We start from the raw sequence: 115,343 nt of genomic DNA, 5'->3' as shown, positions 1-115,343 counted from the left end.
CAGCAGGATGCCGCCTCCCTCTGGCTGGTGGATCTGGGCCCGGGCGAGACCCTGGGCAAGCTGGTGGACAACCTGGTCCAGGGAACCGGCGTGGGCGTGGTCGAGGCCTCCAACCAGGCCCGGCGTGCACAGCTGTCCACCATGGAGGAGGATCCGGCCAGGACCCAGGACTGGTCCAAGCTTGCCCCCCGTCTGCTTGAGACCCCGGCCGGTCCCCGGGTGGAGACGGCCTTCAGCCGGTTGACCGGCAAGCCCCCGGTCATGCTGGCCGGCATGACCCCGACCACCGTGGAGCCCGAGATCGTGGCTGCGGCCGCCAACGCCGGCTACTGGGCCGAGCTGGCCGGTGGTGGCCAGGTGACCGCCGAAGTCTTCGATCGCCATGTGTCCCAGCTGGAGGACCAGCTGCAGGAGGGCCGCACGGTCGAGTTCAACGCCATGTTCATGGACCGTTACCTGTGGAACCTCCAGTTCGGCAGCCAGCACATCGTGCCCAAGAAGCGCGCCTCCGGCACCCCCATCGACGGAGTGGTCATCTCTGCCGGCATCCCCGAGCTGGACGAGGCCATCACCCTGATCCGTCAACTCAACGAGGAGGGCTTCCCCTACGTGGCCTTCAAGCCCGGCACGGTGGACCAGATCCGCCAGGTCGTAGCCATCGCACGCAAGGTAGCCCCCACCCACATTCTGATGGAGGTCGAGGGTGGGGCCGCCGGCGGCCATCACTCCTGGGAGTCCCTGGACGACCTGCTCTCGACCACCTACGCCGAGGTTCGCGCCTGCCCCAACATCGTTCTGGTGGCCGGCGGCGGCATCGGCACCCCTGAGCGGGCGGCCGACTACATCAGCGGCCAGTGGTCCCGGGCATACCATCTGCCGGACATGCCTGTGGATGGCGTCATGATCGGCACAGCGGCCATGACCGCCAAGGAGGCCCACACCAATCCCGAGATCAAGCGGGCTCTGGTGGCCACCCCCGGCATCGACACCTCCACCCCCGATCCGGACCCCTTCGCCCCCATGGGCGAGAAGTGGGTGCCCAGCGGCAAGTCCGTGGGGGGTGTGGGCTCCGGCCTGAGCCACCTGCACGCCGACATCTACGAGATGGAGAACTCCTCCGCCGAGTGCGGCCGCCTGCTGGTCCGGGTCATGAAGCACCCCGAGGAGCTGGAGACCCGCCGCGGGGAGATCATCGAGGCTCTGAACAAGACCGCCAAGCCCTACTTCGGCGATCTGGAGACCATGACCTACCAGGATTGGGCCCAGCGTTTCGCCGACCTGGCCTACCCCTGGGCCGACGACACCTACATCGACCGCTTCCTGCACCTGCTGCGGCGCATCGAGGCCCGTGTCTGCGAGCGTCAGAGCGGCGAGTTCGACTCCATCTTCGCCTCCAGGCAGGATGTGGCCGAGCCGGAGCAGGCGCTTCGCCGGCTGCATGAGGCCTACCCCCAGGCAGCCGAGCTCAAGGTGGTGCCCACCGATGTGGCCTGGTTCCCCGTCCTGGTACGCGAGTACCCCAAGCCCATGCCCTTCGTGCCGGTCATCGACAACGATCTGCTGCGCTGGTGGGGTCAGGATCAGCTCTGGCAGTCCGAGGACCCCCGCTACGGCGCCGACTCGGTCAGGGCCATCCCCGGACCCATCTCTGTGGCGGGCATCACCACGGTGGACGAGCCGGTGGCCTCCATTCTGGGACGGTTCGAGCAGGCGGCCATAGACCGGGTGCGCGACCTGGACAGCGGTCCTGCCAAGGCCTACAGTCAGCTGGCAGGCGCTGCCGACGCACAGGAGTTCATCCGCCGCAGCCCCAACATCTCCTGGGTGGGCCACCTGATGGCCAATCCTGCCTATGGGACGGCCATGGACGACCCAAACTACACCATCACCGCCACCGGCCGGGATGACCAGGGCGAGCACTACGACCTGGACATCCACCTGGACACCTACTGGGACGACGACCCCGACGGCGGCCTGGACCGGCATGCGGTGCGCGACATCGTCGTACCGCTGACCCTCAAGAGCGACCAGGTCGGCCTCTTCCCGGTGGTCGACCGTAGCCGCCTGCCCAAGGATGTCTACGCCTTGCTGGCCGATACAGCCGGCATCGGCAACATCACCATCACCGGCGACAAGCTGGAGGCCATGCCTGTCATCGAGAAGGACGGCGATGACCCTGACCACCCCTTCGGTCTGGCCCACAGCGGTTACACCCTGGCATCCAACCTGGGCTTCGACCATGAGGCGGCCACCGGAGGCGCCCTGCCCGATGCGCTGATCCCCTCAGGCTTCGCCCCCGACGCCCTGGTGGGTCCGGCCTGGCCGGCCATCTACGCAGCCCTGGGATCCGTCTATGTGAATGGCTTCCCCATCATCGAGGGTCTGCTCAACGCGGTCCATCTGGACCACCTGATCGAGCTGGAGGTCCCCGAGGAACGCCTGCTGAAGCACACCGGCCAGCGGATTGAACTGACCAGCTGGGCCGAGCCCTACCAGGAGTCCGCCTCCGGGCGGGTGGTGACCATCCACGTGGTCCACGCCGCCCAGGACGGGACCGTGCTGGCACGCGAGGTCGAGCGTTTCGCCATCCGTGGCCGTGCCTACAGCGACCAGCTTCCCCAGGAGGCTCCCGAGTACGGCGGCATCCGCGCCGACACGGTGGACACACCCCGCAGGCTGCTGCGCCGCGTCACCGTCACCGCCCCCAAGGACATGACCGCCTTCGCACGCACCTCCGGGGACTTCAATCCCATCCACACCTCCAGGCGGGGTGCTGCGGTCTCGGGTCTGTCTGCGCCGCTGGTGCACGGCATGTGGCTGTCGGCCACCGCCCAGTACGCGGCTCAGGCCACCGACGAGCAGGGCGTCCACTACGAGATCGCCGGATGGACCTACAACATGTATGGCATGGTCCAGCTGGGCGACAAGGTGGAGATCAGCCTGGAGCGTGTGGGCAAGGTCCGCCATGGCGGCCTGGTCCTGGAGGTCACCTGCAGGATCGACGGCCAGCTGGTCTCCCGCGGCACGGCAATCGCCCGCGCCCCACGGACCGCCTACGTCTATCCCGGCCAGGGGATCCAGCAGCAGGGCATGGTCCTGGACGAGCGGGCCAAGTCCCCGGCCGCCCGCGAGACCTGGGAACGGGCCGATGCCCTGACCCGCAGCAAGCTTGGGTTCTCCATCCTGGCCGTGGTGCGTGACAACCCGCACACCCTGACGGCCAAGGGGGTCACCTACCACCATCCGGAGGGTCTGCTCAACCTGACCCAGTTCACCCAGGTGGCCCTGGCCACAGTAGCCTTCGCCCAGACCGCCCGCCTGCGCGAGTCCGGCATGGACATCTGGCCCGCCTACTTCGCCGGCCACTCCCTGGGCGAGTACAACGCCCTGAGCTCCTTCGCCGGGGTCATGTCCCTGGAGACGGTCCTGGAGCTGGTCTTCCACCGCGGGTCCACCATGCACTCCCTGATCGAACGTGACGAGCAGGGACGCAGCAACTACCGGATGGGCGCCCTGCGTCCCAACCAGTTCGGCGTGGGCGACTCCGGCGTCAAGCAGTATGTGGAGTCCGTGTCCAAGGAGTGCGGCGAATTCCTGGAGATCGTCAACTACAACCTGGCCGGCCAGCAATACGCCGTGGCCGGGACCATAGCCGGTCTGGAGTATCTGCGTGCCGATGCCAACCGTCGGGCCAAGGAGGCGGGTGGCAAGCCGGCCTTCATGTACGTGCCCGGCATCGACGTGCCCTTCCACTCCACCCTGCTGCGCAAGGGGGTGCCCGAGTTCCGCGACACCCTGGACGCCCTGCTGCCCGAGCATATCGACTACTCCCGCCTGGAGGGTCGCTACATACCCAACCTGGTTGCACGGCCCTTCCAGATGACCAAGGAGTTCGCGGCCTCCATCCTGGAGGTGGTCCCTTCCGAACGCATCAAGCAGGCTCTGGACGATCCCAAGGTCTGGGACCAGTATGCGGCCGACGACCAGAAGCTGGGCCGTCTGCTGCTGACCGAGCTGCTCTCCTGGCAGTTCGCCTCCCCTGTGCGCTGGATCGAGACCCAGGCACTCATGTTCGATGCCCCCGAGCAGGGCGGCCTTGGCGTGGAGCAGCTGATTGAGGTTGGGTTGGGTCATTCGCCCACCCTGGCCAATCTGGGCACCAAGACCCTGAAGCTGCCCGACTTCCGCGAGCGTCACGTGAGCGTCTACAACCTGGGCCGGGACGAGAGCCGGGTCTATCTGACCGACACCGATCCCATGGCCTCAGTGGAGGAGGAGCCCGCAGCCCCGGTCCAGGAATCCAGCCCTGAACCTGCTCAGGCTGCTGCGCCCGCCCCTGCCCCTGCAGCAGTCGAGGATTCGGCTCCTGCTCCGGCCCCGACCACCGGCGGTCCATCGGGTGCCGATGTGGCCGACCTGCCCTTCAAGGCATCGGACGCCATCGCCGTCCTGCTGGCCTACTCCACCAAGATCCGTCCCGAGCAGATCGGGCAGACCGACACCACAGACACCCTGACCAACGGTGTCTCCTCCAGGCGCAACCAGCTGCTGATGGACATCAGCTCCGAGCTGGGCGTGGCCAGTGTGGACGGCGCAGCCGAGGCCAGCATGACCGACCTGAGCGCCCTGGTGAACAAGGTTGCCCCCAACTATCGGCCCTTCGGCCCGGTGCTCTCCGACATCGTTCGTGAGCGCATCCGCGACCTCTTCGGCCCCTCCGGCCTCAAGCTGCAGCAGGTTGAACAGCGGGTTTCCGATGTCTGGCAGCTGGGTGCGGGCTGGGTCTCGGCCACCGTGGCCAGCCTGGTTCTGGATACCCGCGAGGGTGCCTCCTCGCGTGGCGGCGACCTGGCCCTCCTGCCCACTGAAGCCGTCTCCACTGTGGCAGCCGCCAATGCTCTGATCGACCAGGCCGTTCAGCAGGTGGCCCAGCGTCACGGCGTCACGGTCTCCATGCCCTCTGCAGGTGGTGCTGCCGGCGGTGCCGTGGTCGACTCCGCTGCCCTGGATGCCTTCGCAGCCCAGGTGACCGGCTCTGAGGGTGTGCTGGCCTCCACTGCCCGCTTCCTCCTGGACAAACTGGGGCTTAAGCCTCCGGTCGTCCAGCCTGGCGAGAATGAGGATGCTGCCGTGGTGGCCGCCGTCGATGCCGAGCTGGGCAGCGACTGGCCCGAGCAGGTGGCGCCACGGTTCGAGGCCTCGCGCGCCGTCCTCTTCGACGATCGCTGGGCCAGCGCCCGTGAGGATCTGGCTCACATCTACCACGAGCACGATGATGACCGCAGTCATCTGAGCTTCGTAGGAGCCGGACGCGAGGTGCACGATCAGGCCGTCTGGTACGCCGAACAGGCGCGCAACCGTGGCGAGCAGGATCTGGCCCAGGTCTTCACCGGCATCGCCGACCAGGCCATGACCCCTGCCGACTCGGACCAGACCGCCGCACGATTCGCCAAGGACGTGGCCGTGGTCACCGGAGTGGCTCCCAAGTCCATCGCAGGATCTCTGACTGCAGGCCTCCTGGAGGGCGGGGCGACGGTCATCGCTGTCTGCCATTCCCTGAAGCCGCAGGCCGTCATCTGGGCCCGCGACCTCTACCGCCGCCATGCCGTGGGCGGTGCCCGTCTCTGGATCGTGCCCGCCAACCTGTCCAGCTACCGGGATGTGGATGCCCTGGTCGACTGGGTCGGCAACGAGCAGCGCAAGACCACGGGGGCTACGACCACCGTGCTCAAGCCCGCCTACGAGCCCACCCTGCTGCTGCCCTTCGCAGCCCCCGCCATGCACGGGACCATGGCCGACTCGGGCCGGCTCTTCGAGTCCCAGGCCCGGCTCATGCTCTGGAGCCTGGAACGCCAGATCGCCGGGTTCGCTGGCATCGGGGCGGATACCGACGTCGACCACCGTCTGCATGTGGTTCTGCCTGGCTCGCCCAACCGTGGCATGTTCGGCGGCGACGGAGCCTACGGGGAGGTCAAGGCCGCCCTGGACGCCATCGTCAATCGGTCACGACCCGAGCAGGACTGGTCCGGTCGGGTCACCTTCGCCCACCCGCTGATCGGCTGGGTTCGGGGCACCGGGCTCATGGGCGGTAACGATCCGCTGGTCCAGGTGGTGGAGCGCCACGGCATCCGCACCTACTCCACCGGGCAGATGGCTGATTCCCTGCTGGAGCTCTGCACTGTAGAGGCCCGCCAGCAGGCTCTCCAGACCCCGCTCCAGGCCGACCTGACCGGTGGCCTGGGCTCCAGCCCGCTGGACCTCAAGGCCCTGAAGGCCGAGGCTGCCCAGGACGACGATCCGTCGACACCGACTCCAGCCGGAAAGTCCGGGGATGCATCCGCAGATGCCGACAAGGATCCGGACCGGGTCATCAAGGCCCTGCCCACACCCCGGGTGCCTGCCCAGGCCCCGGTAGATCTGCAGGACTGGCAGGGGGTGACCGCTCGGCCCGAGGATCAGATCGTCATCGTCTCCATCGGTGAGATGGGTCCCTGGGGCTCCGGTCGCACCCGCTTCGAGGCCGAGATGGGCATCCACTCGGATGGTCAGGTCGACCTGAGCGCCGCTGCCGTCCTCGAACTGGCCTGGAACATGGGTCTGGTCGAGTGGCAGGACAGCCCCAAGCCGGGCTGGTACGACACCGACGGCGAGCTGGTCCCCGAGCAGGACATCGCCGAGCGCTACCACGACCAGGTGGTGGCCCGCTCCGGTATCCGTCCCTTCGACGACGGCATGGGCTCCGACTACCGCAAGGGCACCAATGAAGAGGAGGTCGACGTCTTCCTGGATCACGACGTGGCCTTCTCGGTGCCCACCAAGGACATGGCTCAGGAATACGTGGCCCAGGATCCGGACCACACCAGCATCGCCCGCGACGAGCAGTCCGGCGAGTGGACTGTCACCCGCCTGCCCGGCTCCCGCATCCGCGTGCCGCGTCGGGCCACCATGTCCAGGACCGTGGGCGGCCAGTTCCCCCAGGGCTTCGACCCGGTCAAGTGGGGCATTCCCGCTTCCATGGTCGGGGACGTGGATCCGATCGCCCTCTGGAACATCGTGACCACCGTGGACGCCTACCTGTCGGCCGGATTCACCCCGGTGGAGATCCTCCAGGCCGTGCACCCATCCAAGGTGGCCTCCACCCAGGGGACCGGCTTCGGCGGCATGGCCTCCATGCGCAAGCTCTACCTGGACCGCTTCCTGGGCAAGGAGATCCCCACGGACATTCTTCAGGAGGCCCTGCCCAACGTGGTGGCCGCGCACGTCATGCAGTCCTACATCGGCGGATACGGCAACATGGTCCAGCCGGTCTCGGCCTGCGCCACGGCTGCGGTCTCCCTCGAGGAGGGCGCCGACAAGATCGCCCTGGGCAAGGCGGACTTCGTGGTCACGGGTGCCATCGACGACATCGGCGTGGAGTCGGTCATCGGCTTCGGCAACATGAACGCCACCGCCGATTCCGCCGAGATGTACGCCAAGGGTATCCAGCCCCGGTTCTTCTCCAGGGCCAACGACCGTCGGCGCGGCGGCTTCCTGGAGTCCCAGGGCGGCGGGACCATCCTGCTGACCCGAGGCGACATCGCCCTGCGCATGGGTCTGCCCGTGGCTGGTGTGGTCGGGTACATCCACTCCTTCGCGGACGGCGCCCATACCTCCATCCCCGCACCCGGGCTGGGGGCTCTGGCCGCCGGCATGGGCGGCAGGGACTCGGACCTGGTGCGCTCGCTGGCCAAGCTGGGGGTGGATCCCGACGACATCGCCGTGGTCTCCAAGCACGACACCTCCACCAACGCCAATGACCCCAACGAGTCCGAGCTGCACAACACCCTGGCCCACGCCATCGGGCGGACGGACGGCAACCCGCTCTACGTCATCTCCCAGAAGAGCCTGACCGGCCATGCCAAGGGTGGCGCCTGCATCTTCCAGATCAACGGGCTCACCCAGCTCTTCCGGTCCGGGGTCATCCCTGCCAATGCCTCCCTGGACTGCGTGGATCCGGTCCTCAAGCGCGACGACCATCTGGTCTGGCTGGAACAGCCCCTGAAGGTGGGCAGGATCAAGGCCGGGCTGGTCACTTCCCTGGGCTTTGGCCACGTCTCCGGCATCGGGGTCATCGTCAGCCCTGGAGCCTTCGAAGCAGCTGTGCTCCGGACCTCCGGCCAGGAGGCCCTGGACCAGTGGCGTCGCCGGGCCAACGACCGTCTGGCCGCTGGCCAGCGTCGTCTGGAGGAGGGCCGCATGGGTCGGGCCCCGCTCTACGAGCCCATCGACAACCGCCGCTTCCATGAGGACGGCCACGGGTATGTGGGCCATGAGATCGAGAAGGCCATGCTGCTGGATCCCCAGGCCCGACTGGGTGCTGACGGCTACTACGACCTGAGCTGAGAGCATCCTGAGTTGGTCGATTCCCCATCTTCTGCAGTGGGAGATGGGAAATCGGTGAGAGTTCAATCACTGCGCTGATCAGGGAGGTGGGCCAGACGGCTCACCTCCCGTTTTAATCGAGGCTCTCTGTGCCTTATCTTCCTTTTGTTATGGATAGATGCAGCTGCTCCTACTAGGGTGGCTGCTTCCTTCGTGGAAGCATGGATTGAAATAAAAAACCAAGCCCGAACCTGAGAACTTGCCTTATGGCGCTTCCTTCACGGGAGCGTGGATGAAATGTCTCTGGGTACGTCAGACTTGGCTATGACCATCACTTGTTGTGCCTCGTGCCCTAAGCGTAGAGAGTCCCAGATAGGTATACGGGCTAAGACGGGTCATATATGGCATCGGAGTGATTAAGAAGGGCGCGAATTGTGATCTTTCCCTGCTGCCATTGAGATGCTTCAATGCTGCTTGAGGGACGGGTGGCCCTTACAGCCCGATTGTGATTGGACCCCGTTCGTGAAAAGGTATAAAAAGTAAATGGGTGGTCCAGGTTTTACTTGGGATTATTGCTGGGCCACCCGAATGGCCAGACTTGTCTTGGGGCAGTCGTCCGGCCTCTTACTCGTGCGAAGTGTTAGTGTTAGTGGCCGCTGTTACGGAATTCCTGCGGCTGAGGTTCGTTGCCATAATACTCATGGCGAGAAGCTCGATTACCATAGCCACGCCGATATTTTTCCCTTCAGCTGTGGGCAGGACTCCTGCAGGCAGGAAGGTGCTGATTGTTGATGTCGTCGGATTGGGCGATCAAATCGAGCGGTTAGCAGATAGTGGCCTTTACAAGAACCGGAGTGTGCGGGGGGGGGGGGGGGGGGTACTGCCCAGTGAAGTCTGCATAGGTTTGTTACTGGGATAAACCGTGCGATGACCAATTTGCTGCATGTTCCGGCTGGCCCGTGTGCTATGCTCTTTATCGAGCCAACGGCTTTGCGGGCGTAGCTCAATGGTAGAGCCTCAGTCTTCCAAACTGATTACGCGGGTTCGATTCCCGTCGCCCGCTCCACGATTATCGTAAGTATTCCGTCATTCTCGGCGGGTTTTCCAACAACTTGGAGCGGTCAGGATCGGGTCTGACTGAGCGAAATCTTCCCCAGCATTCGGCGCTTTACTGGTTAAATGGGTACACGATAGGATACGCATCGGAGATGCTCAGCTGACTACAACGACAAGGGCTTCCAGATGCTGCATAGGTATAGTAATCGTCCAGGACGGGAGAGGCTACTGGTATTTCCACTGGAACCATCTCTGGGCCCTATGACCAGGTTGGACAGTTGATAAAACGGACCGCCAAGAATGGGAAGCTAATTGAGTTGTTATATCCAGTCAAGTATGCTTGGTGCATTACGAGGTGTGAAGCTTGGCAAGAATGTTGCCGCTTCCTTAAAGATTGAAAGAATTTCGAGAACACTTTAGGAAAGACACTGCTGGTAGCCCTCGGTGTTGATGGTTGTTGGGCATTGTTCAAGGGATTGGTGGGGTGATGATAGTGAGTATTGCAGCATCCGTCGGTCTTGCGCTGTCAATTATTTGCCTGGTCGAGTGCGTGAATCGCCTATTTCCCAAAGGGGTGACCACTGGCCGGGCTGTCTTTGTTGTTCTGCTATGCCTGGCGTTGATAATTCTGGGGTTTGTCTCCTTGCATTTCATGGGTGGCCCCAAGGGTTCCATTCCCATGACTAACTGGATTATCGCTATAGTGCTGCTGTTGATATACGTGGCTGTACGGTCGGCGTTCTCCATTGTAAAGCAGATACATAGCGGCCAGCAGGATACGGATGAAAACCAGCTATAGTTTGCAGCGCCATGCGCACTAATGCCTGCAGCGTGCTTGCCGTTGGAAGCCGTATCTTCTTCGCATGCCTGCACGATGGGTGCAGGGCGTCGTCGCGACATTGCAGGCACGCCTATTGTTTTCTGGTCACTGTTGTTCCCATGATCTTATCGGCGAAGGTCTGCCCTCTGCCATCCCATAAGGGCCAAAGAAAACCAATGAAGAGCGATGCGAAATCAGCAAGATGCGCCATCTCTCGTACGCCCATTCTCAGACCGGATATGGGCAGGTTGGAATCCTGATCGCATACCTGAAGCTTGAGGAGACGATGCGCCCAGGATTGCCCATTGCGCGCGGACCATGCGGGAATAACGCAGGCAACAGCCACAGAAGCGCAATCGATCCAGGATTGAGCAGATCCTCCTGGCGAAGATCTTCCAAATGCAATGGTCCCCACCAACTGCGATAGCAACGACGCAGGCAATACTATGCGAAGCAGGTACGACGCCACTCTGCGCCACCATAAAGCTGACATTATTACCTCCCCTCAAGCACCACCCTCTTGCTTTTATTTTCGGTACGACAAGCGTAGTCCTGCATTGTCTATGATGACGTTCTCTCGGCTGCGCATCGAGAACGAAGGACTCAAGCAACTCCACTCCGAGCTGGAGAAAGTCGCAGTGCTTCCCGAACAAACAAACAGGTGTGAACCACTCTGGCCGAGATTCACGCATAGGCATGAGAACATGGCCGAGTGATTTGAACTCCTGATCAATGTCCAGCCGCTAATGATTCTTTTGCCGCTGTTTTCTGTATCTCCGTTCGCAGGTACGTGGCAAGCTAAGGACAATGCGTACTCATCGCCGCTTGGATGGGATTCCTGTGGCTTCAGGTCCTGCGAAGAGTCTCTGAGTTGCTGCGCTGAATGTTCCTCAATGATATGTGTGCGGTTGGCCCAGCCCGCTGACTTCCGAGTATGTTGCCGACTGCGCTCTATGAGAAGTGGCAGACTCTCACTCTATCTATTCTTATCCATACCTTCCCTTCTTGCTAACCTCTTGTTCCTTGTGGTTTTATTCCTGTCCAGGGTCATTTCTGCACGATTGCAGTGATCGTCGATTAGGACCATGGGTTGTGTGGTCTCCAAGCTCCTGACCGGATGATTTGCTGTAGGGGCAGATGAGAGGCATACTCGGGCCTATGAATGATGCCGGGTTTGGACAAGTGCTGGGGTTGGGACATGACCTGGTCGACCTGAAGGAGTTCGGCCGGCAGCTGGCTATGCCTGGCACGCGCATGACGAGCTTGTTCTCGTCACGGGAGCGGCGGCAGGCCGAGCAGCGGTCCCTGCTCAAGCGTGACGATATAACGGCGCATTTGGCGGTGCGCTGGGCCGGTAAGGAGTCGGTGCTCAAGGCTTGGTCGCAGGCGCTGGAGTCTGAGCCATCGCCCTATGATCTGGATGATTTCCCTTGGAGCGGGGTGGAAATCTTGGACGACGGCCGAGGTCGGCCGAGCGTAAATCTAGAGTCCTCCGTGGAAGCCAGGCTTTACGATTCCTTGCCTCTACCCGGTGGTCAGGTCGATCGAGTGCAGTTGTGCTGGCACATCGCTCTCAGCCATGACGGGCCGGTGGCTTCGGCGGTTGTGCTTTTGTGCAGGCGTGTCTGAAATTAGGCTAAGACATGTGGCGCATGTGGCGTTAATTCCTAGTTGTCGTGTTCGACAACCAAATAGAAGTCCTCGGCATGTGGGGGTGATGCTTTTACTGTGTCGAAGTCGAATTCGACGTTCAAGGCTACAAATGCAGTCAGTTCTATGTATTACATGCGTCGCTCTAAGGGTTGACTGTGGTTCGCGTGTAGACTCTACATACAGCCTCTTCTTGAGGTGTGTTCCCTACTTACGTGGAGATGATTCCGGCGCAGCGTTCGGTTGTGCGTCTGCAAAGGAATTCAGGTGCGGCATGGCCAGAGGCGTGGTTTGGGCCGAAGACGCAAAGGACCGCCCCTCCGAAGCCGAAGAGACGGCCCTTTTGCATGCAACGGGAAGCTCAGCATCCGCTGGTGATGTCAGGTTCCATTATGCACAGATAATGATGGGCCCCGTCGATCTGCTCCTGGGTGTAGTGATCAGGAGCGGGAGCGTAGCTGGAGCCGCTACCTCCCGACGAAGGCGCGGGAGCGGTATAGCCGCCTCCTGATCCGCCTCCCCGACGAGCGGTCTGGCCGCTGCGGGATCCGCCTCGTGCATATCTGGAGCCGTTGGGACGGGCCGAAGTGCTGGCAGAGCCGCCTCGTGTGTGGCCCGAGGAAGGCGCCGGAGCCGCAACGGCCGCCTGCTGGGCCTGCTGATCGGCGGCCTCCTGGTCGGCATTGGCCTTGTCGGTCTTCGAGTCATTGACTGCCTGCATCTGGTTGGCGAGGTCCTGGATGGCCTTGCGCCGCGCGTTGGTGTCTGCCTTGGCGTCGGCCTGCACGGCCTTGGCCTGGTCGAGCACCGTCTTCAGGGCATCGCGCACAGCGTTGTCCGCCACCTGGCCGTCGCTGCCCGAGAGCAGCGAGTCCCCGTCAGCGATTGCCTTGTCCAGGTGCGCCTTGACTGTCCTGGCCTCGTCATGGGCCACCTTCTCCGAGGCCGCTTTGACGCCGCGGTCGGCGGCATCAGCCTTGGCGGCAACTTGGGCGGCCTGCTGTGCCAAGGCTCTCAACGAACTCCACGAGTCGTCCACGCTGCACGAAGGCACTGCGGGGACGGAGGGCTTGGCGGCCTTGTCCACGGCGGCCACGACCTTGACGTCGGACACGTCGCCCTGGGGTATGGCCCGGGCCCGCCGCTGCGCCGCAGCCCGGTCCGCCTTGTAGGCCTTCACATTCCGAGCCGCTGAAGCCGCTTGCGACCGGCAGTCGGCCAGGGATTCCGCCTTGACGTGCGAAGACCAAGCCCAAACCCCTAGCAACAGGCCCGCGGCGACCACCAGGACGGCCACGAGGCCGACGATGAAATGCCAATGGTCGGCCTTCGCCGATGCGCCCTGCGCATTCCCCTTCCATGCCATGACTGATTCCCTTCCCTCATGGTGCAGGCCTTGTATGGTCTGCGACAGAACGCCTGCATCCTCGAAGATAATCCTTACTGATGCAAACTTTTTTGTGCATACTACGCGCATTCCCCGCATACGTGTGAATAATCACATTTGTAGCAGGCTCGCCGGACTGGACTTCATGCGTTCCCTGCATCCGCGGGCGTGATTCCATCAAGGGGAACATCGTTGTCATTGGTCCAATCCTCTTCGCTTACTCTGAGTTTAAAGATTTCAGAACGTATAGCTGGTAGGTTCGCCACGATAATTCAAAACCAACAACCAGAGTGATTTCGAATCGTTCTGTCGTCGCGTGGGAGTGCAGCAGGTATGTCTTTCGCTTCTTTGTCTTTGACTTCCGTACTCGCATATATGGGGTCGTTGCTGGTGCCTCTGGGCTTATCGATGAGGGCAGGCATAGGGAATGCTGCGGTAAATGCAACCGAGTTTACATCTTCATCCTTGTCTTTGAAGGAGGTAAACGTTTTCGGGCGATTGGTTTGGCTAGCGTATAACCCTGCTAAACATGTTTTTGACTGGATCGCGCCCAATCTTGGGGTTGTGTGGTGTGGCCAGACAAGGACGAAGCAAGTGGAACTTACGGGCTAGTACCAATGCATGGATCCGGCGAGGAGACTTATGCTAATGGTGTGTGTCAGTATGATCCAGAGTGTCCTGTACATCGTCATCGTCCAGGGACGACGTGTCCGGTGGTTTACCGCAAGAGGATGGCTGCGGCGCGTGAGGCTGAACGCCGTCAGCGACAGCGTGATGAGCTAATAGGAATCGTCGTCTTCGTGGTGGTCGTTATCATTGGCCTTGCCATCCTGAATAGGGTAATCCCCGGATTTCTGAGCACTCTGCTGCAGGGCTTCGGCTTCACGAACAAGTAAATGCCAAGCATTCATGACCCTTGCTCGCAGTCTCAATACCAAGAAGGTCTTACTATATGCTCAACGGTCATCGCACCGAGCGCGATACCTGTCCCAGTTTTCATATCATGTATTTAAAATCTGGCGAGCTCACACTTTGTACTAATACCATCTCTACCAGTCTGCTGGCCGATGCGCAGCTTGCTTGCCGGTGTGCCGGGATGACGTTGACAGGGGCGACCATGACATTCAAATGGTGATGACATATATTGCCAATCATCTGGATGAGCCCTCGATCTTCATCAGCTTGCCGCTATGACTGGCATAGGGGAGCGCAGCTTCATTAGGGTATTCGAAAAGGCAACCGGTTATACGCCTCATGCCTATGTTATGGACGCGCGAATCAATGCAGCTCGCAGCATGCTCAGCAATTCCTCCAAGCCTGTCAAGCAGATAGCTCTGAATTGCGGATATTACAAGCTGTCCGTCTTTTGCGGCGCTCTGAAATCCCAAGTAGGCATGTCTCCTATGGAGTACCGTCGCCGTACGTTGTAGATGATGGATTAAATCGATGAACGTGTCAATTACATGTTCCCTAGTGCAGAGTATCTTGGTAGAAGTCCGTAATGTTGCATAGTCCAGCTGTAATTAAGAGACTCTTATGGATGATTGCATCTGGTCTGTGCAGTATATGCCCTGTAGATGAGATTGGCACAACGTGCATAGACGGATTAAGTCGCCATGAGGCGAGGGTTGAAATGGTCTTCTGACCGTTCTTATGAAAGGGCTCATCAGTATTGGCTGATGGGCCTTTTGTATTATCTTTTATACGCTGCGCTTAAACTTTAAGTGTTAATACATGCACGCAGTATCTCTTTTTAGAACAGTCAGAGACCGAATTGACATTATCTGAGAAAGGCATTATCCTTATTTGAAAGAACGTAGTTGTTCGCCCATACGAGGGAGAAGGGTTGATGGTTGAGTTGGTTGTATTCAGATTCGAAGATGTCTACCTGCCTAAGCCGGTCACTGGTTTTTGCTTGATAAATGATGCCCAAATCAACTGTGATTTATCCTTTGGCAGGTTGTTTAGATGACGGCTGAAGGCGATGAGATAGACGAGTATCTGGCCCGTACCTCGAAAGATCATGGTTTTGAAGTCTGCGTGCAGCATCTGGTAATGACGGGATGCCTTGATGCAGCCTTCGCCGGCAGGCTGGCCGGTTATCTGTATGACCAGGATCAGGCTGATATGGGTCTGGACACTGGCCTTCTTCATGACATAGGCAAGTATTCGGATGAATTCCAGAGGATGATCAGGGAGGCTTATGATGAGCAGTAGTGTCAATCACTCCTCATACGGGATGAAAGAAGCCTATAAGCGTCATCTTCAAGAAGCCACGTTTGCCATTGCAGGACATCATGCTGGTTTGCCGGATTTTGGCAATTGTATTGATACCGAGAATTCAAGCACCTTGGTCGGCAGAATGAAGCGTCCGAACCCTGATGCCTCGCATTGGAAGGATGAGATCACTCTTCCCGAAGTCAAGCCGCTCGCTTCTTTGGGATCGCATTTCTCGGATATGATGCGTATCCGTATGCACGAATCAGCACTAGTGGATGCAGATCGGCTGGATGCCGAGTTCTTTGTCAATGGCAAAGTAGAGCGCGATGAATCACCATTCCTCGAACAGCTGCTTCAAGATCTCGGTCCTGATCGTCTGTCCAGCTCTATAATGCCGCCTCCACAGGAATTACGTGAAATAAGCAAAGCGCTGGCTGAGCAGCTGCGTGAGCATCAGTCGGTCAGAATCATGGCGCTTGCTGAAATCATGGAGCGCAGGGCTGAATCCTTCCTGTCGGCGAAGGCGAGAACGTCGTTGAATGAAAAGCGCAATGCCATATTGCGTGACTGCCTTACTCACGGAGCCGATCCTGAATGGAAACCAGGTCTATACACGCTGACCGCTCCTACAGGCGGTGGCAAAACAGACTCCTCACTCACTTTCGCGCTTGAACACGCCAAAACGCATCATATGGATAGGGTCATTTACGTCGTGCCCTACACGTCAATCATCGACCAGACGGTAAAGGAATTTGAAACCCTCCTTGGGCCAGATGAGGTTTTGCCACACTATGCAGATGCGGCTTTCCAATTGAAGGAGGAAAACGAGCTTACAGCAAACGATCTGCATCGTAGTTTTGCAGCTGAGAACTGGAACATGCCTGTTATCGTAACCACTGCTGTGCAGTTTTTCGAAAGTCTGTTCGCCAACAAGGCTTCTAAACTCAGGAAGATTCATAACATAGCCAACTCTGTTGTGATCTTCGATGAGGCCCAGACATTGCCCTTGCCTCAGCTTAAACCATGTTTACAAGCCATAGCTGAGCTGGTTACCAATTATCATGTCACTGCGGTGCTGTGTACAGCCACACAGCCGGCCTTGCAGGATTTGTTTGCCCAAGCTCTTCGACGTCCAAATCTGGCAATTCCAGAAATTGCTCCATTGAGCGAAAAGGAGCGCTCGCAATTCCGGCGCAACCGAATCGTCGATGACGGTCATAAGGACATGGATGAGATGGCTGCAGCAGTGGAAGGCCATAATCAGGTCCTGTGCGTAGTCAACACACGTAAGGAAGCGCAGTACATTTCCGCAGCGGTGCGAAAGCATGGTTTTGAAGACGGCACTTTCTGCCTGACTACATTGCAATGTGCCTATGACAGGGAACGTTTGCTGAAGCAGATACGGGATCGCCTCGCTCAAGGAGAATCTTGCAGGGTCGTATCCACGTCTTTGATAGAGGCCGGAGTGAATGTCGATTTCCCCGAGGCATATAGGGAACAGACAGGCCTTGATTCGATTCTTCAGACAGCTGGCCGTTGCAATAGAGAAGGTCGACGTGATGCGGATGCCTCGCTGGTTCATGTTTTTTCGACTGATGAGGGCCAGGTTTCGTTTTTGAAACAGAATATGCTGGCTTTCGAATTGGTGCGGGAAGACAATGCTGACCTGTCATCTTCAAAAGCGATTCATGAATATTTCACCAGGCTCTTTGGAATGTGTGGGGACGAGAGTCTCGATCAGCGGCAGATTCTCAAGGCTCATGAGCGTGGAATATCAGGATGCCGTATGCCGTTCGCTCAGATTGCTGAGCGGTTCAAGCTGATTGATACGCCAACTGTTCCCGTCTATATACCGGTCAATGAAGAAGCGAGCGCCCTGTGTGCCCAGCTGACTGATCCTCGTTGCTATACGCGAGGGCTGTTCCGCAGATTGGGCCGGTACGCGGTCAATGTCTGGCCTAGGCAGCTGGACAGACTCAAAGAGGCCGGAAAGATATCCGCTCTGGCGGAGCATGGTGCAAAGTCGGATGACGATGCATTTATTCTGCTGGACATGGGCATGTACGACAGTGCTACAGGTCTGCAGGTCGATGAAGATCAGCTGCCTCAAAACGGTCTGCAGTATTGATGACTGAAACGTAAAGCAATACCGGCAATAGGAAAGGAGACCAATGACAGTACAACTTGAGGTCTGGGGTCCGTACGCCCTCTTCACCAGACCGGAAATGAAAGTAGAGAGGGTCTCGTACGACGTGATGACGCCGTCGGCGGCACGAGGGATTCTGGAGGCTGTGTTCTGGCATCCGGGCATGGTCTGGCGGATTGACAGGATCGTGGTTATGAATCCTATCAGATTCACCAGTGTTCGTCGCAATGAGGTCAGCAGCGTGATTTCGGCCGATACCATCAGGTCGATGATCAATGATCCTTCCAAAGACAGCGCGATCTATGCTTCCTCAGACATCCAACAGCGTGCTTCCACCATTCTGCGAGACGTTCACTATGTGATTGAGGCGCACTTTGATATGAATAGCAAAGCAGCTGAAGGGGATACGCCGGCTAAGTTCATCAGCATGTTCAATAGACGGGCTCAGAACGGGCAATACTATCACCACCCTTATTTCGGAACACGGGAGTTCCCTGTCGATTTTCGGCTTTGGGATGTCGATAAGGGTCAGCCCAAGGGATTCGAAAACGGTCGTCGGGATCTGGGGTACATGTTATATGACATGGACTATAGAGATCCTGCGGATCCGCAACCTATGTTTTTCAGAGCTGAGTTGATTAACGGCGTGCTGGATGCAACTGATCCGAGGGTGAGCTCATGATTGGCGAACTAGTCAGACTTTACGACCGGCTGGTGGAGGCTGGTCAGGCACCGCGGTATGGATACAGCGTTGAAAATGTTCCGTGGGGACTGGACATAGCGGATGACGGGGCCATAACCCATGTCATTCCATTTGGGACATTGACAAAGAACAAGCAGTTCAGACGTATGATGCCTGTTCCGGCACATGCATTACGAACGGTGAAAATTCAGGCTAATTTCCTCTGCGACAACTCCTCTTACCTGCTAGGTGCAGATGCCAACGGTGCAACAGACAAGGCGGCTAAGCGCTTTGCAGCTGCTGCTGAATTGCATCGTCAGGTGCTTGCAAACGCCGAAGATGATGAAGCCCGTGCAGTGCTCGCTTTCTTTTCCCGGACGCCTCAAGCTGCAGTTGTCGAGGAGAAATTAGGCGAAGGGGACTGGAAGAAGGCCTTGACCGGTAATTTCGTCCTCTGCCGCAGCGGCTTACCTTTATCTGAAAACCCAACCATGCAAAGATACTGGGATTCATGGTTCTCTTCGGGTGACGAGGACGGTGATGATCCGGCCGCTGGTTCTGAAACCATGCAAAGTGTTGTTTCAGGCCAAGCCGTCGTTCCCGCTCTTACTCATCCAAATATCAGAGGCGTCCGCAACGCACAATCCAGTGGATCCGCACTGGTGTCTTTCAATGCCCCAGCATATCTTTCCTACAACAAAAAGCAGGATCAAAATGCTCCCATGAGCAAACGCGAAGCCTTTGCCTACACTACAGCTTTGAATACTGTGTTGAAGGACGATCAGTACACAAGAACTATCAATGATGGTTCCTTGACGATTGTCTCTTGGGCAGAATCAGGACAGGCTGAGTACTCAGCCGAGATGAACATGTGTATTGAAGGCGCCGTAGGGGTTGATCAACAGGATCTGATAGCCACTGTCACGGCCTTGTCTAAAGGAAACCCAGTTGATTTCAATGGTGTCAGGCTTAATCCGGATGAGCATTTCTACATCCTTGGACTTGCCCCCAACGCCGCCAGACTTTCGGTGTCCTTCTTCTTGAAGGACACCTATGGCAGTTACATGGAGCATGTACGTCGGCATTATGAAGATCTGGATATCGAACGCCCGAAATTTGACAAGCGTCGTGACCTACCTGTGTGGATGCTGCTTGCGCAAACTGTACCGCCCGCCAATGGTGGGAAAAAGAGGATCCCTGCTTCCCCCCATACAGTTTCCGACCTTTTTAAGGCCATTCTTACAGGTGCGCCCTATCCTACGGCGCTCCTGACTGCTGTTGAGAACCGCATTGGCGTTGAGCATGACGTGCCCCGCGCCAAGGCTGCAATTATCAAAGCGTATTTTCTTCGTCATCCAAACAACCAATGCCCTAAGGAGGTATTGCAAGTGTCCATCAATAAAGAAAGCACTAATGTGCCCTATGTCCTAGGACGACTGTTCGCCCTGTATGAGGATATACAACATGCTGCGAATCCTGATATCAAAACCACGATTGCTGATCGGTTCTTCACTAATGCATCGACCATGCCAGCCGTGGTTTTCCCGCACTTGAGCGATTTGGCGAAAAAGCACCTGCGAAAACTTTCGACTGGAACGCAGATTTACTATACCAAGCGTATCGCCGATCTGATGATCAGAATCGGCGAGAACTTCCCGACGAGATTATCGCTGCCTGAACAGGGGGCTTTCCAGCTCGGATACTATTTCGAGACTCAGGAGCGCTACAAGAGCAAGAACAAGGACGACAATAAGGAAACCAACAATGAAGAAGGAGTTGTAAATGAGTGACCAAACAGCCAAGGCTATCCAAAATAGGTATGATTTCTCCATTCTCTACGATGTTGAGAATGGCAATCCCAACGGAGATCCGGACTCAGGCAATATGCCACGAACCGATAGTGAGACCGGGATTGGAATTGTTACAGATGTTTGCCTGAAGAGGAAGATACGTAACTATGTGCAGCTGATTAATGGGGATGAGGCGCCCTGGCGTATTTATATCAAGCAGCAGGTTCCTCTGAACCGCCTCGATGCTGAGGCGCTGAAAGCGGTTGGTGTCAATGGGAATCCCGATGCGGACAGCATCGGAAAGGCTTTAAAGAAGGCCAAGAAGGAAAACGGCGAGCTGGATAGATTAATCCTCGATTATATGTGCTCCAATTTCTTCGATATCAGGACCTTTGGCGCGGTGATGACCACCTTCGTCAAAGGCGGGTTGGCCTGTGGCCAGGTGCGTGGCCCTGTGCAACTTGGATTCTCGAAGTCCATCGATCCGATTTTCCCGCGGTCTGTCACCATCACCAGGGTGGCCATTACTACAGAAAAAGACCAAGAGAACAAGAACAACGAGATGGGTAACAAGTCCATCGTTCCTTACGGTCTATACCGTGCTGATGGCTATGTGAATGCCAAACTTGCACAAAAGACCACCGGTTTTAGTGAGGAGGACCTGGCTATGCTTTGGCAGGCTATTCTCAACATGTTCGAGTTCGATCATTCCGCAGCTAGGGGCAAGATGGCTGTTCGCAAGCTCTATGTCTTCAAGCACAGCAACGATCTTGGCGATGCTCCCTCCTACAAGCTGTTCGATAGCATTCATGTGGCCCATAAGCCTGAGGTTGAGACCCCGCACAGCTTCTCGGATTACGATGTGACCGTCGATACTTCAGCTATTCCGCAGTCGGTCGAACTGACTGAAATGGTGGATGGCTGAGTCTGCTGCAATGAGTGATAATTCCATGGACTTGTCCATGGCCACAGGGCCGGCCGAATATCCTGAGGATGAATGGCTGGCCCTGTCTGGCATTCAGCATTTCGAATTCTGTAAGCGCCAATGGGCATTGATCCACATAGAGGAGCAATGGCGTGACAACACCAGAACATATGCAGGAGACTTCGAACATCGGCGTGCTCACGACTACCATGCTTCAGAAAAACGTGGCGACACCTTGATATTGCGCGACCTGCGTGTATTCTCCCGAAGGCTGGGAGTGGTCGGCGATTGTGACATCGTCGAATTTCATGCAGCTCAGGATGGAGTTGCATTGACAGGCAGAAGAGGACGTTGGAGACCCTATCCTATTGAGTACAAGCATGGTTCCAGCAAGGTCAATAATGCTGATCGTTTGCAATTGTGCGGCGAAGCCATGTGCTTGGAAGAAATGCTCTCCTGCAGCATTGGCCAGGGGGCATTGTTCTACCAGCGGACCAAGCGCCGTGAAGTGGTCGAACTCAACGATGATCTTCGCGCCCAGGTAGTCGATGATCTGGCGCAGATGCGGGACCTTTATCGGCGAGGCCATACTCCAAAGGTGAAGCCAAAGACGGGATGTCGGGCATGCTCATTGAAGGATATCTGCCTGCCCGAGCTTGTGCATAAGTCTTCCGCTGCCGACTACATTCGAAAGACCTTGAAAGAGCTGTAGGGGTAATTTGAGCAATGAGAGTCTATTGAGGGAAAAACACCAGAGGGAAGCGATGATTCATTGAGACAGATGTTGAACACCTTGTTTGTCACTACAGAGGATGCCTACCTTTCCCTGGAGCAGGAGAACGTCGTGGTGAATGAGGGGGACCGCGTCATGGGGCGGATTCCTCTACGTGCCTTGGAGTCTATTCTTTGCTTCAGTTACAAGGGTGCCTCGCCGGCCTTGCTGGGTAAGTGCAATGAGTTTGGAGTCTCATTTACCTTCTATTCTCCTCAGGGCAAGTACTACGGGTCTGTGCTTGGAGAAGCTAACAGAAATGTGCTTTTGCGACGCCGTCAGTATCACATGGCCGATGATGATAATGAGGTCTGTTCGATTGCAGCCTCGTTCGTCATGGGCAAGATATTCAATGCGCGACAGGTGTTGGAGCGCGCTACCCGAGACCACGCTTTACGGATCAATGTGCCTCGTGTCAAAAAGCAGAGTGCCCGTCTGTTGGCAGCCTTGCAGGAATTGGACGGTTGCCTAACAGCGGATTCGGTTCGTGGTGTCGAGGGGGAGGCCGCGAAGTGCTACTTTTATGCCTTCGATGATCTCATCCTCACAAATAAGGATGATTTCTACTTCGAGCAGCGCAGCCGAAGGCCACCGATGGATAGGATGAATGCCCTGCTCTCATTTATCTACGTGCTACTTTCCGGAGATTGTCGTTCTGCACTTCAAGGTGTTGGTCTTGATCCTTATGTTGGATTCTTGCATACAGACAGGCCAGGCAGATCTTCGCTGGCTCTGGACCTTGTTGAGGAATTGCGCCCTGTCTTTGCGGATCGGCTGGCTTTGTCGCTGGTCAACACCCATGTGATTAAGGCCGGAGATTTCGAGATTCGAGAGAACGGAGGAACTTACCTTAACGACAAGGGGAGGAAGCAGGTGCTCTCAGCCTGGCAGAAGCGCAAAAATGAGCAAATCATGCACCCCTTTCTTAAGGAGAAAGTGCCATGGGGCTTGGTGCCTTATGCACAGGCATTATTGCTGGCTAGATATATACGTGGGGATATGGATGCCTATCCGCCAATGTTTTGGAAGTAGGGTGGAAGAATAATGATGGTGGTTGTTGCCTATGATGTCGACACCTGCCAGGCGGCTGGCCGAAGGAGGTTGCGACAGGTCGGCCATGAGTGCATGAAGTTTGGGCAGCGTGTGCAAAATAGTGTGTTTGAATGCGTGGTTACTCCTGCAGACCGTGAGCTCCTAAAACAGCGGCTGATGACGTTGATCAATCCTCAGGAAGACAGCTTGATTATGTACGACCTGGGTGCCAGGTATTCCCGAAGGATCCATTACTACGGTGTGAGGCGCCATATCCCTGTTGATCAAGTGATGATGCTATAGAATCATGGGACTTTGGTTATATGATTTTGATTGTCTTGTATTGTTTGAGTCACTGAAATTAGATGCTGGTTAAGTGGTTGGTGTAATTCTGTAAACAGTGCATTATGCTGACTGATGTTCTGGACCATAGTTGATGCGAAACTCTAGCAATCATGTATTCGTCTGATCCTTCGCGCTGCAGATCGTTGCTTTATGACAACATTCGATCTACATTTCGCATGTTTTGTGGTCAGTGTTCTTTTCAAAGTTACAAGCGGAAAGCTATAGGTCCGAAAAAAGCTAGAATTTTAGTGAAACGGATGAACGGTTGTTTGATAACTGAATAGTGATGTTATCGACTTAAAGCACTGTTTCAATTCCGCGACTAGTAATAGAAACTAGGTAGTTGGGTTAGGCTTTTGGAAGTCGTCGGCCATTAAAGGCCGACCATATATTGGCCATTAGATGTATCATTGTGCTGTCGCTCCCTTCACGGGAGCGTGGATTGAAATCACGACGTGCTGGAACAACGGTATCCGCAGCTGAGTCGCTCCCTTCACGGGAGCGTGGATTGAAATCATTGGTGCTGCCGTGGATCGTGTCGATACGCTCGTCGCTCCCTTCACGGGAGCGTGGATTGAAATCCTACTGCCGCTCGGGTCTGATACTGCCGCTGCTGGTCGCTCCCTTCACGGGAGCGTGGATTGAAATTGCACCATGCCGGTCATTTGATCGAGGCTGGTGGGTCGCTCCCTTCACGGGAGCGTGGATTGAAATGCACTAGCAAGGGGCAAGTCTCTGCCTCAGCTCCGTCGCTCCCTTCACGGGAGCGTGGATTGAAATGTGAAAATTGGATATTAAGAGGGCCATCATGCAGGTCGCTCCCTTCACGGGAGCGTGGATTGAAATATCGGGGAATTTGCCAAGATTCCGGCTGTGCAAGGGTCGCTCCCTTCACGGGAGCGTGGATTGAAATTACGAGATCGTCAATCAGCTAGGCGCTGGTGGGGCGTCGCTCCCTTCACGGGAGCGTGGATTGAAATCAAGCTGATCGATACCACGACTGACTTGGATCATCGTCGCTCCCTTCACGGGAGCGTGGATTGAAATTGCAACACTCATGTCTGTACCTACCTCCTGTTTTGTCGCTCCCTTCACGGGAGCGTGGATTGAAATATGCAGTTGCTGGATGCCTTTTCTGATGTCCAATGTCGCTCCCTTCACGGGAGCGTGGATTGAAATTTTGTCATTGATGCCGTAAGTACGGCAAATAAAGGTCGCTCCCTTCACGGGAGCGTGGATTGAAATGCCAGGGGGAAGCGCCAGGTGCTGAAATAGTCCCGGTCGCTCCCTTCACGGGAGCGTGGATTGAAATTTCCCGTCAGCGGTAAGCTGTGCGCCTTGCGCCTGTCGCTCCCTTCACGGGAGCGTGGATTGAAATAAACCGCTGTCCCTGATAAGGCCTGAACTGCCTGTCGCTCCCTTCACGGGAGCGTGGATTGAAATATCAGAGTCTGCGAAACAGCAAATAATTGAAGCGTCGCTCCCTTCACGGGAGCGTGGATTGAAATGCCTGTGGTGGATCGAATAGCCGGTAGGACACGGTCGCTCCCTTCACGGGAGCGTGGATTGAAATCAGCAAGATCATCATGTGGAGCTGATCATAAGCGTCGCTCCCTTCACGGGAGCGTGGATTGAAATAATAGTCATGTACGCAAGACTTGACAAAAGCATGGTCGCTCCCTTCACGGGAGCGTGGATTGAAATTACCCCTCATCCACCGGGCCACGGTCTGCTTATGTCGCTCCCTTCACGGGAGCGTGGATTGAAATACAACATGGCCGTTCACCGTGCCCCTGTAAGAACTGGTCGCTCCCTTCACGGGAGCGTGGATTGAAATCAAGCAGATCGAGAATGACCTCGCACCGCTCGGCGTCGCTCCCTTCACGGGAGCGTGGATTGAAATATGCAGACCCGGATCGCCAAAGTGAAAAAAATAGGTCGCTCCCTTCACGGGAGCGTGGATTGAAATAAGGATGCGGCCGTGGACACCTGCTACGTGGGCCGGTCGCTCCCTTCACGGGAGCGTGGATTGAAATGCAGATAAGATTATTAACTGGCTGCAACCAAGAGTCGCTCCCTTCACGGGAGCGTGGATTGAAATCATGTCAGCTTGGCAATCTGCGATGGTTTGCGCGTGTCGCTCCCTTCACGGGAGCGTGGATTGAAATAGCTCCTGGCGCTTTCCGTTGGATCGTGGACGCGTCGCTCCCTTCACGGGAGCGTGGATTGAAATATGGGGAAAATAGTACACTGTTTGTACACACCTGGGTCGCTCCCTTCACGGGAGCGTGGATTGAAATGAAGCCAACCTCGAGCGGGTCCCGGCAGGCCTGGGTCGCTCCCTTCACGGGAGCGTGGATTGAAATGAGAAAGTCAACCACCTGATCACTACGTACGGGCAGGTCGCTCCCTTCACGGGAGCGTGGATTGAAATGTCTCAAAGGCTTGGAACCGGTTGAGTTCACGGCCGTCGCTCCCTTCACGGGAGCGTGGATTGAAATCATCCTGAAAGCCTCGTAGCGTATCATCCGGGGTCGCTCCCTTCACGGGAGCGTGGATTGAAATTCAGCCTCTCTTAGCTGTATTAGACGGGCCTCTTGTCGCTCCCTTCACGGGAGCGTGGATTGAAATGACGGGGCAGCCTTGGCTACAGCCATCATGGGTGTCGCTCCCTTCACGGGAGCGTGGATTGAAATTGCCGCTGGGGTTGCTGCCGCTGATATTGCCGCGTCGCTCCCTTCACGGGAGCGTGGATTGAAATCCTTTGTCATGGCTGACGGAAAACTGTATGACCTTGTCGCTCCCTTCACGGGAGCGTGGATTGAAATCCCTTAGATATTATTAATATATTTGATATATTGACTGTCGCTCCCTTCACGGGAGCGTGGATTGAAATCCAGCACGTTCGCCGCCTACGCTGGGCCTTTCGGTCGCTCCCTTCACGGGAGCGTGGATTGAAATTTCCCGTCGGCCGTGGTCTGCGCCTTGGCGGCCTGTCGCTCCCTTCACGGGAGCGTGGATTGAAATTTATGGGCAGGCCGCTACTTGCTGAGCGATGCTTGTCGCTCCCTTCACGGGAGCGTGGATTGAAATTACGCATGCCAGCAACTCAGGCTTGGCCCATTGGTCGCTCCCTTCACGGGAGCGTGGATTGAAATGACCAGCCGAGCTCGTCCCAGGCCCCCTCCCTGCTGGTCGCTCCCTTCACGGGAGCGTGGATTGAAATTGGGGCGACCCCAGCCACGTCCTGGACGACGAGAGTCGCTCCCTTCACGGGAGCGTGGATTGAAATGTGCGGGTCGGTCGCCAGATGGGGGGTGCAGGAGAGTCGCTCCCTTCACGGGAGCGTGGATTGAAATACAATGACCCCCATGTGGAAGGACACGGACACCAGTCGCTCCCTTCACGGGAGCGTGGATTGAAATAGGTGTGACTGCCAAGCGCCGACTCTACTTTTCAGGTCGCTCCCTTCACGGGAGCGTGGATTGAAATAGACGGAAAACATAGAGCTTGGGCTTAACAAGAGGGTCGCTCCCTTCACGGGAGCGTGGATTGAAATATCTTCTGCGACATGAACGCCAAGACCGATAAGGGTCGCTCCCTTCACGGGAGCGTGGATTGAAATTGAACATGCCGGATAAAGAACTCATACCGAATCTGGTCGCTCCCTTCACGGGAGCGTGGATTGAAATCGGCGATTGGGCGACAATGCCAATCATGCCAGCCGGTCGCTCCCTTCACGGGAGCGTGGATTGAAATAAAGCCACGTTTGCGCTGAACGACCAACTGCTCACGTCGCTCCCTTCACGGGAGCGTGGATTGAAATCCCCTGGTGCCTGCCGGGGGGTCCCTTTCGGTGCAGTCGCTCCCTTCACGGGAGCGTGGATTGAAATCAGACCGCATCAAGCGGGGACCGCATCCAGCTGGTCGCTCCCTTCACGGGAGCGTGGATTGAAATTGGTGCATCTGCGACGGCAAGGGCCGTGAGGATCTGGTCGCTCCCTTCACGGGAGCGTGGATTGAAATGCCAAGGACTCGGACCGTCAGGAGTCTCGGGCTGGTCGCTCCCTTCACGGGAGCGTGGATTGAAATAGGTCGGCAAGGTCGATCTGATCGAGCTTGGTCCGTCGCTCCCTTCACGGGAGCGTGGATTGAAATACGAAGGCATCGCAGACTTGTCGAAGGTGCGGCTGTCGCTCCCTTCACGGGAGCGTGGATTGAAATATCGGCTTTTGCCTCCTACTCTGCGTATCTCAAAGTCGCTCCCTTCACGGGAGCGTGGATTGAAATGTCGTCCTCCGGACTGGAACCGGACACCGGCCATGGTCGCTCCCTTCACGGGAGCGTGGATTGAAATAGTGTGGATGACGGTTACATCCGCAGTTTGGATTGTCGCTCCCTGCACGGGAGCGTGGATTGAAATTCGACCTGGGCGGGTTGGTCGGGCGGGAGCGTGGTGTCGCTCCCTTCACGGGAGCGTGGATTGAAATATCGACAACACCCGCGGCTATATCGGCAAGGGTGTCGCTCCCTTCACGGGAGCGTGGATTGAAATCTGTGCCGCTAGTAAAAACCGGCTGACCCGTAATGGTCGCTCCCTTCACGGGAGCGTGGATTGAAATAAGGCTCTGTAGCAGCTCTCGCCGGGGCTTTTATGTCGCTCCCTTCACGGGAGCGTGGATTGAAATACTCCGTCGACCACGGGCATCGCATAGAAGCTGCCGTCGCTCCCTTCACGGGAGCGTGGATTGAAATATGCCCGGTCTCAGGAGCTTGGCAAGCCAAAGGTGTCGCTCCCTTCACGGGAGCGTGGATTGAAATCTGGTTAGCATACTGTTTAAGCCTTATAAGCTAGTCGCTCCCTTCACGGGAGCGTGGATTGAAATACCGTGACCGCCCAATTCAAACCCAAACAACTCACAGGTCGCTCCCTTCACGGGAGCGTGGATTGAAATTGTGACATGGCCTCATACAGCTTATCCATGATCGGGTCGCTCCCTTCACGGGAGCGTGGATTGAAATCCCCTGTGATTGGCTTCATGGGGGCGAACCCTTGTCGCTCCCTTCACGGGAGCGTGGATTGAAATAAAATAGTTCGCATAACGGCTGATGAGTGTCATTGTCGCTCCCTTCACGGGAGCGTGGATTGAAATGGTCACGGCCCAGTCCCAGCCGGCACCCTTGTCCAGGTCGCTCCCTTCACGGGAGCGTGGATTGAAATACCTATCCAGCCGCCCACCCGGGCGGCTTTTTTCGTCGCTCCCTTCACGGGAGCGTGGATTGAAATATTCAGAGCGGCAAACATATCTGGACGGCCGAGGTCGCTCCCTTCACGGGAGCGTGGATTGAAATCACGCGGGGTCGACGGTGACGGGCTGCAGCCTTACGTCGCTCCCTTCACGGGAGCGTGGATTGAAATGGCCTGGCCTGGACATCCACCGTGTGCGGCCTGCCTGTGCGGCCTGCCGGTCGCTCCCTTCACGGGAGCGTGGATTGAAATTCAGACGGACCGGCACGGAGCGGGTGACCCTGGTGTCGCTCCCTTCACGGGAGCGTGGATTGAAATCTTGCCGACGGCGGCCAGGTGGCTGACCTGATGCGTCGCTCCCTTCACGGGAGCGTGGATTGAAATCGCTGGCTGTACGATAGCGCGATCCGCCCAGTCTGTCGCTCCCTTCACGGGAGCGTGGATTGAAATCTCGACAGTCCATGGGGATGGGTCGTACTAGGCAGTCGCTCCCTTCACGGGAGCGTGGATTGAAATTCTGGCATTTGGAACGGGATAGTGGCGTTTGTTGTCGCTCCCTTCACGGGAGCGTGGATTGAAATAGACTGGCGAGGATGGCGGTATAGCAGCCATGGCGTCGCTCCCTTCACGGGAGCGTGGATTGAAATCGATGTCGAACCCTATGACCGGCTGGCGTGACAGTGTCGCTCCCTTCACGGGAGCGTGGATTGAAATAATCTCAACCGGTTTAAGGCCATGACCAAGCCCGGTCGCTCCCTTCACGGGAGCGTGGATTGAAATGGTGTGATCGGTGTCGCTCAAGCTATTTTCGCTGGTCGCTCCCTTCACGGGAGCGTGGATTGAAATCTGCTCCTGGTCCAGGGCCAGGGCGCGTGCCACGAGTCGCTCCCTTCACGGGAGCGTGGATTGAAATGTCATCCATAGGGTAGGAGGCAAGTAATGAACAGTCGCTCCCTTCACGGGAGCGTGGATTGAAATCCGTCGTTTTCCGGGGGGCCGATGGGCGAGCGGTGTCGCTCCCTTCACGGGAGCGTGGATTGAAATGATGATTTCGCCAACTACTTGTGGCAGCACCCGAGTCGCTCCCTTCACGGGAGCGTGGATTGAAATACAATCCCGACGACAATAACAAGTCTGACGGGGAGTCGCTCCCTTCACGGGAGCGTGGATTGAAATCTGTTTGTTGGGCGTGCTTTGCTAGCGCGTCCAAAGGTCGCTCCCTTCACGGGAGCGTGGATTGAAATGGGCACGCTGAACGCCCGCCGTCCGGTCTCCACGTGTCGCTCCCTTCACGGGAGCGTGGATTGAAATATCGTATCCGCAGCAATAACTAGCATTACACTGCGTCGCTCCCTTCACGGGAGCGTGGATTGAAATATCCCAATGGGTGCCCGGATTGGTGTACCGCCATGTCGCTCCCTTCACGGGAGCGTGGATTGAAATCAGCCAAGAAACGCACCCGCGCATGGCTGGGGTCGTCGCTCCCTTCACGGGAGCGTGGATTGAAATAGAAAGAACACGTTTAGGGAAAGGTAATACGATGGTCGCTCCCTTCACGGGAGCGTGGATTGAAATCACCAGGCGATGCTCATCCCGTCCACATCGCCCATGTCGCTCCCTTCACGGGAGCGTGGATTGAAATTCGACCACGCCCTTGGTGGTCACATAGCCCATCTGGTCGCTCCCTTCACGGGAGCGTGGATTGAAATCAAACATTGGTGACTATGTTGATGATGACACCCAGTCGCTCCCTTCACGGGAGCGTGGATTGAAATGCCAACTACCTCTGGGCGCACCCAACTAACGCTCGTCGCTCCCTTCACGGGAGCGTGGATTGAAATACATACGGGCTCAAAGAGACCGGTAAGCTGAGAAGTCGCTCCCTTCACGGGAGCGTGGATTGAAATTTGTCATGGTTGATGGGAAACTCTATGACCTGATGTCGCTCCCTTCACGGGAGCGTGGATTGAAATATGAGCGACCCGGGAGGGACGATCTCCCGGCTGGTCGCTCCCTTCACGGGAGCGTGGATTGAAATGCCATGAGTACGACGGTGCCGAGTGGTGGCAGTGTCGCTCCCTTCACGGGAGCGTGGATTGAAATTCCGCCATGGGGCAGAAGGTGGCCCTGGGCGTGGGGTCGCTCCCTTCACGGGAGCGTGGATTGAAATGCCCTACAGGACTTGCCCAACCGTTTGATCCAAACGTCGCTCCCTTCACGGGAGCGTGGATTGAAATTCAACGGTGGCGTTGGACCCTTGGGGCAGGGTGGGTCGCTCCCTTCACGGGAGCGTGGATTGAAATTGCAACGCCTGCGGCAGGCCCTGGGTCGACATGTGTCGCTCCCTTCACGGGAGCGTGGATTGAAATCACTCGGTCCAGCTGTTGAACAAGCCCCCGCTGGTCGCTCCCTTCACGGGAGCGTGGATTGAAATCAGGCCTGGTAGTTGGTGCGCTGGTGGATGCCCTGTCGCTCCCTTCATGGGAGCGTGGATTGAAATTTGCCGCTCTTTGGCTGGTTCGGTGCCGGTGCCGGTCGCTCCCTTCACGGGAGCGTGGATTGAAATATCGACTGGTTCAAAGGCGCATGGGACTCGGTTGGTCGCTCCCTTCACGGGAGCGTGGATTGAAATTCGGTGGCGGTCAGGTACAGGCCCGACTCCTCCAGTCGCTCCCTTCACGGGAGCGTGGATTGAAATGAGATGGACGAGATGACCTACATGCAGATCAGCGTCGCTCCCTTCACGGGAGCGTGGATTGAAATGCCGGAGACCCCTACCCGGCCGGACTGCCCCACCTGTCGCTCCCTTCACGGGAGCGTGGATTGAAATGGCGGCTCCTGGCCCACCGTTGCCAGGCTCAACGGGTCGCTCCCTTCACGGGAGCGTGGATTGAAATGCAAAGCATGCGGCCCAGGCCAAGGCCGCGCAGGGTCGCTCCCTTCACGGGAGCGTGGATTGAAATTGTGAGACAGAAAACCTATGTTGAACTGGATGCGTCGCTCTCTTCACGGGAGCGTGGATTGAAATACCTGCCTAATCACGCTCAGCCGGAGCTCAGGCAGTCGCTCCCTTCATGGGAGCGTGGATTGAAATAAGAACAGCCTCAAGAAAATCTCCCAGCCATGGCGTCGCTCCCTTCGCAGGAGCGTGGATTGAAATCCCGGTTGGATGAGTGAGTTACAGTATGTTTCAGTCGTTCCCTTCACGGGAGCGTGGATTGAAATTGCTGCAGGACCGTCTCGGTCAGCGAGGTGCGGAGTCGCTCCCTCCACGGGAGCGTGGATTGAAATACAGGGCCTTGCAATACAGCGTGCCAGTTGTGTTGTCGCCCCCTTCACGGAGCGCGGATTGAAATGGATCAAGAAAGGGCTCAAGACATGACTTTCGTGGGTTGCTCTCTTCAGGGATTGTGGTTGGGAATACCACTACGAATGGTTCTCTATCTGCGGTAAATGCGTTACCTCTTTCGCGGAAGCCTAAATTGGAAAACTGCTCGCGTTACTTTGAATTACCCAGACAGCACTTTTCCTATCGGAACATGCATTAAATCAGTTCTTCCGCCAGAACACTGCCATGAAGTGTACTCCTACTAAACAGGATTATGAGTTGCTGCTTCGGCATAGTGTCACTCGTTTTTATGCCATTTGCTTGTTCCTAGCCGCGAGAGTGCTGTGTTTTCCCGCATCTGCGGGAGTGATACCACGGGTCATCGGATGATGCCCTTCAGGAACACAAATATGAGAGGAGACGAATAGCTATGGATGAGGATTTCATGAGGAAAATGGCATCCAAGGATAAGGCCTGCACCACTTATGACCATATTCCTGATGACCGGATCAGCAGTTATGCGTCAAGATATCCCATCACTGATGATATGGATGAAACCGAACGTCGGGTTTGGGATTCCCTGGATAATGAGGACAGGAAAATGATCCAGAAGGATCGGACATACTATGGGACAAGCTATGGTGCGGGCTTCGGTGGTAATAGCAAGGTGAGTTTCTATGATGTCCTCGGCATCAGGCAGTTCGACTGATTCATCCCCAGGCTTACGCATACTGTTTCCATCAGTAACGGGATGGCTATAGGAGTGCCGGGTAGAATCCATAACCGCTTCATAGTTCAAACACGGGAGTTTGCGAATTGTACTTTCCGCTCCTGGGCACGGGTGTGCCGCCCGGTATAAGCTTGTAGGCGATGTGTCCACGAGTAGCGGACTTGGAGGTGTGGTCGCCGATGGAACAATTCGACGATGCGGATGACGCGGAATTCGGCAGAAGCGATTCAGCTGGTTCCACAGTCGCACCATCGCACCCGGATGAAGCGACTGCGGCGAACAAGGTTTCAGCCCATCCTGAGGCGACCATTCCTGACTCTGAATATTCGCTGGCTGAGATCGAGCAGCGCCGTGCCCGCCCGGTCCGCTGGGTGGTCTTCGCGCTGGCGGTCCTCCTGGCCATCGTCATTCCTTATGGATATGGGCGCTCGCTGGCCATCAACCATACCCAGGGCGTGCTCCACTATGCCTCGGTTCTGGACCCGCGAGGCATAGCCTTGATTGCCTGGACTGTGACCGTGCTGACCTTTATGGGCATCGGCATGTCCATCATCGAGTCGTCCTCCTGGTTCTGGCGGGTGGTCTTCGTGCTGGGCCTGGCCGCCGAACAGCTGATTGCCGGCCTCTGCCTGCTCAAGATGAACTTCTGGTACAGCACGTTCGTCGTCTACCAGCATCAGGCCATCCTGGCCAACGCGGCCAACTTGGGCATCATCGCGGCCGGGCTGGGGGTGGCGGTCTTCGCCGTTATTTTTGTGGCCATCCTGGTCTGCGTACGCAAGGATTCCCCCTGGAACACGCTGACCCACAGCTGGTCGGCTCTTTCCTTATTCTTCATTATCGAGCTGGCGGCCATCGCCATCGTCCTCTTCGGAGGCCTCATCACCGCTGTTTGAATCATAGGATTGCTGAATTTACTAGAATATGCTGCGCGATGGGTCTCAGTAACTGGCCAGTTGTGGTTTTAGGTTGATTTCTGTCCGCATGCTGTCAAGTGGTGCGAGCATAAGACCAGGATGCTGCCTTCCATGGATTGCTGTAGCGCAATTGACCGTGGGGATGGGGCCGATGGATATAGGCTTTACTCCGCTAATTCCCGATTTAGGCGCTTGGCTATCGAACCACCGTAGAAGATATCTATGAGGGGTAGGTCCATGCAGGTTATAAGCAGAGCTAAGAATGGCCAGCTCAGGTAGGTATGGACCCATTCGGGAAGGGTGAAGAAATCAACGATGAACATGAGCGGCAGCAGAACGAATGCGGTGTAGCCGAGGACGTGGATGGTGTAGGGGATAGTGGTTCCGGTGATGTATCGCATGCCGATCCAGTAGTTGTCAAGGGCGGTTTGGAGTTCGCGGCTGCTGGCCGGGGTCATATGGCGTTGGGGGAACTGCCGGTGGGTGGCCCAGACCCATGTGCCGATGCCGATGGCGAGCCCCAGGACGCAGCTGACGATCGCCGAGGTCCGTGGGGGCATGCCCAGGAGGACATCGCCTCCCTGAAGGGGACGGTGCGGTCTGGAGCGGTGCCATGCGCGGGCTATGTTGAAGGCGGCCAGGAGGATGCTGACGATCAGTACGATGGTGTATATGGGGACAGAGTAGTGTCGTCTGTTGTATTCCCTGGCTTCCGAGGTCCGGTAGAGCATGGGGGCCTTGACGGGCTGGTTGCGGACGCGGTCCCAGTAGACGCGGGTGAACCGGTCGGGCAGGAAGCCGATGGCTTCGTAGCGCCACCATGCGGGGCGGCTGGCGCGCCAGTGCAGCGTCGGCCGTGTCCGGTGGCGGACCGGGTCCTCCCGCCGATGGTCGCGGGCGAGGGCGCGGACCTGGCGGGCGCGTAGGAGCCTGGTGACGGGGTTGTCGGGTCCCTTCCAAGCCAGAAGGCTGACCTGGTCCTGGGTGAAGATGACCAGGTCGGGGTCGGGGGTGTGCCCGACGCCGACCTCGGGCAGGGGGGCGTCGCCGCCGGGGACCACGCCGGGTCCGCAGGCAACGCCGCCCACGGAGCAGATTCTGCCTGCATACCATGGACCGGATGACTTGGTGGCCTGTTCGGGTGGCTGCACGTACTGGCCGACCAGACGAACCACCAGCCCATCCTTTCCCAGCCCGTCAAACCATCCGGTGCCTCTGTAGGCCCCGGATACGGTGGCGGGCCCGTCGGCCAGGACGACCAGCGATCCCAGGGGCAGGACCTGCCCGGGCCGGGGGCGGCCGATCCTGCCGCGCCGCCTCCACACATGCCCTTGGAAGGTCTGCAGGCACAGGCCCCGCGCCAGAAGGTAGGGTGCCAGGACACGGTCCATCAGCCGCCTCGACCTCCACGCATTGAACGACACCACCGCAAGCAACCAGACCAGCAACACCGGAGCGCCTAATAGGACATCCATCAATAGGTACAGCATCAGTATGCACCCCCTAATATCATTACTGGTTTCAGTCCGAGCCGCGCACATGGCAATGCAGGAGACAGCAGGAAAGCTACCATAGATTGTCCTTAATGTGGCCCTGCAGGTCATCTCCGTTCCCGCGATTGACGGAATCGTCGTAAACAGCGTTGCCGGCTGCTGCACCGAGATATCCTACGACTAAACCAATTCCAGCTCCCAGAATCGTACCTAGTCCAGGGGCGATTGAGCCTACAATTGCTCCAGCGGCGGCTCCTGCTGCAGCACCTGCAAAACCACCAGAGGCAGTGATCAGGCCATGAGCTACAGCATCTTGGGTAGCTGCCTGTTCTCCGTAGGCTTCCTTGCGTGCATAGTATGTGCCTACGGAATCAGCAATGCCGCCGACTATGGAGCCGAAGGTACCAACTTTTGTAGCCGTGCCGGCAGCCTTGCCGGCAGCGTGAACTAAACTCCCCGTGGTTTTGGTTGCCGGTGCAACCAGGTTTCCCCCCTCAATAAGCCCGCCAACTATCGGTCCCAGCCAGTCGCCCGCCAACTCATCCCCAATGAGGCCTGCTGTCTTCAACCCCTCAATAAGGGCAGGATCGGCTTTCATGAGTTCAGCGATGCCGCTCAATGATTCAAAACCGCCAGAAAGAAAATCGCCGACTGTGAAAGAGTGGTTCAATGTATTGAGTTGCATAGCCTTGGCGGTTGCTTCATCAATGCATCCATCAAGGTCGTTTTTGGTTTTCTTGGCAGCGTCCTTATATTGTTCCCTGACCCAGTTGACTTCACCCTTCAACCGCTTGATTTCGGCCTTGTCGTCAGCAACGAGCCCTTGGTATTGAGTTATGCTCTCGTTTGTCGCATCAATGACATCAAGCAGACGATTGGTCTCCCGCGACATGCTATCCCCGTTGGTTTGCCTGACCTTTTTCAGGTTGTCGCTGTTCGTTTGCAACGTCTGTTTTGCTTGGTCGAGTTTCTTCTGATTCTGCGCGATTGAGTCGCGAAGGTTCATTGCCCTTTGGCAATCTTTGTATGCGGTATCTTGGCTCGCGTCAACTGCAGACCCCCAGCTTCTTAATGCTTGATCGATGTCCGCGCAGACATCCGAAAGGCGTCCGGCAAACTGTGCCACCTGAGAAAGAGACTGCTGGAGCTGTTTCGCTGAATCGCCTTTGAAATCAGGTGCCTTTCCGCAAGCGCTGGTAATGGAGTGACTCACTTCCTTGCAACGGTCACCGTTCTCGGCAAACTGTGAGGCCAGCCTGTCAATTGTGTTCTTCCCTCCTGGTACAGGGTTCTTTGATAGGCCAAGAGCCGACCAATCCAAATCTGAAGCGCTCATGATGTCGTATCCTTAAATAGTGTCATCCCCGTCGATGCAAATACTAAAAGTTGTGATTTTTTATTTGCGTTTTTTGATTTCGATGCTTAGCTTGTCATCGACATTGCTTGTCTGCATGGTTACCGACTTAATGAACTGATTAAGAACGTGAACAGATTGCTGAAGGTTCAACAAACGCTGTTTTAGGTTGTCATTGACCCGGTTCGTGTTGTCGGCTACTGAGTCGTCCCCTAATCCGTTTTCACCCTGAGCGCTATCGACGTCAATCTTGTGTACTTCGGACTCCCAGTTTTCGTCGGCCTGATTCAAGGTTCTGCTCATGTCGCCAAGCTGGCCGTAATCCACGGAAAAGTCCACCATGGTCTTCTCCCGTCTATTCCTTTTATCGAGTTTGTCCTATGTGGCCGGTAACTGAATCAGAGATGAAGATGGGGGTAGTCGGTTGATTTGGTGACTTCATCAAATGTTCGTTCATAGGATTGTTCCTCGGCGTTGATATATCCCATGAACACTATTTCCGTGACGTCTGGACGGTTGAAGAAAATGGTCTTGGCCGGATCGGTCATGCCATACGGGAATTGTACGGCACCATAGTCAAAGTAACCCGTTGTTCCATTCATGACTGTCAACGGAGCGCGGGCGATGATGACCAGCAGGGTACCCGGGTCTCTTCCGGTTTTCACCACGGATCCCAAAGGAAGAATGGTATCTTCTGATTTGATGGAGTTCTGCTCGGGTTGTTTCATTAGGTGCCTCTTTTTGATGGATGAATGAAGTTGCATTCCTTCAACTTCTCTAACCACTTTTAATGGTACTACAAGGTAAATCAGGTTCAGTTCGTGCAACAAAGTGCGACATCTTCGCTAAATCGGAGTGAAATGGCTCATTCCTCATTGGCGTTAATCCAATTTTCGCTGTGCTCTCCTTCATTTTGTTGATTCCGTCATTGTTCGTTTGGTCCGCAAAATGTGTATAATGGACTTTTGGCGTGTTTCGCCCGCGGATCGAGAGCGCTTCAGCATAGGGCTGGTGCACCGCGTAACGGAAGAATGCAAGAGGAGGAGCCGTGGCTCTTACGAGTGAGCAGAAGCAGGCAATCGTCAAGGAATACGCGACCCACGAGGGCGACACCGGTTCCCCCGAGGTCCAGGTGGCTCTGCTGAGCAAGCGCATCTCCGACCTGACCGAGCACCTCAAGCAGCACCAGCACGACCACCATTCGCGTCGTGGCCTGCTGCTCATGGTCGGCCATCGTCGCCGGTTGCTGGATTACCTCAAGAAGGTGGACATCAACCGCTATCGTTCCCTGGTGGAGCGTCTTGGACTGCGCCACTGATATGCATGCTTTCGCCCGGGCCTAGCGCTCGGGCGCTTTTGCATGACTGAACCAGGCACTGTCGATCCCGGGACGGGATTGCAGAAGATGGTGCCGGACTGAAAAGCAAGGCTGGTCCGCAAGGCATGAAGATAGCCGGACATGGGGTTCGGCAGGACCAGACCGAAGTAGAAGGATCTCCGGCAGTCAATTGATGCCGAGCATCCTGACGTCAGGTAGTAAACAAGCAGTAAACAAAAGGAGGAACCCTATGGAGGGTCCCGAAATCACGGCTGTAGAAGCCACGATCGATAACGGATCATATGGCAAGCGCACGGTGCGCTTCGAGACGGGTCGTCTCGCCCAGCAGGCGGATGGGGCAGTAGCCGCCTATCTTGATGACGATTCCATGGTGCTGTCCACCACCACCGCTGGATCCAGCCCCAAGGAGAACTACGACTTCTTCCCGCTGACCGTCGATGTGGAAGAGAAGATGTACGCCGCAGGCAAGATCCCCGGCTCCTTCTTCCGTCGCGAGGGTCGGCCCTCCAACGAGGCTATCCTGGCCTGCCGGCTGATCGACCGCCCCCTGCGTCCCCTCTTCCCGCACACCCTGCGCAACGAGGTCCAGGTCGTGGAGACCATCCTGGCCGTCAACCCCGAGGATGCCTACGATGTGCTGGCTCTGAACGCGGCCTCTGCCTCCACCCTGATCTCCGGTCTGCCCTTCGAGGGTCCGGTCTCGGGTCTGCGTCTGGCCCTGATTGATGGCCAGTGGGTGGCCTTCCCCCGCTGGAGTGAGCGCGAACGCGCCGTCTTCGAGCTGGTCGTGGCCGGTCGTGTGGTCGAGGGCGGGGACGTCGCCATCGCCATGATCGAGGCAGGTGCCGGTAAGAACGCCTGGAACCTGATCTATGACGAGGGCCAGATCAAGCCCGACGAAGAGGTGGTCGCCCAGGGTCTTGAGGCTGCCAAGCCCTTCATCAAGGTTCTGTGCGAGGCCCAGAGCGAGCTTAAGGCCAAGGCCGCCAAGCCCACCAAGGACTTCCAGCTCTTCCCCGAGTACACCGACGAGCTCTATGCTCGCATCGACCAGGTGGCTCATGCCGACCTGGACCAGGCCCTGTCCATCGCGGAGAAGCTGCCCCGCCAGGAGCGCATCCACGAGATCAAGGAAAAGGTCCGCGAGGCTCTGGCCGACGAATTCACCGACATGGACGAGGCCGAGAAGGACAAGGAGCTGGGCAATGCCTTCAAGGAGCTCCAGCGCCAGATCGTCCGTCGCCGCATCCTGACCCAGGACTACCGCATTGACGGCCGTGGCCTGCGCGACATCCGCACCCTGTCCGCTGAGGTGGACGTGGTGCCCCGCGTGCATGGTTCCGCCCTCTTCCAGCGCGGTGAGACCCAGGTGCTGGGTGTAACGACCCTGAACATGTTGAAGATGGAGCAGACCATCGACGCCCTGTCCGGACCCACCACCAAGCGCTACATGCACAACTACGAGATGCCGCCCTATTCGACCGGCGAGACCGGCCGCGTGGGTTCGCCCAAGCGCCGCGAGGTAGGCCATGGCAACCTGGCCGAGCGTGCCCTGATCCCGGTTCTGCCCAGCCGTGAGGAGTTCCCCTACGCCATCCGTCAGGTCTCCGAGGCCATCGGCTCCAACGGGTCCACCTCCATGGGCTCCGTCTGCGCCTCCACCCTGTCCCTGCTGGCTGCCGGCGTGCCTCTGAAGGCCCCCGTGGCGGGCATCGCCATGGGCCTGGTCACAGGCGAGGTCGACGGTCGGCCCACCTACAAGACCCTGACCGACATTCTGGGCGCCGAGGATGCCTTCGGCGATATGGACTTCAAGGTGGCCGGCACTTCCGAATTCATCACCTCCCTGCAGCTGGACACCAAGCTGGACGGCATCCCCGCCGACATCCTGGCCGCAGCCCTGCAGCAGGCCAAGGAAGCCCGGGCCACCATCCTGGACGTGATCAACGAGTGCATCGACGGGCCCGCCGAGATGAGTCCCTATGCGCCGCGCATCATAACCACCCAGGTTCCTGTCGACAAGATCGGCGAGGTCATCGGCCCCAAGGGCAAGATGATCAACCAGATTCAGGAGGACACCGGCGCCGATGTCTCCATTGAGGACGACGGCACGGTCTACATCGCCTCCGAGGGTGGCGAGGCCGCAGCCAAGGCCAAGGAGGTCATCGACCAGATCGCCAACCCGCACGTGCCCGAGGCGGGGGAGACCTTCAACGGCAAGGTGGTCAAGATCACCAGCTTCGGTGCCTTCGTCAACCTGACCCCTGGCACCGACGGGCTTCTGCATATCTCGCAGATCCGCAACCTGGCCAACGGCGAACGTATCGACTCCGTGGAGGATGTCCTCAAGGAGGGCGACACCGTCGAGGTCATCGTCCAGGGTGTGGACGACCGCGGCAAGATCTCCCTGGCCATCCCCGGCTTCGAGGACCAGGAGTCCGCAGGAGGTCGCGATCGCGGAGGCCGTGGTGACCGTCGGGACCGTGGCGGTGATCGTCGTGAGCGCAGCGGTCGTGGTGACCGTGATCGCCGTGATCGCCGCAGCCGTTCCTCCGAACGCGAGGATCGGTATGAGGCCCCGCGTCGCTCCCGTTCCGAGCGTGATGACCGCTACTACGACGACGAGGACCAGGAGGACCGTCCCCGGCACCGTCGCCAGAGCCGCGACCGCGACTTTGAGGATGGCGGTGACTGGTTCGAGGACGAGGACCGCAGCTCCCGTCGCGATCGTCGTCGGGTCTCCCGCGATGATGACGAGGATCGTGGCGGCCGTGGCCGTGGCGAGCGTCGTGGCCGTGGTAGCCGTGCCGAGCGTGATGACCGCGGTGATCGTGGCGGTCGTCACGAGCGTCGGTCTTCCGGACGTGGCGGCTATCGTGGCCGCAGGGAGAACCCGCGCTATGCCGCCGACGAGCACTATGACGAGTACCGGGCAGACCGGGAGGAGCGCTCCGAGCGTCCCCGTCGCCGCGTGCGCAGGGACTTCGATCCCTTCGACAGTGAGGACTGATTCCTACTGATGCCGGATGTTGATTGATTCGGCGTTTTCCGACAGGATCCCGTTCCGATGGGCGGGGTCCTGTTTTGTCTGTAGACCCTTCCGTGAGAGAATTGGGAACATGTCCGTATCACTGATCGTGCTTATCGTCATTGTCCTGCTGGTCGTGTTGCTGGTCATCTGGGGCATCGGGGCCTACAACGGTCTGGTCAATCTGCGCAACCGGGTGGCCAATGGCTGGGCCCAGATTGATGTCCAGCTCAAGCAGCGTGCCGACCTGGTGCCCAACCTGGTCCAGACGGTCAAGGGCTACGCCTCACACGAGTCCACCGTCCTGGAAGAGGTGACCAAAGCCCGCGCCGACGTGGCTCAGGTCCAGGCGGCTGGCGGGGATCAGATGCAGGCCCGTGCCGATGCCGAGCAGCGGCTGGGCCAATCCCTGGTCACTCTGATGGCTCGGGCGGAGGCCTACCCTGAGCTCAAGGCCAACCAGAACTTCCTGGACTTGCAGCGTCAGCTCAAGGACCTGGAGGACAAGATCGCCTACGCCAGGCAGTTCTACAATGATGTGGTTCAGAAGTTCAACACCCGCATCGAGACGGTCCCCTCAAACATCATCGCATCCCTTTTCCACTTCCGTCAGGCCCAGTATTTCCAGGCTGACGAGGGTAGCCGCCAGGCGCCCGTAGTGGACTTCGGACAGTGAACGCCCCAGCGGCCTCCTCTGGGAAACCAGTCTCAGGCCATCCCTCTTGGAGTACCTCCCGTTTCTTCCGAGCTCTGGTCCTGGCTCTGGTGGCAGGCTTGGTGACGTGCTTGGTTGCTGCCCTGCTGGTCTTCAATAGGAATCGGCCCGACCTGGTATATGATTCAGTCGATTACGATGTCCAGGTCCTTGATAATGGCGATTTGCATATCAGTCAGAACCTGACCGTCACCATGAATTCCCGCGAGGATGACAACGGCGACGAACGTCCTTGGCGGGAGCTCTACCAGCGCTATCAGATCAAGCCTGATCGACTGACCGGTATAAGCGACATAAGCGTGACTGACCTGACTAATGGCTCCACATATAGGCAGGCCGACCCACCGAAGGATCCTGATAACCTCGATCAATTTCCCGACTGGGACAAGACCATGGCTGGCACCTGGTATATGGGCACGGTCTCGGATTCGGGGCTGGAATCCTACAATCCGGGCGATACGGGTCAGGGTTCCGCCTGTGGCAATCAAGGAAACCAGTGCCAGGTGGAGTTGGGCTGGAACATTCCACAGACTGCCAAGGATTCAGGACGGCGCTTCCGCATCGACATGACCTTCCACGGGGTCACCACTGCCCATCCCGATGTGGCCGAATTCCAATGGGAGCCCGTGGGCGACACCAACCAGATTCCCATTGAGCATATGAGCGCCGACGTCAAGCTTCCCAAGCAGATAGGAACAGAGAAGGACAAGGATGCCAAGGCCTGGCTGCACTTCGCTGGCAGAGGCTCCTACCAGGTGGGCGATGATAGCCGTATCCAATTCTCCGCAGATCATATCGAGCCTGGTCAGCATCTGGATTTGGTGGTGCTCTTCGATGCGGGGAGGACTTCTTCGGTGGTCAGGACCGACTCTCAGCCGGCCCGTGACCGTATCGTCCAGCAGGAGCGCCAGCAGTATGAGCGCTGGCATACCGAGCAGACCAGACGGGCGCGGATTGGACTCTTGACGGGCATCTTGGCACTCTTGGCTGCTATCGCGCTGATTGCGGTCATGCTTTGGCAGGCTTTCCGCACCTATGGGGACTCCCAGTACCGAGGCGATATTATCTATTACCGTCAGCCTCCTGATCTGTCACCGGCCGTGGCCGCCGTTATCAACGATTTGATGCTGAGCCGAGAATCCCCTATTGGCAGGCAATTGTCAGCAACCATTCTCTCCTTGGCCTACAAGCGGGCCATCGCTCTGATTCCGGTCAGGTATGAGGACCGGGCGAATTCAGGCGGAGGTGCCGTGACCAAGGTGATGCGCTCGCTGTTCCACAAAGGCAAACTGCAGTCCATGGAAGTGGTCATCAATCCGGTCTGCAGTCAGGATCGAGCCTCCCTGGCCCTGTCCTTAAGCGAGGAAGCCTGCCTGACCATGCTGGAAGGTGCTTCCGCTCTGATGGGTTCCAAGGATGAACGTTTCGACCTGTACGAGATGATTGCTCTCTTCTCCAGCACCGAAGCTAATCATGGCAAGGTCTATCTGGAGGCTTTCGACAAGGCCGTCAAGTATGAGACCAACAATGCTGACCTACGTGCCTATCGTCATGGTATAGAGGTCTTGCCCTTCCTGGCCGTGCTCTTGGCCGCTTTCATCCTGCTGGCTGGATTCCTGCCGGGCACCGTGCTGGTACGTGCGCCCTTGGCCGTGCTTCTGGTGGCTGTTGCAGCATTCTCCATTCGTTATGGTAGTTCGCAAGTGCTCAGCAGGAATGGACAGCTCATGGCTGGTCAGGTGTCAGGGCTTCGGCGCTATCTGCTGGACTTCAGCGATTTTAGCCACCGGGGCGTGGAGGATCTGGTGCTCTGGGACCGCTACCTGGTTTACGCTGCGGCCTTCGGTATAAGTGACCGGGTTGTCGCTCAGCTGGCACAGGCCAGCCCTGAACTGACCGACTTCGACTGGCTGAATAATAATGCGCGCGGGAGCCTGCTCTACTGTACCTTCCTGCCTTACAGCCAGAATGTTCCGGTGGCTTCCTCCGTGAGTGGCCCTGAAACATTGGCTGCAAATTCAATGCTTGGCCAAGGCGGGGTGGTTGATCTGGGTACTCAGTTGACCCAGGGACTCGAACAGATCGGCGGCCTGATCGGCCAGGCCAGCGGCAACAGTTCCGGTAGTGGTATTGGTGGGTTTGGCTCCGGTGGTGGTTCCTTCGGCGGCTCCGGTGGCGGCTCCGGTGGTGGTTCCTTCGGCGGTCGTTGATACTGGGCCACAAGCTAAGCTCGATAGGAAGCCGGCGGCATTGAAGCTGGCATCAATCTACAAGACGGGAGTGCATTCATGACATCGGCGATGCGGGCCTTGGGGCCCTTTACCACGACAGCGGTCGGACTGGGCTGCATGGGATTGTCCATTGAGGGCAAACCGGACCAGACAACGGCCATCGACGTCATCCACCAGGCCCTGGATGCTGGCTGCCGACATCTGGATACCGCCTGGTCATACTACGAATCGGGCGGCCCCGAACAGACCAACGAGCGACTGGTTCGCCAGGCTTTGGACTCCTGGAAGGGACCTCGTCAGGATGTGCTGGTGGCCACCAAGGTGGGACACTACCGCAACTTCACCGATGGTCGGCCAACCTGGGCTGTGGACGGTCGACCGGAGAGCCTGATCACACACGCCAAGGAGTCCGCTCAGGCCCTGGGCGTGGACACCATCGATCTGCTCTACATGCACCGGCCTGACCCGCAGGTGCCCTACCAGGAGTCCCTGGAGGCCATGGCCGAGCTGGCCAAGCAGGGCGTGGCCCGGACCCTGGGTGTCTCCAACGTAGATATTGAGCGGATGGACCTGGCTCGCAAGATTCTGGGCGATGACCTTGTGGCCGTGCAGAACCAGTTCTCGCCTACCTTCACCAGCTCCCGCCAGGAGCTGGACCATGCGGCCGAACTGGGTCTGGCCTTCGTCTGCTGGAGCCCCCTGGGAGGCTTCCGAGCACCCAAGGACGAAACCCGTTATGATGCCTTCCGGCAGGTGGCCCAGGAGCGCGGCGTCTCCCACCAGCGTGTGGTCCTGGCCTGGGAACTGTCCCAGAACAGCAACGTCTTTGTGGTTCCCGGGGCTCACAGGGCGGCCACCATTCTGGACTCCCTGCAGGCGGCCGACATGGAACTGAGCGAGGACGAGATGGACCGCCTGAACCGGGCGGCGACTGCATGAGTCCCAAGCCTGAACCAAGAGAGCAGGGCACCCAGAGCGCTCAGGGCCAAGCCTGGGATCGGGAACGGACCTTACTGGACAGCAGTTCCCTGCCGTCACTGGACGATCAGGGCCGGCCGATCCCAGTCACCATTCCCATAGCCTTAGCGCCAGGGATCAAGGTGGTCTACACCACCAGGCTGGGCGGGGTCTCCTCAGGCGATTATGCCCAGCTGAATATGGGCGGCAAGGGAGGCGATGACCCGCAGGCAGTTGCTGCCAACCGTCAGGCTCTGGGTCGCCAGCTGAACCGTCCTGTGGTCCTGGTGGACCAGGTTCACTCAGCCCAGGTCTGGGATGCCGACCAGGGTCAGCCCCAGGGGCGCTGCGAAGCCGATGCTCAGGTGACCACCCGTCGCGACCTGGCCTTGGGCATCTTCGCCGCTGACTGCCTTCCCGTGCTGCTGGCCGACCCCCAGGCTGGCGTGATGGGGGCGGCCCACTGCGGTCGTCGTGGTCTGGTTGCCGGAGTCATTCCGGCCACAGTCCAGGCCATGGCCGACAAGGGAGCCGACCCGTCCAGGATTGTGGCAACCCTGGGGCCTCGGATCTGCGTGGATTGCTATCAAGTGGGCCCGGACCTGGCCGATGACTTCGAGAAACGCTTCCCCGGCGCATCCGGACCATGCCGGTTCGGCGGAATCGCCATTGACATCGCCGCTGCAGCCAGGATGGAACTGGAGGCGGCAGGAGTGACCAAGATCGTAGACTCCGCCCCCCGGGTCGGTGCCGCCACCAGATATCTGCGTCAGGACCCGGACCTGGCAGAGCTGTGCAGACAGGACGGTGAGGGTCCCGACCTGTCCAAGCGTCTCGAGGAGTTGCGTCGGCCCTTGTGCACCCTGGAGAATCCGCTCTGGTACTCCCACCGCCGGGCCGCGCTGGCCAGCAAGACGGGGGAAGGCCGCATGCTGGCCCTTATCCTGGCAGACGACTGACCTTGTAGATTGATTGATCCTGCTCCCAGCAGCCGGAACAGGCCTCGGGTGCAGATGTTCGGTGCAGATAGCGCCGGGTCTGCACCTTTCTCTGTTTGCGTATGAGTACCGTTGAATCTATGAGTGAGAGCAGAGCATCGGCAGCCCCGTCCGAGGTCAGTCAGGATGACGTAGAGTCAGAGGAGCAGATTCAGCCAGTTGTGGCGGTGATTCTGGCGGCCGGGCTGGGCGTTCGATTCGACGAGAACAACCCCAAGCAGCTGGTGCAGGTGGGCGGCAAACCCATCATTACCTGGTCAATTGACGCCTTCCAGCTCAATGACCGGGTCACCGACATCCTGGTCGTGGTCAACGATCGGGTGCGGGAGGCTGTCGAGGCCATTGTGGCAGATGATGCCTACGACAAGGTCCGCACGGTCATCCAGGGCGGCATCGAGCGCACGGACAGCACCGAAGCGGCCCTGCAGACCCTGGCTGATGCGGAGATCCCCCGGGATGCCAAGCTGCTCATCCACGATGCTGTGCGTCCCTTCGTCAGCCAGGAGTCCATCAATGGCTGCATCGATGCATTGGATACCTTCAACGCCGCAACCGTGGCCGTGGCCTCGACCGACACCATGCTGATGGCCGGCGACCTGGGCGAACGCAAGGTGGTGCGCCAGGTGCCCGACCGCGACAACATGTTCAGGGCTCAGACCCCACAGGCCTTCCGTTTCAGCACCCTCCGCAAGGCCTACGACCTGGCCGCCGCGGATCCCGACTTCCACCCCACCGATGACACCCGGGTCGTGGTGGACCACCTGCCCGAGGAGCCGGTGGCCATCGTGACCGGCAGTGTGACCAACATGAAGATCACCCTTCCCTCGGACGTGCCCATGGCTGAATGGATAGCGCGCTCCTTGGCGGGGTGAAGCCCTGTGTACCATGGAGCACATGGAGCAGATCAAGGTCATCGTCGCCGGATACGACCATTACCAGGGTGTTGACATCAACCCCTCCTACCAGGTCTCGCTGGCCCTGGCCGAGCATGGCATGGAGGGCATGCGCCCTGTCGGCCCCACCGAGGAGGACCCCTTGGAGGGCGTGGACCTGGCTATTTCCTCCGTCACCATGCCTGTCAGCTTCGCCAAGGCCTGGCCCATACTGCATGAGGCCATAGAGCGGGTGCATCCCGATATCATCATTGCCACAGGGCTCAAGCGTCGGGCTCGCGGCATCGCCATGGAGCGTTGCGCCGTCAACCTCAAGGAGGATGACGCAGACGACCGTGAGAACTTGGGGGAGCAGGAGCCTCAGGATACTGCCCGCGAGAACAGCCGCCAGCCCATCGACCCCCGGGGTCCGGCCGCCTACTGGACCCGTCTGCCCTTGAGGGCCATCCTGCACGACTTCGGCACCTGCGGTATCCCCGCCACGCTGAGCTCGGACGCGGGCACCTACGTCTGCAACGCACTCTTCTACAATCTGCTGGCATGGGCTGCAGGACACAAGGATGTCCTGGCCGGGTTCGTCAGCCTTCCCCTGGTCAATGAAAGCGGCGGTCAGGAGTGCGGCCTGCCCCTGGATCAGCAGATACAGGCTGTGCGCGAGGTGGTCAATGAGACCATTCGCTACTACCGCAGGCCCTCCTCCAGCCCTATTCTTATTGCCTGAGACCCGTATGTAAGGCCAATGTGTCGGCGGCAGGTCAGAAGGCGAATTCCGGCCTGTCATGGGGTAGAGTCGAGGTAAATCCACCGGACCGAAGACATTCTTGTCACGGGCCGGCATGTCCTGGTGGCGAAGAGGAGTGTTTCCATGGCCGAAGATCAGTTTCCCGTTGTCCTGCGAGGCTATGACAAGGAGCGGGTCGACCAGACCCTGGCGGCCTCGCGGAGCAATCTGGCCCGGTTGCGTCAGCAGATCAAGGCTGATGATGATCGCATTCTGAAGCTGGAGGCGGAACTCCAGGAGGCCAAGTCACGCAAGGTCGAACAGCCGCGCAACTCCTTCGCCTCCCTTGGGGCCAACGCCCAGCAGCTGCTGGCCTCGGCCGAGCAGACCAGCACTGAGCTGCTCAACCGCGCCAAGCAGGATGCGGCATCCACCAAGACCTCCGCCCAGGAGAAGGCGACGACCCTGGTCAACGAGGCCCAGCTTGAAGCCAAGCACATCGTGGACGAGGCCAATGCCAAGGCCAAATCCATCGTCGAAGCCGCCAATGACGAAGCCAGGACCGTCACCACCACCGCCAAGCAGCAGAGCGAGCAGAGCAAGTCAGCAGCCGACAAGGTCGTGGCCGAACGTCGCCAGGCCCTCGATCTGGAGCTGCAGAACTCCCGCGAGGAGCATGAGAAGCGACTGGCCACCAGCAAGGCCACCCAGGACAAGGAGCTGTCCGAGCAGAAGGCCAAGGCCGCCAAGGAGATCGCCGACAAGCGGCGCAAGAGCGACGAGGAGATCGCCAAGCTCAAGAAGGATGCCAACGATCAGATTCAGAAGGCCCTGGCCGAGGCCAACAAGAAGCTGGCCGACGTGCGCGAACAGGTCTCAAAGAGCCTGAATGACGCCCGCAGGCAGGCTTCGGAGATCACCGACAAGGCCAAGTCCGAGGCCCAGCAGATTGTGGACGAGTCCAAGGTCACCAGTGCCGAGACCATGGCCAAGGTGAACGCCGAGGCCGAGCAGGTCCGCTCCGACATCGCCGCCCAGCAGGAGGATGCCACCAAGAAGGTGGGCGAGCTGCTCAAGAGCCTTGAGGAACGGCGGGTCAAGACCGAGAAGGAGTCCCAGGAGCTGATTGAACAGGCCAAGGCCACCCGCAAGGATGCCGACTCGTTCGCCTCCTTCAAGCGTGAGGAGTCCGAGCGCAAGGCCAGCCAGCTGCTGGAGGAGGCCAAGCAGCGCGCCCAGGATGAAGTCGAGGCCCATCGCAAGGCCGCCCAGGCTGAGCTGGACGGACTCAAGGACCACATCACCAAGCTGCAGCACCGTGAAGCCACCATCACCTCCCGGGTCGACGAGCTACGGAACATCTTCTCCAAGTCCTTCGGCAACTTCGACGGCTTCCACGATGAGGCTGTGGTCAGTGACCAGGACGAGGGGCAGGCGCCCAGCGTACCCGTGGTCAACGCTGTACCTGCCGCGGATCCGTTGCCGGCTCCAGCCCCAAATGCCGAAAGCGAGGATGAAGGTGTCGGCCAGCCCGTCACCGACACCCAGGAGGAAGCCACTCGGACTTCGATCGATCAGGTCGCAGTGGGCCAGCCGGCCGATGACCTGACAGCTGATGACGCGGCAACTGATTCCACCAGCAATTCAGAGGATAAGGCCAACGCGGCCGTGACTGTCCGTTCCTCGGCCAATATGCCCACTCAGGTTCTGCCCTCCCCGGCCCCGAGCGTCCTGCCCGGTGCATCTGGCCAGGCCGATGATGCGCCGGTCCAGGCCAAGGATGGACAGGTGGAGAAGGCGGTCACCGACCAGGAGACTACGGTCATTCCGCCCATCAACGATGACGTGCACCCAACAGATCGGGACTGATTAGGGAACATCGGTAATTCAACAGGGCCGGGTTGCAGGCATGGTCTGCGACCCGGCCTCTGTTTTGCCTGGAAGTTGCCTGGCCGCATGTCGAAACGGGCGCGGGCGTCAATCTCGATTCCAACCCTTGCTCTGGCCTAGAGTCGATGGTGAAGAGGTGCAGGCAAGGGTCACGGGGTTGGGAGAGCATCATGCAGCAGCCAAATCAGTCATCATCAGATTCGTCCGTCACGGATTCGACCGAGGCGGATGCGGGAAGACGGGGAGGATCGGGCGCATCTCCAGGACCCGCACGCTCATGGATCGCCCAGGTTCGTCGTGGGGTGGATCTGCAATCCCTCTATGCTCTGGTGTATCTGGTGGTGGCCAACCTGATTGCGGGAGTTCTGAATCTGCCCTCGGTGGCCGCAGCCCTGGGAATTGCCCGTCAGCCAGGGCTGGCCGATCTGCTGGGCGATCTGGTCATGTTGGTCTTCCTCTTCGGCACCCGTGGCCAGGACCTGCTCGGCCGTGGCTCCAACCCTGTAGGGTACAAGGCTCAGACCAATCCCGGCCCGGCCGTGCTGATCGGGGCCATCCTGCTGATCATGCTGGCCAGCAGCATCGAGACGGGCTTCACCTGGGTGGTCAACCAGGGATCCCAGGCCCTGGGGCTGGTCTACCATTCAACAACTTCCCAGATCGCGGCGGGCCAGCATGGGTTCCTGTCGCCCCTGGACACGGCCATCCTGGTCCCCGTCGTCGAGGAGTTCCTGCTACGCGGCGTGGTCATGGGCAGGCTCAGACCCTACGGTCGGACCTTCGCCATCGTCACCTCCTCCTTTATCTTCGCCTGCCTGCACGGAGACATCACCCAGAGCGTGTTCACCTTCCTGCTGGGTCTGATCCTGGGTTTCATCGCCATGGAATACTCCATCCTCTGGTCCATGGCTCTGCATATCTTCAACAACCTGATCCTTGCTGACGCCATGATGTGGCTGACCCAGACGGTGCCGGCCCGCACCGGCACGATGATCAACCAGGGTATGACCCTTCTGGGCCTGGTTGGCGGACTGGTCGTCCTCTGGCTGATTCGGGGACAGCTGGCAGACTACCTGCGCGCCAATCGTTCACGCCACGGAACCTATAAGGGCTGGATCTCCCTCGGGCTGGCTGTCCTGATGGTCCTGGCCGTGGTCAATGCAGCCCAGCGCTTCTCCCTGGCTTGACAAGGTACAGTTGTCCACATCCTCCTCCAGGCGAACCCTCGATGACCAATTCCCGCTATGCTGGATGCAGGGATGCAGATACATCCGCATGAAAGGAAACAAGGACAGACCGTATGACATCAGCACTGACACCACTGGATCAGACCCGTTTGGAGGGCCTGCGCACCGCCTTCGACGAGCGCGAGGCCAACCACGTCGCCATGAACGCCGTCACTCAGGTAGGCATTGACGAAGTGGCCCACAACTATAATCGCTCCCGCCTGCTCCAGCACCGATTTTCGGTCAGCATCGACAATGGCACGGTCACCTCGCAGGCGCACTCCGGCCGTTGCTGGCTCTTCAGCTCGCTGAATGTAGCCCGATTCGTGGCCCGCAAGGCTCTGAACATTGACGGCAAAAGCACCGCCAACCCGATGGGCGATTTCGAGCTGTCCCAGAACTACGCCATGTACTACGACAAGCTTGAGCGCGTCAACTACTTCCTGCGCGACGTGGCGGCTCTGGTGCGTGCCGGCGAGCCCGTCGACTCCCAGCTCATGCGCTTCCTGATGGGCGATGTCATGGGCGATGGCGGCCAGTGGATCATGGCCATGAACATCTATAAGAAGTACGGCGCAGTGCCCAAGCAGTACTATCCCGAGACTGCCTCCTCCCAGAACACCAGCCAGATGAACGATCAGCTGCGTCGTCTGCTTCACCAGGCCACGGCTCACATGGTGGCCAACCCGGACGGCATCGACGAGATCATCGACCGGACCCTGGAGGCCGGTCACCGTATTCTGACCATTCACCTGGGCACTCCGCCCACCAGCTTCGACTGGGAGTGGACCGACAAGGACGGCGTCTTCCACCGTGATGGGCGGATCACCCCGCAGGAGTTCTGGAAGCGCTACGTGAATGCCGGGCTTGAGGACTATGTCTGCCTGGTCGACGATCCGCGCCCCGAGCATCCCAAGGGCCGCAAGATCGGCATCGAGCACCTGGGCAACGTGGCTGGCGGCAATCCCACCGAGTACCTGAACGTCCCGGTGGAGGTCATGAAGGACTGCGCCCGTCGTCTGATGAGCGAGCAGGGTCTGCCGGTCTGGTTCGGCGCCGACTGCCATCCCATGATGGACCGCAAGGCCGGTCAGTGGGCCACCGACCTGTTCGAGTACGGCCGGGTCTACGGTGTGGACTTCAACATGGACAAGGAGCAGCGGGTGCGCTTCGGCGATTCGGCCCAGAACCATGCCATGGCATTCGTGGGCGTGGATGTGGCCGATGACGGCCGGACCACCAACCGCTGGCGGGTGGAGAACTCCTGGGGCGGGGATATCGCCAACAAGGGCTACTTCACCATGAGCGACGACTGGTTCAGCCAGTATGTCTACGAGGTGGCCGTGCCCAAATCCATGCTGTCCGAGGAGTATCGCCAGGCCTTCGACCAGGAGGCCATCATGCTGCCCGCCTGGGACCCCATGGGTGCCTTGGCCTGAGCTTACCTATCTAACTGTTCGCTCCCGTGGCCTATAAGGGTCGCGGGAAAGGACCGTCCACATTGGCCCGGATGTGGGCGGTCATAAGCAATTCGGGCATGATCGTCGTAGCGCGACAGAGAGGAGAGCGACCGTGGCATTCGTCAAGGAACCGGATATCATCCCGGAAGAGGGGCGGCAGTATTTTGCCGATACGGCCGTCTTTCCCGAGACAGTGGATGTCAATATTCGTCAGCTGGATCCCATCCCGGCACCCAGGGTCTTTCTGCGCTCGCGGCCCCTGGATTCGAAGCGTATGGAACTGGTCCGGGACTCCCGCCAAGCCATTCGCGATGTTCTGCATGGGCGGGACGACCGGTTGCTGGTCATCACCGGCCCCTGCTCCATCCACGACCCGGAGGCTGCTCTGGAGTACGCCCGTCGTCTGTCGGCCGTCAATGAGCGGTTGAAGGATCGGCTCCTTATTGTCATGCGGGTCTACTTCGAGAAGCCCCGGACCACGGTCGGCTGGAAGGGCCTGATCAACGACCCCGACCTGGACGGAACATTCAACATTCGCAAGGGGATCCGCCTGGCCCGCCAGGTGCTCTGGCAGGTCCTGGGCCAGGGGATTCCGGCTGCCACGGAATGGCTGGATCCCATCACCCCACAGTATCTTTCCGACGCGGTCAGCTGGGGGGCCATCGGCGCTCGGAACACGGAGAGTCAGGTCCACAGGGAGCTGGCCAGCGGCATGTCCATGCCCATGGGCTTCAAGAACTCGACCGAGGGCAGTGTAGAGGCTGCGGTCGATTCCTGTCTGGCTGCGGCATCCGAGCATCACTTCCTGTCCATCAACTTGGACGGTCATGTCATCGCCGCCGAGACCAGGGGCAACCCCGACTGCCACATTATTCTGCGTGGTTCCAGTCATGGCCCCAATTACGATGCGGAATCCGTCAGGTCCGCCCTGGAGGTCATGCATCAGGCGCCGCTGGGTCCTGGTGCCTGCCAAGGTCTGATTGTGGACGCAGCCCATGGCAACTGCGGCAAGGACCCCGTACGTGAGGCCCGGGTGGTCGAGGAGCTGGCAGACCGTCTCGCCAAGGGCGAGCAGGGTCTGTCGGGCATCATGATGGAGAGTTTTCTTGAGGGCGGTCACCAGAAACCGGCTCCACTGGATCAGCTGGTCTTCGGCCGGTCCGTCACCGATGCCTGCATTGCCTGGGATAGGACCGAGGAACTGCTGCAGATCCTGGCAGATGCCGTGCAAGCCCGTCGGGAAAGGAAGAAGGCATGAGTGGGATGAAGGATGAGCCACAGGAGCCTCTGCCCCGACCCAGCAAGGCCTACGAGGTTGAACTGGTGCACAAGGCGCTGGCGGCCGGCGTCAACCCCTTGCAGACCGGGAACCTGCCCAGATGGGAGGACGAGGTAGGCATAGGCAGGATCGTCAACAGGCGGGTCTTTGAGCTTGACCGCCTGCCTTCGCCCGCGCAGATGCTGACCCGATACCCCTTGGATGGACCGGCCAAGGACCTGGTCATCCGCTCCCGGCAGGAGATTGTGGACTGTCTGCATGGGCGGGACGATCGGTTGCTGGTCATTGTGGGCCCATGCTCCATCCATGACCCCGATGCCGCGTTGGACTATGCCCGTCGTCTGTCGGCCGTCAATGAGCGGTTGAAGGATCGGCTGCTGATCGTCATGCGGGTCTACTTCGAGAAGCCCCGGACCACGGTCGGCTGGAAGGGGCTGATCAACGACCCCGACCTGGATGGCAGCCACAACATTCAGAAGGGTCTGGTCCTGGCACGGCGCATCCTGCTGGGTGTGCTGGACACCGGGCTTCCGGCGGCCACGGAATTCCTTGAGCCCACATCGCCCCAGTACATTTCTGATGCGGTCAGCTGGGGGGCCATCGGTGCTCGGAACACGGAGAGCCAGGTCCATCGGCAGCTGGCCAGCGGCATGTCCATGCCCATTGGCTTCAAGAACGCCACGGACGGCAGCGTGGATGTGGCCATTGACTCCTGCTATGCGGCCTCTCAGCGCCACACCTTCTTTGGAATAGACCACGAGGGTCAGGCCGCAGCCGTAGCGACCATGGGCAATCCCGACTGCCATCTGGTCCTTCGTGGCTCCAAGTCCGGCCCCAACTACGATCAGGATTCGGTGCGGGCGGCCCTTGCCGTGCTTCGCCAGCGCATGCCCAAGGACAGCGCGGCCGCCCACGGACTGCTCATCGATGCCTCCCATGGCAATTCCGGCAAGGATGAGCGGCGTCAGATCCAGGTTGTCCATGAGTTGGCCCAGCGGATAGGCGACGGCGAGGAGGGCTTTACCGGGCTGATGATGGAGAGTTTCATACGTGGCGGCAATCAGAAGCCGGCCCCGCTGGACCAACTGGTCTACGGGTGCTCGATCACCGACCGCTGCATCTCCTGGCCCGACACTGAGGATCTGCTGGAGGAACTGGCACAGGCAGTGGACCGTCGTCGCAGCACGGCTCGTTGACTTACGGCCTGCAGTAGGCTGGTCGGGCCGCAGTCGCGGGTGAAATCATGGATAAGGAGTCAGGCATGAGTGAAACAGACGGTTCCCTGGAGGGTGAAGATCGACGGCCGGTTGTCGTCATAGGAGCCATGGACGAGGAAGTGGCCCTGATTGGCCAAGGCCTGAAGCAGGCGGATCAGGATCCGCACGCCAGTGATGCTGGACTGAAAGTCATATGTGGCACCCTTGATGGGTCGCAGGGCCCGGTTCGACTGGCTGCCACAGTGGGCGGCATGGGTACTGTCAACATCGCCGCCACCACGCAGTATCTGATTGATGCCTTCCATCCCAGGGCCGTCATCTTCTCCGGCATTGCCGGCAACCTGAACAAGGACCTGCACATCAACGACGTGGTTCTTGGAGGCACCCTGCGCTATCTGGACACGGACATGCGGTTGGTGGCCCAGTCGGCCCCAGGAACCGAGGAGTTCCACTCGGACCCCCACCTGCTGGATCTGGCAAGCCGGACTCTGGGTGCCATGGGAATCAAGCACATCGTCGGCACCATTGCCACAGGCAACTACTTTGTGGATAGCCCGGAGAAGATCGCCCAGGTCAAGGAGCAGACGGGGGCTGATGCGGTCGAGATGGAGGGGGCGGCCGTCTGCCATGTGGCGGCCCGCAACAAGGTCTCGGCCCTGGTCATCCGCGCTCTGAGCGACAACGCCGACACCGACTACGAGGTCTTCCGGGAGTTTGACATCTCCGAATATGCCGACACGGCCGCCAGGCTGGTGCTGGGCATCGTGCGTGAGCTTTGAGCCTAGATCGATAAGAAGCCCATGGGCGTGTGGCTTGGCGCCCGTGGGCCTGCGAGCTGATTGGTCGCGCCCGTTAAGGTTTGTGTACCATGAATCCGCCGCGGTCCTGCAGTCTTCGGATCTGACTGATGCAGAGCTCGGGGCGTCTGCGGATTTGACGGCCGCAGCCGAACTGTGTATTATTACCCTTTGCATACCAAAGACCGTTGGTCGGGACCTTTGGGTCTCCTAAGTTCGGTTGATCGAGCCAGCACAGGTTGAGTTTCAGATCGGTCCTTACGACCTGTTTTCCGCTCTGCCTGTCGGCAGGGCTTTCTTTTTGCCTGTCATGCTCGGTCGTCCGGCTCCCTCCAGAGGTCTGTCTAGGAAGGAACGCCATGAAAAGGCCCGAAAAGGAAGAGGCTGTCGCCAGGCTGACGGACAAGTTCCGTGACGCCGATGCCATCATCCTCACCGAGTACCGCGGGCTCAGTGTTCCGCAGGTCGCCGATCTGCGAAACAAGCTAGGCCGCGATACTTCCTACAATGTGGCGAAGAACACGCTAGCCCGGATTGCGGCCAAAGAGGCTGGAATCGAGGGTCTCGATGAGATGCTTGCCGGCCCCTGCGCCATCACCTTCGTCAAGGGTGATTACGTCAATGCCGCCAAGACGCTGCGTGATTTCGCCAAGGACAACCCGGCACTGATCGTCAAGGGCGGCTTCATCGATGGAGCTGTTGCTGACGCGGATGCCATGGAGAAGATCGCGGATCTGGAATCCCGCGATGTTCTGCTCTCCCGGATGGCCGGCGCGCTCAAGGGCACCATGTCCAAGGCCGCCAACCTGTTCGTCGCTGTGCCTACCAAGGCAGTGCGCACGTTCGACGCCCTGCGCGAGAAGCAGGAAAAGGCCGCCTGAGTCCACGGCCATCGGCCTGGATTCATACGGCAAACACAAGAAAAGATGTTCGGTGATCGGTCTACCAGTCAATGCCGGTCGCCACAAATGAAAGGAAGCCATTATGGCCAAGCTCTCCGCTGACGAGCTCATCGACGCGTTCAAGGAAATGACTCTGGTCGAGCTGTCCGACTTCGTCAAGAAGTTCGAGGACGAGTTCGACGTCGAGGCCTCCGCCCCTGTGGCCGTGGCCGCTGCCGCCCCCGGTGCTGCTGCTCCCGCTGAGGAGGAGAAGACCGAGTTCGACGTCGTCCTCTCCGCCATCGGCGACAAGAAGATCCAGGTCATCAAGGCCGTCAAGGCCATCACCAACCTGGGCCTGGCCGATGCCAAGGCTCTGGTTGACGGTGCCCCCAAGGCCGTCCTGGAAGGCGCCAAGAAGGAAGACGCCGACAAGGCCAAGGCCCAGCTGGAAGAGGCCGGCGCCACCGTCGAGCTCAAGTAGTCATCGGCTCTTTCTGAGCCCTTGCATGCTGGAAAGCCCTGTGCTGTCATCGACAGCGCGGGGCTTTTCCTATATCTTGTCAGACCTGCGCGCAAGGGTGGTTGCGCTGCCCCGTGCAGAGCCGATTCTCACCGGAGTATATGTGTTTGTTCCCCTCTGCCCCTGTGGACGCAGTTTCGGCCACTCAGAGGCATGGGGATGGCCATATAGTTGGAACGATTGCAATAGATTGCAACATTTTTTTCATGATTGAAACCGCAGCTAAGCTAAGGCTCTGTCCTATCGACCGTGACGCCGATGCCCAGATATGACAACGAGAGAGCAATCATGACCATCACCTTCACCAACCAGTTCTGGACCGTGACCTCCGGAGATCTGACCGATCGACGCAGGCCCCTGCAGGCCCCTCCAATGGGGGAGAAGCCCAGGGGCGCCATGCCCATCGTCATCGATCCCTGCCAGCGCCATCAGCCCTGGATCGGTGCCGGAGCCGCAATCACCGATGCCGCGGCCTCGTTGATCTGGGGCAGCCAATCCGCGCAGCAAAGGCATGCTCTTCTGGACGACATGTTCAACCCGGACAAGGGCGGCTTTTCAGTCATCCGCATACCGCTGGGCTCCTGCGAGCCGTCCTCCCAGCCCTACTACACCTACGACGACATCCCCTACGGGGAGCATGACAAGGATCTGACCAGGTTCTCCCTGGGCGAGGGCGAGCCGGGTGCTCCGGACGCCACCAAGGACTACAAGTACATCATTCCTGTAGTCCAAGAGATTCTGTCCATCAATCCTGCCGTGAAAATCATCGCCTCGCCCTGGAGCGCCCCGGCCTGGATGAAGAACACCGGTCACCTGTGCATGGGCGGTCACCTGCGTTTCGGCGAGTGGACCGGCAACGGCTATGATCCGCTCGAGGATTCCATAGAGGGGGTCTATGCCCGTTACTTCGCCCGCTACATCGACGAGATGGAAGCCATAGGCATCCCCATATGGGCGGTCACTGTGCAAAACGAACCCTCAAACGCCGCCCCATGGCCAGCCATGACCTGGACTCTGGCCCAGCAGGCCGACTTCGCCCACCGCTTCCTACGGCCTGTGCTGGACCGTCGGCACCCTCAGGTGCGCATCTTCATCAACGATGACTCGGCGCACTGCCTGACCGGACCGGTCGACAAGGATGTCACCGCCGAGCAGGCCCGTTCCATCGACGGCCTGACCTTGCACACCTATGACAACGACTATCCGCAACTGGACTATGCCAACCGGGTCTATCCACAGTGGATCTACGGCATGACCGAACGTCGCTGCATGCTGAACCAGACCCCCGAGGATGCTGCTCACATCATGTCCGGTGTCATTGGCAACTGGCTGGTCCGCCATGGCTCTTCCTTTATCACCCTGTGGAACATGGCCCTGGACGAGCGGGGGCTGCCCAACCAGATCGGTGCCGACGGCAGACGCGGGGTGGTCACCATCGATCATGGCAGCGGCAAGGTCCGCAGGAACCTGGAGTATTTCATGCTCCGCAGCTTCGGCCAGGACGTGGAGCCCGGTTCGGTAGTGATCGACTCCAGCAACTACACTCCGGACGGCTGGAGCGGCTCGCTGGGCTCCGTGGCCTTCCTGGCGCCGGACGGATCCATCGCCGCCCATATCTACAACCCCACGGGCCAGCCTGTCAGGGCGGCTGTCACAGTCAACGGCTGGGGGGACCGTTGGCAGAGCGTGACCGTACCCGCCTGGGGGACCGTGACCATGCACGCGACGACGGGCGAGCGGATCAATGATTCGGCCGTACCCGAGGATGAGGACTTCGCTCTGCAATTGCCTGAGTACACCGTGGATGACAAGGCTCCCGGACAGGACTGAGGCTCGGATTCTGCAAACTGGGAAAGAGCCCGGCGGAAGGAGAAATACGATTATGGAGGAGATCTGGACCGCAACCGCAGGGGACCTGTCCCAGCGGCGAGAACCTATAGCGACCCCGGAGACGACAACTGGGCCCGGCGCAGCCGTCCCCATCGTCATCGATCCAACCAGACGCTATCAGTACTGGGAGGGGGCCGGCGCTGCTCTGACGGACTCCAGTGCCTACCTGTTCATGACGGCCATGGATGCCGACCAACGCCATCGGATTCTGACCGAGCTCTTCGACCCGGCTCAGGCGGGCCTGTCCACCTTGAGGATCTCCATGGGGTCCTGCGACTTCTCCAGCCAGCGCTACTACTCCTATGATGACCTGCCCGAGGGGGTGATGTCGGATTCGGGCATGACCTACTTCTCCGTTGGGCAGGGGGAGCCGGGCTCGCCCGAGGCCACCAAAGACATGAAGTATGTGGTCCCCGTCCTTCAGGAGATCATGGCCATCAACCCGGGCGTGCGGATTCTGGCTTCGCCCTGGAGCGCACCCGCCTGGATGAAGGACAGTGGTCGGCTGGACGGGGCTGGACGTCTGAGGCTGGGGCAATACTGCGGCAATGGCTACCGTCCACGTGACACGGTCGATGCCGCCTATGCCCGCTATTTCGTGCGGTTCATCGAGGCCTACCAGAAGCTGGGGATTCCCATCTCGGCAGTGACCATGCAGAACGAGCCTTCCAACAATCCGCCCTGGCCCATGACGATCTGGACACCTGAACAGCTGGTGCGCTGGGGCGTGGACTACCTGCGTCCGGCGCTGGACCGTAGCTTCCCCGAAGTGGAGATCTTCTTCGGGGATGACGGATTGAGGTTCTTCAGCCGCCCGGTCAGCGACTATATGACCCCTGTGGAGGCCCTGAGCTTCGCCGGGACTGCCATGCACACATACTCCGGCCTGCCCAAGTGGGTCGTGAACGCCACCAGGCAGTTCCCCGGATGGCGCTCGGTCATGAGTGAGCGGCGCTGCATGCTGGACGAACGGGTGGACGAGGCCAGCCATGTCATGTTCGGGGAGATCGGCATCGGACTGGTTCGCCAAGGCGTGGGCATGATCGACCTGTGGAATCTGGCCCTGGATGAGCAGGGTCTGCCCAGTTGGGCGCGAACCATGGGCCGGCGCGGGGTCATCACCGTCGATTCCCGAACCGGCGGTGTCAAGCGCAACCTGGAATATTTCATGCTCCGTAATTTCGGACAGGATGTGCCGGTCGGCGCTCGCAGGGTGGCCTCCACCAGCCATACCCGCGACGGCCGGACCGGCGGGCTGGGATCGGTCGCCTTCGTTCGCGACGATGGTGAGCTCAGCGTCATCCTCTACAATCCGACCGGAGAACCTCACCAGGCGGCCCTGACCGTCAATGGCTGGGGCGCCAACTGGCGACTGGTAAGCGTGCCGGCTTTCGGGACTGTTTCCTGCCACATGTCAGACTCCGATCGTCTCAACCGCAGCACGGTGCCAGAGGATGACCAATTCGTCGTCCATATGACTCCGCACCCAGACGACGACCACGACGAGGGAGAGGACGGCCAGGACTGATCCGATGACGGCGGCCGTTGCTTGACTCTGATGGTTGTGTCCAGATCAAGGGCGGCCGCCGTTTCTTGTTGATCGAGTCAATCGCTTCGTTGCCAAAGCCTTGCCTGAGGGGAGGGTTCGCAGCACCGGCATGCCTGCCAGTCTTTCATGTGTCCTTTATCGGTTAATTCGGCACGCAATCAATCCTATCTCTGGGTTTCATGACAGAATAGGCGATAGTACCGAGTGAAGGCGGCTGCAGATTTGGGAGGTCGAAAACGTGAGTGACGATCGGCGACCGGGGCAGGTGTGGATAATCAAGTTCAATGGGGCGGAAGAGACCCGGCTCAAGCCTGGCGAGACCGTCGAGATCGGCCGCAAGCCCCTGCGTCCGCTGGCCGATGACGGTCGGCGTCGTCTGGAGGTGCCCGATCAGACAAAATCCATGTCCAAGCGACATGCCATTTTCGCCGTCGACCAGGACGGTCTGGCAACCCTGCGCGACATGGGTTCCACCAACGGGTCCTATCTGATCCAGTCCGACGGATCCCTGGTCAGGTTGCCTGTGGATGCCGACTTCCCCCTGTCCAGCAGTTCGGCTCGTTTCCAATTCGGTGATGTCCCCGTCGACTTCGTGCGGATCAGCAATCCTGAAGAAGATAAGACCGATCCTTCGACCCGCGTGCCCGACCTCTTCTCATACTCCACGCAGCCCCGGGGCATGGTGGAGCCTGATGCAGCTGAGATGTCCGTCGACGACATTCTGGACATGCGCGCCGGCGAGCCCACTGGCATCTTCAAGGCCGACGGGGTCCGCAACAGGGTCACTGCCCTTCACGATATGGCCCTGGGTGCCGCCAAGACAGCCGATTCTTCTCAAGAGGCCGCCGGCGCTTCTCAGGATCGTCCCGGGTCTGTCCCAGTCGCTCGCGACTCGCGGGATAATCCGTCGCAGCCCGCGGATTCGCGGGGCTCGCAAGCGCGGCATTCTGACGATTCTGATCCAATCGAGCATGGCCAGGCTGACAGGGGGCCGGTCGATGCAGGCTCAGCGGATGGTCAGGGATCGGACCGTCGCAGGGTCTATGCCGACCAGCCGGATGACAGGGCATTCGAAGACCGCCAGGGTGACCGGCGTGCAGGTGACTTCCAGGCCCAGGGCGCTCGTGGCGAAGCTCGTCGGCCTCTGCCATGGCAGGAGCATGAATCCGAGCAGGGCCTGCCTCTGGTCGGCACCCAGGAGGAGGACAGCCGGCCTGTCGACCGTGACCTTTTCGCTGATGCTCGCCGATCACGTTCCCCCGAATCCGCTCCTGATCAGAATCACTACAACCAGGATGCCGACGATGCCCATGACGTCCGTGACAATCGTGGTCATCGTGACGATCGTGCGGTTTCCGGCCGCAGCGGCCATGCAGACGGCCAGTCACGGCAAGGCCGGAGGGGCGAACCGGACTCGGCCCAGGGGTTCACCCCTCTGGGAGCCGTGGAGCTAGCCCGCCTGTCCAAGAAGGAATCAGATCAGGCCCGGCGTCCCAAGCCAGCGGATAAGCAGGATGATGACCAACGTTATCAGCCGGCCTTCGAGCCCGGATCCGTCTTCGAGCGGGTCTCCAAGGGGGACTATGACCGTGGCCAGGAGGCCATCGTGGTGGACGGGATGAGCTCCGATGATGCCAAGCGTACCGGGGACTTCGCCCTGCAGTTCGCCATGGCCAAGCATCGGCAGCTGCTGCCTTTCCTGGCGATGAACCCTGCCCTCTATGATGATCTGTACGCCTGGTTGGAGGCTCAGGGCGACCAGGACATCGACGCGGCCCTGCGCAACAATGACGGGTATCACGAATATCTGAACGCCGTGCGGAAGTGAGTGGACGGATGAGCGAGACGGTAATGAGCACCGGGGGATCCGAAGAGGACAAACGGGCTGAAGATGCACAGGCATCGACGGCCGGCTCCTCCTCCGACCGCGCCGCAGAAGAGGTCAAGGCCCCGTTGACTCCACTGGAGCGAATCCGGGGATGGCGCCAGGATTACCAGAACCAAGTGGGCCTGACCCCCTTGGAGAATGTGTCGCAGCTGGCGGCGCAGATGGACCTGACCCATGCGCATCCTTCAGGCATCGCCCAGCTCTTCGCCAGCGGCCAGGTCCATCTGGACGCGCTATTCCGAGACCGTGGCATGCTGCGCGCAGCCCACCGGCGCATGGAGCGGGTTCTGGACGATCAGGCCGCCAAGGAGCGTGCCAGTGGTTTCGCCCAGCTTTCCATGGTGGTGGGAGTGGCCGCCTGGCAGGGGCGCGACATGCCTGTACTGCTCTATCCCGTGCGTATTGACGAGAGCACACAGGGGGCCTCCAGGTCCTCCATCAGGTTCACAGGCAAGGTGGACCTTAACCCTGCCCTGATTTCGGCCATGCGTGAGCGGGGCATCACCCTGGATCCGGACCGCCTGTTTTCCGCCTCCCACTATCAGGGCGGCACCCCCGAAACTTCTTCACTGTTCAAGGACATGACGGCCCTGATTACGCCGCATATCAGCGACTTCACCATTGAACGGAAAATCGTTCTTGGGTGCTTTATCGAGCCATCCGCCCAGTTGCTGGGCGAGAGCCTTCGGATCCTGGACCGGATGACCGCCGGGGCCACCGGCAACGATCTGCTGGATGCCTTGGCTGGCGACCAGGCTGCCTCGGAGCGGCTCAAGGGCGGACCAGTGCCCGACTACAGCCCCTTTGATGCTGACCCCCACAGCGAGTTCGAGGCCGGAGACGTGGACAACCAGGTCCGTTATGCCGCCCAGCTGGTGGCGACCGGACACAGTGTGCTTGTCGATGAACAGACCGGCCGCCACAGCGCCGACGATGCTCTGGCCATTGCTTCGCGCTGCGTCACCGCCGGCAGGACCGTGCTCTATGTGCCCTGCGTGGTGGAGGAGAAGCGACGCTTCCAGCATCGTCTGGATGCCGCCGGGATGGCGGACATGGCTCTTGACCTGACAGACGATCAGCTTGGCCGGGTCCTGGACCAGCGGCTGATTGATGCAGTGGGGTTCAAACCCGGCAAGGCCAGCGAACACTTCGATCAGGTGGCTGACGAGCTTGTGGGTGTCCGCTCCCGGCTGACCCGCTACCTGGGTGATCTGCATGGGGTGGATTCCAGCTGGGGGGTTTCGGCCTACCAGACCATTCAGAATCTGGCCAACATCGCCAACATGCCTACGCATCCTGCCACCCGTGTCCGTCTGGGTGCGGCGACGGCCCACAACCTGCAGCCCGAGCTGGATGCCTGGGCGGACAAGCTGGAGAGGGCTGCCGAGCTGGGCGAGTTCGTCATCGGCCCACAGGACACGCCTTGGTTCGGCGCCACTCTGGTCAACGAGAACGAGGCTGTGGACGCATACTCCCGTGTGGTTCGCCTCCTGCAGCGGCTTCTGCCGGACACCCGTGAACAGGTCAAATCCACTGTGGAGACCTGCGGATTCCCCGTGCCGGCCACCGTCAAGGATTGGGGGCGGCAGGTGGTGGTCCTCAAGAACCTGCGACGGGTCCTGGATGTCTTCCAGCCTTCCATCTTCGAGCGTGATATTCCCTCCATGATTGAGGCCACCAAGTCCAAGGCCGATCGCAAGGCCAATGGCACCAATCTGGGATTCTGGGAACGCCGACGTCTGGTCAAGGAGGCCAAGAGCCTGCTCAGGCCCGGCGCGCAGGTCGAGGATCTGCATGAGTCGCTGGTGGTGGTCTCCAAGCAGGCCGAGCAATGGCGGACCTTCGTCCCCCACGGCGGCTGGCCGGTCCTGCCGCCGAAGCTGGACGTCATCATCGACACCCAGGAATCCCTGATTCGCGACATGACAGCTCTGGACACCGTTCTGGCTACGACTCCGGCTGGCGGCGATCTGGAGACCATGGACTTGAACAAGGTGGAGGAACGGCTCAAGGCGCTCTTTGACGACCATACAGCCCTGGATACCTTGCCTGAGCGCTGCGCCCTGGAGGACGAATTCAACAAGGCGGGGCTGCAGGACCTTGTCCAGGACCTGCGCAACCGTCAGGTCGAGGGCAAAGCGGTACGGGCCGAGTTGCAGCTGGCCTGGTGGACCACGGTCTTCGACGACATCATGCGCTCCTCGCAGATCATCTCCAACCAGGACGGTTCCGCCCTGTCCAACGCAGCCGACCGCTTCAGTCAGGTGGATGCCCAGCACGTGGCCAGCGTAGGGCCCATGGTCGCCCAGGAGAGCGAAAAGCGCCTGTCCGAGCTGCTCTTTTCCCGCACCCAGGAGGCCAATCAGCTGCACACCATGCTGGCCGGCAACCCCGGTGCCTCCCTTGCGGTCTTCCAGCAGGCCCACCCCGGCATCCTGTCGGCGGCCAAACCCATCATCATCGCGACTCCGGCCACGCTGGCGACCAGGACCAATCCGACACAGCTGGCCGACACGGTCATCATCGATGCCGGAGCCCATATGCCTTCCATCCAGGTGTTGACAGTGCTGGCTCGTGCCCGGCAGGTGGCGGTCATCACGCACCGTCCTACCATCACCTCGGATGGTCTCTTGCAGCTGGTCGACCACCTGGTCCCGGTCACCGTCAAAGCCCGGCCCTCGCGCCGCTCGATTCGACTGGACACCTTCCTGAAGGATCATGGCTATGGGGATTTGTCGGCACCTGTCCCCGATTGCCGGGAGCCTGGCAGGGTAACCCTGACCAGGGTGGAGGGAGCCGGCGTCCCTGTCATGGCCACTGGGCTGGTAGAGTCCAGCCAACAGGAGGTGGCCGCAGTTGTCGAAATGCTCAAACGCAAGGCCGGATCCTTCTCCCTGGTGCCGAACAGTTATCTGCTGACTGTGGTCACCCTGTCGGCCACCCACCGCTCAAGGCTGGGGGCCGAACTCAAGTCGGCTGCGGCCAAGGACAGGATCTTCGCCAAGTTCCTGCGGCATGTACGCATCGTCGGCATCGACGAGGTCTGCGGCGCCCGGGCCACGGACGTAATCCTTACTCTGGGCTTTGCCAAGACTACCCACGGCCGTCTTCTGCAGCAGTTCGGCGATTTGGAAGGCGAAGGGGGCAAGGGTATGTTGCTGGATGCTCTGGTCCTGCCGGATCGGAATCTGGACATCGTCGCTGCATTCTCGGCCGATGATCTTGAGGCTGACCGCATCCACCAGCCGGGGCCGCGTCTGCTCAAGGATCTGTTGACTTGGGTTGAGCATCCCGATGCCGAACCTGCCCGGCCCGAGCAAGCCGAGCAGTCCACCAATGTGCTCTTCAGGGATCTGGCCCAGAGACTGCGGACCCGGGGGCTGGATGTGGCCCTGGATTACGGGTACGACCAGGCACCCAGAATTCCGCTGGTGGTGGGGCTCAAGAACAAGCCCTATGCTTTGGCTGTGCTGACCGACGATGCCGAGTTCATGCACACCCAGTCCACCCGGGAGCGTCATCGGTTCACCACCGAGGATTTGCAGTATCTTGGCTGGTCGGTCATGACCGTCTGGAGCGTTTCGGCCTTTGTCAACCCCGACAAGGAAGCCGACAGGATCGTTGCCCGCCTTGCCGACATCTACCAGCAGGCGCGTTGATGGCGGATAATCAGCCGGACCGGGGGAACCAGACCGGTGAGTCTGCGGCTCCGCGTCGGCGTCGGCATCGGCGGGTGGTTCGTCCAGGCAAGGAACGGTTCGATGTCGATGGCACCGAGGAAGATCCCCAGGACCGTGTCTGTGCACAGGATCGCCTTGATGGGGATGATCGACGGATTCTGGGCGAACTGCCGCCTCACTGGGGGCTCTTCCCCAATGAGCGCGGCGACTGACTGTCGGTCCTAATCCTGACTCTTGGGCAGTCCGGTTCCAGCCTGTTGACTGTCTGCACCTGTCGACTGGTGGATGTCGTCGGCGATTTGGCGCAGCAGCTGCAGGCTCTGGTCCTGGGGGCTGGGAGCGTTGGGCTGGTCCTTGATGCCCGAGGCCGCCCGGCTCAGCTGCCGCAACTTGTTGATGGGCATGATGATGCAGAAGTAGACGGCGATGGCGATCAGGAGGAAGTTGAGCAGAGCCGTCAGAATGGCACCGAAGGAGATGGTGGCGTTCCGGTAGCTGATGGTCAGGAGTCCCGACAGGTCCGGTTTGCCGAAGATCATGGCGATCAGTGGGCTGATCAGATTGTTGACGATGGCGTTGACCACGCTGGTCACCGCCGAACCCATGACCACGCCCACGGCCATGTCCACCATGGATCCACGCGAGATGAACTGCTTGAATTCGCCCAGCACACCCTTGTTGCTGATCTGTGAGATTTTGTGGACTGCTTCGGCGGTATCCTTGGCCGCCACCTGGTTGATTGAGGCCATTCTGCATCCTTCCGTAGCTGATATGAGGCGTGGAAAGCCCATGCCTGCTTCTTCCTCCATTATCGCGGGCCCAGGATTGTTTCGGTTTTCCGACATGATTGGAGGGTGTCGATGCGGACGCTCTGTCAGGTCGGATGGCAATGACCGGGGTGGATGGATCCAGCGATAACAGGAGCAGAGCCTGACTGGCATCCAGGGCGAAGACCGCCTGGGATGTTTGCCGGACCCGGTTGCCCTCCCGGCCTTCCAGATCGGATCGATCTTTGGCGATGGTCTGTGCCGGTTGTAGAGCCAGTGCCTGCTCGGCTAACGTGCAGCGTCCAACGCCTTGGGTCTGTCCGGGCGTCGGTGTCTGCAGGCCGTTGACTTGCTGGACATGGGAAAACCCTGGTTTGTTGTCAGAACCTGGCTGGTCTCTCGCGGAAGGTGGTAGGGAACTCGGCTGGGCGGAATGCGTGTCGGCACCGGTTGGGCAGTCTCCCGAGGCCAGCAAATTCACCTTGTCACCAGCCTGCAGGTCTCCTGGATCGTCGGCCAGGCGGACGGTCACCGGGGTGGTCCCGGGTGGCTGTGCCGGTCTGTTGCTGATCATGGCTGTGGTCAGCGGTTGCCCTGTGTGCAGGCTGATCATCAGCCGCCGTCCACGTACTTGTCCAAATGAGGAGATCAGGCCAGGCAGCCGTTCCCTGCCGTGCAGGATTCGCGTTTCGACCATGCCAGGTTCGATGGCTGATCCGCGTGCAATAGGTCGCGCGGCGACCAGTATGGACAGGCGGCCCTGGGCCTGGACCAGGATCTGCAGGGCGCAGAAAACCGCCAGCCCCAATGCCAGGGCGGCTCCCGCACGGCGCAGCTTAAAAAGCCGCCGTCGGCGGATTAGGGATCCGGCTGCTGAAGGCTTGCCCTTGTTGCTGAAGATGGAAAAATCGACCATGCCCCCAGCCTGTCAGGAATTTGGCAGGCATATGGGTCTGCATGGTCGATGTGGTCGAATGTGCCTCTCGGTCTACTTACTTGCTGCTTGTGGAGCTTGAAGAGGAGGATGAGGCTCCATCGGTCCGGTAGAAACCATGGCCCTTGAACTCGATGGGCACTGCGGAAAAGACCTTGCGGACCTGCTGCTGCCCGCACTTGGGGCAGATGGTGATGGGCTCGTCGTTGAAAGACTGCTCCTTGGTAAAGTCGTATCCGCAGTTCTTGCAACGATAATGATAGGTGGGCACCGTTCTTTCCCTCCGCTGATGGTCGGTTCGCGCGACGATTGGTTCAACACCCAATATCCTAGTGGTGGCTTCGACCAGAAGAATCGGCACCGGGCCTCTCGTCAGTCTTGTTCATCACCATTATGGTCCGCTCCGGGCCCTCGTGACAGACCTGCGGCTGTGGGCGTGAAACCTTCGGGCGTCAGGACGGCATCCACAGGAAGGTCATGGTCCAGATGGGGCAGAGGGGCTTCCACGAATTCGCCAGGCCAGCAGATGCCCACCACTGAAGTCTGTTCTGCCCGCAGGGCCAAAGCCCGGTCATACCAGCCGCCGCCTCGACCCAGACGAATGCCGGCATGGTCGATGGCCAGTGCGGGCACCAGAATCAGATCGGCCTGATCCAAGGCCTGCGCTGGCAGGGCCGACATATCGGGTTCGTCCGGCCGCCAGCCGGGAATCCGCTTCATGTCGTCCAGATCCTGCTCTGATTGCAAGCATCCCCAACCTACTTGGGTGCCCGTGCCCAGCATGGGGATGAGCACCCGGTGGCCCCGGCCCAGCAGGAGGTCCAGGCTGGGGTCCATGGCTATCTCTCCCCGAATGGAGGCAAAGGCAGCCACGGTCAGGCTCTGATCGCCTCGGGAGCGTTCGACCTTGGCAAGCACCTGGACGGCCAGCAGATCGGCCAGCTTGCGGCCTGCGTCCAGACATTGGGCCGGGTCGATACGCCGCCTGGCTTCAAGCAGCCTGCCGCGCCGATCCTGCTTTTCCATATCGATGCGTTCCTGCTCGTTCATGTCCTCAGGTCTACCAGCAGGGGCTCTCCCTGGTGGACGCTTGCCTGCCTCCATGGCCGTTCGGTGAGAACATGGAGTCATGTCGGTTCTGCATACCTTCCGCCAGGTCTGGCAGGGTTCCCGAGCCAGGTCGTACCATGTCTTGAATCTGCCTGATCGTCTGACTGCGCCCCCAGGCCATGGGGACTTCCTGCTCAGGCCCATCCGCGATGGTGACCAGGCAGCCTGGAATGCGGTCCGATGGAGGAATCGTGAGTGGCTGGCTCCATGGGAATCAGGGGATCCCCGCCACGGACCCGGCATGACCTATGCCCAATGGATGCAGGAGTTGGAGCGTTCCCGGCAGGAGGGGACTTCAGCGGTCTTTCTAATGGAGTTTCATCAGAGCATTGTCGGGCAGATTTCCCTGGGTGCCATCCGATACGGGTCCATGTGCACGGCGGTAGCGGGCTACTGGGTGGATCAGGATTGGATTGGTCACGGATTCGCGCCACTGGCCTTGGCCATGTTGGCGAATTGGGCCTTCAGGGACAGGAAGGGGCCTCATCTACACCGTCTGGAGGTGGCGATTCTGCCTGAAAACCAGCGCTCCCTGCGTGTAGTCCAAAAGCTGGGCATGGAGCCGGAGGGGCTGCGCCGTAGCTACATGTATGTAAACGGACAGTGGCGGGACCACCTGACCTTTGCCTGGATCAGCGACCAATTCGATCCGGATTTGCTGGCTCGTCTGTGAGCTCCTGGGACGGACATGGTCGACACGCTGGGTTTGACTTGCCGCTTGGGGCATACCGTCAACTAACGTAGTACCTATGGTTTATGAATCACTCAGCAGCATCGTGGTTTTGGTGATTGCGGTGATTCTGGTGCTGGGTTGGCTGCCGTTTCGCACCGTCAAGGGCATGAAGCGGGCCTCGGAGCATCGCCAGGACAGGCTTTCCACCTCCCTGCACATGGTGGGGCGGGAAGACGGCATGAGGTTCTGCGACAGGCAGTCGAGGACGGTGAAAGGGTTGGTCATGCAGCAAGGGCAGCAGGATGGCAACCGGCGCAGTCAGGCCCAGCGCATCAAGCAGATCAGACAGTTGCGCCGCGCGGCCATACGTCGTCGTCGCATCCTGGTCCTTGCCCTCTTGGTCGTCACCCTGCTGGTGGCCGGACTTTCTTTCCCCTTGGGCTACAGCCCATGGTTCACTTTGATTCCTCTGGCCTTGGTGATAGTGGTATTGGCCGCAGGCGCGCATGCTTCAGCCCAGGCTCGGGCCTGGGAGCGAAATTTGGCCCAGCGGCGTGCCCGGCAGCGTCGTCAGCAGGCGGCCGGTCTGACTAAGGACAAGACCTCCGGCAGGCCAGGGCAGACCAAGAATGAGGGCCGCACGGAAACTGCCACGGATGTGCTTGACCAGGGTGAGATCCGTCGAACGCTTGCCCAGGCCAAGGCTGATCAGCAGGCGGCCCTCAAGGCCCGACGGCACGATTCTGCAAAGCCTGTCAAGTCGACAGTCGACGGCAGCAAGGCCAAGGGTTCGGCCGGGTCCGTCAAGTCGCCCGAGAAGACCGCTGCGCAGACCGGACACGCGTCGAATGGTCCGTCCGTCGCCAAGAAGGCCTCTGAACGGCCCCCAGCCAAGCAAGCAGATTCTGGGTCGACGGCTTCCAAACCGGCAACTACCAAATCCTCGAAGGCCCAAAAGACCGCCTCCACGCCCCCAGTGTCCAAATCGTCAGTGGACAAGTCCTCAACCTCCCCGCGGTCGAAGTCTGCTCAATCCGCCAGTACCCATACAGACAGGTCCGGATCGGTCTCTGAATCTGCTGGCAAAGAGCACCCGTCTCCATCGTCCACGGCAAAGGCCCAGGACGATGCCACCAATGAGCTTGAGCGCATCAGTCCTTCTCCGGCCTTGGATGCCTTCGGCATGGCGGCGGGCCAGGATCTGATTTCCTTTTCCTTGGGATCGGCCCGTGGCGAGGGGTCAGGCAAGGACGGCAGGAACAGCGAAGACGAGGGTCCCCACAGCCTGGAGATCAAGTCCACCCGTCAGGTCTCCGTGGCCCGTCCCCCCGAAAAGAAGAAGACCGATGGCCGGCCCGACGACTTTCACAAGCGGGAGTTGCAGGCCCAGGTCGAGGCGCCCGATCGCAGCGAGGACTCCCTGTCCATCGGCGTGGAGGCTATATTGGCCCGGCGTCGTCCGGCAGCCAAGTCCTGAGCGACCAATCGGCGACCTTTCTTTCACCACCAGCGTTAGCACTCAAGTTGGCAGAGTGCTAATTTCGCGCTACTATGACTTGTAGCGCAAAGGAATGCGTGGTGAGTGTTCGTCAGCCTCTCATCGACGTTCCGGCGTGGGTTCATTGGCTGTTCTCACAAGATGTAGGAGGTCCACAGTGTCGATTTCACTCACACCGTTGGAAGACAAGATCGTCATCAAGCAGGCTGAGGCGGAGACCAAGACCGCTTCCGGGCTGGTCATCCCCGATACCGCCAAGGAGAAGCCCCAGCAGGGTGAGGTGCTGGCGGCAGGCCCCGGCCGTCGTGACGACAAGGGCGAGCGCATCCCCATGGATGTCAAGGTTGGCGACAAGGTTCTGTACTCCAAGTATGGCGGCACCGAGGTCAACTACGGCGGCGAGGACTACCTGATCGTGTCCGCGCGCGACGTTCTGGCCATCCTCAAGTAAAGAGGCGGTGATCGTGGCCCCCGGTCCTGCGGAAGGACCGGGGGCCATTCGCGTCTCGGGAGGACCGTGCAGCGGAATAGACCCCGCAGGGACATATGGCGGCCGCTAGCATGGTGCCCATGTACTATCGTCATCGTCCCAGCATTGATGCCCTGCCCGGTTACCGGCAGGGCAGCCCGGCACCATCTGTTCCCGGGTTGACAAGCTACAAGATCTCCAGCAACGAGAACCCGTACCCGCCCCTGCCCGGCGTGATCCAGACCGTCTCCGAGCAGGCCCTGGGCCATCTGAACCGCTATCCTGACATGCGTGGCACCCGTCTGGTGGAGCGGCTGGCCCAGCTGCATGGGGTGGATCCTGCATGCATTCAGCTGGGATGCGGGTCCACCGAGGTCATCACCCAGCTGGTTGATCTGGTGGCCGGTCATGGCGATCAGGTGGTCTATCCCTGGCGCAGTTTCGAGGCCTATCCCATCATCGTCACCTCGGCTGGTGCCACCGGGGTGCCCGTGCCCCTGGATGACCAGGGGTGCCATGACATCGAAGCCATGATTGCGGCGGTCAACGAGCATACCAGATTGGTCATTGTCAACAACCCCAACAATCCGACTGCGACCAATGTCGATCGCAGCCAGGCCGAACGGTTGCTGCAAGCCCTGCCTGCAGACCTGCCGGTGCTCTTCGACGAGGCTTACATACAGTTCAACGACGACCCTGATCGGGCCGACGGGCTGTCGCTCATGCGTGAGCATCCCAATGTGATAGTGGCCCGGACCTTTTCCAAGGCCTACGGGCTGGCCGGTCTGCGGATCGGATACGCCGTGGCCGCCGAGCCGATCATTGCCGGCATGAACAAGGTGGCCCTGCCCTTCGGCGTCACCGATGTGGCCCAAACGGCGGCGATGGCCAGCCTGGACGCACAGGATAGCCTGGCCGAACGGGTCCGGGCTCTCAAGCATGAACGGGCCAGAATCCTGGCTGGTTTGAAGGAGCAGGGGTGGAAGATTCCTGAACCTCGGGCCAACTACTACTGGCTGCCACTGGGTCATGCGGCTGCGCAGGCTGATCAGCGGTTCCGCGACGCGGGTCTGTCGGTCAGAACCTTCCCTGGCGAGGGCATCCGCATCACTGTGGGGGAGCGGGAGGCCAACGATCGCGTCCTGGAGGTTTGCGCAGACCTGCGTCGAAGGGGTTTGCCGCAGGACCCGATATCTGACTAAGGCCGCAATAGCGCGAGTGTAAATGTAAATGCTTGCCGCCTCCGTTCTTGTATGGAATGTCACAGCGGGGGCGGTTTTGTTCCTGTGAACTTGTGTCGTCCTGGATAAACCTATATATTGTGGTTGGCTGGCTAAGTCTATCCAATATATAGTGTTTACCAAGGAGCAGCAGTCACTATGTCTTCAGCAGATGTGGATCGGCACGATCCTCCCGATGGCGCCTTCGGGCTGGTGTATTTCTCCAGCGTCTCCAACAACACCCACCGCTTTGTTCAGCGGCTGGGCGTGGAGGGGCCCATCCGCATCCCCCTGTATGAGCGGCGCCAGCCCATGCCCGTTATGGATACGCCCTACCTTCTGCTGGTGCCCACCTATGGCGGCGGGTCAGCCAAGGGAGCCGTGCCCAAGCAGGTCATCCACTTCCTGAACAATCCGGTCAACCGCGGGCTGATTCGCGGGGTCATCACCTCGGGCAACCGAAACTTCGGCAGCGCCTATTGCGCAGCAGGTCCGTTGATAGCCCGCCGGTGCGGTGTCCCTGAGCTCTATCGCTTCGAGCTGCTGGGCACCTCGGAGGATGTTCAAGCGGTCAGGGCCATCCTGGCCGGAATGGGAGTGCAGCTCCAGCAGCAGTCGACTGATTCACGAAAGGCGGTTTTGTCATGAGCCAGCAGGAAAGCACCAAAGAGAGCGCCAAGTCAGAGGCCGGCGTCTATGCCGACGACGAGATGATGCGCCAATCCATCACCCCGCCCCAGTACCGGGTCACCCCTGAGGCCAGGATTCGCCCGGTCAACTGGAACAAGATCACCGACGAGAAGGATCTGGAAGTTTGGAACCGCCTGGTCTCCAACTTCTGGCTGCCCGAGAAGGTGCCCCTGTCCAACGACATACCCTCCTGGAACACCCTGACCGATCACGAGCGCCAGACCACGGTCCGCGTCTTCACCGGACTGACCATGCTGGACACCACCCAGGCCACCATCGGCGAGCTGGTACAGATCGATCACGCCCGGACCGAGCAGGAGCAGGCCATCTATACCAATATCGCCTTCATGCAGTCGGTCCACGCCCGCTCCTACTCCTCGGTCTTCTCAACCCTCTGCTCCAGCGAGGAGATCGACAAGGCCTACCGCTGGGCTGTGGCCAACGATGTCCTCCAGGAGCGCGTCCACACGGTCCTGCACGAGTACGTCAGCGAGGATCCCCTGAAGCGCAAGGTGGCCTCCACCATGCTCTCCTCCCTCATGCTCTATGCGGGCTTCTACCTGCCCCTGTACTTCTCCAGCCATGCCAAGCTGATGAACACGGCCGACATGATCCGGCTGATCCTGCGCGACAAGGCCATCCACGGCTATTACTCGGGCTACAAGTATCAGCGGGGCCTGGAGGAGAGGACCCAGGCCGACCAGGCCATGCTGGAGAAGTTCACCAATGATTTGCTGGACAAGCTCTACGATCTGGAGATGGTCTACTCCGGGCAGATCTATGAGGGCTTCCCCTTCGTCGAGGACGTCTTCGCCTTCGTTCGCTACAATGCCAACAAGGCGCTGATGAACCTGGGCTACCCGGCCCGGTTCGCAGCCGACCAGACCGATGTCAGCTCGGAGATCCTGGCGGCCCTGTCGCCATCGGCCAACGAGAACCATGATTTCTTCTCGGGTTCGGGCTCCTCCTACGTCATGGGGCACTCCGAGTCCACGGACGACGACGACTGGGACTTCTAGGCCAGTTGGAGCCGGTGTGATATTGGGCACAGAAAACCCTATATATGCTCACCGTTTTCGATATCGATAGCACATATAGTAGTTCAGGCTCGCGCTGGGCGGGTTCTGATCGGTCCGTCCTCAGGGCGGGCATCACCGTCAAGACAGGCTCTGGATGGCCTGATCAGGAGGAAGCATGGAGCAACAGCAGACCGCCGGAACTGATTCGGAGCTCAGCGCTCCCGAGTTCGCCGCCCGGGGCCAGCGCCTGGGGGCCGTGGTCTACTTCTCTTCGGCCTCGCGCAATACCGCCCGGTTCATCGCCAACTGCCATTTGGACGACGAGGGGATTGACGTCTTCCGCATCCCTCTGAGGCCCAAGGATCCGCCGCTCAACATTCGGCAGCCCTACATCCTGATCGTCCCCACCTATGGGGGAGGATCGGCCAAGAAGGCGGTCATGCCGCAGATCAAGCGCTTCCTGAACGACCCGGCCAACCGGGCCGGCATCCGGGGGGTCATCGCCTCGGGCAACACCAACTTCGGGGAGGCCTTCTGCATGGCGGGGGACATCATCTCCCACAAGTGCAATGTGCCCTTCCTCTACTATTTCGAGCTCATGGGCACCAAGGAGGACCAGGAGAAGGTCCGCCGCGGGGTTGTGGATTTCTTCCGCAACCACCCCGAGTCATGAGCCGATTTCATTACACGTATCATCACTGCCATATTCATGAAAGGACACCCGATGGGAGCAAACGAGGACACGTCCCTGGCCCTGGACAGGACCGCATCCGAGGATGAGGAGACCTTCGATCCGGCTCACGACTACCATGCTCTGAACGCCATGCTGAACCTGTACGACAAGGACGGCAGGATCCAGTTCGACAAGGACCACGAGGCCGAGCGCCAGTACATGGACCGGCACGTGGGGCCCAACACCATGACCTTCCCCTCCACGGCCGAGCGGATCGCCTACCTCCTGGATCACGAGTACTACGATCGGAAGGTCTTCGATCGCTACACCCCTGAGTTCCTGGACAGGATCTACAGGCATGCGGCCGAGAGCGGCTTCGAATTCGAGACCTTCCTGGGCGCCTTCAAGTTCTACACCTCCTATGCGCTGAAGACCTTCGACGGCAAGCGCTACCTGGAGGACTTCCCCCAGCGCTGCGTGGCCGTGGCCCTGGAGCTGGCCGACGGAGATGAGCAGGCAGCTATGAAGTACACGGATGAGATCATCTCCGGCCGCTTCCAGCCCGCCACCCCGACCTTCCTGAACCTGGGCAAGGCCCAGCGCGGCGAGCCGGTCTCCTGCTTCCTGGTGCGCATCGAGGACAACATGGAGTCCATCTCCCGCGGCGTCAACGCCGCCCTGCAGCTGTCCAAGAGGGGCGGCGGCGTGGCCCTGCTGCTCAGCAACCTGCGCGAGATGGGCGCACCCATCAAACACATCGAGAACCAGTCCAGCGGCGTGGTCCCGGTCATGAAGCTCCTGGAGGATTCCTTCTCCTACGCCAACCAGTTGGGTGCCCGCCAGGGTGCCGGCGCCGTCTACCTGTCGGCCCACCACCCCGATATCATGCGCTTCCTGGACACCAAGCGGGAGAATGCGGACGAGAAGATCCGCATCAAGTCCCTGGCCCTGGGCGTGGTCATCCCCGACATCACCTTCGAGCTGGCCAAGCGCAAGGAGCCCATGGCCCTCTTCTCGCCCTACGACGTGGAGCGGGTCTATGGCAAGCCCTTCGCCGACATCTCCATCACCGAGCACTATGAGGAGATGGTCAAGGACAAGCGAATCCACAAGAAGTACATCGATGCCCGTGACTTCTTCATGACCCTGGCCGAGATCCAGTTCGAGTCCGGCTACCCCTACATCCTCTTCGAGGACACGGTCAACAAGGCCAACCCCATCGACGGCCGGATCACCATGTCCAACCTCTGCTCGGAAATCCTGCAGGTCCAGGAGCCCAGTACCTACTCCGAGAACCTGAACTACGAGCATATCGGCCGTGACATCTCATGCAACCTGGGATCCCTCAACATCGCCAAGGCCATGGACGGCGGCCTGGCCGACACGGTCGAAACCTCGGTGCGGGCCCTGACCTCCGTCTCCGACCACACCAACATCGAGGCCGTCCCCTCAATCAAGCGGGGCAACGACGAGGGCCATGCCATCGGCCTGGGTCAGATGAACCTCCATGGCTTCCTGGCCCGCGAGGGCATCCACTATGGGTCCGAGGAGGGGCTGGACTTCACGGACATGTACTTCATGACCGTGGCCTACCACGCCTACAGGGCCTCCCATGCCCTGGCCGTGGAGCGGGGGAAGGCCTTCGCCTCCTTCGCCAAGTCCGACTATGCCAAGCCGGCAGGGCAGGGGAACTACTTCGACAAGTACACCGAGGGCAGCCGTTCCCTGGAGCCCAGGACCCAGCGGATCAAGGACCTCTTCGACCAGTATCAGGTCCACATCCCCACCGTGGAGGACTGGAAGGAACTCCAGGCGGCCATCCTCAAGGACGGCATCTACAACCAAAACCTCCAGGCCGTCCCCCCGACCGGGTCCATCTCCTACATCAACCACTCCACCAGCTCCATCCATCCGATCGCATCCAAGATCGAGATCCGCAAGGAGGGCAAGATCGGGCGCGTCTACTACCCGGCCCCCTACATGACCAACGAGAATCTGGACTACTTCGAGGACGCCTACGAGATCGGCTGGAAGAAGATCGTGGATACCTACGCCGAGGCCACCCAGCATGTGGACCAGGGGCTCTCCCTGACCCTCTTCTTCCCCGACACGGCCACCACCCGCGACCTGAACAAGGCTCAGATCTACGCCTGGCGCAAGGGGATCAAGACCCTCTACTACATCAGGATTCGCCAGCAGGCCCTGGAGGGTACCGAGGTCGAAGGCTGCGTCAGCTGCATGCTCTAAGGCAACTGTCCCAAGGCATATGCAATCACTGGTCGGTGCCGTCTTTGAGGGCGGCACCGACCCTTTGGTATCCACATCCACAGGTCGGGTCCGTCCATGCGGTAGACTGACGGTCCTGTCAGGATCCGCATCGTACTGTCGAACACCCATCCAACAAGGAGCAATCAACCATGGTCCCACCCATTTCCATTCCCCGGCAGCCGCTGAAGCTGATCGACCGGGTCTCCGCCATCAACTGGAACCGTCTGGAGGACGAGAAGGACCTGGAGGTCTGGGACCGTCTGACCGGCAACTTCTGGCTGCCCGAGAAGGTTCCCGTCAGCAATGATCTGCCCTCCTGGCAGGCCATGAGCGAGGAGGAGCACACCCTGACCATGCGGGTCTTCACCGGGCTGACCCTTTTGGACACCATCCAGGGGACAGTGGGCGCCGTCAGCCTGATCCCGGATGCGCTGACTCCCCATGAGGAGGCGGTCTACACCAACATCGCCTTCATGGAGTCGGTCCATGCCAAGTCCTACTCCTCCATCTTCTCCACCCTGGCCTCCACACCTCAGATCGACGCCGCCTTTGAGTGGAGCGAGCATAACGAGTTCCTCCAGCGCAAGGCACAGATCGTCCTGGACTACTACGAGGGTGACAACCCCTTGAAGCGTAAGGTGGCCTCCACCCTGCTGGAGTCCTTCCTCTTCTACTCGGGCTTCTACCTGCCCATGTACTTCTCCAGCCATGCCAAGCTGACCAACACGGCCGACCTGATCCGCCTGATCATCCGGGACGAGGCCGTGCACGGCTACTACATCGGCTACAAGTACCAGAAGGGGCTGGCCAAGGTTTCCGACTCCGAGCGTCAGGCCATGAGCGACTACACCTATGAGCTTCTGGGAGACCTGTACGACAACGAGGTGGAATACACCGAGAGCCTGTACTCCGGGGTGGGCCTGGTGGAGGACGTCACCAAGTTCCTGCGCTACAACGGCAATAAGGCGCTGATGAACCTGGGCTATCCGGCTCTCTTCCCCTCGGACACCACCGATGTGAATCCTGCCATCATCGCCTCGCTGAGCCCCAATGCCGACGAGAACCACGACTTCTTCTCCGGCTCGGGCTCCTCCTATGTCATGGGCAAGGCCGTGGAGACCGACGACGACGACTGGGATTTCTGACCTGCCCGTCCCGCTCTGACGCGGAAGACACGACGTTGGAGCGGGACTTGCGGAAAATGGAAAAACATGTCATTATAGGCAAGTTGCCGTACGGAGCTCCGGTTCTAGTGCGGCATGGCGGATTTCCCAAGCGGTCAAAGGGAGCTGACTGTAAATCAGCCGCGTAATGCTTCAGAGGTTCGAATCCTCTATCCGCCACGCCTCGGTAGCTCAGTGGCAGAGCACTTCCTTGGTAAGGAAGAGGTCGTGAGTCCGATTCTCACCCGAGGCTCTCTGGCGGGGTAGCTCAGCTGGCTAGAGCGTACGACTCATAATCGTAAGGTCAAGAGTTCGAGTCTCTTCCTCGCTACTGTGGCCGACATACGTCGGTCGTGCAACGACTATAGAGGTGAACCATGGCAAAAGCCGCAGATATCCGTCCTGGCATTACGCTGGCGTGCACCGTGTGCAAGGAGCGTAATTACATTACGACCAAGAACCGTCGTAACACTCCTGACCGTCTGGAGCTCAAGAAGTTCTGCCCCCGTTGCGGCAAGCATACCCTGCACCGGGAGACCCGCTGAGTTCTTCCCGTCTTTTGGCTTCATCGGAACCCGACCATTCGGTCGGGTTCTTTTTTATTCAAAGATTACTCTGGTAGGCGGCTGCAAAGGCCTGATCCAGGTCGGCGATCAGGTCGCCCGGGTTCTCCAGGCCCACGGAGATTCGAATCAGATCGTCGCCCACGCCTGCGCTCAGGCGGTAGGGGCCCGGAACCTCCCTGTGGGTGATCCTGGCCGGGTCCACAATCAGAGTGCGACAGTCGCCGATGTTGGGCATGTAGCTCATGAGATGCACCGAGTCCACGATGCGCCTGACCTGCTCGTAGCCCCCTTGGACCTTGAAGGAGAGGATCGTGCCGACACCTTTGGGCAGCAGAGTCGATGCCAGGCGGTCCTGCTGGTCTGTATCGCCCTGGTGGCGCCCCTCGGGGATGCCCGAATAGTTGACCTGTTTCACCTGGGGAATGGTCAGCAGGTGGCGGGCCAGGGCTTCTGCCGTCTTCACCTCGGTGGCGACCCGCTGGGCCAGAGTCTCAAGTCCGGTCAGCTGCAGGTATGCGGTGAAGGGGCTCATGACCGCCCCGAAGGTGTGCAGGTACTTGGTATGGACCCTGCGCAGGAAGGCCATCTTGCCGAAGGCATCCAGAAAGCTGACCATGGACCCATGCCGCTCGTCGCTGATGATCAGTTCGGGCTGGCTCATCTGCGGGAAGCGGCCGTTGCCCCAGTCGAACCGTCCTGCATCCACGATGACCCCGCCCAGGGCATTGCCATGGCCGCTGATCCCCTTGGTGGTCGAATGCACGACGATGTCGGCACCGAAGTCGATCGGGTTAAGCAGGTATGGCGTGGGCACCGTATTGTCGATGATCAGGGCCAGTCCATGCCGGTGGGCCAGTTCGGCCAGGCCAGGGATGTCGGCTATGGCTGTGGACGGATTGGCCACGGACTCGGCGAAGATGGCCCTGGTGTTGTCCTGGATCAGGGATTCCACCGCGTCAAGATCGTTGATGTCGTCGACAAAATCCGTCTCGATGCCGAAGTTGGGGAAGAAGGTCTTCATGGCATCCACAGAGGTTCCGTAAAGATCGACAGGGGAGATCAGCCTCCCGCCGCCTTCGGCTGCGCACATGAGGGCGGACGAGACGGCGGCCATCCCCGAGGCCATGGCTACAGCCCCCTTGCCCCCCTCCAGACTGGCCAGGCGGTCCTCCAGGACCTTGACCGTGGGGTTGGCCAGGCGGGAGTATGAGAATCCTGGAATTTCGCCGGCGGCCAGGGCATCTCCACGGTCGGCGGTGACCATGTCAAAGGCGGCCGACTGGTAGATGGGGACGCTGGCTGCGCCCCCGCCCTGGCTTTGACAGTCATAGCCGTCATGGACGGCTCTTGTTGCGAATCCTTTGCTCATGACGGCCCGCTCCTCTGAATGTGGCCTGGATGCCCGCGTGCTTCACGAATCATCAAACCCGTTTTCGGATGCCGAGACAACGGTGCCTCTATAGGCGTTCCTTATAAGAGGTTATTCATCCTCCGCCGTCCTTGTCGGTATGCATCGGCTGACTGGAGTCAAATCAAGAGAACCTACCTGTGTGTGGTTGTATTGTAATTCGCCGAATCGAGCCAGTCGGTCGAGAAGGCGGATCGAGCCATCAGATCAGAGGGCCGGTAGGCAAGAAAGGCCCCAGATCAGCCCTGTCACCTGCGATGATACAGTGAAAGACATGCCAGAAGCAGTCACCTCCAGTATCTCAACTCCGACATTTGCTGATATCACCACCATGGGTGTGGGAGGACGTATTGCAACCTTTGCTCAGCCGCATGACAGGGTCGGGCTGATCGAGGCTGTAGAGGGGGCTGATTCCAAGGGGCTGCCCCTCTGCCTGATCGGTGGGGGATCCAACCTGCTTGCCTCTGACCAGGACTTTCCCGGCGTGGTTGTGCGTGACACCCGTCAGGACATCAGCGTGCCCGACGAGGTGGCTCCGCCCGAGGGTGGCCTTCCCGTCGTTCACATCAATGCCACTGCTGGGACCAACTGGGATGACCTGGTCTCCTACTGCGTGCGCATGCACCTGATCGGGCTGGAGGGCCTATCCGGCATCCCAGGGACTGTCGGGGCCTCGGTGGTTCAGAACATCGGCGCCTATGGCCAGGAGGTCGGGCGTCTTGTCGACTCTGTCGAGGTATGGGATCGCCAGGACAAGGTCACCGCCTATCTGCAGGCATCGGATCTGGATTTCGGATACAGGACCTCTCTGCTCAAGCAGACCATGTACCAGGCGCCGGCTGTGCCCGATGCACGGTTCTTCCCCACGCCCCGCTACGTGGTGCTTTCTGTCACCCTGGTTCTGCGGCACGGGTCCGCCACTCAGGTGGGTTCGGCCCAGCTTGCCAAGGCCCTGGGCGTGGAGCCAGGAGCAACACTTCCCCTGGAGCGGATTCGACAGGCGGTTCTGACCGTCAGAGCAGGCAAGGGGATGCTGGAGGATCCATACCGATATCTGACCGACTGGATGGGATCATGCCGTCGGACCTCCGACCTGGAAGAGGCTCTGGAGGCACTCCAGGGTGACCTTCATGGCCCCAGGGGCGAACGGGTGCTGCTTGACCGTCATAGCTGCGGGAGTTTCTTCACCAATCCGGTCATCACTCGTGAGGCCGCGGATGCCCTGCCGGCGGATGCCCCTCGTTACCCTGTCGGAGACTCGGCTTTGGTCAAGACCTCAGCTGCCTGGCTGATCGATCATTCGGGTTTCCATAAGGGATTCGCTTTGGAGCAGGGGTCGGCTGCCGCCCTGTCTGACGTGCACACGCTGGCGCTGACCAACCGGGGAGGTGCCGGCTCAGACGACATGGTGGCCCTGGCCCGTGCCATACAGAAAGGCGTGAATTCCACCTTCGGCATCCACCTGATTCCCGAGCCCGTCACCCCAGGCATCGACTTGGCCTGGTAGCCCCTGCTCCAAGCTCCTTTCTTCCGACCCTCAGATCGATTCGAAGATCTGAGGGTCTGTTTTTGAAAAGTGCCCATCAACAATGCCGAGACAAGCAACGGCTGGCAACATATTCCTCCGCCATCCTTCTATTGCATAGCTTGGAAACATCAATGGGTGAATCGGACCGTCATCCGCCTTGTCGCTGGTTGAAACAGACCTGTCGGATCCATCGGTCCTGGTCATGGAAGGAATGGTATGGCGGTTTCCCATGACATAGCGGTCGGCGGGCGCGAGGCAAAAGGACGGAAAGGGAGCAATGTGGAAAGACTACAGGAAGCAGTGGCCATACATCTGGGATTGACCAGTCCAGAGGCAGCTCGACGACCCATCAGGATCATCCAGTTCGGTGAGGGCAATTTCCTCAGAGGATTTGTTGAGTGGATAGTGCAGCAGCTCAACGACAAGGGCGTGTTTGGGGGAAACGTAGCAGTGGTCCAGCCCCGTGAAAACGGCAGAGTCCAAGCCTTGGAGGACCAGGAAGGGCTCTATACAGTCATTCTGGAAGGTCTCAAGGATGGACAGCCGGTCCGCAGTCATGAGCTGATCGACTCCATCGGCAAGACAGTCAACCCTTACCAGGACTGGGATGGGTTTCTGGCTCTGGCCGATGATCCTGATACGCAGATCATCGTCTCCAACACGACCGAGGCAGGCATTGCCGTCAACGATGGGGATAAGGTCACGGACCAGCCGCCAGCCGGGTATCCGGCGAAGTTGGCCCATCTGCTCAAGCGTAGGTTCGACAGGTCCATGCCAGGCTTCCTGATTATGCCCTGCGAGCTTATCGCCGACAACGGTCCGGCCCTGCATCGGGCTCTGATAAATGTCGCCGAACGGTTCGGATGGGGCAGGGACTTCATTGACTGGCTCGATCGGGAGAACACTTTCGTATCAACACTTGTGGATCGGATAGTCCCCGGCTATCCGCGCGAAGATGCCCAGGAGCTTTGGGAGATGCTGGGCTACGAGGACCAGAACATGGTCGAGGCCGAGCCCTTCCTGCTCTGGGTCGTGGCCGGCGACCAGACCGCCCAGTGCAAGGTCGATGAACTGCTTCCCGCGCGGAAGGTCGGAATCGACCTGGTGACCTGTGATGCCGTCCAGCCCTACCGTGAGCGCAAGGTTTATCTGCTCAACGGCCCTCATACCACCATGGCCCAGGTGGCCCGTCTGGCCGGATTCAAGACCGTAGGACAGGTCATGGGCGATAAGACCATGCGTTCCTTCATCACCCGCGAGATGGAGGAGGAGATCATCCCCGTTCAGACCCTGCCCAGGGAAGGGCTGGAGAGCTTCGCTGCTGCGGTTCGTGAGAGGTTCGACAACCCCTTTGTCCAGCATTCTCTGGATTCCATAGGGTTGAACTCGGTCTCCAAATTCGTCTCCCGTCTTCTCCCGCTGGTTACGGCCAACGTAAATCGGGGGAGTGGGCTTCCGGAACGGATCGTCCTGGCGCTGTCCTGCCTGTTGTGGACCTATGGCGGCAAGGCCGGTGATGCTGTGAATATCCAGGATGATCAAAAAGTCATTGATGCCTTCCGCGAGGCTGCTGGTCAGGCTGACTTTGTCAACCGGATTCTTGCTGATTCCTCCATTTGGGGCCATGACCTGACCAGGATCGCAGGGCTGGGGGAGGCCGTCCGGCAGAACCTGGACGATTTGGCCGACCGGGGCGTCCAGCCCTTGATTGACCGATTGGCATGAGCCTTCAAGGCAATTTGATTCTCGCATTGCAGGTATGTCGGCTTTCCAAGGTTGGGAGAAGCTTCCCTCAAGGCATAGCCCTGACGGGAATATCGAAAAAGTGTCTGATGCCAGGTTGGGTTTGCGATTGACCCAGACTGGCTCAGACACCTTCTTATTGTTCAGGATTTCTTCTGCTTCACCTTCGGGCCAGCTTCGCTTTCAGGTCTGCTTGGTCGCCGGACGAGGCTTGTCTTGACGAATGAGACCAGGCAATAAGCTGCTAAAGCGGCCGCAAACGAGGAATACAAAGGCCCCCTTGCCCGAACAGCATGGCAAGGGGGCCTTGCCTGATTGTGTTTCATCAACGGTTGTATCGGAAAGCGTCCCAGACTCCGAGCAGATACTGGATGCCCATGGCGCGGTCGTAAAGGCCGTAGCCTGGCCGCGGTCTGCCGGCTTCCGTGTTCTCATTCCATAGATGCCGTCCGTGGTCGGGGCGGATGTAACCTTGGTAATCAGCCTCGGCGTAAGCGTTCATGATGCCGACGGTGTCCACGTTCCCCTCGCAGGCGCGGTGGCCCACCTCGTAGAATGAGCCCTGCTCGTCGGTGAACCGGATATTGCGCACATGGCTGAAGTAGATCCTGTCCATGAAGGTCTTGACTGCATCCACGGCGTCGTTGCCTCTTCTGGATGAGAAGGATCCCAGGCACAGGCACAGTCCGTTGCAGGGGCTGGGGTTCAGGTCGAGCACTCGTTGGATTCCCTTCTTGCTGGAGACCACGCGTGGCCAGCCGAACAGGTCGAAGGCAGGGTCGTCGGGGTGGACGGCCAGCTTGACCCCGTAGCGCTCGCAGGTGGGGATCACGGCATCCAGGAAGTACTTGTAGTTGGCGTACATCTGTTCGTGGCCCATTCCCTGATAGGCCTCCATCAGTTCAGGCAGATGGGCAAGCCGCTCAGGTTCCCAGCCAGGCACAGTCAGGGATCCGGCCCCCTTCAGGGTTTCGTCGATGATGCCCTGCGGGCTGAGCTTGTCCACCTGGTGTTGGTTGTAGTAGAGGGCTGTGGACCCGTCTGGACAGGGGTGGAACATCTCCGTGCGCAGCCAGTCGAAAACCGGCATGAAGTTGTATGTGACGACTTTGACCCCGGCCTTGCCCAGGTTGGCCACGGTCTCGATATAGGCGTCAATGGCCTGGTCACGGCTCATCCCGAGGACCGTCGAACCGGTCTTGATGGATTCGTGAACGTTGACCGACTCAACCACGTCGGCGTTGAAGGTCTTGGTTATGCCTGCCGCCTGATCCCTGGCAGACAACCCGGTGATTGTCGCCATGGCCTCTTCGATTTCGTCCGGCTGCCAAACCTCGCCGGCCTGTTTATGGTGGAGGGACCAGACAATGGTCTCCACCCCCGGAATCTGACGAATATCATCGAGGCTGATGGTATCGTTGCCCTCTCCATACCAGCGGAATCCCATGTGCATGATGCTCTCTCCTTACATTCGAATCGGGGGAACCCCGTCATTGTCTGCCTTAACCAGTCAGTAGATACCGAGGTCACCAGGCGCTTGCAGCTTTGTGAAGGGTGTTGGCGACGGCGCCGGTGCCCTGGCACATGGCGGCCAGGAGGGTCTCGATTTTGTCGGCCAGCGGGGTGGCGTTCAGATTGGTTCCGAAGATGGAGGTATCGGCCAGGATGGACTTGATGGTCGTCGTCAGAGTCTCCTTCCTGGCTGACCCATCGAGCGGGATGTCGACCAGAATCCTTTGAAGCTCTTCAAGACGTGGGTCTGGGCTCAGCTTGACCAGCCGTCCGGCATCGTCGGTTCCATGGCCATCCGAGCCGATCAGCAGCCGCAGCCAGGCTGCGATGATCAGCGGGATGGCTTCCAGATCGGCCGTGTCAAGATCCCGGGATCGGATGTACTTGCTGATGGTGATTCCGTACCTGACCGGAATCTTCTGCGAGGTGTCGGCGCAGATGCGTGCCGGTGTATCGGGCAGGCCAGGATTGGGAACCCTGATTTCGATGACTTGGCGGAGGAATTCCCTGGGGGAGAAGATGCCCGGATCCTCGACCACAGGCAACCCTTCCACATAGCCCAGCCGGGTGACCAAGGCTTTGAGGTCCGGGTCGGCGACGGTCTTCGACATGGTCGGATACCCCAGGAGCATACCGAAGACGGCCAAGGCTGTATGCAGGGGATTCAGGCAGGTGGTGACCTTCATCTGGTCGGCGGCGTTGACCGTATCCTTGTCGGCCATGTAGACCCCTGCTTTCTCCAGAGGCGGGCGGCCTGCAGGGAAGTCGTCCTCAACCACCCAATACCAGGTCTCCTCGGTGTTGGCATAGGGGGCCATAGCGGTTCCGCCCCTGGTCCGGAAGGGTTCCGCATCGGCGATGCCCAGAGCCTTGAGTCGGCGACCCACTTCCGCGTCTGGGTTGGGAGTGATTCTGTCGATCATGGTCAGCGGGAAGGTGATCTTGCCCTCGTCCCTGAGGTAGTCTCCGAAACCTTTTTCGGCAAGGCCCCTCTCTATCCACTCGTCGGCCATCTGCCTGACGGCTTGGCCGAACCGCTCTCCGTTTTGTGAGAAGTTGTCGGTGCTGACCAAGGCCAGGGGGAGGGCGCCTGCCCGGTAACGTTCCAGCAGGAGTGTTGTGATGACTGCTATGGCGCTTTTGGCCTTTGCGGGCCCTCTTTCGAACTCCGGAGCGATCCACGGCAGCGGCTGGCCCAGGGAGTCGGCCAAGGCATAGCCCTTCTCGGTGATGGTCGCGGTGACCATCTGAAGACTGGGATTGCGGAAGACCTGCTTCAGATCATGCATCGGCTCCGGATCCTCGCCCAGCGGGTAGGCGCCAGCAACAGATGCGATCAACGAGGTTTTCATGGACCCATCCGCTTTCAGGATAACCTGAAGATAGCGGTCGTCAAAGGGGGTGTAGGCCTGGTCGATGATGGCAGAATCGAAGGATTCGGCCGCCAATATGCCCCGGTCGGTGGCGCCTGAATCCAGAAGTCGTTGGGCAATAGGGGCGTGAACCGCCCTGAAGAGGTTCCCTGCTCCGAAGTGGACCCAGGTGGGCGAGCGCCTGGTTGCCTGGCGCATGGCCTCGATGTCGTAGGTTGGTAGGGTCACGCCCGCCTTCTGCCAGGCTGCGGTCTGATTATGTATATCGTCGTTCAGGTGAAGCATCGGTGTTTTCCTTTATGAAAAGAACCATTCCGCGGAGACCAGGCGTACCCGCTTGACCCCCTGCTGCGAACCTACCCAAGTCAGAGCTTGTGTGACTCCGGAGTTGCCGTTTGTTTCTCACCAGACTGCTGTCGGCTGTTATGGGCACTGGGGAATTTCTTATACTTGGGAGCTAAGAAGGGAAGGCTGATACGGATAGATGAAGACCGAGGCAGATTCGGATGACGACTCCTCCAAGGGCAGCCGCCGCATCACCATATATGATGTGGCCCGCCAGGCCGGTGTGTCTCCTTCAACGGTCTCGCGCACCTTTTCGCGTCCGGATCGGGTCAGCATTTCGACCGCTCGGATGGTTCAGCGGGTCGCTGATTCGCTGGGTTATCACAGCGACATGGTCGACAGCAGGTCAGACTCCCAGGGCAGGGGGCTGGTGGCGGTCATTGTGCCCGACCTGGGCAATCAGTTTTTCACAGGCGCCATCCGCAATATCCAGGACGAGTGCGAACGTTTCCACTTCGAAACCCTGATTCTTGATACGCGGGAGTCCATCACCAGGGAGCGCAGGATCATCGATGCGGTCGCCCCCGTGGTCTCGGGAATCATCCTGGTCTCCCCTAGGATGCCCGATGCCATGATCCGCAAGTGCGCCCAGCTGCGTCCTCTGGTCAGCGTCAACCGTAATGTTCGGGGCGTCTCCAGCATCAGCATCGACTCGTCCAAGGGGGCATGCCAGGCGGTCGATTACCTACACTCGTTGGGTTACCGGAGTCTTACCTATCTGGACGGACCGGCGGCCTCCTGGTCAGGTGGCATACGGTGGCGGCACATCTTCAATGAGGGTGAGGCCAAGGGGATGAACGTCAAGCGCTCGCTGCCTTGCGCCCCCACCTTTTACGGAGGCTATTCCTTTGCCGAGAAGTATCTGGCGAATCCTACGGGAGCGGTCATTGCCCACAACGACTTGATGGCGATAGGCCTGATCGTGGCCTTAAGAAGGCTTGGTTGCGAGTGCCCTCGCGATGTCTCGGTCATCGGGTTCGACAACGACATCATGTCCATGGTGAGCAGTCCGCCTCTGACCACCATTCATATGTCCCTTTCGGTCCTTGGGCGGGGGGCCGCCGATCTCCTTATACAGCGCCTTTCCGGAGCCGTCCTGTCTGCAGCTCCGACGGTTCCGGCCCGTCTGATTATCAGACAGAGCACGGGCAAGGCTGCGTCAGCTTTCTGATCGGGGAAGGTCCCGACAAGTCATGGCAACATCATGCTGAGCCTTTTCGGGCGCGCATAGGCTGAACAAGAGCATATGCGAGTTCCGATTGTGTGGATGCCTTCGCCGGTCTCCTGGTCTGCACAGGAGGATTCTGGGCATCGTGGAAATTCGGATGCCGGACTTGCTGCTTTCGACTAAGGAGTTTGTAGTGGCTTTCCTGGATGACGATTTTCTTCTCGGGACGCAACTGTCTCGGGAATTGTTCCATGACGTAGCTGAGAAACTACCGCTGGTGGACTATCACTGTCATCTGCACGCCAGGGAGATCTATGAGGACCCCAATTTCGATAATATCGTCGATGCCTGGCTGACTGATGGCCACAATTATGGAGACCACTATAAGTGGCGGCTGGAGAGGGCTAATGGCGTTCCGGAACGGCTGATCACCGGGGATGGCGACCCTTGGGACAAATTCATGGCTTATGCCCGGACCATGGAACAGGCTGTGGGCAGTCCTGTCTATCTGTGGACGCACATGGAGCTGCGGAGGTACTTCGGTATCCGCGAACCCCTGACCACCAAGACCGCCAAGTCCATCTTTGACCAGACCAACGAACAACTGGCCACTCCGGACTTCTCACGAAGAGCGCTTCTGCGTCGCATGAACGTCAAGGTGGTCTGCACCACGGATTCCCCTGAGGACAGTCTGGAGTACCACGATCGATTCGCCAAGGAGGGGGAGTCCTTCAGGATGGTTCCCGCCTTCCGCCCGGATGCGGCCCTCAAAGCGACGGCCAAGGGGTATGGCGAGTGGATCGGCACAATGGAGTCAGTCTGCGGCAAGCCAATCAATGACTTCAGCGATCTGGTCGACGCTCTGCGTGATCGGGTGGACTACTTCCATCAGCATGGTTCCAGACTTTCCGACCATGCGGTCGATGCGGTGGAGTTCGCTCCGGCGACTGCCGAGCAGTTGGATGTCATCTTCGCCAAGGCCAGGGCCGGATCAGCGCTGGACAGGCTGGAACAGGCCCAATACCGTGCAGCCCTCCTCCTTGAGCTCATGTGGATCTACAAGGATAAGGGCTGGACCATGCAGCTCCATCTTCATGCCAGCCGCAACAAGAATTCGACAGCCTTCCAGCGGCTGGGAGCCGACACGGGCTACGATGCCATGGCGGACGGTTCGGTGGCCGCCCCCCTCGCGGCCCTTCTTGACCAGGCGCAGAGCTCGAACACCCTGCCTCGGACTATCGTCTATTCCCTCAATCCCAACGATTACATGGCCATAGCCACTGACCTGGGCTGCTTCGGCGGCGATGATCGGGGCCAGCTTCAGTTGGGCAACGCCTGGTGGTTCAACGACACCGTCACCGGGATGCGCCGCCAGCTTGAGGTTCTGGCGGAAACCTCGCTCCTGGGCAATGCGGTAGGAATGACTACGGACTCCCGCAGCTTCCTTTCCTTCCCCAGGCACGAGCTCTTCCGCAGGGTGCTCTGCGGGATTCTGGGCGACTGGGCAGCCCAAGGCGTCATTCCTGATGACGAGGAGTATCTTGCCCCTCTGGTCCGCGCGGTCTCCTATGAGAACGCCCTGGCCCTTTTTGAGAGCTGACGCGCAGGTCAGCGGAAGCCTACGGCTTGCCCCAGGTGGTTCCGGTCGTGCTCCCCAACGGGTAGTATCCCGAAATGGGCAAAGTCCGGACTTGTGTATTCCCATCTCCTATAGTGATGGGCCGGAGGAGCTTACGGCACAATAAGTCACGATTGGGAGCAGAATGGAATTATTCAGGAAGAAATCGGTTGAACAGACCCTGGCAGAGACCGGGGAGGAAGGCAGGTCGCTCAAGCGGACGCTGACCACCTGGGACCTGGCCATCATGGCCGTCGCAGTGGCCGTGGGCGCCGGTATTTTCTCGGTGGGTGCCCAGGCGGCGGCCTTCCATGCGGGCCCGGCCGTCATCATCTCCTTCGTCATTGCAGGCATCGTCTGCGCGGCAGCCGTCATGTGCTACGCGGAGTTTGCCTCCATGATCCCTGTTTCAGGCTCGGCCTACACCTTCACCTACAACACCATGGGCGAACTGGTGGCCTGGATCATCGGCTGGGACCTGATTCTGGAGATGCTCATGGCAGCCTCGGTCATCTCCAAGTACTGGGGCGTCTACCTGAATGACTTCATCCATCTGATGGGCGGCACCTCGTTCAGCTCCAGCTTCCATCTGGGCGGCGTGGACGTGGATCTGGCCCCGCTGGCGGTCGTCACGCTCTTCACCGTCCTGCTGGTCCTGGGCACCAAGCTTTCCGCCCGGTTCGACGGCGCCTTGACCGTCCTCAAGATCGGCATCGTGGTCTTCGTCATCGTGGTGGGCTTCTTCTACGTCAAGTTGGACAACTACCGGCCCTTCATCCCGCCTTCCGAGCCGGCCTCGGCTGTTCCGGGTGCCAGCGTGCCGGGAATCATGGGCCAGCCGCTCTGGCAGTGGGTTTCGGGCATGCAGCCCACCATCTACGGTGTCCCTGGCATCCTCTCAGGTGCTGCTCTGGTCTTCTTCGCCTTCGTGGGTTTCGATATCGTCGCCACCACCTCCGAGGAGGCCAAGGAGCCCCATAAGACCATCCCCCGTGGAATCGGCCTGGGCATGCTGATCGTCATCACCCTGTACATCCTGGTCGCCATCGTCACCACCGGCATGGTCTCCTACAAGGACCTGGCCAAGGCCAAGAGCCCCTCCCTGGCCACTGGATTCGAGATGGTCGGCGCTCCCTGGGCTGCCAAGATCATCTCCTTCGGCATCGTGGTGGGGCTGACCACCGTGGTCATGGTCCTCCTGCTGGGGCTGACCCGCATAGTCTTCGCCATGAGCCGCGACGGGCTCCTTCCACGTGCCCTGTCCCGCACCGGCCGTCATGGCACGCCGGCCCGCATTCAGATCCTGGGCGGCATCGTGGTAGCCGTGGTGGCCTCCTGCTTCCCCATAGACGTCCTGTCCGACATGGTCAACATCGGCACGCTCTCGGCCTTCCTGCTGGTGGCCATCTCCCTGCCCATCATGCGCAAGCGCCGGCCTGACCTGCCTCGGTCCTTCAAGATGCCCGGCAACCCCTGGGTGCCCATTCTGATCGCCCTGGCCTGCCTCTGGCTGATGCTCAACCTGACCGTGCTGACCTGGATTCGATTCGTGGTCTGGCTGGCTGCAGGCCTGGCCATCTACTTCGGCTATTCCTACCGGCACTCCCTGCTCGGCCGTCATCAGCTCAGCGGGAAGATATCCCAGGCCACCCAGGCCGGTCTGGACTGACCTGGGGCGTCTGCGCTGCAGTGTAGAGTGAATACTCGCATACTCAGGAGGTAACCCATGACCTACGTCATCGCTCAGCCCTGCGTGGACGTCAAGGACAAGGCCTGCGTGGACGAATGCCCGGTGGACTGCATCTACGAGGGCGTCCGTTCGCTCTACATCAACCCCAACGAGTGCGTGGACTGCGGAGCCTGCGAGCCGGTCTGCCCGGTGGAGGCCATCTTCTACGAGGACGACCTGCCCGAGGAGTGGACCTGGTACAAGGACGCGGCGACTGATTTCTTCGCCCAGGTGGGGGATGCCGGCGGCGCTGCTGCGGTCGGGCCCTACGATCACGATCCGGAGGGTGTGGCAGCCCTGCCACCCAACAAGTAGTCGATAAAGGCTGACGAGCCGCGGATGGGAGCCATCCCTCCGCGGCTTATTCATAGGAGAAAGGCGGGCCATGGGTTTCCACTCTTTCGAATCCCCCTACGACTGGTCAAGGATTGACTCTTTCCGGCGGCGTGCTGAGCAGTGCCCCGGCGGTATGGTCGACCTGTCGGTGGGTTCGCCGGTGGATCCTGTACCCAGGTCCGTCAGGGATGCCTTGACTGCGGCTTCGGATGATGGCCAGGCACGGGGTTATCCGAAAACCGCCGGCGATGGTCTCCTTCGGCAGGCTGCCGCCGATTGGTTCCGTCGTTGCCGTGGGGTCGATCTTGATGCTCTGGGTGCGGACCTGGTGCCCACAGTAGGGTCCAAGGAGGCGGTGGCGCTCATGGCCTCCCTCCTGCATCTGGGACCAGGGGACCGGGTGGTGCAGCCGACGGTATCCTATCCCACCTATGCCATCGGAACCCAGCTGGCCGGGGCCCAGGTGACGACCGTGGACGATCCGACTGATACGGACTCATGGGTGGATCTGCCCGGTGTGCGAGCAATATGGATCAATTCGCCAGGCAACCCCGGTGGGCAGGTCATAGACCGAGCTGGGTTGGCCAAGATCGTGCGGGCGGCCCGTTCGATAAAGGCTATGGTCCTGAGTGACGAGTGCTATGCCCTGCTGGATTGGTCAAGACCCGCCCAAGCCAGGCAGAATGCGCCGATCCCGGCCTCGCCCTGCATCCTGGAGCCACAAGTCTGTGGTGGCGATGCCAGCGGGATACTTTGCCTGTACTCGCTGAGCAAGCAGTCCAACATGGCCGGCTATAGGGCAGCCCTCGTGGCCGGAGACGCTCATCTGGTGGAGGCCATGACCGCCTACCGCAAGCAGGTGGGACTGATTGTGCCAGGTCCGGTGCAGCGGGCCATGCGGGCCGCTCTGGACGATGGAGAGGCCGTGCTGGCCCAGCGAGAGGTCTACGCCCGTCGCCTGCGAGCCTTGGCTCAAGCTCTGAGGGCTTACGGGTATGAGGCCGTCATGCCCCAAGGCGGCCTTTATATCTGGACGCAAGCCCGTTCGGGTGATTGCTGGGCGGATATGGCTGACCTGTCCCGTATGGGGATCCTGGCCAGTCCTGGGGAGTTCTACGGGGATGGTCGCCGTTTGCGATTCTCGTCCACCATATCTGACGAGCAGCTGGAGCTGGCCCTGGAGCGTTTGCGTACCGGCCCTAAAGACCCATGCTGACTGAACCCTTGCCGTAGCGGCTCCTGATGGAGTCCATGGTGGCCTCTGCCTGATCCAGACGCTGGGCCTCGCTGCCGGTGTGACCTTTGCTCTCGCGCATGATGTCATCCAAGGATGGCTGGATTGGGGTATCCTCCACCCGGCTCAGACCGGATGCGCTGACACCGGCTAAGCGGATCAGCCGGGGCAGAGGGGTGTCCATGGGCGCGCCCTCGGGCAGCTCCAACATGGCCTTGAGCAGTCCGACCGCCTGCGGATAGATCCGATTGGCTGAGTTGACCGGTGTTTCCAAGGTATGGGCCTTGGTCATATAGCGCAGATCATCAAAGCGCAGTTTGACGGTGATGGTCCGGGCGACCAGGTCATGCGCTCGCAGTCCGGTGGCCACCTCGTTGCTGCAGACGCGCAGGAGGTCGCAGACCTGCTTCATGCTGGTGGTGTCGTGCAGGAAGGTACGTTCTGCGCCCAGGGATTTCTCAGGTGCTCGTGGCTGGACCGGATCGTCGTCCAGCCCGTGGGAGGCCTGTGCCAGCTTCCTGGCTGTAAGGCTCGAGCCTGTGGCCCGAGTCAGGTCGCGCTCGCTCATGCTAGCCAGATCAGCCACATCCTTGACGGCCCAGTCGTTGAGCCGCTTCTCCAGGGCGGGGCCGATGCCGGGAATGCCGCGCAGAGGCATCAGCTGGACGAACTCGGCCTGCCTGGCCTTGGGAATCAACAGCATTCCGTCGGGCTTGGCGTTGGTCGAGGCCATTTTGGCCACCAACTTGTTGGTAGCGATGCCTACTGAGCAGGTGACGTGGAACTGACGGGCCACGCTGGCTCGGATCCACCGGGCTATGGCTGTGGGCTTGCCCCAGCGTATGAGCGCTCCTGACACATCCATGTAGCATTCATCCACCGAGACTTGCTCGATCTGATCGGTGATTTGTGAGAAAACCGTATCAAATATCCGTCGTGAGATGTTCCGGTAATAGGTCATGTCAACCGGGAGGAAGATCCCTTGAGGGCACAGTCGCCTGGCGCGTGCCAAGGGCATGGCCGAATTGATGCCGAAAGCCCTGGCCTCATAGCTGGCCGCGGAGACCACTGCACGACGTCCAGTGCCGATGATGACCGGTCGGCCCTGCAGTTGCGGGTGCCGGGCTACTTCGCAGGAGGCGTAGAAGGCGTCCATGTCAATGTGCAGCACTGTGCAGCCGCTCTCGTCATGCCCCCAGTCCTTCTTGGCGGCTGCAAGCCTTGGCGCTGTACTCATAGCTCTATGATATAAGGCGACCCCGGAGGAATGTGTAATACATTATTCTCAAAATTCAATTCTGGGGAAAGAATCATTTTTCTGGTTTTTATCCAAGAAAATGAAACAGGTCTGTTCTCCGATTCATTGGGTCCGCCTGCTCCGGCGAGTCAGATCAGTCAATCATGGTATTCTATTGTTTTGTTCTCGAAACTTTGGGACCAAGTCTCCGGTTCGGGAGCCAGCATGGAGACGTGCCTGAGTGGCCGAAAGGGGCACCCTGCTAAGGTGTTGACTGCGCAAGCGGTCCAGGAGTTCGAATCTCCTCGTCTCCGCCAGATGGCCGGTGATCGCTGATTCTGGACGATCATCGGCCTTATCCATTGTTAAGGGATTCATCACTAGCAGAGTCGTTGCCAAGGGCGTTTATTTCCATATTCTTTCTTTGCGAAGCTCAGGTCTGGAAAAATGCCAGTCCGCGTGGCGGTAGACCGACGGTGTCTGGCAGGCATCTGTATGACAGGGAAAGCCGCAGCCGAGTAAGGTTGCACGGACCGTCCGGGCGATCATGAGGCAGACGAAGCCTGGTCTTTCGACAGGGGAATCAGCCTGCGGCCTTCGCCCAGTGCACTGGGCTGGGCCCGGCCCTGCAGAAGGTCGTCCAGTCGGCCATGAAAGGCCGGCGCCTCTGCAGGCTCCAGATCGTAGGTCAATCGGACCCTATCGGTGAAGTCTTCGGTCTCCACGTGCCCACCAGAGGTGCGGATCAGACGGCGCAGGGGATCGTACTCCGGGTAGTCCACAGTGATTGTGAAGCGCTGCGTCGGGAGCACGCGTGCCGATCTCGCCGCCTTGAGCGCAAGGGAGGCTGCCGAGGAATAGGCCCGGATCAACCCCCCTGACCCGAGAAGGATTCCCCCGAAGTACCGGGTCACAGTCAGGACGCAGTCGGTCAGCCCCTGCCGACGCATGACCTCAAGTATGGGCTTGCCGGCCGTTCCGGAGGGCTCCCCGTCATCGCTCATGCGCTCGCTGGTGCGGCCCTCGGGTCCCCAGATCGCGCAGTGGCACACGTGCCGGGCCTTGGGGTGCTGCAAGCGGACCTCCTGGACGAAGGCCATGGCCGTCTCCTGATCCTCCACATGGCAGGCCTGGCCGATGAATTCGGACTTGCGCTCGATCAGAGAGCCTGTGGCCGGTTTCTGCGGCGTATCCAGTATGGTGAGCAAATCGGCTTGCCTCCTATGCCTCTTGTCTCCTCGGTTCCCTCGTCATCTCCATGCTAGAGGGGATCCCTGGCCGAGTCCGTTATCAAGGAGACGACCTAAGCTGGCTGCATGACCAATCCCCAGGACCCACCGGAAACCGAATCACCGTCAACCGGCAAGCCCCACGAGGCCCTGACCGTTTTCTACGAAAGGCTCAGGCACTCCACGGATACGGCCGAGCTGCACGAATTCGCCCGCAGTCCCCTGCCCGACAAGTCCGATCAGGCCGCCTTCTCCCGCTTTACGGCACTGCTGGAGGCCGTGGCCGGCAACGAGCACACGCCGGTGGAGGACAGGATCTACCTGGCGAAGACCATGCCCTTCCCCAATATCCTGGTCAAGCTCTCCCAGGATTCCAGCACGGAGGTCCGTCGGGCGGTGGCCGCCAACAAGGACGACAAAAACTGGCTGGCCGGTCTGCTCACCAAGGACGAGGATGCCGGAGTCAGGGCTGCTGCGCTGACCAACCCCATGACATCCTGGAAGATGCGTCTGGAGGGCGCCCAGGACGAGCGCACCGACGCTGACACCCTGGACTTCCTGGGGGCTCTGGGCACTCGCGATGAGCAGGATGCCCCCCATGTGCTGGCTGCCATGGTGCGCCGGGCCGTGGCCCTGAATCCCAACACCGGGCAGACGACCCTTGACGCCCTGCGCAAGGACCCGGACGGGCAGGTGGCACGGGCAGCAGCCTCCCGCTGAGACCGGGGCCGACGCGAATTTTGACGAACGGCACTCAGGCGTTACAATAATGGATTGTTGTGTTTCCCTAAGGGGTCCTCAAAGCGCTTTTCCCACTCGCCGTCTAGGACTTTAAGGGAGCCCACGGAATACACGGCTTTCGGCCGGCATGGCAGCATGCGGCGCGGAGAGCCCGAAACACAATGCAAGGAAAAGGTTGAATCGTGAAGACTTTCACCCCGAAACCAGCCGATCTGACACATGACTGGTATATCGTCGACGCCTCCGGTGTGGTGCTGGGACGTCTGGCATCCCAGGTGGCCGATCTGCTGCGCGGCAAGAACAAGCCCACCTATGCGCCCTATGCCGACTCCGGCAACAACGTCATCGTCATCAACGCGTCCAAGATGGTGCTGACGGGCAACAAGAGCGACAAGGTGCTCTACACCCACTCCGGCCGTCCAGGCGGTCTGCGCCGCGACTCCTACGGGCAGTTGATGGAGCATAACCCCGAGCGCATCATCATGACGGCGGTCAAGGGCATGCTGCCCAAGAACAAGCTGGCCAAGGTCCAGCTGACCAGGCTGCGCGTCTTCGCAGGCGAGGAGCATCCTCACACCTCGCAGCAGCCCATTGAGTACAAGATCCATCAGGTCGCCCAGCAGGCCAAGTAGGACCAGAGGAGATAATCACCATGGCTGACAACAACAACAGCTCCGCGGTTCTTGAGGCCGAGGAGACCAGCGCTTCCTACACTTCCGAGACCAACGCCGGTGCAGGCACCGGCACCTCCGCAATCGAGCCGGGCTATGGCACCGGCCGCCGCAAGGAGGCAGTCGCCCGTGTCCGTCTGATCCCGGGCTCCGGCAAGTGGAGCATCAACGGGCACACCCTGGAGGAGTACTTCCCCAGCAAGCTGCACCAGCGCGAGGTCAACTCGCCCATCGTGCTGCTCAAGCTCGAGAACAAGTTCGACGTGGTTGTGCGCGTCGAGGGCGGTGGCGTGACCGGCCAGGCTGGCGCAGTCCGTCTGGGCGTTGCACGCGCCCTGAACGCCATCGATCGGGACGCCAACCGTCCTGCCCTGAAGAAGGCCGGGTTCCTGACCCGTGACGCCCGCGTGGTGGAGCGCAAGAAGGCCGGTCTGCACAAGGCCCGTCGCGCTCCGCAGTTCTCCAAGCGCTGACGTTCGCAGCTTCTTCCATCCCCAAGGTCCTCACGGACCTTGGGGATTTTTCATGCCCGGATTCATGACTGGACGGCCCAGTCTGAAGCGAACGCCAAAACGCACGTTGCGGTGCGGAAAATGACCAGGAAAGCCACGAATTCCCACACGACACGCGTCAAGCGAACGTTCGCTCATCCTGGGGCTCAATGGTGCCCCCTCTGGTCTATATTGTGACTTTCGTCACGTTATGACGGATGTCTTTCGTGGACCGGTACGGTCTGGGACCGTCTGAGACTTTCTGCCGGCCCTCATCGGCATCCGCGGAACATGAGGAGGGCCAATATCTTGGCTGGAACGCAGAAGCAGAAGCATGAGCATCAAGTGAAGGAGCCGGGAGCTGGCAGGGAAGGCGCTCGGGCCGACAGCAGTGAGCAGGCACGCAGGGAGGTGGATGACCTGGTCGTCCGTGCGCAGTCGGCTTTACGTGCCTTTGAGGAGCTCGACCAGGAACAGGTGGATCGGATCGTGGCCAAGGCCTCGATCGCGGCCCTGAACAAGCACTTGCCCCTGGCGCAGATGGCCGTGGAGGAGACCGGGCGCGGCCTGGTGGAGGACAAGGCCACCAAGAACATCTTTGCCTGCGAGCATGTGACCAATTACCTGGCCAGGCAGCGCACCGTGGGCATCATCAGCGAGAACGATGTGGACGGCATCATCGAGGTGGCCGAGCCGGTGGGAGTTGTAGCCGGCGTGACCCCGGTGACCAACCCCACCTCGACAGCCATCTTCAAGTCGCTGCTGGCCCTGAAGACCCGCTGCCCCATCGTCTTCGGATTCCACCCCTACGCACAGCGCTGCTCGGTGGAGGCGGCCCGGATCGTCCGCGACGCAGCCATCGAGGCGGGCGCTCCGCGCGATTGCATCCAGTGGATCGAGCACCCCTCGGTCGAAGCCACCGGGGCCCTCATGCAGCACCCCGGGGTAGCCACCATTCTGGCCACCGGGGGCACCGGCATGGTCAAGGCCGCCTATTCCTCGGGCAAGCCGGCATTGGGCGTAGGTGCCGGCAATGCCCCGGCATATGTGGACCGCAGGGTCAACGTGCCCCGGGCCGTCAACGACCTGATCCTGTCCAAGCATTTTGACTACGGCATGATCTGCGCTACAGAACAGGCCATCATCGCCCATCAGGATGTGTATGGCCGGGTGATCGAGGAGATGAAGAGGCGCAAGGCTTACTTCGTCAACCCCGAGGAGAAGGTCAAGCTGGAGGAGTACATGTTCGGCGTGCGGGCCCATGCCGGTGCCGATGCGCCCGCTCTCAGGCTCAACTCCGAGGTTCCGGGCAAGTCCCCCCAGTTCATCGCCCGCCGGGCCGGCTTCAAGATACCCGAGGATGTGACCATTCTGGCCGCCCAATGCGACCAGGTCGGCCCCATGGAACCCCTGACCCTGGAGAAACTGGCACCGGTTCAGGCCGTGCTCAAGGCCAGCAACAAGGAGGAGGGCTTCACCCTCTGCCAGCAGATGCTGCGTTATGGTGCCGGACATACGGCCGCCATCCACACCGACGATGAGAGGCTGGTGCGTGAGTATGGACAGCGCATGCATGCCTGCCGGATCGTCTGGAACCAGCCCAGCTCCCTGGGCGGCATCGGCGACATCTACAATGCCATCGCCCCCTCCCTGACCCTGGGTTGCGGCTCCTACGGCGGCAACTCGGTCTCGGGCAACGTCCAGGCGGTCAATCTGATCAACATCAAGCGGATCGCGCGGAGGAACAACAACATGCAGTGGTTCAAGGTGCCCCCCAAGACCTACTTCGAGCCCAACTCCGTCCGCTATCTGCGTGACATGTTCGGCATCCGCCGGGCCGTCATCGTCTGCGACAAGGTCATGGAGCAGCTGGGGATCGTCGACAAGATCATCGATCAGCTGCGGGCCAGGTCCCAGCCGGTCACCTTCCGCATCATCGACTACGTAGAGCCGGAGCCCAGCGTCGAGACGGTGGAGCGTGGCGCGGCCATGATGCGCGATGAGTTCGGTCCCGACACCATCATCGCCGTGGGAGGCGGCAGCCCCATGGATGCGGCCAAGATCATGTGGCTGCTCTATGAGCATCCGGAGATCTCCTTCGCCGATGTTCGGGAGAAGTTCTTCGACATCCGCAAGCGGGCCTTCAAGATTCCGCCCCTGGGCACCAAGGCCAGGCTAGTCTGCATTCCCACCTCTTCGGGCACGGGTTCGGAGGTCACCCCATTCGCGGTCATCACCGACCATAAGACCGGATACAAGTACCCCATCACCGACTACGCCCTGACCCCCAGCGTGGCCATCGTGGATCCGGTACTGGCCCGCACCCAGCCCAAGAGGCTGGCCTGTGACTCGGGCTTCGATGCCCTGACCCACTGCATGGAGGCCTTCGTTTCGGTCTATGCCAATGACTACACGGACGCCATGGCCCTGCACGCCGCCAAGCTGATCTGGGACAACCTGGAGTCTGCCGTGGGCACCGCCGGCGGCGAGGCCAAGGTGCGGGCCCAGGAGAAGATGCACAATGCGGCGACCATGGCTGGCATGGCCTTCGGCTCGGCCTTCCTGGGCATGTGCCACGGCATGGCGCATACCATCGGAGCCCTCTGCCATGTGGCCCATGGGCGGGCCAACTCCATCCTCCTGCCCTATGTGATCCGCTACAACGGGCGGATCCCGGACGAGCCGACCAGCTGGCCCAAGTACAGCGAGTATGTGGCCCCGGAGCGCTACAGACAGATGGCCCACGTGCTGGGCATCGAATCCGCTACTCCCGAGGAGGGTGTGGAGCTCTTGGCACGTGCCGTGGAATCCTACAGGGACGAGCGCCTGGGCATGGATGCCTCCTTCCAGGCAGCCGGAGTGGACGAGGACCTCTACTGGCAGTCCTTGGATCAAATCGGCATGCGGGCCTATGAGGACCAGTGCACGCCGGCAAACCCCCGCATTCCGCTGATTGAGGACATGAAGGACATAGCTGTGGCCGCCTACTATGGGGTCAGCCAGGAGGAGGGCCACCGGATGAGGGTTGCCCGCCAGGGCGAGGATGTGGTCCAGGAGGCCTCCCAGCGGGCCTGACAGGACCGGAATTGAGCCGAGGGTTCCCCTGGGAGCGGCGCGACACGCCCGGATTCTTCTAGGGGAACCCTCGTGCTTTAATAAGAAAGTTGCCTGTTTTGGGCTCGCATTTTGTCAATCACAATAGCGGGTGCAGCGAGGAGTCCCATCCCCACGGGATTTTCCACGGCTGCGCATGGATCCGGCTGAGGCCTGTCGGGAGGAATGTCTCCTGTGGCCGTCGTTCCGTGCCCTCGAAACAGACTGGGTAATCAGTTCATAGATCGCTAGAAAGGGCGGACGGCAATGGCGGGACAGAAAATCCGCATCAGGCTAAAGTCCTATGACCATGAGGTCATCGACCAATCGGCGAAGAAGATCGTCGAGACGGTGACGAACGCGGGCGCAACTGTGGTTGGCCCCGTTCCGCTGCCGACTGAGAAGAACGTGTATGTCGTCATCCGTTCTCCTCATAAGTACAAGGACTCCCGCGAGCACTTCGAGATGCGCACCCACAAGCGCCTGATCGACATCGTGGATCCCACGCCCAAGGCCGTGGATTCGCTGATGCACATCGATCTGCCGGCGGACGTCAACATTGAGATCAAGCTGTAGGGGAGGAGGAAACCGCATGGCTGAAGAGCAGAGGAACCGCAAGGCTCTCCTGGGCCGCAAGCTGGGCATGTCCCAGGTCTGGGACGAGAACGGCTTCTTCGTCCCGGTGACCCTGGTGGACGTGTCCACCAACGTGGTGACCGCGGTCAAGAACCAGGAGAAGGACGGCTACCAGGCCATCCAGATCGGCTACGGGCAGATTGACCCCACCAAGGTGACCAAGCCGCTGGCTGGCCACTTCGCCAAGGCCGGAGTGACCCCGCGTCGTCACCTGGTCGAGGTCCGCACCGCCGATGCTGACAGCTATCAGCCCGGCCAGGAGCTGGGCCTGGACCTGCTGCCCGAGGGCAGCGAAGTCGACGTGACCGGCACCACCAAGGGCAAGGGCTTTGCCGGCACCATCAAGCGTTGGGGCTTCAAGTCCTACCGCCGCACCCACGGCTCGCACAAGAACGAGCGCCGTCCCGGTTCAGTGGGCGCATGCGCAACGCCCAGCCGCATCCTCAAGGGCAAGCGGATGGCCGGCCGCATGGGTCACGACACCTCGACCGTCCAGAATCTGACCATCGTCTCCGCAGATGCCGAGAAGGGCGTCATCGCCATCAAGGGTGCCCTGCCCGGGCCCCGCGGCGCCATCGTCCTGGTTCGTTCGGCAGTGAAGGGAGCCTGAAACCATGGCTAAGTTGACTCTGAACATCACCGACGCCCAGGGCAAGAACACCGGGACCGTGGACGCACCCGAGCAGATCTTCGGCATTGCCGAGGAGGATGTCCGCTCGCACGTGCCGCTGATCCACCAGGTGGTCGTCGCCCAGCTGGCTGCAGCCCGCCAGGGCACGCACTCGGTCAAGACCCGGTCCACCGTCTCCGGCGGCGGCCGCAAGCCTTGGAAGCAGAAGGGCACCGGACGCGCTCGTCAGGGCTCCATCCGTGCTCCCCAGTGGACTGGTGGCGCTATTGTCCACGGCCCGCAGCCGCGTGACTACTCCCAGCGCACCCCCAAGAAGATGAAGGCCGCAGCCCTGCGCTACGTCCTGTCCGACCGGGTCAACGCCGGACGCGTGCACGTGGTCGACTTCGGCATTGGCGAGACCCCGTCCACCAAGGCCGCCAAGGCAGCCCTGCTGCCCCTGGTCGACAACAGATTCACCACTGTCGTGCTGTCCCGTGAGAACATCAACGAGTGGCTCTCCGTCAGGAACCTGCCCACCGTTCATGTCCTCTTCGCCGATCAGCTCAACACCTACGATGTGGTCACGGCCGAGGATGTCGTCTTCAGCAAGGATGGCTTCGATGCCTTCCTGGCTGTCAAGGGCGGCGCCAAGTCCGAGACCGTCAAGGAGGCCTGATTTTCATGGCAGCTATTCACAAGCCAGCACACGACATCATTCTGCGTCCGGTCGTCTCCGAGAAGAGCTATGCCAACTCGGACCGCGGCCAGTACACATTCGTGGTGGACCCTGATGCCAACAAGGTCGCCATCAAGCAGGCCATCGAGCAGATCTTCAATGTGAAGGTCACATCGGTCAACACCCTGAATCGGCAGGGCAAGCGGACCCGGACCCGTACGGGCTGGGGTCGTCGCGTCGCCGAGAAGCGCGCCATCGTCAAGGTGGCCGAGGGCCAGTCGATTGATGTCTTCGGTACCAACAACTGAAGGCTAGCCGAGAAAAGTTAAGGAAGAACTAGATTATGGCTATCCGTACATACAAGCCGACGACCGCGGGCCGTCGCAACGCCTCGGTTTCGGACTTCGCCGAAATCACGCGCTCCAAGCCCGAGAAGTCGCTGGTTCGCAAGCTGAGCAAGACCGGCGGACGCAACTCCTATGGCCGCGTCACCAGCCGGCACCGCGGCGGCGGACACAAGCGCCAGTACCGCCTCATCGACTTCCGTCGCTGGGACAAGGACGGTGTGCCCGCTAAGGTGGCTGAGATCGAATACGATCCCAACCGCTCGGCCCGCATCGCCCTTCTGCACTTTGCAGACGGCGAGAAGCGCTACATCATTGCCCCGCAGGGCATCAAGCAGGGTGACGTCATCGAGACCGGTCCCCAGGCCGACATCAAGCCCGGCAACAACCTGCCTCTGCGCAACATCCCCACTGGCACCATCGTCCACGCCATTGAGCTGCGGCCACTGGGCGGCGCCAAGATCGCCCGCTCGGCCGGTGCTGCCGTCCAGTTGGTGGCCAAGGACGGGGCCTACGCCCAGCTGCGTATGCCCTCCGGTGAAATCCGCAATGTCGATTCCCGTTGCCGCGCAACGGTGGGCGAGGTCGGCAACAATGACCACGCCAACGTCCAGCTCGGCAAGGCGGGACGTGCACGCTGGATGGGACGCAGGCCCATCACCCGTGGTGAATCCATGAACCCGGTCGACCACCCGCATGGCGGACGCACCCGTGGCGGCAAGCCGCCAGTGTCTCCCTGGGGCAAGGGCGAGGTCCGCACCCGCAGGCCCAAGAAGGCCTCCAACAAGATGATCGTGCGTCGTCGTCCAAATGGTAAGAACCGCAAGTAAGGGAGTGTCGGAAAGATGACTCGTAGCATCAAGAAGGGCCCATTCGTCGACGCCCACTTGCAGAAGAAAGTCGACGAGCAGAACGAGAAGGGCACCAAGAACGTCATCAAGACCTGGTCCCGTCGTTCCATGATCACCCCGGACTTCATCGGGCACACTTTCGCTGTGCACGATGGCCGCAAGCATGTCCCGGTCTTCGTCACCGAGGCCATGGTCGGCCACAAGCTCGGCGAATTCGCCCCCACACGGACCTTCAGGGGTCACGTGAAGGACGACAAGAAAGCACGCCGCTGAGGCGAGGGAGAGTAGAGACACATGGAAGCTAAGGCAATTGCACGTCACGTTCGCGTGACGCCTCGCAAGGCTCGCCGCGTCGTCGACCTCATCCGAGGCAAGCAGGCGACCGAGGCCGTGACCATTCTGAAGTTCGCCCCCCAGGACGCGGCCGTTCCGGTCCGCAAGTGCCTGGAGAGCGCCATCGCCAACGCGCGTGTCAAGGCGGACAAGGCCAACCAGCCCTTCCGCGAGAACGAGCTGATGGTCCGGGAGACCTACGTGGACGAAGGAACCACCCTGAAGCGGTTCCGTGCCCGCGCCCAGGGTCGTGCGGCCCGCATCAACAAGCGGACCAGCCACATCACCGTCGTGGTGGCCGACAAGGAAGGAGCCCGATAATGGGGCAGAAGATCAACCCGTTTGGGTACCGACTCGGCATCACCGAGGAGCACCGCAGCAAGTGGTACTCCGACTCCAACAAGGCGGGGGAGCGTTACAGCGACTTCGTCCTTGAGGACGACAAGATCCGCAAGGAGATGAACAAGGATCTGGAGCGCGCAGGCGTCTCCAAGATCGTCATCGAGCGGACCCGTGACCGTGTGCGCGTCGACATCCACACCGCCCGGCCGGGCATCGTCATCGGTCGTCGCGGAGCCGAGGCCGAGCGCGTGCGCGCCAAGCTGGAGAAGATTACCGGCAAGCAGGTCCAGCTGAACATCTTCGAGGTCAAGAACGCCTCCATCGATGCCCAGCTGGTGGCTCAGGGCATCGCCGAGCAGCTGACCAACCGCGTCACCTTCCGCCGAGCCATGCGCAAGGCTCAGCAGGATGCCATGCGGGCCGGTGCCAAGGGCATCAGGATCAAGCTGTCCGGTCGTCTGGGTGGAGCCGAGATGAGCCGCTCGGAGTTCTACCGTGAGGGCCGTGTGCCCCTGCAGACTCTGCGCGCCCTGATCGACTACGGCTTCTTCGAGGCCAGGACCACCTACGGCCGCATTGGCGTCAAGGTCTGGATCTACAAGGGCGACATGACCGAGCGTCAGTTCGAGGAGCAGCAGGCTCAGCAGAACAACCGGCCCGGTCGGCGCGGCGATCGTCGTCCCCGTCGTGGCGTCCGTCCCTCCGAGGGACGCACCCGCCGCGAGCAGGATGCAGCCAAGCAGAACAGCGGTGTGGCCGCGCCGCCGGCGGCGGCTCAGGAGCAGACCGCTTCGGCCCCCGTCGCAACCGAAGCAAAGGAGTGAGCCGTGCTTATCCCAAAGAGGACTAAATACCGCAAGCAGCATCGTCCGGGTCGTTCGGGCATGTCCAAGGGCGGCAACGAGATCGCTTTCGGCGATTACGGCATCCAGGCCCTGGCTCCGGCCTACCTGACCAACCGGCAGATCGAGGCGGCCCGTATCGCCATGACCCGGTACATCAAGCGTGGCGGCCGCGTCTGGATCACGGTCTTCCCGGATCGCCCCCTGACCAAGCATGCCCTGGGATCCCGAATGGGTTCCGGCAAGGGTGCACCCGAGTTTTGGGTGGCCAACGTCCGTCCCGGCCGGGTGCTCTTCGAGATCGGCGGCGTGAGCGAGGATGTGGCCCGTGAGGCCCTTCGCCGCGCTACTGACAAGCTTCCCATGAAGTGCCGGATTATTGCACGTGAAGGCGGTGACATCTGATGTCAGTCGGAACAGCCGAGTATTCCATCAAGAATCTGAATGAAAAGACCAATGCGGAGATCGAGGATTTCCTGAAGAAGTCCAAGGAAGAGCTGTTCAACCTGCGCTTCCAGTCGGCCACCGGTCAGCTGGAGAACACCTCCCGCCTCAAGGCCGTCAAGCACGACATCGCCAGGATGTACACCGTCCTGCGTGAGCGCGAGCTGGGCATCAGCCAGGAGCCCGCCGAAGCAAAGGCCGAGAGCAAAGCTGAGGAGAAGTAAGCATGGCTGACAAGCAGGAGCGCAACTTCCGCAAGGTTCGCAGCGGCTACGTCGTGTCCGACAAGATGGACAAGACCATCACCGTTGAGCTGGAGCAGCGTTCGACCCACCCCCTGTACGGCAAGGTCGTCCGCAGCAACCGCAAGGTCAAGGCCCATGATGAGAAGAACGAGGCCCATGTGGGCGACTTCGTGAGTATCATGGAGACCCGTCCTCTGAGCAAGACCAAGCGCTGGCGTCTCGACTCCATCGTCGAGCGCGCCAAGTAACAAGTTCGGCCAGGCTCCGCATTTCATCCCGCCCTTGCGCGGGGTGTCTGCGGAGAACCAGCGCGGCTAAGGAGAATCAATGATTCAGCAGGAATCGCGGCTTCAGGTCGCCGACAACACGGGTGCCAAGGAGATCCTGGCCATCCGCGTGCTCGGCGGGTCGAAGCGACGCTATGCCGGCATTGGCGACGTGATCGTCGCCACCGTCAAGGATGCCATTCCCGGCGGGTCGGTCAAGAAGGGCGAGGTCGTCAAGGCGGTCGTCGTCCGTACGGTCAAGGAGCATCGTCGTCACGACGGCTCCTACATCAAGTTCGACGAGAACGCGGCGGTCATCCTCGGCACCGGTCGTGAGCCCCGCGGCACTCGTATCTTCGGACCGGTCGGTCGTGAGCTGCGCGACAAGCGCTTCATGAAGATCGTGTCCCTGGCACCGGAGGTGATCTGAAGTGGTAGCCAAGATCAAGACAGGCGACCAGGTCAAGGTCATCCGCGGCAAGGATCGCGGCAAGGAGGGCAAGGTTCTGCGGATTCTGCCCAATGACCGCCTGATCGTCGAGGGTATCCAGATTGTCAAGAAGCATGTGCGGGCCACCCAGCAGGGTCAGGAGTCGGGCATCGTCCCGACCGAGGCGCCCATCCATCGCTCCAACGTGATGGTCATCGACCCGGAGACCAAGAAGCCGACCCGCATCGGCGTGAACATCAAGGAGGAGGCGCGTGACGGCAAGGTCAAGGTCGTGCGCACCCGCTTCGCCAAGAAGTCAGGCAAGGAGCTGTCATGAGCGATACCACCGTTGAAGCACCGGCAGTCCCTCGTTTGCTGCAGCAGTACCGTGAGAGCATCGTGCCCGAGCTGGAGAAGGAGTTCAAGTTCTCCAACCCCATGCAGGTGCCCAGGATCGAGAAGGTCGTGGTCTCCATGGGCGTGGGGGCCGCGGCACGTGACTCCAAGCTGATCGAGGGCGCGGTCAAGGACCTGACGGCCATCACCGGCCAGAGGCCCAAGATCACCAAGGCCAAGAAGTCCGTGGCGCAGTTCCACCTGCGTGAGGGACAGGCCATCGGAGCTTTCGCCACCCTGCGCGGCGTGCGTATGTGGGAGTTCCTGGATCGACTGCTCACCCTGGCTCTGCCCCGTATCCGCGACTTCCGCGGAATCAGCGACCGTCAGTTCGACGGCCAGGGCAACTACAACTTCGGTCTCACGGAGCAGTCCATGTTCCACGAGATCGATCCCGATCAGATCGATCACCAGCGTGGTATGGATATCACCGTGGTGACGTCCACCAAGAACGATCAGGAGGCCCGGGCGCTGCTCAAGCAGCTGGGCTTCCCCTTCAAGGAGAACTGATATGGCAAAAACCGCTCTGAGAAACAAGGCGGCACGCAAGCCGAAGTTCAAGGTGCGTGGATACACGCGCTGCCAGGTCTGCGGTCGTCCCCATTCCGTTTATCGCAAGTTCGGCCTGTGCCGCATCTGCCTTCGTGAGAAGGCCCATCGCGGTGAGCTGCCGGGTGTGACGAAGTCCAGTTGGTAAAGATCGACGCTGAAGGTCCGCGGTCGCGGCAGTTTGCTGCCCGGCGGCGGAAACCACGGCGAGGAAGGGCATAAGCCCACATGACAATGACAGATCCCATCGCAGACATGCTGACACGTCTGCGTAATGCGAGTGCGGCCAAGCATGAAACAGTTGATATGCCGTACTCCAAGTTCAAGGCGAACATCGCGCAGATCCTCAAGCGCGAAGGTTTCATCGCCGATTACCGCGCCAAGGAAGCGCGCGTCGGGCAGGATCTGGAGATCACGCTCAAGTACGGTCCCGATGGACGCCAGTCCATCCAGGGAATCAAGCGCGTCTCCAAGCCCGGTCTGCGCCGGTACGCCAAGTCGGATTCCCTGCCCATGCCCCTGGGCGGGCTGGGAATCGCCATCATCTCGACCAGCTCGGGACTGATGACCCAGAAGGAATGCCTCGACAGGGGCATCGGCGGCGAAATCGTCGCCTACGTATGGTGAGAAAGGAGAGCTGAACATGGCATCGCATATTGGTAAGCTCCCCATCGCCGTTCCGGCAGGTGTGGAGGTGGCCTTCAATGGCCAGGAATTCACCGCCAAGGGCCCTAAGGGTTCGGACGGATACACGCTGCCTGAGGGCATCACCGGCAAGGTCGAGGGCAATGAGATCATCATGACCCCCGCCGACGAGGACCGCACCACCAAGGCCAAGCACGGGCTCAGCCGCTCAATCGTGGCTTCCATGGTCGAAGGCGTCTCCAAGGGCTACAGCAAGCACCTGCAGATCGTCGGCACCGGCTACCGCGTGGTCGCCAAGGGCAAGTCCCTGGAGTTCTCGCTGGGCTACTCGCACACCATCACTGTCGACCCCCCGGAGGGCATCACCTTCGAGACGCCGAACGCCAACGAAGTGGTCGTCTCCGGCATCGACAAGCAGGCTGTCGGCCAGGCCGCGGCCAACATCCGCGCCCTGCGTGCGCCCGAACCTTACAAGGGCAAGGGCATCAAGTACGCCGACGAGCACATCCTGCGCAAGGCTGGAAAGGCTGGTAAGTGATATGACGGTCTCGATACTAGGCAAAGGCAAGAAGATCGCCCGTCTGCGCCGCCATGCCCGTCTGCGCAAGCGCGTCTCCGGCACGGCAGAGCGTCCCCGTCTGGTGGTCACACGGACCAACCGCAACATGATCGCCCAGATTGTCGACGACACCAGGGGCGTCACCCTGGTCAGCGAGTCGACCATGGCTTCGGACTACGGCTCCTTCAAGGGCACCAAGACCGAGGCTGCCCGCAAGGTGGGCGAGCAGATCGCGGCCAAGGCCAAGAAGGCCGGCATCACCACCGTGGTCTTCGACCGTGGTGGCAACAAGTACCACGGAAGGGTCGCAGCGGTTGCGGAAGGCGCCCGTGAGGGAGGTTTGGCACTGTGAGCGACAACGAAACGACAAAGGAAACAACCCAGGTGACTGAAGATTCCACAAACGCTCAGTCCAGCCAGGGTGGCAGAAGGGACCGGAACGACCGGAACGATGATCGCCGCGGCGGTCGTCGGGGCGGTTCCCGTGACGGCCGCAGGGATGGCCGTCGTGGTCGTCGTGACCGCGATGAGCGTGACGACATGCTCGACAGGGTCGTGACCATCAACCGAGTCTCCAAGGTCCACAAGGGAGGCCGTACCTTCAGCTTCGCGGCTCTGGTGGTCGTGGGCGATGGCAAGGGCACCGTGGGCGTCGGCTACGGCAAGTCCCGTGAGGTCCCCGCAGCCATCTCCAAGGGCCAGCTGGATGCCAAGAAGCATATGTTCACCGTCCCCCGCATCCGCGGCACCGTCACCCACCCGGTGATCGGCCACGACGCGGCCGGCACGGTTCTCCTGAGGCCGGCAGCCCCCGGCACCGGCGTTATCGCCGGTGGTCCGGTCCGCGCCGTCCTGGAGTGCGCCGGCATCACCGACATCCTGAGCAAGTCCATGGGATCGGCCACCGCCGTCAACATGGTACGGGCCACTGTAGCTGCCCTGAAGCAGCTGGAGGAGCCCGAGGAGATCGCGGCACGCCGTGGTCTGCCTCTGGAGGAGGTCGCCCCCGACTCCCTCCTGCGCGCACGTGCCGCCGGAATCGCCGACGAGCGCAAGGAGCGCGAAGAGGCCAAGGCCAAGGCTGACGAGCAGTCGAAGGCAGGTGAGTGATGACCAAGCAGATCAAGATCACCCTGGTCAAGGGCGTGGCTCATGCCACCGACCGCCAGAAGGAGAATGTCAGGTCTCTGGGCCTTCACAAGATCGGCCAGTCAGTCCTGCGTGAGGACACCCCCGTCTACCGGGGGATGGCCGACAAGGTCCGCCACCTGGTGAATGTAGAGGAGGCAGACTGATTATGGCCAGCGACAAGCAAGAGCCCACCATCCTGCAGATGCACGACCTGCGTCCGGCTCCGGGCGCCAAGCGCGACCGCATCCGTGTGGGTCGTGGCGAGGGGTCCAAGGGCAAGACCTCCGGTCGTGGCACCAAGGGCACCAAGGCCCGCTACCAGGTCCGTCCGGGCTTTGAAGGCGGCCAGCTGCCCCTGTACATGCGGCTGCCAAAGCTGCGCGGATTCAGGAGCCCCTTCAAGAAGGAGTACCAGGTGGTCAACCTGGGTGCTCTGGAAGGGCTCTTCCCCAAGGGTGGCGAGGTCACCGTCGAGGATCTGGTCAACAAGGGAGCGGTCCGCAAGGGCCACCCCGTCAAGGTCCTGGGTGATGGTGACGTCAAGGCTGCTTTCACCCTCAAAGGCGTCAAGGCCTCGGCTTCGGCCAGGAGCAAGATAGAAGCCGCAGGCGGGTCCGTCTCCGAGGACTGATACTCACAGGGGACAGACCGCAAGGCAGATGATTCCGGCCCTCCCCGCTCCAAGCGGGCGGGGGCCGGAACTCGTTTCCGGCCTGGTTGCCGTCGGGTTTGACGGAGCCATCGGCTAAGCTGGTCGGAGCAAGAAGGTGCGATGCACCGGGACCAACGCGCGGGCGCGTAGGGAGGGAACTTAGGTGAGGACGTTAATCCAGGCCTTCAAGACCAAGGAGTTGAGGAAGAAAATCTTCTTCGTCCTTGGCATCATCATCATCTATCGCATCGGGTCGTTCATACCTACCCCAGGCGTGGATTATCCCGCCGTGCAGAAGTGCATCACCACGGCTGGCAATGAGGACTTCATCGGCCTGGTGAACCTGTTCTCCGGCGGAGCTCTGCTGCAGCTGTCCATCTTCGCACTGGGCATCATGCCCTACATCACTGCATCCATCGTGGTACAGCTGCTGCGCGTGGTCATTCCTCGCTTCGAGGCTCTGCACAAGGAGGGTCAGTCAGGCGAGGCCAAGTTGACCGAGTACACCAGGTATCTGACCATTGGTTTGGCGGTGCTGCAGTCCACGACCATTCTGGTTACGGCCAACCAGGGTGCGCTCTTCGGTGGTGCCTGCCAACAGCATGTCATCCCTGACAGCTCCTGGTGGAATATGGGGGTCATGGTTCTGATCATGACCGGCGGCACCGGTCTGATTATGTGGATGGCCGAACTCATCACCGACAAGGGCATCGGTAACGGCATGTCCGTCCTGATCTTCATCTCCATCTGCTCCGGCTTCCTGCCCCAGCTCTGGAACATCGGTTGGGGGACCAACGGCAAGGACGGCGACTGGGTCAAGTTCGGCATTGTCGTGACCGTCCTCCTGGTCATTCTGATTCTGGTCGACTACGTGGAACTGGCTCAGCGCCGTATTCCCGTCCAGTACACCCGTAGGATGATTGGCCGCAAGATGTACGGCGGATCCTCCACCTATCTGCCGCTCAAGATCAACATGTCAGGCGTGATTCCCCCGATCTTCGCTTCCTCGATTTTGGCTATACCCACCCTAATTGCCCAGTTCGGCAATTCCGATCAGAGCTGGGTCAAGTGGATCGATGCCAACATGGCCAACACGACCTCGGTCTGGTACATCGTGCTCTACTCGGTCATGATTGTCTTCTTCTGCTTCTTCTACACGTCCATCACCTTCAACCCTGATGAGACGGCCGACAACATGAAAGAGTATGGCGGCTTTATTCCGGGCATCAGGGCCGGACGGGCCACCAGCCGGTACCTGTCATACGTGATGAATCGGCTGAACACGGTTGGCGCCATCTATCTGCTCTTCGTCGCTCTGATTCCCACGGTGCTGATCATGCTGCTGAAGATCAACTCCAAGCTGCCTTTCGGCGGCACCACCATCCTGATCATCGCCGGTGTGGGCCTGGATACCCTGCGACAGGCCAGGGCCCAGACCGAGCAGTTCCAGTACACCGGTTTCCTGCTGGAGGGTGAGCACAAGGAAGGTTGACCTTTCTGCCGAACACCCGTGAGTGATTTCAGGCTAAACAGTTTGAAGGTCCGGCCCCGGCCCTTGGTGGCAGGGGTCGGCCTTTATGTGTCAGGAAAACTGTTTGCATGGGTTTAGTGGGTGCTGCCTGTATTGGGCCAGGTAGCCGCTAGCATACGTAAATGAGGGTTCTGCGCGGTTAAGACGGCCAAGGCCGTCTGGGGCCGGAGAGCTGAGAGCAAAAGAATATCGAGCAAAGGATAGGGAATGGCACAGAGACTGTTGATCATGGGACCTCAAGGTGTTGGCAAGGGCACGCAGGCGGCCTTGCTCAGCAAGCATTACGGGATTCCGGCCATTTCCACCGGCGATATCTTCCGCTATAACCTCAAGAATGGAACCGAACTGGGCAAGCAGGCCAAGGCCTACACCGACAAGGGTGAGCTGGTTCCAGACGAGCTGACCAACAAGATCGTCAAGGACCGCCTGGGCATGGACGACGCAGCCCAGGGCTGGATTCTGGACGGCTACCCCCGTTCGGCCTCCCAGGTCGAGGCGCTGGACAAGATGCTCCAGGAGCTTGGCACTCCGCTGACGGCTGTGGTGGCCCTGGATGCCGACCATGACGTGCTCATGCAGCGCATCGCCAAGCGGGCAAGGGAAGAGGGGCGGGCAGACGATACCCCCGAGGCCATCGCCAAGCGTCTGGATATCTATGCCAAGGAGACTGCCCCCCTGCTGAACACCTATAAGTCCCGTGGCCTTCTGGTCGCAGTGGATGGCCAGGGTGAGGTCGACCAGATCTCCAAGGAGATTATCGCCCGGTTGGACAAGCGCTGATTCATAGCCTGTCAGGCGAGGGGTCTGTCACTGGCTCAATCAACGATTCCGGTCAATGAGCAGGGCCACGCATGCCTGTTCGGAGCACACAGGCAGGACCCGCTGGCAAGACCAACTGGAGCAAAGAAGCTGCATGACCCCAAGGGGCGTGACAGCTTCTTTTTGTGGAGGGCGGAAATCCGTACCCGTCCGCCCAACCCTGGCGGACAGGATGATAGCCTAGGTGCATTCAGACCCTCTTTCGAGGGTATTGCATGTCGGTGATTGGCCGTAAAAGATAGAGAAATCAGTACAGAAACAGAAGAGGTCCACTTGAAGGGGTCTACTGCATCCGTGGTCAGATCGGAAAAACAGGAACCAGCGCGTCCGAAGCATACCATCCGTACCATCCTGCGCTCCCTGCGCGAATACCGGAAGGCGAGCTTTCTGGCTCCGGCCTTCGTCTTTCTTGAGAGCGTCCTTGAGATTGTGATCCCGACCATCATGGCCTCCCTGATCGACCAAGGGGTCTCGGGGAGGTCCATGCCGGCCATCTTCAAGTTCGGGCTGATATTGCTGGCCTGCTCCGCCGTCTCGCTTTTCTCCGGGTTCATGTCCGGACGGTATGCGGCCATCGCCTCTTCCGGCCTGGCCAAGAATGTCCGCAGCGATCTGTTCGCCAAGGTGCAGTCCTTCAGCTTCACCAACATCGACCGCTTCTCCACCGGATCCATCATCACCAGGCTGACCACTGATGTGACCAACCTGCAGAATGCCTATCAGATGGTCATCAGGGTCGGGGTCAGGGCGCCGATCATGGTCATCGTGGCCTGGCTCTTTTCTTATAGGATCTCCAGGCCCATATCACTGGTCTTCCTGATTGCCATCCCCATCCTGGGCTTCGGGCTGATAGGCCTGTCCCTGCTGGTTCACCCCATCTTCGAGCGCGTCTTCCACACCTACGACCACCTCAACAATGTGGTGGACGAGAACCTCCAGGGCATCAGGGTGGTCAAGTCCTACAACCGGGAGGACTACGAAGAGCGCAAATTCAACGGGATTTCTTTGGCCATCTACCGGGCCTTCTGCAAGGCCGAGCGGATCATGAGCCTGAACCCGGCGCTGTTGAACTTCTGCATCTACGCCTCTCTGCTGGTCATATCCTGGATGGGCGCCTCCCAGATTGTGGCCTCCGGGAACAACGCCGCCCTGGGGCTGACCACGGGCGATCTGACCGCCCTGGTCACCTATGCCATCCAGATCATGATGGCCATGAACATGGTCTCCATGATCGTGGTCATGGTGGTCATCTCCCAGGCTTCCGCCGAGCGTATCTGCCAGGTGCTGAACGAGGTCAGCACCGTGCATGATCCCGCCAATCCGATCATGAAGGTGGCCGATGGATCCATCAGCTTCCAGGATGTGACCTTCCGTTACTCGGACCGGTCCGAACGCCCCGTTCTGAGCCATATCAATCTGGACGTTCCCTCGGGCTCCACCCTAGGCATCGTGGGCGGGACCGGCTCCTCCAAGTCCAGTCTGGTTCAGCTCATTCCTCGTCTCTATGACGTGACAGAGGGGTCCCTCCAGGTGGGCGGGGTGGATGTGCGTCAGTACGACCTGACCGTCCTGCGCGATCAGGTGGCCATGGTGCTCCAGAAGAATGTCCTCTTCACCGGGACCATCGCCGAGAATCTGCGCTGGGGCAACCCTGAGGCCACGGACGACGAGCTGGTGCGAGCCTGTACCCTGGCCCAGGCCGACGATTTCGTACGGGAGTTCCCTGATGGGTATCAGACCTACCTGGACGAGGGCGGCACCAACCTCTCCGGCGGCCAGCGACAGCGTCTGTGCATAGCACGGGCCCTTCTGAAGAAGCCTGACATCCTGATTCTGGATGACTCGACCAGCGCCGTGGACACCAAGACCGACCAGCTGATCCGCCGGGCCTTCAGTCAGGAGATTCCCGACACCACCAAGATCATCATCTCCCAGCGTCTGGCCTCCGTGGAGGACGCCGACATGATCGTGGTCCTGGAAGAGGGCAGGATTCTCGACAAGGGCACCCACCAGGAGCTTCTGCGAACATGTCAGGAGTACCGATCCATCTACGAATCACAGACCAGGAACCAGAGCGAGGAGGACAAGGACCATGAGTGACGGATCATTCAAGGACCGCAAGCCCCGCCTGGACAAGGCCGCGCCGGGGACGACCCGTCGCATCCTAGGCTACTTGCTGGCCTACCGCTGGCAGCTGGCGGTGATCGTGGTCTGCATCATCATCAGCGCCGGGGCCCAGGCGGCATCGGCCTTCTTCCTCCAGCCGCTTATCGACAACTACATCCTGCCGCTGGTCGGGGCCGACAACCCTGACTGGGGACCGCTGATGAGAACCCTGATTCTGATGGGTTGCCTCTATGCGGTGGGGACCTTCTGCTCCTGGTTCTGGAACTGGCTGATCGTCAAGGTCGAGCAGGGCACCCTGAAGACGATCCGCGACCAGATGTTCGCCCACCAGCAGGAACTGCCCATCGGCTTCTTCGACACCCATGAGCACGGCGACACCATGAGCCGCTACACCAACGACACGGATACCCTCCGCCAGGCCATCTCCCAGTCCTTCCCGCAGATGGTCTCCTCGGTCCTGTCCGCTCTGGCGGCCCTGATCTCCATGCTCTGGCTCTCCATTCCCTTCACCGTCCTGACCCTGGTCTTCGCGGCGGTCCTGATTGTGGTGGTCCGGGTTCTGGTCACCCGAAGCGGCCGGTACTTTGTTCACCAGCAGCGCTATCTGGGCCAGGTGAACGCCTTCGTCGAAGAGGCCGTCAACGGGCAGAAGGTCGTCAAGGTCTTCAACCATGAGGATGCCACCGCCAAGGTCTTCGCGGAGAGGAACGAGGAGCTCTTCCAGGCCTCGGCCCAGGCCAACACCTACGGCAACGTCACCATGCCGGTCGTGGGCAACATGGGCTACCTGCTCTATGTCATCCTGGCCATCGTCGGTGGGCTGGCCGGCATTGCGGGCATGGGCAATGTAGGACTGACCGGGGCGGGGCCGCTGACCCTGGGAACCATCGTCTCCCTCCTTACCCTTTCCCGCTCCTTCATCAACCCCATCGGCCAGGTCTCCATGCAATTCAACATGGTCATGATGGCCCTGGCCGGCGCCTCCCGG

The 115,343-nt window shown here is 60.2% G+C and carries 95 protein-coding genes, 5 tRNA genes, 3 pseudogenes and 1 CRISPR repeat array (2 of these 104 cut by a window edge); of the genes and pseudogenes, 85 read left to right on the top strand and 18 right to left on the bottom strand.

What is annotated here, in order from left to right; all coding sequences use genetic code 11:
- The 3 genes and pseudogenes from H3S97_RS02225 to H3S97_RS02220 all read left to right on the top strand — a co-directional run.
- Positions 1–6,292 (top strand): annotated as a pseudogene (locus H3S97_RS02225) (fatty acid synthase subunit beta domain-containing protein) (its annotated part extends 948 nt beyond the left edge of the window); the annotation flags it as partial.
- Between the two features lie 74 nt (positions 6,293–6,366).
- A pseudogene (locus H3S97_RS08565) lies at positions 6,367–8,382 on the top strand (beta-ketoacyl synthase N-terminal-like domain-containing protein); the annotation flags it as partial.
- A gap of 971 nt (positions 8,383–9,353) precedes the next feature.
- Positions 9,354–9,427: transfer RNA gene (locus H3S97_RS02220), tRNA-Gly, on the top strand.
- A 901-nt stretch (positions 9,428–10,328) separates the two neighbouring features.
- On the opposite strand, the gene H3S97_RS02215 is transcribed toward H3S97_RS02220, so the two are convergent.
- Positions 10,329–10,730: an RDD family protein gene (locus tag H3S97_RS02215; protein WP_198219486.1), complete on the bottom strand. Its 402-nt coding sequence runs from the start codon at positions 10,728–10,730 to the stop codon at positions 10,329–10,331.
- Positions 10,731–11,395: 665 nt separating this feature from the next.
- Between H3S97_RS02215 and H3S97_RS02210 the strand changes: the two genes are divergently transcribed.
- Entirely contained in the window at positions 11,396–11,866 is a 471-nt protein-coding gene (locus tag H3S97_RS02210) for a holo-ACP synthase (RefSeq protein ID WP_198219485.1), read from the top strand.
- A 382-nt stretch (positions 11,867–12,248) separates the two neighbouring features.
- Here the strand turns inward: H3S97_RS02210 and H3S97_RS02205 are convergent, their stop codons facing one another.
- Both H3S97_RS02205 and H3S97_RS08465 read right to left on the bottom strand, forming a co-directional pair.
- Positions 12,249–13,253, bottom strand: coding sequence for a hypothetical protein (locus H3S97_RS02205; RefSeq protein ID WP_198219484.1), 1,005 nt, complete (start codon positions 13,251–13,253; stop codon positions 12,249–12,251).
- A gap of 800 nt (positions 13,254–14,053) precedes the next feature.
- Complete coding sequence (locus tag H3S97_RS08465; protein WP_269749232.1) at positions 14,054–14,185, bottom strand: hypothetical protein; 132 nt, start codon at positions 14,183–14,185, stop codon at positions 14,054–14,056.
- Positions 14,186–14,464: 279 nt separating this feature from the next.
- Here H3S97_RS08465 and H3S97_RS08560 point away from each other — a divergent pair, with 279 nt between their 5' ends.
- A complete protein-coding gene (locus H3S97_RS08560; protein WP_198219482.1) occupies positions 14,465–14,704 on the top strand; it encodes a helix-turn-helix domain-containing protein in 240 nt (79 codons plus the stop codon).
- A 454-nt stretch (positions 14,705–15,158) separates the two neighbouring features.
- Here H3S97_RS08560 and H3S97_RS02190 read toward each other — a convergent pair whose 3' ends face one another.
- On the bottom strand, positions 15,159–15,428 hold the full coding sequence (locus tag H3S97_RS02190; protein WP_198219481.1) for a hypothetical protein: 270 nt from the start codon (positions 15,426–15,428) through the stop codon (positions 15,159–15,161).
- A gap of 52 nt (positions 15,429–15,480) precedes the next feature.
- On the opposite strand from H3S97_RS02190, the gene cas3 reads away from it, so the two are divergent.
- From cas3 to H3S97_RS02145, 9 genes are all read left to right on the top strand, one after another.
- On the top strand, positions 15,481–17,622 hold the full coding sequence (cas3, locus tag H3S97_RS02185; protein WP_198219480.1) for a CRISPR-associated helicase Cas3': 2,142 nt from the start codon (positions 15,481–15,483) through the stop codon (positions 17,620–17,622).
- Positions 17,623–17,665: 43 nt separating this feature from the next.
- Positions 17,666–18,322: a type I-C CRISPR-associated protein Cas5c gene (gene cas5c / locus H3S97_RS02180; protein ID WP_198219479.1), complete on the top strand. Its 657-nt coding sequence runs from the start codon at positions 17,666–17,668 to the stop codon at positions 18,320–18,322.
- Positions 18,319–20,112 carry a type I-C CRISPR-associated protein Cas8c/Csd1 gene (gene cas8c, locus H3S97_RS02175; protein WP_198219478.1) on the top strand — a complete coding sequence of 598 codons (1,794 nt, stop codon included), beginning with the start codon at positions 18,319–18,321 and terminating at the stop codon, positions 20,110–20,112. Before cas5c ends, cas8c begins: the two co-directional genes overlap by 4 nt.
- A complete protein-coding gene (gene cas7c / locus H3S97_RS02170) occupies positions 20,105–21,037 on the top strand; it encodes a type I-C CRISPR-associated protein Cas7/Csd2 (protein WP_198219477.1) in 933 nt (310 codons plus the stop codon). The genes cas8c and cas7c overlap by 8 nt, the downstream gene beginning before the upstream one ends.
- A 10-nt stretch (positions 21,038–21,047) precedes the next feature.
- Positions 21,048–21,749, top strand: a complete 702-nt coding sequence (cas4, locus tag H3S97_RS02165; RefSeq protein ID WP_232356211.1) for a CRISPR-associated protein Cas4 — start codon at positions 21,048–21,050, stop codon at positions 21,747–21,749.
- Between the two features lie 60 nt (positions 21,750–21,809).
- On the top strand, positions 21,810–22,841 hold the full coding sequence (gene cas1c, locus H3S97_RS02160; RefSeq protein WP_198219476.1) for a type I-C CRISPR-associated endonuclease Cas1c: 1,032 nt from the start codon (positions 21,810–21,812) through the stop codon (positions 22,839–22,841).
- 12 nt (positions 22,842–22,853) lie between these two features.
- Positions 22,854–23,144, top strand: a complete 291-nt coding sequence (gene cas2 / locus H3S97_RS02155; protein ID WP_198219475.1) for a CRISPR-associated endonuclease Cas2 — start codon at positions 22,854–22,856, stop codon at positions 23,142–23,144.
- Positions 23,145–23,603: 459 nt separating this feature from the next.
- Positions 23,604–31,725: a CRISPR direct-repeat array (repeat unit 32 nt; unit sequence GTCGCTCCCTTCACGGGAGCGTGGATTGAAAT).
- A gap of 467 nt (positions 31,726–32,192) precedes the next feature.
- Complete coding sequence (locus H3S97_RS02150) at positions 32,193–32,471, top strand: hypothetical protein (RefSeq protein WP_198219474.1); 279 nt, start codon at positions 32,193–32,195, stop codon at positions 32,469–32,471.
- A gap of 200 nt (positions 32,472–32,671) precedes the next feature.
- Positions 32,672–33,388: a hypothetical protein gene (locus H3S97_RS02145; protein WP_198177276.1), complete on the top strand. Its 717-nt coding sequence runs from the start codon at positions 32,672–32,674 to the stop codon at positions 33,386–33,388.
- A 185-nt stretch (positions 33,389–33,573) separates the two neighbouring features.
- Here the strand turns inward: H3S97_RS02145 and H3S97_RS02140 are convergent, their stop codons facing one another.
- The 4 genes from H3S97_RS02140 to H3S97_RS02125 form a co-directional block, all read right to left on the bottom strand.
- On the bottom strand, positions 33,574–34,800 hold the full coding sequence (locus H3S97_RS02140) for a hypothetical protein (RefSeq protein ID WP_198219473.1): 1,227 nt from the start codon (positions 34,798–34,800) through the stop codon (positions 33,574–33,576).
- A 175-nt stretch (positions 34,801–34,975) separates the two neighbouring features.
- Positions 34,976–36,238: a hypothetical protein gene (locus H3S97_RS02135; RefSeq protein WP_198219472.1), complete on the bottom strand. Its 1,263-nt coding sequence runs from the start codon at positions 36,236–36,238 to the stop codon at positions 34,976–34,978.
- A gap of 60 nt (positions 36,239–36,298) precedes the next feature.
- Complete coding sequence (locus tag H3S97_RS02130) at positions 36,299–36,598, bottom strand: hypothetical protein (protein WP_198219471.1); 300 nt, start codon at positions 36,596–36,598, stop codon at positions 36,299–36,301.
- A gap of 56 nt (positions 36,599–36,654) precedes the next feature.
- Positions 36,655–36,984, bottom strand: a complete 330-nt coding sequence (locus H3S97_RS02125; RefSeq protein WP_198187974.1) for a DUF4176 domain-containing protein — start codon at positions 36,982–36,984, stop codon at positions 36,655–36,657.
- 320 nt (positions 36,985–37,304) lie between these two features.
- On the opposite strand from H3S97_RS02125, the gene rpsO reads away from it, so the two are divergent.
- The 21 genes from rpsO to H3S97_RS02020 all read left to right on the top strand — a co-directional run bounded on the left by rpsO (position 37,305) and on the right by H3S97_RS02020 (position 65,630).
- Positions 37,305–37,574 (top strand): 30S ribosomal protein S15, encoded by a 270-nt coding sequence (gene rpsO / locus H3S97_RS02120; RefSeq protein ID WP_024626835.1) that lies wholly within the window; start codon positions 37,305–37,307, stop codon positions 37,572–37,574.
- A 250-nt stretch (positions 37,575–37,824) separates the two neighbouring features.
- Positions 37,825–40,605, top strand: coding sequence for a polyribonucleotide nucleotidyltransferase (locus H3S97_RS02115; RefSeq protein ID WP_198219470.1), 2,781 nt, complete (start codon positions 37,825–37,827; stop codon positions 40,603–40,605).
- Positions 40,606–40,714: 109 nt separating this feature from the next.
- Positions 40,715–41,299, top strand: a complete 585-nt coding sequence (locus H3S97_RS02110) for a LemA family protein (RefSeq protein ID WP_198219469.1) — start codon at positions 40,715–40,717, stop codon at positions 41,297–41,299.
- Complete coding sequence (locus H3S97_RS02105) at positions 41,296–43,548, top strand: DUF2207 family protein (protein ID WP_198219468.1); 2,253 nt, start codon at positions 41,296–41,298, stop codon at positions 43,546–43,548. Before H3S97_RS02110 ends, H3S97_RS02105 begins: the two co-directional genes overlap by 4 nt.
- 78 nt (positions 43,549–43,626) lie before the next feature.
- Positions 43,627–44,508, top strand: a complete 882-nt coding sequence (locus tag H3S97_RS02100; RefSeq protein WP_198219467.1) for an aldo/keto reductase — start codon at positions 43,627–43,629, stop codon at positions 44,506–44,508.
- Positions 44,505–45,485: a polyphenol oxidase family protein gene (locus H3S97_RS02095; RefSeq protein ID WP_198219466.1), complete on the top strand. Its 981-nt coding sequence runs from the start codon at positions 44,505–44,507 to the stop codon at positions 45,483–45,485. The genes H3S97_RS02100 and H3S97_RS02095 overlap by 4 nt, the downstream gene beginning before the upstream one ends.
- Positions 45,486–45,604: 119 nt before the next feature.
- Positions 45,605–46,396: an IspD/TarI family cytidylyltransferase gene (locus H3S97_RS02090; protein WP_198177283.1), complete on the top strand. Its 792-nt coding sequence runs from the start codon at positions 45,605–45,607 to the stop codon at positions 46,394–46,396.
- Between the two features lie 22 nt (positions 46,397–46,418).
- Positions 46,419–47,138 (top strand): pyroglutamyl-peptidase I, encoded by a 720-nt coding sequence (locus H3S97_RS02085; protein WP_198219465.1) that lies wholly within the window; start codon positions 46,419–46,421, stop codon positions 47,136–47,138.
- A 144-nt stretch (positions 47,139–47,282) separates the two neighbouring features.
- Entirely contained in the window at positions 47,283–49,007 is a 1,725-nt protein-coding gene (locus H3S97_RS02080) for a cell division protein (protein WP_198177285.1), read from the top strand.
- A gap of 191 nt (positions 49,008–49,198) precedes the next feature.
- Complete coding sequence (locus tag H3S97_RS02075) at positions 49,199–50,215, top strand: CPBP family intramembrane glutamic endopeptidase (RefSeq protein ID WP_198177286.1); 1,017 nt, start codon at positions 49,199–49,201, stop codon at positions 50,213–50,215.
- A 113-nt stretch (positions 50,216–50,328) separates the two neighbouring features.
- A complete protein-coding gene (locus tag H3S97_RS02070; RefSeq protein ID WP_198219464.1) occupies positions 50,329–51,693 on the top strand; it encodes a C1 family peptidase in 1,365 nt (454 codons plus the stop codon).
- A 133-nt stretch (positions 51,694–51,826) separates the two neighbouring features.
- Entirely contained in the window at positions 51,827–52,972 is a 1,146-nt protein-coding gene (locus tag H3S97_RS02065; RefSeq protein WP_198177288.1) for a 3-deoxy-7-phosphoheptulonate synthase, read from the top strand.
- Positions 52,969–54,189, top strand: a complete 1,221-nt coding sequence (locus tag H3S97_RS02060; RefSeq protein WP_198177289.1) for a 3-deoxy-7-phosphoheptulonate synthase — start codon at positions 52,969–52,971, stop codon at positions 54,187–54,189. Before H3S97_RS02065 ends, H3S97_RS02060 begins: the two co-directional genes overlap by 4 nt.
- Positions 54,190–54,254: 65 nt before the next feature.
- A complete protein-coding gene (gene mtnN, locus H3S97_RS02055; RefSeq protein WP_198219463.1) occupies positions 54,255–54,989 on the top strand; it encodes a 5'-methylthioadenosine/S-adenosylhomocysteine nucleosidase in 735 nt (244 codons plus the stop codon).
- A gap of 377 nt (positions 54,990–55,366) precedes the next feature.
- Positions 55,367–55,888 carry a 50S ribosomal protein L10 gene (gene rplJ, locus H3S97_RS02050; protein WP_015022404.1) on the top strand — a complete coding sequence of 174 codons (522 nt, stop codon included), beginning with the start codon at positions 55,367–55,369 and terminating at the stop codon, positions 55,886–55,888.
- A gap of 103 nt (positions 55,889–55,991) precedes the next feature.
- Entirely contained in the window at positions 55,992–56,372 is a 381-nt protein-coding gene (rplL, locus tag H3S97_RS02045) for a 50S ribosomal protein L7/L12 (protein WP_045924837.1), read from the top strand.
- A 297-nt stretch (positions 56,373–56,669) separates the two neighbouring features.
- Entirely contained in the window at positions 56,670–58,241 is a 1,572-nt protein-coding gene (locus H3S97_RS02040) for a glycoside hydrolase family 30 protein (RefSeq protein WP_232356208.1), read from the top strand.
- 52 nt (positions 58,242–58,293) lie between these two features.
- Positions 58,294–59,829: a glycoside hydrolase family 30 protein gene (locus H3S97_RS02035; RefSeq protein WP_198219462.1), complete on the top strand. Its 1,536-nt coding sequence runs from the start codon at positions 58,294–58,296 to the stop codon at positions 59,827–59,829.
- A 259-nt stretch (positions 59,830–60,088) separates the two neighbouring features.
- Complete coding sequence (locus tag H3S97_RS02030; RefSeq protein WP_288804130.1) at positions 60,089–61,678, top strand: variant leucine-rich repeat-containing protein; 1,590 nt, start codon at positions 60,089–60,091, stop codon at positions 61,676–61,678.
- Between the two features lie 8 nt (positions 61,679–61,686).
- Positions 61,687–65,397 (top strand): helicase, encoded by a 3,711-nt coding sequence (locus H3S97_RS02025; RefSeq protein WP_232356207.1) that lies wholly within the window; start codon positions 61,687–61,689, stop codon positions 65,395–65,397.
- Positions 65,397–65,630 (top strand): hypothetical protein, encoded by a 234-nt coding sequence (locus H3S97_RS02020; RefSeq protein ID WP_198177293.1) that lies wholly within the window; start codon positions 65,397–65,399, stop codon positions 65,628–65,630. Before H3S97_RS02025 ends, H3S97_RS02020 begins: the two co-directional genes overlap by 1 nt.
- Before the next feature lie 9 nt (positions 65,631–65,639).
- On the opposite strand, the gene H3S97_RS02015 is transcribed toward H3S97_RS02020, so the two are convergent.
- The 4 genes and pseudogenes from H3S97_RS02015 to H3S97_RS02000 form a co-directional block, all read right to left on the bottom strand.
- Positions 65,640–66,050 carry an MscL family protein gene (locus H3S97_RS02015; protein WP_408610417.1) on the bottom strand — a complete coding sequence of 137 codons (411 nt, stop codon included), beginning with the start codon at positions 66,048–66,050 and terminating at the stop codon, positions 65,640–65,642.
- A 715-nt stretch (positions 66,051–66,765) separates the two neighbouring features.
- Positions 66,766–67,101: pseudogene (locus H3S97_RS08555) on the bottom strand (SAF domain-containing protein); the annotation flags it as partial.
- Positions 67,102–67,177: 76 nt separating this feature from the next.
- Positions 67,178–67,390, bottom strand: coding sequence for an FmdB family zinc ribbon protein (locus H3S97_RS02005; RefSeq protein WP_198187461.1), 213 nt, complete (start codon positions 67,388–67,390; stop codon positions 67,178–67,180).
- Positions 67,391–67,491: 101 nt separating this feature from the next.
- Complete coding sequence (locus tag H3S97_RS02000) at positions 67,492–68,169, bottom strand: 5-formyltetrahydrofolate cyclo-ligase (protein ID WP_198187460.1); 678 nt, start codon at positions 68,167–68,169, stop codon at positions 67,492–67,494.
- Positions 68,170–68,248: 79 nt separating this feature from the next.
- Here H3S97_RS02000 and H3S97_RS01995 point away from each other — a divergent pair, with 79 nt between their 5' ends.
- The 13 genes from H3S97_RS01995 to rpmG all read left to right on the top strand — a co-directional run bounded on the left by H3S97_RS01995 (position 68,249) and on the right by rpmG (position 78,447).
- Entirely contained in the window at positions 68,249–68,902 is a 654-nt protein-coding gene (locus H3S97_RS01995; RefSeq protein WP_198187459.1) for a GNAT family N-acetyltransferase, read from the top strand.
- A 76-nt stretch (positions 68,903–68,978) separates the two neighbouring features.
- Positions 68,979–70,379: a hypothetical protein gene (locus H3S97_RS01990; protein ID WP_198219461.1), complete on the top strand. Its 1,401-nt coding sequence runs from the start codon at positions 68,979–68,981 to the stop codon at positions 70,377–70,379.
- Between the two features lie 178 nt (positions 70,380–70,557).
- A complete protein-coding gene (groES, locus tag H3S97_RS01985; RefSeq protein ID WP_015022393.1) occupies positions 70,558–70,851 on the top strand; it encodes a co-chaperone GroES in 294 nt (97 codons plus the stop codon).
- A 119-nt stretch (positions 70,852–70,970) separates the two neighbouring features.
- The gene (locus tag H3S97_RS01980; protein WP_198219460.1) at positions 70,971–72,071 is read left to right on the top strand and encodes a histidinol-phosphate transaminase; all 1,101 of its coding nucleotides are present in this window, start codon (positions 70,971–70,973) and stop codon (positions 72,069–72,071) included.
- A gap of 177 nt (positions 72,072–72,248) precedes the next feature.
- Entirely contained in the window at positions 72,249–72,737 is a 489-nt protein-coding gene (gene nrdI, locus H3S97_RS01975) for a class Ib ribonucleoside-diphosphate reductase assembly flavoprotein NrdI (RefSeq protein ID WP_198219459.1), read from the top strand.
- Between the two features lie 65 nt (positions 72,738–72,802).
- On the top strand, positions 72,803–73,798 hold the full coding sequence (gene nrdF / locus H3S97_RS01970) for a class 1b ribonucleoside-diphosphate reductase subunit beta (protein WP_045925134.1): 996 nt from the start codon (positions 72,803–72,805) through the stop codon (positions 73,796–73,798).
- Between the two features lie 175 nt (positions 73,799–73,973).
- A complete protein-coding gene (gene nrdI / locus H3S97_RS01965) occupies positions 73,974–74,471 on the top strand; it encodes a class Ib ribonucleoside-diphosphate reductase assembly flavoprotein NrdI (RefSeq protein WP_198219458.1) in 498 nt (165 codons plus the stop codon).
- Between the two features lie 51 nt (positions 74,472–74,522).
- The gene (gene nrdE / locus H3S97_RS01960; protein ID WP_045935728.1) at positions 74,523–76,718 is read left to right on the top strand and encodes a class 1b ribonucleoside-diphosphate reductase subunit alpha; all 2,196 of its coding nucleotides are present in this window, start codon (positions 74,523–74,525) and stop codon (positions 76,716–76,718) included.
- Positions 76,719–76,888: 170 nt separating this feature from the next.
- Positions 76,889–77,884, top strand: a complete 996-nt coding sequence (nrdF, locus tag H3S97_RS01955; RefSeq protein ID WP_029678084.1) for a class 1b ribonucleoside-diphosphate reductase subunit beta — start codon at positions 76,889–76,891, stop codon at positions 77,882–77,884.
- Positions 77,885–78,000: 116 nt separating this feature from the next.
- A tRNA-Tyr gene (locus tag H3S97_RS01950) sits at positions 78,001–78,082 on the top strand.
- A gap of 1 nt (position 78,083) precedes the next feature.
- A tRNA-Thr gene (locus H3S97_RS01945) sits at positions 78,084–78,155 on the top strand.
- 4 nt (positions 78,156–78,159) lie between these two features.
- Positions 78,160–78,233: transfer RNA gene (locus tag H3S97_RS01940), tRNA-Met, on the top strand.
- Between the two features lie 46 nt (positions 78,234–78,279).
- A complete protein-coding gene (gene rpmG, locus H3S97_RS01935; protein WP_015022386.1) occupies positions 78,280–78,447 on the top strand; it encodes a 50S ribosomal protein L33 in 168 nt (55 codons plus the stop codon).
- A gap of 58 nt (positions 78,448–78,505) precedes the next feature.
- On the opposite strand, the gene H3S97_RS01930 is transcribed toward rpmG, so the two are convergent.
- Complete coding sequence (locus H3S97_RS01930; RefSeq protein ID WP_198219457.1) at positions 78,506–79,837, bottom strand: O-acetylhomoserine aminocarboxypropyltransferase/cysteine synthase family protein; 1,332 nt, start codon at positions 79,835–79,837, stop codon at positions 78,506–78,508.
- A gap of 313 nt (positions 79,838–80,150) precedes the next feature.
- Here H3S97_RS01930 and H3S97_RS01925 point away from each other — a divergent pair, with 313 nt between their 5' ends.
- Positions 80,151–81,383: an FAD-binding protein gene (locus H3S97_RS01925; RefSeq protein WP_198219456.1), complete on the top strand. Its 1,233-nt coding sequence runs from the start codon at positions 80,151–80,153 to the stop codon at positions 81,381–81,383.
- Between the two features lie 30 nt (positions 81,384–81,413).
- On the opposite strand, the gene H3S97_RS01920 is transcribed toward H3S97_RS01925, so the two are convergent.
- Entirely contained in the window at positions 81,414–81,608 is a 195-nt protein-coding gene (locus tag H3S97_RS01920; RefSeq protein ID WP_198182955.1) for a hypothetical protein, read from the bottom strand.
- Between the two features lie 75 nt (positions 81,609–81,683).
- On the opposite strand from H3S97_RS01920, the gene H3S97_RS01915 reads away from it, so the two are divergent.
- Positions 81,684–83,129 carry a tagaturonate reductase gene (locus H3S97_RS01915; RefSeq protein WP_198219455.1) on the top strand — a complete coding sequence of 482 codons (1,446 nt, stop codon included), beginning with the start codon at positions 81,684–81,686 and terminating at the stop codon, positions 83,127–83,129.
- A gap of 343 nt (positions 83,130–83,472) precedes the next feature.
- On the opposite strand, the gene H3S97_RS01910 is transcribed toward H3S97_RS01915, so the two are convergent.
- Together H3S97_RS01910 and H3S97_RS01905 are read right to left on the bottom strand one after the other, a co-directional pair.
- Complete coding sequence (locus H3S97_RS01910; RefSeq protein WP_198182953.1) at positions 83,473–84,600, bottom strand: mannonate dehydratase; 1,128 nt, start codon at positions 84,598–84,600, stop codon at positions 83,473–83,475.
- Between the two features lie 73 nt (positions 84,601–84,673).
- Positions 84,674–86,317 carry a mannitol dehydrogenase family protein gene (locus tag H3S97_RS01905; protein WP_198219454.1) on the bottom strand — a complete coding sequence of 548 codons (1,644 nt, stop codon included), beginning with the start codon at positions 86,315–86,317 and terminating at the stop codon, positions 84,674–84,676.
- A gap of 199 nt (positions 86,318–86,516) precedes the next feature.
- Between H3S97_RS01905 and H3S97_RS01900 the strand changes: the two genes are divergently transcribed.
- The 5 genes from H3S97_RS01900 to dapC all read left to right on the top strand — a co-directional run bounded on the left by H3S97_RS01900 (position 86,517) and on the right by dapC (position 92,444).
- Complete coding sequence (locus H3S97_RS01900) at positions 86,517–87,548, top strand: LacI family DNA-binding transcriptional regulator (protein WP_198219453.1); 1,032 nt, start codon at positions 86,517–86,519, stop codon at positions 87,546–87,548.
- Positions 87,549–87,702: 154 nt separating this feature from the next.
- The gene (uxaC, locus tag H3S97_RS01895) at positions 87,703–89,145 is read left to right on the top strand and encodes a glucuronate isomerase (protein WP_232356206.1); all 1,443 of its coding nucleotides are present in this window, start codon (positions 87,703–87,705) and stop codon (positions 89,143–89,145) included.
- Positions 89,146–89,308: 163 nt separating this feature from the next.
- Positions 89,309–90,832: an amino acid permease gene (locus H3S97_RS01890; RefSeq protein ID WP_198182946.1), complete on the top strand. Its 1,524-nt coding sequence runs from the start codon at positions 89,309–89,311 to the stop codon at positions 90,830–90,832.
- 57 nt (positions 90,833–90,889) lie between these two features.
- A complete protein-coding gene (gene fdxA / locus H3S97_RS01885; RefSeq protein WP_015022367.1) occupies positions 90,890–91,207 on the top strand; it encodes a ferredoxin in 318 nt (105 codons plus the stop codon).
- Between the two features lie 70 nt (positions 91,208–91,277).
- On the top strand, positions 91,278–92,444 hold the full coding sequence (gene dapC, locus H3S97_RS01880; RefSeq protein WP_198219451.1) for a succinyldiaminopimelate transaminase: 1,167 nt from the start codon (positions 91,278–91,280) through the stop codon (positions 92,442–92,444).
- On the opposite strand, the gene dinB is transcribed toward dapC, so the two are convergent.
- Entirely contained in the window at positions 92,428–93,699 is a 1,272-nt protein-coding gene (dinB, locus tag H3S97_RS01875) for a DNA polymerase IV (RefSeq protein ID WP_198219450.1), read from the bottom strand. The two genes, dapC and dinB, sit on opposite strands and share 17 nt — an antisense overlap.
- 227 nt (positions 93,700–93,926) lie before the next feature.
- On the opposite strand from dinB, the gene H3S97_RS01870 reads away from it, so the two are divergent.
- Positions 93,927–94,016, top strand: a tRNA-Ser gene (locus H3S97_RS01870).
- A 228-nt stretch (positions 94,017–94,244) separates the two neighbouring features.
- Here H3S97_RS01870 and H3S97_RS01865 read toward each other — a convergent pair.
- Positions 94,245–94,907 (bottom strand): IMPACT family protein, encoded by a 663-nt coding sequence (locus H3S97_RS01865; RefSeq protein WP_198219449.1) that lies wholly within the window; start codon positions 94,905–94,907, stop codon positions 94,245–94,247.
- A gap of 108 nt (positions 94,908–95,015) precedes the next feature.
- On the opposite strand from H3S97_RS01865, the gene H3S97_RS01860 reads away from it, so the two are divergent.
- The 29 genes from H3S97_RS01860 to H3S97_RS01720 all read left to right on the top strand — a co-directional run.
- Positions 95,016–95,648 (top strand): AbrB family transcriptional regulator, encoded by a 633-nt coding sequence (locus tag H3S97_RS01860; RefSeq protein WP_198219448.1) that lies wholly within the window; start codon positions 95,016–95,018, stop codon positions 95,646–95,648.
- Positions 95,649–95,851: 203 nt separating this feature from the next.
- The gene (rplM, locus tag H3S97_RS01855; RefSeq protein ID WP_198180442.1) at positions 95,852–96,301 is read left to right on the top strand and encodes a 50S ribosomal protein L13; all 450 of its coding nucleotides are present in this window, start codon (positions 95,852–95,854) and stop codon (positions 96,299–96,301) included.
- A gap of 20 nt (positions 96,302–96,321) precedes the next feature.
- The gene (gene rpsI, locus H3S97_RS01850; RefSeq protein ID WP_015022361.1) at positions 96,322–96,813 is read left to right on the top strand and encodes a 30S ribosomal protein S9; all 492 of its coding nucleotides are present in this window, start codon (positions 96,322–96,324) and stop codon (positions 96,811–96,813) included.
- Positions 96,814–97,176: 363 nt separating this feature from the next.
- Positions 97,177–99,906 (top strand): bifunctional acetaldehyde-CoA/alcohol dehydrogenase, encoded by a 2,730-nt coding sequence (gene adhE / locus H3S97_RS01845; RefSeq protein WP_408610416.1) that lies wholly within the window; start codon positions 97,177–97,179, stop codon positions 99,904–99,906.
- 285 nt (positions 99,907–100,191) lie between these two features.
- A complete protein-coding gene (gene rpsJ, locus H3S97_RS01840) occupies positions 100,192–100,500 on the top strand; it encodes a 30S ribosomal protein S10 (protein ID WP_006295278.1) in 309 nt (102 codons plus the stop codon).
- 16 nt (positions 100,501–100,516) lie between these two features.
- Positions 100,517–101,170 carry a 50S ribosomal protein L3 gene (gene rplC / locus H3S97_RS01835; protein ID WP_015022359.1) on the top strand — a complete coding sequence of 218 codons (654 nt, stop codon included), beginning with the start codon at positions 100,517–100,519 and terminating at the stop codon, positions 101,168–101,170.
- Positions 101,171–101,174: 4 nt separating this feature from the next.
- Positions 101,175–101,849, top strand: a complete 675-nt coding sequence (gene rplD / locus H3S97_RS01830; RefSeq protein WP_015022358.1) for a 50S ribosomal protein L4 — start codon at positions 101,175–101,177, stop codon at positions 101,847–101,849.
- Between the two features lie 5 nt (positions 101,850–101,854).
- Positions 101,855–102,157 (top strand): 50S ribosomal protein L23, encoded by a 303-nt coding sequence (gene rplW, locus H3S97_RS01825; protein ID WP_024626792.1) that lies wholly within the window; start codon positions 101,855–101,857, stop codon positions 102,155–102,157.
- Positions 102,158–102,192: 35 nt separating this feature from the next.
- Positions 102,193–103,023, top strand: a complete 831-nt coding sequence (rplB, locus tag H3S97_RS01820) for a 50S ribosomal protein L2 (protein ID WP_015022356.1) — start codon at positions 102,193–102,195, stop codon at positions 103,021–103,023.
- Between the two features lie 15 nt (positions 103,024–103,038).
- Positions 103,039–103,317, top strand: a complete 279-nt coding sequence (gene rpsS, locus H3S97_RS01815; protein ID WP_015022355.1) for a 30S ribosomal protein S19 — start codon at positions 103,039–103,041, stop codon at positions 103,315–103,317.
- A gap of 21 nt (positions 103,318–103,338) precedes the next feature.
- Positions 103,339–103,698 carry a 50S ribosomal protein L22 gene (gene rplV, locus H3S97_RS01810; protein ID WP_024626790.1) on the top strand — a complete coding sequence of 120 codons (360 nt, stop codon included), beginning with the start codon at positions 103,339–103,341 and terminating at the stop codon, positions 103,696–103,698.
- Positions 103,698–104,543 carry a 30S ribosomal protein S3 gene (rpsC, locus tag H3S97_RS01805; protein ID WP_029678066.1) on the top strand — a complete coding sequence of 282 codons (846 nt, stop codon included), beginning with the start codon at positions 103,698–103,700 and terminating at the stop codon, positions 104,541–104,543. The genes rplV and rpsC overlap by 1 nt, the downstream gene beginning before the upstream one ends.
- A 3-nt stretch (positions 104,544–104,546) precedes the next feature.
- Entirely contained in the window at positions 104,547–104,966 is a 420-nt protein-coding gene (gene rplP / locus H3S97_RS01800) for a 50S ribosomal protein L16 (protein WP_015022352.1), read from the top strand.
- Positions 104,966–105,229, top strand: coding sequence for a 50S ribosomal protein L29 (gene rpmC / locus H3S97_RS01795; RefSeq protein ID WP_015022351.1), 264 nt, complete (start codon positions 104,966–104,968; stop codon positions 105,227–105,229). The genes rplP and rpmC overlap by 1 nt, the downstream gene beginning before the upstream one ends.
- A gap of 2 nt (positions 105,230–105,231) precedes the next feature.
- Positions 105,232–105,498: a 30S ribosomal protein S17 gene (gene rpsQ / locus H3S97_RS01790; protein ID WP_015022350.1), complete on the top strand. Its 267-nt coding sequence runs from the start codon at positions 105,232–105,234 to the stop codon at positions 105,496–105,498.
- A 79-nt stretch (positions 105,499–105,577) separates the two neighbouring features.
- Entirely contained in the window at positions 105,578–105,946 is a 369-nt protein-coding gene (rplN, locus tag H3S97_RS01785; RefSeq protein WP_015022349.1) for a 50S ribosomal protein L14, read from the top strand.
- 1 nt (position 105,947) lies between these two features.
- Positions 105,948–106,283: a 50S ribosomal protein L24 gene (gene rplX, locus H3S97_RS01780; RefSeq protein WP_015022348.1), complete on the top strand. Its 336-nt coding sequence runs from the start codon at positions 105,948–105,950 to the stop codon at positions 106,281–106,283.
- Positions 106,280–106,852, top strand: coding sequence for a 50S ribosomal protein L5 (gene rplE / locus H3S97_RS01775; protein ID WP_198219446.1), 573 nt, complete (start codon positions 106,280–106,282; stop codon positions 106,850–106,852). The genes rplX and rplE overlap by 4 nt, the downstream gene beginning before the upstream one ends.
- 1 nt (position 106,853) lies before the next feature.
- Positions 106,854–107,039 carry a type Z 30S ribosomal protein S14 gene (locus H3S97_RS01770; RefSeq protein WP_015022346.1) on the top strand — a complete coding sequence of 62 codons (186 nt, stop codon included), beginning with the start codon at positions 106,854–106,856 and terminating at the stop codon, positions 107,037–107,039.
- 80 nt (positions 107,040–107,119) lie between these two features.
- Positions 107,120–107,518 carry a 30S ribosomal protein S8 gene (rpsH, locus tag H3S97_RS01765; RefSeq protein WP_024626787.1) on the top strand — a complete coding sequence of 133 codons (399 nt, stop codon included), beginning with the start codon at positions 107,120–107,122 and terminating at the stop codon, positions 107,516–107,518.
- Positions 107,519–107,534: 16 nt separating this feature from the next.
- A complete protein-coding gene (gene rplF, locus H3S97_RS01760; RefSeq protein ID WP_198180436.1) occupies positions 107,535–108,074 on the top strand; it encodes a 50S ribosomal protein L6 in 540 nt (179 codons plus the stop codon).
- A 1-nt stretch (position 108,075) separates the two neighbouring features.
- Positions 108,076–108,447, top strand: coding sequence for a 50S ribosomal protein L18 (rplR, locus tag H3S97_RS01755; RefSeq protein WP_029678064.1), 372 nt, complete (start codon positions 108,076–108,078; stop codon positions 108,445–108,447).
- Positions 108,444–109,205 carry a 30S ribosomal protein S5 gene (rpsE, locus tag H3S97_RS01750; protein WP_024626785.1) on the top strand — a complete coding sequence of 254 codons (762 nt, stop codon included), beginning with the start codon at positions 108,444–108,446 and terminating at the stop codon, positions 109,203–109,205. Before rplR ends, rpsE begins: the two co-directional genes overlap by 4 nt.
- The gene (rpmD, locus tag H3S97_RS01745) at positions 109,205–109,390 is read left to right on the top strand and encodes a 50S ribosomal protein L30 (RefSeq protein ID WP_015022341.1); all 186 of its coding nucleotides are present in this window, start codon (positions 109,205–109,207) and stop codon (positions 109,388–109,390) included. The genes rpsE and rpmD overlap by 1 nt, the downstream gene beginning before the upstream one ends.
- A 2-nt stretch (positions 109,391–109,392) precedes the next feature.
- Positions 109,393–109,857: a 50S ribosomal protein L15 gene (gene rplO, locus H3S97_RS01740; protein WP_045935711.1), complete on the top strand. Its 465-nt coding sequence runs from the start codon at positions 109,393–109,395 to the stop codon at positions 109,855–109,857.
- 184 nt (positions 109,858–110,041) lie between these two features.
- The gene (gene secY, locus H3S97_RS01735; protein ID WP_198177319.1) at positions 110,042–111,370 is read left to right on the top strand and encodes a preprotein translocase subunit SecY; all 1,329 of its coding nucleotides are present in this window, start codon (positions 110,042–110,044) and stop codon (positions 111,368–111,370) included.
- Positions 111,371–111,616: 246 nt separating this feature from the next.
- The gene (locus H3S97_RS01730) at positions 111,617–112,189 is read left to right on the top strand and encodes an adenylate kinase (RefSeq protein WP_198177320.1); all 573 of its coding nucleotides are present in this window, start codon (positions 111,617–111,619) and stop codon (positions 112,187–112,189) included.
- Between the two features lie 333 nt (positions 112,190–112,522).
- On the top strand, positions 112,523–114,328 hold the full coding sequence (locus tag H3S97_RS01725) for an ABC transporter ATP-binding protein (RefSeq protein WP_408610410.1): 1,806 nt from the start codon (positions 112,523–112,525) through the stop codon (positions 114,326–114,328).
- A protein-coding gene (locus H3S97_RS01720) for an ABC transporter ATP-binding protein (protein WP_198219444.1) crosses the window boundary here: on the top strand, positions 114,321–115,343 show its 5' portion. The gene runs 990 nt beyond the window's last position; only the first 1,023 of its 2,013 coding nucleotides appear in the window; it begins with the start codon at positions 114,321–114,323; its stop codon lies beyond the right edge, outside the window. The genes H3S97_RS01725 and H3S97_RS01720 overlap by 8 nt, the downstream gene beginning before the upstream one ends.

It is taken from the genome of Bifidobacterium choladohabitans, assembly GCF_016102005.1.
In the GTDB taxonomy this organism is placed as follows: Bacteria; Actinomycetota; Actinomycetes; order Actinomycetales; family Bifidobacteriaceae; genus Bombiscardovia; species Bombiscardovia choladohabitans.
The sequence above is the reverse complement of the archived record's forward strand: the minus strand, read 5'-3'. Positions and strand labels throughout refer to the sequence as shown.

Excerpts from the sequence above, each read along its gene's own strand:
- H3S97_RS01890 (WP_198182946.1), top strand. The coding sequence starts at position 89,309 with ATGGAATTATTCAGGAAGAAATCGGTTGAACAGACCCTGGCAGAGACC.
- H3S97_RS02115 (WP_198219470.1), top strand. The coding sequence starts at position 37,825 with ATGGAGGGTCCCGAAATCACGGCTGTAGAAGCCACGATCGATAACGGA.
- nrdF (WP_045925134.1), top strand. The coding sequence starts at position 72,803 with ATGCGCCAATCCATCACCCCGCCCCAGTACCGGGTCACCCCTGAGGCC.
- nrdI (WP_198219459.1), top strand. The coding sequence starts at position 72,249 with ATGTCTTCAGCAGATGTGGATCGGCACGATCCTCCCGATGGCGCCTTC.
- H3S97_RS02040 (WP_232356208.1), top strand. The coding sequence starts at position 56,670 with ATGCCCAGATATGACAACGAGAGAGCAATCATGACCATCACCTTCACC.
- H3S97_RS02110 (WP_198219469.1), top strand. The coding sequence starts at position 40,715 with ATGTCCGTATCACTGATCGTGCTTATCGTCATTGTCCTGCTGGTCGTG.
- rplN (WP_015022349.1), top strand. The coding sequence starts at position 105,578 with ATGATTCAGCAGGAATCGCGGCTTCAGGTCGCCGACAACACGGGTGCC.
- H3S97_RS02140 (WP_198219473.1), bottom strand. The coding sequence starts at position 34,800 with ATGGACCGTGTCCTGGCACCCTACCTTCTGGCGCGGGGCCTGTGCCTG.
- H3S97_RS02135 (WP_198219472.1), bottom strand. The coding sequence starts at position 36,238 with ATGAGCGCTTCAGATTTGGATTGGTCGGCTCTTGGCCTATCAAAGAAC.
- rplE (WP_198219446.1), top strand. The coding sequence starts at position 106,280 with ATGAGCGATACCACCGTTGAAGCACCGGCAGTCCCTCGTTTGCTGCAG.
- H3S97_RS02100 (WP_198219467.1), top strand. The coding sequence starts at position 43,627 with ATGACATCGGCGATGCGGGCCTTGGGGCCCTTTACCACGACAGCGGTC.
- rpmD (WP_015022341.1), top strand. The coding sequence starts at position 109,205 with ATGACCAAGCAGATCAAGATCACCCTGGTCAAGGGCGTGGCTCATGCC.
- nrdI (WP_198219458.1), top strand. The coding sequence starts at position 73,974 with ATGGAGCAACAGCAGACCGCCGGAACTGATTCGGAGCTCAGCGCTCCC.
- H3S97_RS01905 (WP_198219454.1), bottom strand. The coding sequence starts at position 86,317 with ATGCTTCACCTGAACGACGATATACATAATCAGACCGCAGCCTGGCAG.
- H3S97_RS08560 (WP_198219482.1), top strand. The coding sequence starts at position 14,465 with ATGACTGGCATAGGGGAGCGCAGCTTCATTAGGGTATTCGAAAAGGCA.
- H3S97_RS02215 (WP_198219486.1), bottom strand. The coding sequence starts at position 10,730 with ATGTCAGCTTTATGGTGGCGCAGAGTGGCGTCGTACCTGCTTCGCATA.
- cas2 (WP_198219475.1), top strand. The coding sequence starts at position 22,854 with ATGATGGTGGTTGTTGCCTATGATGTCGACACCTGCCAGGCGGCTGGC.
- cas3 (WP_198219480.1), top strand. The coding sequence starts at position 15,481 with ATGAGCAGTAGTGTCAATCACTCCTCATACGGGATGAAAGAAGCCTAT.
- rplB (WP_015022356.1), top strand. The coding sequence starts at position 102,193 with ATGGCTATCCGTACATACAAGCCGACGACCGCGGGCCGTCGCAACGCC.
- rpmC (WP_015022351.1), top strand. The coding sequence starts at position 104,966 with ATGTCAGTCGGAACAGCCGAGTATTCCATCAAGAATCTGAATGAAAAG.
- rpsI (WP_015022361.1), top strand. The coding sequence starts at position 96,322 with ATGGCTGACAACAACAACAGCTCCGCGGTTCTTGAGGCCGAGGAGACC.
- H3S97_RS01860 (WP_198219448.1), top strand. The coding sequence starts at position 95,016 with ATGACCAATCCCCAGGACCCACCGGAAACCGAATCACCGTCAACCGGC.
- H3S97_RS01980 (WP_198219460.1), top strand. The coding sequence starts at position 70,971 with ATGTACTATCGTCATCGTCCCAGCATTGATGCCCTGCCCGGTTACCGG.
- H3S97_RS02145 (WP_198177276.1), top strand. The coding sequence starts at position 32,672 with ATGGAACAATTCGACGATGCGGATGACGCGGAATTCGGCAGAAGCGAT.
- rplF (WP_198180436.1), top strand. The coding sequence starts at position 107,535 with ATGGCATCGCATATTGGTAAGCTCCCCATCGCCGTTCCGGCAGGTGTG.
- rpsC (WP_029678066.1), top strand. The coding sequence starts at position 103,698 with ATGGGGCAGAAGATCAACCCGTTTGGGTACCGACTCGGCATCACCGAG.
- rplJ (WP_015022404.1), top strand. The coding sequence starts at position 55,367 with ATGAAAAGGCCCGAAAAGGAAGAGGCTGTCGCCAGGCTGACGGACAAG.
- H3S97_RS02035 (WP_198219462.1), top strand. The coding sequence starts at position 58,294 with ATGGAGGAGATCTGGACCGCAACCGCAGGGGACCTGTCCCAGCGGCGA.
- H3S97_RS02020 (WP_198177293.1), top strand. The coding sequence starts at position 65,397 with ATGGCGGATAATCAGCCGGACCGGGGGAACCAGACCGGTGAGTCTGCG.
- cas8c (WP_198219478.1), top strand. The coding sequence starts at position 18,319 with ATGATTGGCGAACTAGTCAGACTTTACGACCGGCTGGTGGAGGCTGGT.
- uxaC (WP_232356206.1), top strand. The coding sequence starts at position 87,703 with ATGCCGGACTTGCTGCTTTCGACTAAGGAGTTTGTAGTGGCTTTCCTG.
- H3S97_RS08465 (WP_269749232.1), bottom strand. The coding sequence starts at position 14,185 with ATGAATGCTTGGCATTTACTTGTTCGTGAAGCCGAAGCCCTGCAGCAG.
- H3S97_RS02090 (WP_198177283.1), top strand. The coding sequence starts at position 45,605 with ATGAGTGAGAGCAGAGCATCGGCAGCCCCGTCCGAGGTCAGTCAGGAT.
- rplC (WP_015022359.1), top strand. The coding sequence starts at position 100,517 with ATGGCTGAAGAGCAGAGGAACCGCAAGGCTCTCCTGGGCCGCAAGCTG.
- H3S97_RS01995 (WP_198187459.1), top strand. The coding sequence starts at position 68,249 with ATGTCGGTTCTGCATACCTTCCGCCAGGTCTGGCAGGGTTCCCGAGCC.
- H3S97_RS02015 (WP_408610417.1), bottom strand. The coding sequence starts at position 66,050 with ATGGTGGACATGGCCGTGGGCGTGGTCATGGGTTCGGCGGTGACCAGC.
- cas4 (WP_232356211.1), top strand. The coding sequence starts at position 21,048 with ATGAGTGATAATTCCATGGACTTGTCCATGGCCACAGGGCCGGCCGAA.
- H3S97_RS02060 (WP_198177289.1), top strand. The coding sequence starts at position 52,969 with ATGAGTGGGATGAAGGATGAGCCACAGGAGCCTCTGCCCCGACCCAGC.
- rpsJ (WP_006295278.1), top strand. The coding sequence starts at position 100,192 with ATGGCGGGACAGAAAATCCGCATCAGGCTAAAGTCCTATGACCATGAG.
- rplV (WP_024626790.1), top strand. The coding sequence starts at position 103,339 with ATGGAAGCTAAGGCAATTGCACGTCACGTTCGCGTGACGCCTCGCAAG.
- rplO (WP_045935711.1), top strand. The coding sequence starts at position 109,393 with ATGGCCAGCGACAAGCAAGAGCCCACCATCCTGCAGATGCACGACCTG.
- rplL (WP_045924837.1), top strand. The coding sequence starts at position 55,992 with ATGGCCAAGCTCTCCGCTGACGAGCTCATCGACGCGTTCAAGGAAATG.
- rplR (WP_029678064.1), top strand. The coding sequence starts at position 108,076 with ATGACGGTCTCGATACTAGGCAAAGGCAAGAAGATCGCCCGTCTGCGC.
- nrdF (WP_029678084.1), top strand. The coding sequence starts at position 76,889 with ATGGTCCCACCCATTTCCATTCCCCGGCAGCCGCTGAAGCTGATCGAC.
- H3S97_RS02025 (WP_232356207.1), top strand. The coding sequence starts at position 61,687 with ATGAGCGAGACGGTAATGAGCACCGGGGGATCCGAAGAGGACAAACGG.
- H3S97_RS02095 (WP_198219466.1), top strand. The coding sequence starts at position 44,505 with ATGAGTCCCAAGCCTGAACCAAGAGAGCAGGGCACCCAGAGCGCTCAG.
- H3S97_RS02150 (WP_198219474.1), top strand. The coding sequence starts at position 32,193 with ATGGATGAGGATTTCATGAGGAAAATGGCATCCAAGGATAAGGCCTGC.
- cas7c (WP_198219477.1), top strand. The coding sequence starts at position 20,105 with ATGAGTGACCAAACAGCCAAGGCTATCCAAAATAGGTATGATTTCTCC.
- rplW (WP_024626792.1), top strand. The coding sequence starts at position 101,855 with ATGGCAGCTATTCACAAGCCAGCACACGACATCATTCTGCGTCCGGTC.
- H3S97_RS02130 (WP_198219471.1), bottom strand. The coding sequence starts at position 36,598 with ATGGTGGACTTTTCCGTGGATTACGGCCAGCTTGGCGACATGAGCAGA.
- H3S97_RS02125 (WP_198187974.1), bottom strand. The coding sequence starts at position 36,984 with ATGAAACAACCCGAGCAGAACTCCATCAAATCAGAAGATACCATTCTT.
- fdxA (WP_015022367.1), top strand. The coding sequence starts at position 90,890 with ATGACCTACGTCATCGCTCAGCCCTGCGTGGACGTCAAGGACAAGGCC.
- H3S97_RS02075 (WP_198177286.1), top strand. The coding sequence starts at position 49,199 with ATGCAGCAGCCAAATCAGTCATCATCAGATTCGTCCGTCACGGATTCG.
- nrdE (WP_045935728.1), top strand. The coding sequence starts at position 74,523 with ATGGGAGCAAACGAGGACACGTCCCTGGCCCTGGACAGGACCGCATCC.
- cas5c (WP_198219479.1), top strand. The coding sequence starts at position 17,666 with ATGACAGTACAACTTGAGGTCTGGGGTCCGTACGCCCTCTTCACCAGA.
- dinB (WP_198219450.1), bottom strand. The coding sequence starts at position 93,699 with ATGAGTACAGCGCCAAGGCTTGCAGCCGCCAAGAAGGACTGGGGGCAT.
- H3S97_RS02070 (WP_198219464.1), top strand. The coding sequence starts at position 50,329 with ATGACATCAGCACTGACACCACTGGATCAGACCCGTTTGGAGGGCCTG.
- H3S97_RS02205 (WP_198219484.1), bottom strand. The coding sequence starts at position 13,253 with ATGGCATGGAAGGGGAATGCGCAGGGCGCATCGGCGAAGGCCGACCAT.
- H3S97_RS02210 (WP_198219485.1), top strand. The coding sequence starts at position 11,396 with ATGAATGATGCCGGGTTTGGACAAGTGCTGGGGTTGGGACATGACCTG.
- H3S97_RS02190 (WP_198219481.1), bottom strand. The coding sequence starts at position 15,428 with ATGAAGAAGGCCAGTGTCCAGACCCATATCAGCCTGATCCTGGTCATA.
- mtnN (WP_198219463.1), top strand. The coding sequence starts at position 54,255 with ATGAGTGAAACAGACGGTTCCCTGGAGGGTGAAGATCGACGGCCGGTT.
- rpmG (WP_015022386.1), top strand. The coding sequence starts at position 78,280 with ATGGCAAAAGCCGCAGATATCCGTCCTGGCATTACGCTGGCGTGCACC.
- rpsS (WP_015022355.1), top strand. The coding sequence starts at position 103,039 with ATGACTCGTAGCATCAAGAAGGGCCCATTCGTCGACGCCCACTTGCAG.
- H3S97_RS01770 (WP_015022346.1), top strand. The coding sequence starts at position 106,854 with ATGGCAAAAACCGCTCTGAGAAACAAGGCGGCACGCAAGCCGAAGTTC.
- rplD (WP_015022358.1), top strand. The coding sequence starts at position 101,175 with ATGGCTAAGTTGACTCTGAACATCACCGACGCCCAGGGCAAGAACACC.
- H3S97_RS01910 (WP_198182953.1), bottom strand. The coding sequence starts at position 84,600 with ATGCACATGGGATTCCGCTGGTATGGAGAGGGCAACGATACCATCAGC.
- H3S97_RS01920 (WP_198182955.1), bottom strand. The coding sequence starts at position 81,608 with ATGACCAGGACCGATGGATCCGACAGGTCTGTTTCAACCAGCGACAAG.
- H3S97_RS02085 (WP_198219465.1), top strand. The coding sequence starts at position 46,419 with ATGGAGCAGATCAAGGTCATCGTCGCCGGATACGACCATTACCAGGGT.
- H3S97_RS02080 (WP_198177285.1), top strand. The coding sequence starts at position 47,283 with ATGGCCGAAGATCAGTTTCCCGTTGTCCTGCGAGGCTATGACAAGGAG.
- dapC (WP_198219451.1), top strand. The coding sequence starts at position 91,278 with ATGGGTTTCCACTCTTTCGAATCCCCCTACGACTGGTCAAGGATTGAC.
- H3S97_RS01930 (WP_198219457.1), bottom strand. The coding sequence starts at position 79,837 with ATGAGCAAAGGATTCGCAACAAGAGCCGTCCATGACGGCTATGACTGT.
- H3S97_RS01900 (WP_198219453.1), top strand. The coding sequence starts at position 86,517 with ATGAAGACCGAGGCAGATTCGGATGACGACTCCTCCAAGGGCAGCCGC.
- rpsQ (WP_015022350.1), top strand. The coding sequence starts at position 105,232 with ATGGCTGACAAGCAGGAGCGCAACTTCCGCAAGGTTCGCAGCGGCTAC.
- rpsH (WP_024626787.1), top strand. The coding sequence starts at position 107,120 with ATGACAATGACAGATCCCATCGCAGACATGCTGACACGTCTGCGTAAT.
- H3S97_RS01730 (WP_198177320.1), top strand. The coding sequence starts at position 111,617 with ATGGCACAGAGACTGTTGATCATGGGACCTCAAGGTGTTGGCAAGGGC.
- H3S97_RS02000 (WP_198187460.1), bottom strand. The coding sequence starts at position 68,169 with ATGAACGAGCAGGAACGCATCGATATGGAAAAGCAGGATCGGCGCGGC.
- H3S97_RS01925 (WP_198219456.1), top strand. The coding sequence starts at position 80,151 with ATGCCAGAAGCAGTCACCTCCAGTATCTCAACTCCGACATTTGCTGAT.
- H3S97_RS01990 (WP_198219461.1), top strand. The coding sequence starts at position 68,979 with ATGGTTTATGAATCACTCAGCAGCATCGTGGTTTTGGTGATTGCGGTG.